Origin of the sequence: Hydrogenophaga sp. (assembly GCF_050182545.1) — a bacterium.
In the GTDB taxonomy this organism is placed as follows: domain Bacteria; phylum Pseudomonadota; class Gammaproteobacteria; order Burkholderiales; family Burkholderiaceae_C; genus Hydrogenophaga.
On the sequence record NZ_JBFXCD010000001.1, the window covers coordinates 332,587 to 414,848 of the forward strand.

Here is an 82,262-nt window from a genome sequence, read left to right on the forward strand (position 1 = left end):
CGGCGCACGACATCCTCGACCGCTCGCTTGAGCGCGGCGTGAACTTCCTCGACGCGGCCGAGATGTATTCCGTGCCCGCGCGTGCCGAGACCTGCGGATCGACGGAGACCATCATCGGCAACTGGTTCGCGAAACACCCCGGTGCGCGCGACAGGCTGGTGGTGGCCACCAAGGTGGCCGGCCCAGCGCGCGGCATGCCCTGGCTGCGGCCCGAGGTGTCGAAGGTCGGCATCATCGAAGCCTGCGAAGCCAGCCTGCGCCGCCTGAAGACCGACGCGATCGACCTGTACCAGATCCACTGGCCGGCGCGCAACGTGCCGGCTTTCGGCGTGCTGTATTTCGACCCGGCCAAGGACAAACCGGCGCCTTCCGTGCTGGAACAACTCGAGGCCATGGCCTCACTGGTGCAGGCGGGCAAGGTCAAGGCTGTGGGCCTGTCGAACGAAACGCCCTATGGCGTGCACGAGTTCGTGCGCCTGGCCGAACAGCATGGCCTGCCGCGCGTGTCCACGGTGCAGAATCCGTACTGCCTGATCAACCGCAGTTACGAGAACGGGCTGGACGAGACCTGCCACCGCCTGGGCGTGTCGCTGCTGGCGTATTCGCCGCTGGGCTTCGGCCTTCTGAGCGGCAAGTACGACGAGAGCGGCCTGGTCGGCGATGCGGGCCGCATGGCGCTGTACGAATCGATGCGCAAGCAGCGCTGGGGCCGGCCCGAGGCGCTGGACACCGCGCGCCGCTACAACGCGCTGGCGCGCGAACACGGCCTCACGCCCACGCAATTGGCGCTGGCCTTCTGCTACACCAACTGGCGCGTGGCCAGCACCATCATCGGCGTGACCACGGTGGCGCAGCTCGACGAATGCCTGGACGCCTGGGGCACCACGCTCTCGCCTGAATTGCTCACCGCGGTCGACAAGATCCGTTGGGAGAGCCGCGACCCCGCGCAGTGAGCAAGAAGGCCGCGCACATCAGTGAAACGCCCGCGACCGCCTGGCTCAGGGCGCGTGGCGTGGCGTTCACCGAGCATCCCTACGAATACCTGGAGCACGGTGGCGCGCAGCACAGCGCGCAGGTGTTGGGGCTCGACCCGTTCGCGGTGGTGAAGACGTTGATCATGCAGGACGAGGCGGGCAAGCCGCTGGCGGTGCTCATGCATGGCAACCGCACCGTGTCCACCAAGAACCTCGCGCGGCAGATCGGCGCCAAGGGGGTCGAGCCTTGCAAGCCCGAGGTGGCCAACCGGCACAGCGGGTACCTCGTGGGAGGCACCTCTCCGTTCGGGCTCAAGCGCGCGATGCCGGTCTGGGTGGAGGCGACGGTGCTGGAGCAACCGAAGATCTGGATCAATGGCGGACGCAGGGGCTACCTGGTGGGCATCGATCCCGCCGTGCTTACCGTTCCGCTGGGCGCCCGACCGGTGAACTGTGCGCTGGCAGAATAGCCAGCCCGAGCACAGACGACCGGTACCGCGCCGAGACGCGGCGACCCACAAGAACGAGGAGATGTCCACGATGGCAATGACCTACCCGCTGCTGGCCACCCTAGCCGCCTATCTGATCGGCTCGCTGTCGTTCGCCGTGCTCGTGAGCCGCCTCATGGGCCTGAACGACCCGCGCACCTATGGCAGCAAGAACCCGGGCGCGACCAATGTGCTGCGCTCGGGCAACAAGGTGGCGGCCATCGTCACGCTGCTGCTCGACGCCTTCAAGGGCTGGCTGCCGGTGGTGGCCGTGAAGTGGTGGGGCGAGGCCTACGGGATGGGTGAGGGCACGGTGGCGCTGGTGGGTCTGGCGGCTTTCCTCGGGCATCTGTACCCGGTGTTCTTTCGTTTCCAGGGCGGCAAGGGTGTGGCGACGGCCGCCGGTGTCATCCTGGGCTTCGAGCCCTGGCTGGGACTGGCCGCGCTGGCCACCTGGGTGATCATCGCCGGCTTCTTCCGCTATTCATCGCTGGCGTCCATCGTCACGGCGGTGTTCGCACCCGCGTTCTTCCTGCTGGGCCACCGCGTGGCCTGGGACGCGCCGGGCGTGCAGGTGCTGAGCCTGGCGGTGATGGGGCTGCTGCTGGTGTGGCGGCACTCGGAGAACATCAACCGGCTTATCGCCGGCAAGGAAAGCCGACTCGGAGCGAAGAAGCCATGAACGACCACCACATCACCCGCATCGGCATGGCCACGCGCTACAGCGAAGCCGCCGTGTTTCACGGCGTGGTCTACCTCGCCGGCATGGTGCCCGAACGGGGTGATACCGACATCCGGGGCCAGACCGAAGACGTGCTGGAACAGGTGCAGCAGCGCCTGATCGAGGCTGGCAGCGACAAGTCGCGCATCCTGCGCGCGCAGATTTTTCTGGCCGACATCGGCGAGATCGGCGTGATGAACGAGGTGTGGGATGCCTGGGTGGTGCCGGGCACGGCGCCTCCGCGCGCCACGGTGCAAGCCGCGCTGGCCAGCCCCGCCTGGCGGATCGAGATTGTCGTCACCGCCGCGCAGAAAACGCCCTGATCAGAACCGGCGCTGCAGCGTGAGCTGGTCGTTCTGGCGCTGCATCTGGAAGCGTGAGAGGAAGCTGTTGCCCAGCAGCACGAAGGGCATGGACTGGGGCAGCACGATCGCGTCGACGCCATAGACCTGCGCCTCGCCCACGCGCACGGAGTCCAGCTTCACCTGGTAGCCCGTGACGTTGCCGTTGGCGGTGCTCACGCTGACACTCCTGCCGTTCTGGAACTTCAGGTTGATGCGCTGCGCATCGGATGCGCTGAGGATGACCAACGACGCGCCGGTGTCCACCAGGAACTGCACGGCGCGTCCATTGATCTGGCCTGGCGGCAGGAAGTGGCCCTGCGCATCGGCGGTGAGCACGATGCGCTGTGCACTGGCATCCGTCGCGCTGGCCATGCCCTGGCCCACGCTGACCGGCGCATCGCCCACCCGCAGGCTCTGCCGCTGACCATTGATCTCCAGCACCGCCACCTCACCCTGCGTGCTCAACAGCTTCACGCCCAGGTGGGTCTGCCCGACGCCCAGGAAGCGCGGCGCAGCGCCATCGATGGTGACCAGCGCCTTGCCGCCGGCCACGCCGGAGAGCGCCACCTGCTGGGCCGAGGTGGGTCCCGCCAGAAGAAGACCCGCAGCGAACGCAAGGGCGCCTTGCCAGAGGCACCGGGGAACCGGCTTGGCCGGGCCGCTGGTGCTGCCCCCCTGGAGGGGGGTGACGCCGCAGTCGGCGTGGGGGGTGTTCAAGTCAATCCCGGAAGTTGTTGAACGACAGCGGCAGGTCCTTGAGTTCGCTGCGGATCAGCGCCATGGCGGCCTGCAGGTCGTCCCGCTTGGCGCCGGTCACGCGCACCGCGTCGCCCTGGATGGCGCCCTGCACCTTGAGCTTGCTGCCCTTGATCGCCTGCTGGATCTTCTTGCCGTCCTCGGTGCTGATGCCGTTGCGCACCTTGACCACCTGCTTGACCTTGTCGCCGCCGGCTTTCTCGACCTTGCCGACGTCGAGGAAGCGCGCGTCCACGCCGCGCTTGGTGAGCTTGCCGCGCAGCACGTCGTCGATCTGCTGGAGCTGGAACTCGGCGTCACCGTGCAGGATGATTTCCTTTTCCTTCTCCTTGAGCTCGATGGCCGCGCCCGTGCCCTTGAAGTCAAAGCGCGTACCGATCTCGCGCGTCACCTGGTCAACCGCGTTTTTCACCTCGACGAAATCGGCTTCGAGTACGGTGTCGAAAGAAGGCATGGGCATCAATCCTGGGAGGTGGGTGAGACAATCCCGGCATGGTAGTCGAGAACAACGTGGCGCTCCAGCCGTACAACAGTTTTGGCATCGTCGCGCGCGCCTTGCGGCTCGTGCGCGTGCGCGATGACGCCGACCTGATCGGCCTCATGGCGGGTGCCGACTGGAATGCGCTTGCGCGCGAGGCGCCGCCGTTCGTGCTGGGCGGCGGCAGCAACCTGGTGCTCACGGGGGACATCAAGCCCCTGGTGCTCAAGGTGGAGATTCGCGGACGGCGTCTGGTCGAGGAAACCGCCAAGGGTTGGCTGGTGGAAGCCGGCGCGGGCGAGAACTGGCACGACACCGTGCGCTGGACGCTGGATCAGGGCTGGCCCGGGCTGGAGAATCTGGCGCTGATTCCAGGTTGCGTGGGTGCTTCGCCGGTGCAGAACATTGGGGCGTACGGTGTGGAACTGCAGGACCGTTTCCACGAACTGGATGCGATCGACCTGCACACAGGGCAGAGCTTCACGCTGAACGCCGCGCAATGCGGCTTTGGCTACCGCGACTCGGTGTTCAAGCACGCGCCGGCGGGCAAGAAGGGCATGGGGCTGGCGGGTCGGGCGCTCATCACGCGCGTGCGGTTCTGGCTGCCCAGGCCGTGGAAGCCGGTGCTGGGGTACGCGGACCTGGAGCGCAGGATGGCCGAGACCGGCGTTTCCCACCCGGACGCGTGGCAGATCTTCGACTGGATCTGCGCGATCCGCCGCGCCAAGCTGCCGGACCCGGCGGTGATCGGCAACGCGGGCAGCTTCTTCAAGAACCCGACGGTGAGCGCGGAGCAGTGCGCCGACATCATCGCGCGCGACCCGAAGGTGGTGCATTACCCGATGGCGGACGGCAGTATCAAGCTGGCGGCGGGCTGGCTGATCGACGCCTGCGGCTGGAAGGGCCGGGGCGTGGGGAATGCGGGGGTGTACGAAAAGCAGGCGCTGGTGCTGGTGAACCGGGGTGGCGCCACCGGGGGTGAGGTGATGACATTGGCCAAGGCGATTCAGACCAGTGTGTACGAGCGTTTCGGGATTCTGCTGGAGCCGGAGCCCGTGGTGGTTTGACGGGCGTTGATTCTCGACTCCATTTCGCGCCAGCATTTCTTCGAGGCCCGACGGCACCGGGTGGCCGGCTCCGCTCATGTCCCCCGAGGCGGCTGCGCCGCCTCTCCTCCTTGACTTCGCTGCGCCGGCCACCCGGCGCCGTCGGGCCGCCAGCGTGAGGGCATTCCGACGGTTGCGCGCCACCATACTCCCGGATCGGGGTGACGTGGCGCTCTGTGGAGCGAAGTCAAGGGGGAGGGCTGGCGAAGCCAGCCCGGGGGACATGAGCGGAACAGAGCGCCACGGCGCCCCGATCCCGCGAGGCCAATGAGAAGAAGAGCAGCGAAACCTACTCGCCCTCTAGCTTCAACATCTGCGAACCTTCACCCAAAGACAGGAGACCAGACTTGGCATAGATGCCAAGCTTGGCCCGCGTGTCGGTGATGTCCAGGTTGCGCATGGTCAGCTGGCCGATGCGGTCCAGCGGCGAGAACGGCGCGTCTTCCACCTTCTCCATGCTCAGGCGCTCCGGGGCATAGGTGAGGTTCGGGCTCTCGGTGTTGAGGATCGAGTAGTCGTTGCCGCGGCGCAGCTCCACAGTCACCTCGCCCGTGACCGCGCGCGCCACCCAGCGCTGCGCCGTCTCGCGCAGCATGATGGCCTGCGGGTCGAACCAGCGGCCCTGGTAGAGCAGCCGACCCAGGCGCAGACCGTTGATGCGGTACTGCTCGATCGTGTCCTCGTTGTGAATGCCGGTGACCAGGCGCTCGTAGGCGATGAACAGCAGCGCCAGGCCCGGGGCCTCGTAGATGCCGCGGCTCTTGGCCTCGATGATGCGGTTCTCGATCTGGTCGCTCATGCCCAGGCCATGGCGGCCGCCGATTTCATTGGCCTTGAGGATCAGGTCCACCGGGCTGGCGAAGGTCTGGCCGTTGAGGGCGACCGGCTGGCCTTCCTCGAAGCGCACGGTCACTTCCTCGGCCTTCACCGCGCAGTCCTCGCGCCAGAAAGGCACGCCCATGATGGGGTTGACGATGCGGATGCCGCTGTTGAGGTGTTCCAGGTCCTTCGCTTCGTGCGTCGCGCCCAGCATGTTGCTGTCGGTACTGTAGGCCTTCTCGGCGCTCATCTTGTAGCCAAAGCCGTTGGCCGTCATGAAGGCGCTCATCTCGGCGCGGCCACCGAGTTCGTCGATGAAGGCCTGGTCCAGCCAGGGCTTGTAGATCTTCAGGCTCGGGTTGGTCAGCAGGCCGTAGCGGTAGAAGCGCTCGATGTCATTGCCCTTGAAGGTGGAACCGTCGCCCCAGATGTGGACGTCGTCCTCCTTCATCGCGGCCACGAGCATGGTGCCGGTGACGGCGCGGCCCAGCGGTGTGGTGTTGAAGTAGGTGATGCCGGCGGTGCTGACATGGAAAGCGCCGGCCTGCAACGCGGCAATGCCTTCATGTGCGAGCTGAGTGCGGCAGTCGATCAGGCGCGCCTTCTCCGCGCCATAGGCCAGAGCCTTGCGCGGAATCTCGTCGTAGTCCGGCTCGTCGGGCTGGCCCAGGTTGGCCGTGTAGGCGTAGGGGATCGCGCCCTTCTGCTTCATCCACAGCAGCGCGGCCGAGGTGTCGAGGCCGCCGGAGAAGGCGATGCCGACTTTCTGTTTCGAGGGAAGGTTCTGGAGAATGGTGGCCATGTGTGCGGGCCCTTCGACAGGCTCAGGGAGAACGGTTGAATGGGGGCGAACGATCAGCCGAAGTGGCAGATGTAGTGGTAGGGCTCGGTCACGCGGATGTCGAAGCTGCTGTTGCCGGGGATGCTGAAGGACTCGCCCGGGCCAGACTTCATCCAGGCGTCGCTGCCGGCCAGCTTGTACTCGCAGCCGCCGGCCACGCATTCCATGACCTCGGGCGCGCCGGTCTTGAAGGTGAGTGTGGCCGGCAGCACCACGCCGACCGATTTTTTCGTGCCGTCGGCCAGGGTGATGCCGTGGCTGACGCACTTGCCGTCGAAGTACACACTGGCCTGGGTGTTGACGGTCACGCCGTCGAATTGGGTGGTGCTCATGGTGTGGGGAGTGAGGCGGGGACGAACGAAAGGCGAAACCGCGATTTTAGGCCGCGGGCCAGGCGGGGGACCGCGCGCTCACAGGCGCTGCTGCCAGGCGGTGGCGTCGAAACCCACGGTGATGCCGCCGTCGGCCCACTGAACCACCGGGCGCTTGATCACGCTCGGGTTCGCCATTGCCACGGCGCGCGCGCTGGCGGCGTCGGTCACGGTGGCGCGCGTGGCCTCGTCAAGCTGGCGCCAGGTCGTGCCCCTGCGGTTGATGACCGCCTCCCAGCCCGCGGTGGCCAGCCACTGGTCGAGTGCGTCTTCGGGCACGCCCTGTTTCCTGAAGTCGTGGAAGCTGTGTTCGACGCCGTGTTCCGTCAGCCAGGCGCGGGCCTTCTTCACGGTGTCGCAGTTGGGAATGCCATGGACGGTGATCATGGCCGGCATTGTCCGACATCCATCAGGGGCGGGCCGCGATGGGACAATCGCCGCCATGCTTGACATTCCGGTTCCCGATCACCCCACCACGCTGGCCGACTGGCTGGACCACGCCGAACGCCTGCACCCGGTCACCATCGACATGGGGCTCGATCGCGTGCAGCGCGTGGCGCAGCGCATGGGCCTGGCGCTGGACTGCCCGGTGATCACGGTGGCGGGCACCAATGGCAAGGGGTCGACCTGCGCCATGCTCGAAGCGATCTACACCCAGTCGGGCTACCGCACCGGCGTTTACACCTCGCCGCACCTCGTGCATTTCGAGGAGCGCTGCCGCCTTGCCGGTGAAGCGGTGGCCGCCAGCGAGCTGTTGCCTGCCTTTGCCGAGGTGGAGGTGGCGCGCAAGGGCCAGGCGGGTGACGAAGGCGGCGAGGTCAGCCTGAGCTACTTCGAATTCACCACCCTGGCCATCCTGCGCACGCTCTCGCGCAGCGGGCTGGACGTGGCCATCCTGGAAGTGGGCCTGGGCGGGCGGCTGGACGCGGTGAACATCATCGACGCCGACTGCGCGGTCATCACCAGCATCGCGCTCGACCACATGGCGCTTCTGGGCAACGACCGCGAGGCCATCGGTTTCGAGAAGGCCGGCATCATGCGCACGGGCCGCCCGGTGGTGGTGAGCGACCCGGTGCCGCCACAGAGCGTGCTGGACCGGGCGCTGGAAATCGGCGCCGAGCTGTGGCGCCTGGGCAAGGACTTTCATTTCGCGGGCGACCAGCAGCAATGGGGCTGGGCGATGCACCCCGCGCGCGGCGGGCGGCGCTATGCCGGCCTGGCCTACCCGGCGCTGCGAGGCGCCAACCAGCTGGTCAATGCCTCCGGCGTGCTGGCGGCGGTCGAAGCGCTGCGCGCGCGCCTGCCGGTGACGGCCCAGGCCGTGCGCACGGGTCTTGCACTGGTGGAGCTGCCCGGGCGCTTCCAGATCGTGCCCGGCACACCGACGCTGGTGCTGGACGTGGCGCACAACCCGCATTCGGTGGCGGCGCTGGCGGAAAACCTCGACGCCATGGGCTTTTACCCGGGCACCCACGCGGTGTTTGGCGCCATGGCCGACAAGGACCTGGGAGCGATGCTCGAACGCATCGCGCCGCTGATCGACCACTGGCACGTGACCGACCTGCCGCTGCCGCGCGCCAGCACCGCCGACGCACTGGCCGGTCTGCTCGATGCCCACCCGGCCACGGCGCCGGGGGGCAAAAGCCGCGTCGCGGGCCGCCATGCCCACCCCATGGATGCCCTGCGCGCGGCGGTGTCCGTGGCGGACCCCGCTGATAGAATCGTCGTCTTCGGATCGTTCTACACCGTGGGTGGCGTTTTGCAGGACGGCGTGCCCCGAATGTCGGCGAAACACCTGTCCTAGCCCCACCCGGAGCGCTTCCCCGCCAGGCCTTTCATGGCGCCACGGTCCCATCCCGAATGTTCAAATCCCGTTCAGGTTCCCAGGGCAACGCCTCGACCCCGCCGCCGCAGAGCATCGAGGCCGTGCGCCGCCGCGCGCGCCACCGCCTGATCGGCGCCTGTGTGCTGGTGCTTTTGGGCGTGGTGGGTTTTCCGCTGTTGTTCGATACGCAGCCGCGCCCGATCCCGGTGGACATCCCGATCGAGATCCCCGCCCGCACGTCCACGGCTCCGCAGGCCCGACCCGCTGCGGCACCTGCCGCGCCCCGCGACGAAGTGGCCGAGGCCCCGGCCAAGCCCGCGCTTGCCCCCGCTCCGGCGACCGAGACCAGACCCTCCCCCGCGCCTGCGCCTGCTCCGGTGGCTGAAGTCAAGCCCGCGCCCGCACCCGAACCCGCGAAAACGCCGGCCCCGGCCGCCGCGGACGCCGAGCGCGCCCGCGCCTTGCTCGAAGGCAAGCCGGCACCCGTGCCCGCCAAGGCAACTGCCGATGCGCCCGCGGCCGCCGAGCGGCTGGTCGTTCAGGTGGGCGCGTTTGCTGAGGAAGCCGGGGCGCGCCAGGTGCGCCAGAAGCTGGAGAGCGCAGGACTCAAGACCTACACCCACGTGGCCCAGACCGCGGAGGGCCGGCGCATCCGTGTCCGCGTGGGTCCGTTCGACAGCCGGGCCGACGCCGACAAGGTGGCCGCGCGCGTGAAGGCCATGGGCCTGCCGGCCGCGGTCCTGACGCTGTGAGCTTCACGCGGGCGCGACGCCGATGGTGCTGACCGACTGGGTGCTGCTGGGGGCCTTGCTGCTGTCGGTGCTGCTGGGCCTGTGGCGCGGGCTGGTGTACGAAGTGCTCTCTCTGGCGGGTTGGGTGGTGGCCTTCGTGGTGGCCCAGGCTTTCGCCGACGAAGCGGGGGCCTGGCTGCCGATGGAGGGCCTGTCGCCGCCGCTGCGCGTGGCGATTGGTTTCGTGCTGGTGTTCGTGGCCGTGGCCTTCGCGGCCGGCCTGTTGGCCTGGCTGGTGCAGAAACTGGTGGCCTCGGTCGGTTTGCGCCCGGTGGACCGGGTGCTGGGTGGCGCATTCGGACTGGCGCGCGGCGCGGTGATCCTGCTGGCGGTGGCGCTCGTGGTGAGCATGACCCAGATGCAGGCCGCCACGTGGTGGACCAACTCCGGCACGGCCGGGGTGCTCACGGCGGCGCTGCAGGAGGTCAAGCCCTTGTTGCCGGAGGCGGTGGCCCAACATGTGCGCTAGAACCTGTTCGCATAGTTTTTCCTGAGGATCGAATCATGTGTGGAATCGTGGGCGTGGTCAGCAAGGCGCCGGTCAATCAGCTCATTTACGACGCGCTGCTGCTGCTGCAGCACCGCGGGCAGGACGCCGCGGGCATCGTCACGCAGCAGGGACGCAAGTTCTTCATGCACAAGGCCAAGGGCATGGTGCGCGACATCTTCCGCACCCGCAACATGCGCGCGCTGCCCGGCCTGTGCGGCCTGGGGCAGGTGCGTTACCCCACGGCGGGCAATGCCTACAGCGAGGAAGAGGCCCAGCCCTTTTACGTGAACGCACCCTTTGGACTGGTGCTGGTGCACAACGGCAACCTCACCAACGCCAAGGCGCTGGCGCAGGAGTTGTTCCAGACTGACCACCGCCATGTCAACACCGAGAGCGACTCCGAGGTGCTGCTCAACGTGCTCGCGCACGAACTGGAAAAGGTCACGCGCGGCATCACGCTCAAGCCGGCCGACGTGTTCGCCGCCGTGCGCGGGGTGCACCAGCGCGTAAAGGGGTCCTACGCCGTGGTGGCGATGGTCGCGGGTCATGGGCTGCTGGCGTTTCGCGACCCGCATGGCATCCGCCCGCTGTGCATCGGCCGCAACAAGGATGGTGGCGTGATGATCGCCAGCGAGTCCGTCACGCTCGATGGCAATGGCTTCGAACTCGACCGCGACCTGGTGCCTGGCGAGGCGGTCTTCGTCGACCTGGAAGGCCGCATGCAGTTCCAGCAATGTGCCGAGCAGGTCAGCCACAACCCCTGCATCTTCGAATACGTGTACCTGGCGCGGCCCGACTCCGTGCTCGACGGCATCTCGGTCTACCAGGCGCGCCTGAACCTGGGCGTGACGCTGGCCAAGCGGGTCATATCCACGGTACCGCCCAACGAGATCGACGTGGTCATTCCGATTCCCGAATCCTCGCGCCCCAGCGCCATGGAACTGGCGCAATTGCTGGGCCTGCCGTACCGCGAAGGTTTTGTGAAGAACCGCTACGTGGGCCGCACCTTCATCATGCCGGGGCAGGGCGTGCGCAAGAAGTCGGTGCGCCAGAAGCTCAACGTGATCGGCAGCGAGTTCAAGGGCCGCAACGTGCTGTTGGTGGACGATTCCATCGTGCGCGGCACCACCAGCCGCGAGATCGTTCAGATGGCGCGCGACGCCGGTGCGCGCAAGGTCTACCTGGCCAGCGCGGCGCCACCGGTGCGTTTTCCCAACGTCTACGGCATCGACATGCCCACCCCCGACGAACTCGTGGCGCACGGCCGCACGGTCGAGCAGGTGCGCGAGATCATCGGCTGCGACGCGCTGATCTACCAGGATGTGGACGCCATGAAGCAGGCCATTGGCTCGCTCAATCCATCGCTCTCGGGCTTTGACGCATCGTGCTTCGATGGTGTCTACGTCACCGGCGACATCACACCGGAAGACATCGCCCGCCTCAACGCCGGGCGCGACCAGGGTGAGGAAGGCGAGGAAGACACCTCGCGCCTGGCCCTGCCCAATGCCCAGGTCGTCTGAAGGGCCCATTTCATGACAGCAAAGAAGACCCCCGCCCCGGCGGGCCTGCACCGCGACACACTGGCCGTGCGCGAGGCCGTGGAACGCAGCCAGTATGGCGAGAACTCCGAGGCCTTGTACCTCACCAGCGGCTACGTACAGCCCAGCGCCGAGGCATCGGCACGCCGCTTCGCGGGTGATGAGGATGGTTACACCTACGGGCGCACCGGCAACCCCACCGTCACCAGCTTCGAGCAGCGCCTGGCCGCCATGGAGGGCACCGAGGCCGCCATGGCTACTGCGTCGGGCATGGCGGCCATCATGCTGATGTGCTTCAGCCTGTTGCGCTCGGGCGACCATGTGGTGTTCTCGCAGTCGATGTTCGGCTCGACCATCAAGCTCATCGGTACTGAATTTGCGCGCTTTGGCGTGGAGTCGACCATCGTTGCGCAGACCGACATCGACGCCTGGCGCGCGGCGGTGCGGCCTGGCACGAAACTGCTGTTCGCCGAGACGCCCACCAACCCGCTGACCGAAGTCTGCGATATCGCCGCGCTGGCCGACATCGCGCACAAGGCCGGGGCACTGCTCTGCGTGGACAACTGCTTCGCCACGCCCGCGCTGCAGCGTCCGGTGCTGCTCGGTGCCGACATCGTCATGCACTCCGGCACCAAGTTCCTGGACGGCCAGGGCCGCGTGATGGCCGGCGCACTCTGTGCGCCCGAGGCCATGGTGCGCGAGAAATTCCTGCCGGTGCAGAAAAACGCGGGCATGGTGCTCTCGCCCTTCAACGCGTGGGTGGTGCTCAAGGGGCTGGAAACGCTCAGCCTGCGCATGAACGCGCAAAGCGCGGCCACCCTCGCACTCGCGCAGTGGCTGGAACTGCACCCGGCCGTGGGTCGCGTGTACTACCCCGGCCTGGCCAGCCACCCGCAACACGAGCTGGCCATGCGCCAGATGGGTGGCGTGGGTGGCGCGGTGCTGTCGTTCGAAGTCAAGGCTGACGACGCCACGCAGGCGCGCGCACGCGCCTTCCATGTGCTCGACGCGTTGCAGGTGCTGTCGCTGTGCACCAACCTCGGCGACACCAAGACCTTGCTGACCCACCCGGCCAGCACGTCACACGGCAAGCTGGCCGAGACGCAGCGGCAGGCCGCCGGCATCGGCCAGGGCCTGATCCGCGTGGCGGTCGGCCTGGAGCACCTCGACGACTTGAAGGCCGACCTCTCGCGTGGCCTGGACACCCTTTCATGAGCACTGTCAGAACCCGCTTCGCCCCGTCGCCCACCGGCTTCATCCACCTCGGCAACATCCGCTCGGCGCTTTACCCCTGGGCGTTCGCGCGCTCCACCGGCGGCGCCTTCATCCTGCGCATCGAAGACACCGATCTCGAGCGGTCTTCGCAGGCTGCGGTGGACGTGATCATCGAAGGCATGAAGTGGTTGGGCCTCGACCACGATGAGGGCCCGTTCTACCAGATGCAGCGCATGGACCGCTACAAGGCCGTGCTGGCCGAGATGGTGGCGGCCGGCCTGGTGTATCCCTGCTACATGAGCGTGGCCGAGCTCGATGCGTTGCGCGAACGCCAGATGGCCGCGAAGGAAAAGCCGCGCTACGACGGCACCTGGCGCCCCGAACCCGGCAAGACCCTGCCGGCCGTGCCCGACGGCGTGAAGCCCGTGCTGCGGTTCAGGAACCCCCAGGGCGGCGTGGTGGCCTGGGACGACAAGGTCAAGGGCCGCATCGAGATCGCCAACGACGAGCTCGACGACCTTGTGATTGCGCGACCCGACGGCACGCCGACCTACAACTTCTGCGTCGTGGTCGACGACATCGACATGGCCATCACCCATGTGATCCGTGGTGACGACCACGTGAACAACACGCCGCGCCAGATCAACATCTTCCGCGCGCTCGGCAAGGAACCACCGGTGTACGCGCACCTGCCCACCGTGCTCAACGAGCAGGGCGAGAAGATGAGCAAGCGCAACGGCGCCAAGCCTGTCACGCAGTACCGCGACGAGGGCTACCTGCCCGACGCCATGGTGAACTACCTCGCGCGCCTGGGCTGGAGCCACGGCGATGACGAGATCTTCAGCCGCGCGCAGTTCCTCGAGTGGTTCAACCTGGACCACCTGGGCCGCAGCGCCGCGCAGTTTGATGAAGCCAAACTGAAATGGGTCAACGCGCAGCACCTCAAGGCCATGGCCGACGACGCGCTCGCGCCGCTCGTGGGGGCGCAACTGCAGCGCCTGGGCGTGGCTGCCGACGAACGCCTGCCGCGCATCTGCGGCCTGTTCAAGGACCGCTGCGACACCACGGTGGCGCTGGCGCAGTGGGCGAAGGCCTTCTACGCCGACATCGCGCCCGACGTGGGCGAACGCGCCCAGCACGTCACCGACGCGGTGCGTCCCGCGCTGACCACGCTGGCTGACAAGCTCGCGGCCTGCGCCACCTGGGACAAGCCGACGATCTCGGCCGCCATCAAGGAGACCCTCGCTGCCCACGGACTGAAGATGCCGCAACTGGCGATGCCCGTGCGCGTGCTGGTGATGGGCACGGCCCAGACACCCTCGCTTGACGCCGTGCTGGAGTTGCAGGACAGGCAGGTCGTGCTGGCGCGTTTGCAGAAGGCATGAAAATATCGCCTATAATCTGAGGCTTGCTGAAATGCACCGGGGGATGAAGATCACCCGATACGAATCGGCAAACCCTGTGGGGGTATAGCTCAGCTGGGAGAGCGCTTGCATGGCATGCAAGAGGTCAGCGGTTCGATCCCGCTTACCTCCACCACAGTTTGAAGTCGCAATGGGTCGCTCATCGCGGCAACGGCAGAAAAAACAAGCTCTGCCGCTGCTACAATGCGAGGCTCTTTGAGTCCAGGTTATGACCCTATCGTCTAGAGGCCTAGGACATCACCCTTTCACGGTGAGTACCGGGGTTCGAATCCCCGTAGGGTCGCCAAACGAGCCGCAAGGCAAGCAGGCACAAGTGGTTGGCACTTGGTTCGCGAGAACGAAAGCCATCTACCAGGAGTGGTAGTTCAGTTGGTTAGAATACCGGCCTGTCACGCCGGGGGTCGCGGGTTCGAGCCCCGTCCACTCCGCCAGAAATCAATGGGTTGCAGCAGAAATGCCGCAACCCGTTTTTCTTTCTGGTGGCTGCACCGCTGCCACAGGCGCGTTGCCTCCCCCTCTTGAAATCGTTTTTCCCGCGCCTATCTCCGTGTCCGGAAGCGCTGGAGACGCCTCCGGCGCTCTGTTCAACCCTGAATGGAGGTTTCGCCATGTACCGATCCCTGTTCCCGCGCGACGTGTTCGCCGAGATGGATCGCCTGCAACGCGAGATGCAGCAGGCCTTCGATCTGTCTCCCACCATCCGCGGCTTTGCCCGCAATGGCTTTCCCGCCCTGAACGTGGGTGGGACGCCCAGAACCATCGAGATCTATGCCTTTGCGCCCGGCGTCGACCCGGCTTCGCTCGAAGTGGATCTCGAAAAAGGCCTGCTGACGATCAGCGGTGAACGCAAGAGCCCCTTGCCCGACGCCGACAGCAAGGCGACCGTGCACATCAACGAACGCTTCGAAGGCCGGTTCCGCCGGGTGCTCACGCTGCCGGACGACGCCGATCCGGATGCGGTCGACGCCAGGCTGCGCGACGGTGTGCTGCACGTCACCATTCAGCGGCGCGCTTCCGCGCAGCCGCGCCGCATCACCATCCATTGAGAACAGGTCGACAGAAAGGAGTGCACCATGAACAGCAGCCACATCATGCAGACGCCGGACGTGGGGCGGCAGCCCGGTCAGGTGGCGCGCCAGGCGCGGCCAGGCAGCGAGTCGCGCCAGGCCGATGCCGCACTGACCCCGCCGGTGGACGTGATCGAGGACGCCAACGGCATCACCCTGTATGCGGATCTGCCCGGCGTCAGCCGCGACAAGCTGAACCTGCACGTGGAGTCGGACACACTCACCATCGAGGGCGAGTCGGACCTGGCCGCACCGCAGGAGCTGACGTCCAGCCACACCGAGGTCGGTCTGCCGCGGTTCCGGCGTGTGTTCACCCTGAGCAAGGAGCTGGACACCGAGCGGGTGGAGGCCGAACTCGCGCAGGGCGTGCTGAAACTGCGCATCCCGAAGGCGGAACATGCGCAGCCCCGTCGCATCAACGTGAAGCTGGCCTGAGCGCGCCCCGGGGCGTTGGCGACAGGCCGGCGCGATGCGCGCACCGCGGGGCGGTCGTCAGCGCCCGCCGTGGGCGTCCAGTGCCGCCACCAGCTGCGCTGCCACGTGGCGCACCTCGGACTCATCCAGCGCCACCAGCTCCAGGTGCACCACGGCCTCCTGCAGGCCGTGCTCCATCAACCGGATGCTCGGACGGCCTGACTTGAGCACGCCGACGACGTCCCGGGCGCAGGCCACACCGCCCCTGAACGCCAGGCGCACCCGCTGAAACGGCATGCCCGCCGGGTCGTCTTCCGCGCGGATGTCAAGGTCCTGCCGATGGCGCAGCAGATCCATCAGCAGCGCAAGTTTGCTCTCCTGCAAGGCGCGCCAGCCATCGGTATCCAGTTGCGAGCGCTCCTCCAGCGCCGCCAGCACGCCCAGGATGGCTTCCTTGGAGGGCTTCATGGCGCGGCCGATGCCGCGTTCCTGTGCCCGGAAGGCGTCGACGAAGGCCTGGTTGCCGAGGACCAGGCCCGCGGTCGGAGAGGCCAGGTACTTGTGCGCACTCACCAGGATGGCGTCGGCGCCGGTGCGCAGCAGTTCGGGCATGCGCATGTCCTGCGCGGCGCCGTCAATGACGGCCGGGATGCCGCGCGCCCGCGCCAGGGCCACCGCGCCTGTCCAGTCCAGGCCCTGGAACGCGGTCAGGCGCGAAGACACCAGCAGCAGGCCGCAGACGCCGGGTGTGTCCAGGCTGCGTTCGAGTTCGGCCAGGGGCAGCGAAGACCGGTCGCCCGCCCGGAGCACCCGGGCGCCCGCCAGGCGGATGTCGGTCAGGATGGGGTGCCCGTAGTCCACGCAATGCCCCTCGGGGATCACCACCGTGTGGCGGCGGGCTGCCACATCGGGCAGGGCGGCAACGGCGGCCGGGTCGGTGCCCGCGATGCAGGCCGCCACGGCCTGCGTGATGGCGGCCGAGACGCAGTGCGTGACCGCGCCCGCTTCGGCACCGCTGAACGCGGCCAGTTTCGCGGAGGCCAGTTGCTGCAGTTCCTCCATGACGAAGAAGCTTTGCAGCGCCTGGGCCGATTGCCGTGCCACGAATGCGGAGGAGCGGGACACCCCGAGCGGGGTGTACGAGCCAGCGGCATTGATGACGGGGGTCAGCCGGTACTTGTCGTGCAGGGTGTCGTGGTTCATGCCTTGCAGGGTATCGCGCCCCACCGGAACGCTGGTTTCAGACCGCGCGTTCCAGCCAGCGCAGCTTCACCAGCCCGGTGGCCAGCGCCGTGCCGCACACGATCACCACGCCACAGGCGACCATCCAGGGGGTGATGGTCTCGCCCAGCAGGGTGGCGCCATAGAACAGCGCAAACACCGGCACGAGAAAGGTGACGGTCAGCGCGCGGCTGGGGCCGGCCTTGGCAATGATGCGGAAGAACAGGATGTAGGCGATGGCCGTGCACAGCAGACCCACCGCCAGCAGTGCCCCCCAGGCGGTGGCGCTGGCCGGCTGGCTGGGCCAGAACCAGATGGTGGGAATGGCCAGGCCGAGCGCGGCGCCGATCTGGCTGCCGGTGGCGGTGGCCAGCGGGTGTGCGCCGGTGAGGTAGCGCTTGGTGAAGCTGGCCGCAACGCCGTAGCACAGCGTGGCCAGCAGGCAGGCACCCATGGCCAGCAGCGTGGTGCCGGGGTCGTCTGCCCGGGCGGCGCCCGGGAGGCTGAAGCCGGACTTGCCGAGCACCAGCAGCGTGACGCCGATGAAGCCGATGGCCAGGCCCAGCATGCGCGAGCCGTCGGGGCGGTCCTTCAACCAGAGCCAGGCCACCAGCGCGCCCGACAGCGGCACCGTGGCGTTGAGGATGGAACTCAGCCCGGTGCTGATGTGCAGCACGGCAAACGCGAACAGCGCGAACGGCAGGCCCGAGTTGAGCAGCCCCACCAGCAGGATCAGCCTGGCCCGCGCGCGGAAGTCGGCCCACACGCCCTTGACCAGGAACGCCGGCAGCAGAAACAGCGCGGCCAGCGCCACCCGCATGCCCGCGGTGGGCAGGGCGCCGAACTCCGCCGCGCCCAGGCGCATGAAAAGAAAGGACGCGCCCCACAAGGCAGCGAGCAACAGGAATTCGAGGGCGAGGGCCGGGGTCATGGCGTGAAATTGTGCATGCGGGTGAGGGGTGCCCGTACCAGCGATTGATGCCGTGTGGGGCGTGGATTGATGCGTGGATCGGCACAATGCCGGCCCGGCGGGTCAGACCAGGACCGCGCCTTCCAGCGCGAGCAGCGCGGTCTTGCGCTCCAGCCCGCCGGCGTAGCCGGTGAGCGAGCCGTCGGCGCCGAGCACGCGGTGGCAGGGCACGACGATGCTCACCGGGTTGCGGCCGACCGCCGCGCCCAGCGCGCGCACGGCGGCGGGGCTGCCGATGGCCGCGCTCAGGCTGCCGTAACTGGTGGTGGCGCCGGGTGCGATGCCCAGCAGGGCCTGCCACACCCGCTGCTGGAACGGGGTGCCGCCCTGCAGGTCCAGCGGCAGTTCGAAGCGCGTCCGCTGCCCCGCGAAGTACTGGCCCAGCTGCTCGATGGCCTGCCGCAGCACCGGGTGCGCCGAGTCGCGCCGCCAGATCGAGGTATCGGGCCCGTGGCGCTGGCCGTCGAACCAGACGCCGCTGAGGCCGCGCGGCGTGGCCGCCAGGGTCATGGCGCCGAGCGGGCCCGGCCAGGTGGTGAAAACGGTGAGGGGATCGTGCTTCATGGTGACAAGGCTCCTGAGGTGGGGACGACGCGGCCGGCCGACCAGGCCCGCACGACGGCGTAGCTGCGCCAGGGTTTCCAGGCGAGCGAGAGGGCTTCGGCCTCGCGCGCCGGGTGCCTGCTGTCCTGCACGCCCAGCGCCTTGTGCAGGGCCACGTCGCCCGCGGGAAAGGCATCGGGCCAGCGCAGGGCGCGCATGGCGATGTACTGGGCGGTCCAGTCGCCGATGCCGGGCAGGGCCTTGAGTGCATCGAGTGTGGTGGACACGTCGGCGCTGCCATTGAGCACCAGGCCCTGCGTGGCCACCGCGCGCGCCAGCGCCACGATGGCCGCCTGGCGCTGCCGGACGATGCCCAGCTCACCCAGCGCGTCGCCACCCGCCTGCGCCAGCACCGCGGGCGCCGGGAACAGCCGCGTGAGCTGGGCGAACGGTGTCTCGATCGGTTCCCCGAAGCGGTTCACCAGGCGCTGCGCGAGCGTTCGCGCGGCCGCCACCGTGATCTGCTGGCCGAGCACCGCGCGCACGGCCAGCTCGAAGCCGTCCAGCGCGCCCGGCACGCGCAGCCCGTCGCCGTCGGGAAACGGGCCATGCAGCACGGCGTTGATGGCGCCCGGGTCGGCGTCCAGGTCGAGTGCGGCGCGCAGGCGGTGGATCACCTGGGGCAGCACCTCGCGCAGGGAATCGCCCACGCGCAGCGTGAGCTGGCAACGTGTTTCGTCGAAACTGGCCACCAGCCAGCCGGTGTGCGTGCGTCCCCCGACCTCCATGCGCAGCGTCTGCCCCAGCCGCAGGCTGTCGTCCAGGAAGGCCACGCCATCAATCAGGCGCTGGCGCAGAAAGCCCAGCGTGGCCGCCACGTCGTACGGGGGCCGGTAGCCCAGGCGCACGGCCGTGCCGTGGCCCGTGTCGCGTCCCTTGCCGGTGGCCTCGCGCCGCAGTTGCGTCGGATTGAGCCGGTAGTGGTCGAGGAACGCGGCGTTGAAGCGGCGCACGCTGCCAAAACCGCTGGCGAGCGCGATCTGCGTCACCGGCAGGTCGGTGTCGGCCAGCAACTGCTTGGCGGTCAGCAGCTTGCGCGTCAGCAGGTACTGCAGCGGCGAGACGCCCAGCCGCTCCTCGAACACGCGGCGCAGGTGGCGGTCGCTCACGCCCAGACGCGCCGCCAGGCGCGCGCCCAGGGCGCCGGCGTCGTCCAGCCAGTGCTGCGGGTCGTCCAGCCAGCGCGTGGCCTGCTGCGCCAGGATGGCCGAGGCGTCCTCCATCGACCAGTGGCGCTCCAGCGGCGCGAGTTCCGGCCGGCAGCGCAGGCAGGGGCGAAAGCCCGCATGCTCGGCCTGGGCCGCGTGGGCGAAGAATCGGCAGTTCTCGCGCCGCGGCGTGCGCACCCGGCAGACCGGGCGGCAGTAGATGCCGGTGGAGGTGACGGCGGTGAAGAAGCGCCCGTCGAAGCGCGCGTCGTGCGAGCACAGTGCGCGGTAGCAGGCGTCTTCGTCGATGCGGTCGGTCGGGTTCATGGCTGCCATGGTAGGCCTTGCGGGCGAAGCTGGCTGGCCGTTTCCGGACATGTGCATCCGGGTGCCGGAATACCCCCTCCTACAATCGCGGTTTTGACCGACACAGGAACCCATCCATGCAAGTTGCCGCGTCCATCTTCAAAGCCTACGACATCCGGGGCGTCACGCCCACCGCGCTCAACGAAGGCGTCGCCGAGGCGCTGGGCCTGGCCTTCGGCACGCGGGCCCTGCAGCTGGGCGAGAAGACCGTGGCCGTGGGGCGCGACGGGCGGCTGAGCGGCCCCGCGCTCTCGGCGGCCCTGATCCGCGGCCTGGTGGCCGCCGGCGTGGACGTGATCGACATCGGCCTCGCCACCACGCCCATGCTGTACTTTGCCGCCGCCACGCTGTGCAACAGCGGCATCCAGGTCACGGGCAGCCACAACCCGCGGGATTACAACGGCTTCAAGATGGTGCTCGGTGGGCGGGCCATCTACGGTGAAGAGATCCAGGGCCTGCGCAAGGTCATGGAGGAGGAAACCCACGTGCGTGCCGACGGCGGGCGCGTGCGCCTGGTCAACGTGTCGGCCCCGTACAAGGACCGCATCGTCTCCGACGTGAAACTCGCACGCCAGATGAAGCTGGTGGTGGACTGCGGCAACGGCGTGGCCGGCGCCTCGGCCCCGGCCATCTTCCGCGCGCTGGGATGCGAGGTGATCGAGCTCTTCAGTGAGGTCGACGGCAACTTCCCCAACCACCACCCGGACCCGAGCAAACCCGAGAACCTGCAGGATGTGATCCGCGCGCTGCGCGAGACCGATGCCGAACTGGGCCTGGCCTTCGACGGCGACGGCGACCGCCTGGGCATCGTCACCAAGGACGGTGCCACCATCTACCCCGACCGCCAGATGATCCTGTTCGCGCAGGACGTGCTCGCGCGCGTGCCGGGCGGCGACATCGTCTTCGACGTCAAGTGCTCGCAGCGCCTCGCCCCTGCGATCGAGGCGGCGGGCGGTGTGGCGCACATCTACAAGACCGGCCACTCGCTGATCAAGGCGCGCATGAAGGAACTCGACAGCCCGCTCGGTGGCGAGATGAGCGGCCACATCTTCTTCAAGGAACGCTGGTTCGGTTTCGATGACGGCACCTACGCGGGTGCGCGCCTGCTGGAGATCCTCAGCCGCAGCCCGGACGCGAGCACGGTGCTCAATGCACTGCCCACGAGCTTCAGCACGCCCGAGCTCAACGTCGCCTGCGCCGAGGGCGAGCCGCACGCGGTGGTCGAGAAGCTGGTGGCGCTGGCGAAATTCGACGCGCCGGCGAAGCTCTCCACCATCGATGGCGTGCGCGTGGACTGGCCTGACGGCTTCGGTCTGATCCGTGCCTCCAACACCACGCCGGTGCTGGTGCTGCGCTTCGAAGGCCACACGCCCGAGGCCCTGCAACGCATCGAGGGCGCGATGCTCGCCTTGCTGAAACAGGCCAAGCCCGATGCCGTCGTCGGTGCGAGCGCGCACTGAACATGAGCGATCACGACCTGCTCGACCAGGTCACCGTCGTGCTGGTCACGTACCACAGCGCCCACTGTCTGGACGCGCTGGACGCGCTGCTGTCGCACTGCCCGCACATCGTCATCTCCGACAACGGCAGCACCGACGGCACGACCGAGCAGGCGCGCGCGCGCTGGCCGCAGGCCGTGGTGCTGGAGCATGGCCGCAACCTGGGCTTCGGCACGGCGAACAACCGCGCGATCGCCCAGGTGACGACGCCCCTGGCCTTCCTGCTCAACCCCGACTGCGAGGTCACGCCCGAAGGCCTGCGCGAGCTGGTGCGCGCCGCCAACGAGCTGCCCGAGGTGGCCATCGTCGCACCCCAGCTGCAGGGCGCACCGGGTCGGGCCGATGTCAATTACCGCTGGCCTCGCATGGCCTGGGCATCGCGCGGGCCCGGTGCGCAAGGGCCGGCCTGCGTGGGCTTCGTGGTCGGTGCGGCCATGCTGTTCCGGCTGGCGCGTTTCGAGGGAGTGGGCTTCTTCGACGAGCGCTTCTTCCTGTACTACGAGGACGACGACCTGTGCCTGCGGCTGTTTCAGGCGCAGCGGCCCATGGTGGTGTGGCCGGCGGTGGCGGCCGTGCACCGTGCGCGCGGCTCGGTCCGGGGCAAGACACCCTGGAGGAGCGAGTACCTGCGCGGCTACCACCACGCCCAGTCCAAGCTGATCTACGCCGCCAAGCACCGCTCGGCCGCCGCCGCGCAAGGCCTGCGCTGGAGCGTGCTGCTGGGCACCACGCTGGCCTTGCCACTGCGTGTGATCGTGTTTTCGCCCAAGCTGGTGGCGCGCATGGCGGGGCGGTGGATGGGGCTGTGGCGCTGGAGGCTGCATGACTGAGGCGGCGGCGCCGACCCGCCCCACGCTGGGCATCGCGGTACTCACGCTCAACGAGGCGAGTCGAATCGACGCCTGCCTGCACAGCGCGGCCTTCGCAGACCAGATCGTGGTGATCGACAGTGGCAGCGCCGACGATACGCGCGAACGCGCCACGCGCCTGGGCGCCGAGGTGCACTTGCACCCGGACTGGCAGGGCTTTGGCGTGCAGCGCACGCGCGCACTCGACCACCTGCGCACCGACTACGTGTTATTTCTCGATGCCGACGAGGAGATTTCCGCTCCTTTGCAGGCCGAGATCGCGTTGGCCATCGCCTCGGGCGAGGACGCCGCCTGGCGCGTCTGGTGGGATGAGGTGGCCTTTGGTCGCGCGCTCACGCGCATGAGGCCGCGCGGCGGCATTCAGCGCCTGTTCCGGCGCGCCACGCTGGAGCGCTTCGATGGCGTGGTGCACGAGGCCGCCGTGCTGCGCCACGCCGTGCCGGTCCGCGCGTTGCGCCAGCGCCTGCTGCACCACTCGCGCCCCACGGTCTATGGCAGCCTGCGCAAGCTCGCCCAGTACGTGCAACTGGGCGCCGCGAAACGCGGTGCGCAGGGCAAGCGTGGCGGGGTGTTGCGCGGCCTGGTGATGGGCACCGTGGTGTTTCTGCGCGTATACCTGTTTCAGCGCGCTTTCCTGTGCGGTGGTCCAGGGTTTCTTTATGCGCAGTTCATCGCGCTCGAAACCTTCTTCCGCTATGCCGCGTTGCGCTACGACGCCGACGCGGTCAACGAACTCGCGCGGCGTTGAACGCGAGGGTCAACCACCCGCGAAGCGCATTTCCAGCTTGAGACCCCAGTAAGCCAATGTGTCGCGCCAGCCGGTGCGCAGTTGCGGACGCAAGCGGTCCGGGTTGCGCAGCGCGGGCTGGATCAGGTGCTGGTCGAACAGCGCCATCACGCGCGCCGGGTTGTACAGCGGCGTGTAGCGGTCCCAGTGGCCGGCGCGCACGGCGCCGCGGTCCAGTGCGGCGATGGCACGCACCAGGCCTTCGGCATCTTGGTAGGGCCAGCCCGCGTCGCCCAGCACGTCGAGGTGGTGCCGGTGCTTGCTGCGTGCGTAGGTGAACACCGGTTTGTTGCGGATCGAGAACTCGCCACACGCCAGCCCGAAGGATTCGCCTTGCAGGCGGGCGTGCAGCATCGCGTCGCAGCTGTTGATGAAGCGCGTCTTGCGCAGCAGGTCGCCGGTGCCGGGCAGGAAGATGGCGCGTGGGTGTTCGACGAAGCCATCGATGTTGAGGAACAGGAACCAGGTGTTCGGTTGCGTTTGCAGGCAGCGCCGCACCGCTTCGATGGCGCAGGGGACGTCGAAGCTCCTTGCGCCACCGTGGCAGCCCAGCACCTTCGCATCGGCCGGTATGCCGAGCTCGGCACGCAGGTCGTCGTGCACCGCGGGCAGGGTGACGATGTGAGGGACCGCCGGGATGTGGCCTCGCGCGCAGCGGTCGCTGAGCCAGTCGGAGATGAAGGCGAAGGACGCGCCGTGCGCCTGGCGCGGCGCGGTGGGAAACACCGCATGCACCATGGTCGGCACCGTGCGCGAGATCAGGCCATCGTTCCGCCCTGCCTTGATGGCGTAGAGCAGGTTGGCGTTGCAGCGTTGCAGCAGGCCATCGATTTCGCCGCGATCGCGGTAGCTCAACAACTCGAAGCGGCGTGCAAACTTGTCGATGGCCTGAGGATCGTTGTGCCCGCTGCCGGCGGGATACATCACCACGCTGCGGTGGCCAAGCTCGCGCTCGGCGCCCTCGGCGTAGTCGTACAGCGCGACCTCGGTGCCCCGGATCGACAACTGGTTGGAGTGGAACGCGATGGTCTTCTTCATGACTTTTCCCGATGTCGGGCCGCGGCCATGAGCAGCGCCGTCATCAGGATGAAGAAGTGGTTCTCGGTGGAGAGCCAGAAGGAACTGTGGGTCATGTTGGAGACCACCAGGATCGTCAGGAAAGCCAGCATCAACGCCCGCCGCCGCGCCTCTTCGCGCCAGCCTTGACGCGCAATCGCCAGCAGAAACCACGCAAACAGGGTCAGGCCGATCAGGCCTTGTTCGACGAGGAAGAACGCAAACTGGTTGTGGGGATGCACGCAGACGACCGAACACCAGTCAGGGTCGACGAAGTGGGTCTTTGCCAATACCGGATAGGCGGCGGTGCCGTGGCCGAGCAGGGGGCGCTCCTGCGCTTGTTCCAGGGAGAAGCCGATCATCGCCATGCGCGAGCCCACCGACGTGACCTCTCCCGAAGTGCTGGCCACCTCGTTCCACGCCTGAGTCATCCGCTCCTGCAACGCCAGTGAGGTGCCGCCAGCAACGGCGAGGACGATGAGCGCGCCGGACACGGTGGTCACGAGGGCCGTTCGCGACCGGGCCATTGTGACCAGCAGGCCGAACACGAAGATGGAAAGAAACCACGCAAGATAGCCGGTTCGCCCGGACGACAGAAACAGGATGCTGATGGCGGCCAGTGCGGACGCACTCCCCCAGGCGATGGTGCCCCAGCGGGTTCTCGACTTGAGTGCGAGGTAGGCGCAAATGCAGGAGAAGAACGACATCATGATGCCCTGCGCGATGTAGTCCTTGAACACCGTGTGGTCCCTGCCGAAGCCTTGGTTGTGCGTGCGCGTCCAGGAAAAGTCGAACCAGACGTTGAGCCAGGTGACCACCAGCGTGATCAGCATCGCCAGCGCAAAGCCCTGCCAGCACCGGCGCCGTGTGGCTGCGTCATGCAGCAGGCCGATGAAGATCGGGAGCATCAGGAACTTGCTGTATTTCTGCACGGCACCCGCGATCTGGCCACCGTCGGCGGGCGACCACAGGGCCGCCACCACCACCCAGGCGAACAACGCCAGCGCCGGCGGCGCGACCCGGTTCGAGAGCGCCTGGCGGGCGTCGCGCAGCGAGGAGCCCCACACACAGCCCAGCAGCCAGAAAATCAGCGTGAACAGCAGCCCGACGTTGGCCAGCGCGACCGACATCGGAAAGGCGAAGAACACCAGGATCAGCGACGCACGGGCGCCGTGCTGAAAAAAGGAGGACAAAGTCATGGGGACGGGGGAACGTTCTGATAGCCGCCCAGCAGCGCGGCCCAGTCGGCCTCGCTCCAGTGGTACGGCGTCACGCGGGTGGCTTCCTTGCGCAGCGAGCGCAGCAGCCGCTGCAGGTTCAGGGCTTTCCAGCTGCCGCCCGGGCGCACATCGCATTTGTCGAAGTCGACCACCCAGGCCTGACCCGCGCTGTCGAGCAGCAGGTTGTGCGCGTTCAGGTCGGCGTGGAACACCTGGCGCTCGTGCAGGCGGCGTATCGCCTGGCCGAGCGTGGCCCATTCGGCGTCCGCCAGGGGCCGTTGCTGCAACAGCTGCACCACGTTCGCGCTGCCGGGGATGAGGCCCACGATGATGTCGGCCTGGTAGAACAGCGGTCCGCGCGGCCGGTGGCTGGCCGCCACGGGTTCGGGCACGGGCAGCTGCCACGAGCGCATCAGCCGCAGCAGGCTGAATTCGCGCATGGCGCGGCTGTCGTGGGTTGCGGCGCGCCAGAAGCGGTCATCGCTCAGGCGCGCCATCAGGCCACCGCGCCGGTAGTGGCGCAGCACATGGCCGTGCTCGCCTTGCGCGATCAGGAGCGCCTGGCCGCGGCCGCTGCCGGTCGCCAGGGCTGTGCCACTGGCGTGCGCGGCGGGGTCGAAGGTCTGCGCCGACACCTGGGCCAGGTGAACCGGGTCGAACCAGCAGGTGCGCCGCCCCGCCAGCGTGGCCGTGCCCAGCCGCGAGATGTTGCCACTGTGCGCGGGCCACCAGAGCGGGCGCAACACCGCCATGGATCGCTCTGAAGAGCCCTGGTTGCGCTCGATCAGCTGGCGGGCGGCGCTGGCGCGGGCCGACAGCACGGGCGGGTGGGTGAGCCAGCGCACCGCCGTGTCGGCCAGTTCGCGCGCATTGCGCACGCAGGCACCCGCGCCGGTGCGCGCGATCTCGTCGAACAGCGGCGCCGCGTTGTGGGTGTGCGGCCCGAACAACACCGGCTGGCCCACCGACATCGGCTCCAGGGGGTTGTGCCCGCCCACAGGCGCGAGCGTGCCGCCGACGAAGCACAGCGCCGCGTGCTGGTACCAGTGAACGAGTTCACCCATGGCGTCGATCAGCAGCACCTGGGTGTCGGCGGCGGGCGCTTCGCCGCTGCTGCGGCGCACATGCCGCAAGCCGCTGTCCTGCAGGCGCCGGGCCACGCCGTCGAAGCGCTGCGGGTGGCGCGGCACCAGCACCAGCAGCCAGTCGGGGTGCGTGGGCGAGAGTTCGGCCCAGGCGTCGAGCCAGACCGTTTCGTCGCCCTCGTGCGTGCTGCCCGCCACGATCAGGGTGCGGCCCTGCAATTCGGGTGGCAGCGCGACGCGAGCCGCTGGCACGGCAACGTCGAACTTGAGGTTGCCGGTGTCGTGCAGCCGTTCGGGCGAAACGCCCAGCGCCAGGAAACGCTCGGCGCTCACGGTGTCGGCCGCGGCCACGGTGAGCTGCGACCACACCGGGCGCATCAGCGCCGCCCAGCGCCGGTAGGTGCGCAACGAGCCCTCGGCCAGGCGGGCGTTGATGAGGGCCACGGGCAGGGCGCGAGCGCGGCACTGCTGCAGCCATTCGGGCCAGAGTTCGCGCTCTACCAGGATGAGCAGCCGCGGCTGCAGGCGGTCGAGGAAGCGCGCGACCGCGCCGGGGGTGTCAATGGGCGCGTACACGTGGCGCAGCTGGTCGCCCCAGTGCGCCTGCAGGGCGCGCGCGCCTGTGGGCGTCTGGGTGCTGACGACAAGCGCATGCGCGGGCCATTCCTGCAGCAGGGCGTGCAGCAGGGGCTGCACCGCCTGGACCTCACCGACCGAAGCGGCGTGCACCCAGATGCAGCCGAATTGCTCGGGCTGCACGGGAATGAAGCCCAGACGGTGGCGCAGGTTCTGCCGGTAGCCGGGCTCTTTGCGCCCACGCCACCAGAGCCAGGCCAGCAAGGGGGTGGCCAGGGCGCGGCTGACCAGCCGGTAGGCCCGTTGGGGCATGGAAATCGCGCTCAGCGCCAATGGTCGGCGACCCATTGGGCAGGCAGCACGCGCCGGTACCACTTGCCGCTCACGCCGGCAATGACGTCGGGCGGGTTGGGCTTGCCGTGGAACACGATGATCTTGGCTCCCGGCGGGATGGTGGGCGGCGAGAACCAGCCCAGGATGCCCGGGCGCATGCAGTGGCGCTTGAAGCTGCGGCACCAGGCGTCGGGCCAGTAGCTGACCTTGCCCTGCCGGTTCAGGAAGCCGGTGATGTATTCCTGCTCGTTGCGCACGTCGGCGATCGATTGCGGGTAGCCGTTCTTCAGGTGCTCGAGCGCGTCGGTGTGCGCGCCGATGGTGAAGAGGTAGCACGAGGTGTTGCCCGTGCCGTCCTTCTTGTCCCACTCGCGGATCACGGTGAACTCGCCGGGCTGGTCGAAGAACGCGTCCAGGCTGTCGACGATGACGATGTCGAGGTCGAGGAACAGGGTCTTGCCGCTGAGGTCGTACAGCGGGTCGGCGAAGCTGGTGAGCTTGAGCCAGCCATGGCCGAAGGTCCAGGGTTTGCGCTGGTCGAATTCGTCGAAGCCGACGGCGGGAATGGGCTTGACCTCGACCGACGGGTCGATGCCTTCACCGTCGTCGGTCAGGCAGACGAAGCGGAAGGGCCGGTGCAGGTGCCGCGACACCATGCTGTGAAGTTTGTTGACGTACTCGGGGCCGTACTTCCTGCCCCATTTGATGCACAACACGTTGACGGTTTGCACGTCAGGCTCTCCTGGGTGTGCTTGTTGGAAGAATGTGTCCGCACTGACGCCGACCCGCGCGTCGAGTGTAGCGGAGCTCACTTCACCAGCAGCGCATCGATCGCCTGCAGGTCCTCGGGCAGCAGGGCGCCGCTGGCCTGGCGCAGGCGCAGGCCGCTGAGCAGCACGTTGTAGCGCGCCTGGGCCAGGTCGCGCTTGGTCTGGAACAGCTGGCTTTGCGCGTTGAGCACATCGATGTTGATGCGCACACCGACCTGGTAGCCCAGGCGGTTGGCGTCCAGCGCGCTCTGGCTGGAGGCTTCGGCCGCTTCCAGTGCCTTGACCTGGCCCTGGCCCGAGACCACGCCAAGGAATGCGCTGCGGGTGGAGAGGTCGATGCTGCGCCGGGCGGCTTCCAGGTCATTGCGGGCCTTCTCCTCCAGCGCCAGTGTTTCCTTCACCCGGTTCTGCACCGCGTAGCCGGCGAACAACGGCAGGTTGAACTGCAGGCCCACGCTGGCGGTGTTGGTGCGCATGTTGCCGGCGGTGGGCAGGGTGGTGGAGGGGCCGCGCGCCACCTGGTACTGCCCGACCAGGTCGAGCGTGGGTTTGTGCCCTGCCTCGGCCTTGCTGGTTTCCAGCTCGGCAATTTCCAGGTTGCGTGTGGCCTGCAGGATGGCTGGGTGGGTATCGGCCGTGCGGTTCACCCAGGCCTGCGGGTCGGCGGGCTGCAACTCGGGCAGGGTCACGGGTGAGATCAGCGGCAGGGGCGCGACGGCGCTGCGGCCCACGAGCTGGTCGAGCGCGAGCTTCTTCACGCGCAGGTCGTTCTCGGCCGCGATCTCGCGCGCCAGCACCAGGTCGTACTGGGCCTGCGCCTCGCGCGAGTCGGTGATGGTGGTGGTGCCGACCTCGAAGTTGCGCTTGGCGGCCGCCAGTTGTTCGGCCACCGCGGTCTTCTGAGCCTGCACGAAGGCCAGAGTGTCCTGCGCGGCCAGCACGTCGAAGTAGGCCTGCGAGGTGCGCACGATGAGGTCCTGCTCGGCCTGCGTCAACCGCGCCCGGGCGATGTCCACGCTGAGTTCGGCCTGATCGTTTGCGAGCTTGTTGGCCGGGCGGTACAGCGGCTGACTGGCCGAGAGTGTGGCGCTCTGGCTGTCGCTGGAGCCACTGAGCGCGCTGTTGCCACTGATGTCGCGCCGGGCCCAGCTGGCCACCGCACCCAGGCCGGCCTGGGGCAGGAGGCCGGCGCGCGCCTGCGCGGCCTGGGCCAGGCTGGCGTCGTACTGCGAGCGCGCGGACAGGTAGGTGGCGTCGAAGCCGCGTGCCGCCTCGTACAGCTGCACCAGACTCTGTGCCCGCGCGCCGCTGGTGAACAGGGTGCCCAGCACCAGCGCCGCGCCCAGTGCCAGAGGCTTCAGGGGCATCGGGTGGCGCAAGGCCGGGGGGCGGACGGACGGGGCGGCGTTCATGCGGGAATCCTTTGGGACGGGCGGTGCGGGGCCGGGGTGTGCGATGCGGGAGATGGCAGGAGGAGGTTCAGTACACCGGGACACCTGGATCGCGTTCCTGCGACCAGGCGTGGATGCCACCGTCGATGTTCACCACCTGGGTGAAGCCCAGACTTTCCAGGTACTGCACCACCTGCGCGCTGCGCGCGCCGTGGTGGCACAGGCAGGCCACGGGGTGGTGGCGGTCGAGTTCCGGGTAGCGCGCGGGGATGCTGCGCATGGGCATGTGGCGAAGTTCGAATCCCTCGGGCTTGACCGAGGCCGTCTGCAGCTCCCAGGGCTCGCGCACGTCCAGCACGACGGGCAGCGCCTCGGGCCGTGCCGGGTCGCTCGCCTGCTGCAGCCAGTTCTGGAGTTGGGCGGGGCGGATCGAGTTCATGGTCGCAGTCCGTGGTGCGGTGGAGGGAGCGGTGCTCAGAAGCTGAAGCGCGAGGGCTCGGGGAAGTGGCGCAGGCGCGGCGCCACGGTGTCCCAGGGCTGCGCGGTCTGGAAGGCCGCATCGCCCGTGCGGGTGACGATGGTGGCGCGCATCATGGGCTCGTGGCCCACGATCGCCGCCAGGCGGCCACCCGGTGCCAGCAGGGCCAGCAGCGCGGGCGGGATGTCCGCCACCGAGCCGCTGAGCACGATGGCGTCGTACGGGCCATCGGCGCCACACGCGGCAAAGCCGTCGGCGGCGGCGTCGGCGCAGCGCACATCCGCGTTGGTGATGCCCGCCTGCTGCAGGTTCTGGCGCGCCTGGCGGGCGAGCGCCTCGTCGATCTCGATCGTCACCACGCGCTGCGCCAGGCTGGCCAGCAGGGCCGCCATGTGGCCACTGCCCGTGCCCACTTCCAGCACCTTGTCGGTGGGCTTGAGCTGCAGGTCCTGCAGCAGGCGCGCCTCGACCTTGGGGGCGAGCATGACCTGGCCTTCCACAGCCGGCTGGGTGAGCGGCAGGTCCATGTCGGCGAAGGCCAGGGCCTTGTGCGCGGCGGGTGCAAAGTCCTCGCGGTGCACCCGGCTCAGCAGGTCCAGCACCTGCGCGTCGAGCACTTCCCAGGGGCGGATCTGTTGCTCGATCATGTTGAAGCGGGCCTGGTTCAGGCTGGGCGATTGGGGGGCGGTGGAAGAGGTCATGGCGTCGGCTCGGTGGAACAGGTTTTCAGGGGACGGTCAGCAGGCAATTTTACGAAGTGGGGCTGGCGGGCAGCGCGGTGGCGGGCGGCAGGCCGAGCCGGCGGCGACACCACGCGGCGAGGTCGTCCATGTAGCAATAGACCACCGGCACGACCACCAGGGTGAGCAGCGACGAGGTGATCACGCCACCGATCACGGCCTGGCCCATGGGCGCACGCTGTTCCGAGCCTTCGGTGAGCGCGAACGCCAGCGGCACCATGCCGAAGACCATGGCCAGCGTGGTCATCAGGATGGGGCGCAAGCGCACGCGCGCGGCCATGAGCAGGGCCGCTTCGCGGTCCATGGGCGGCGCGCCGGCGCGGCCTTCGCGCGCGCGGATGGCGAAGTCCACCAGCAGGATGGCGTTCTTGGTGACCAGGCCCATGAGCAGCACGATGCCGATCACCGAGAACATGCTCATGGTCGATCCGAACATCAGCAGCGTGAGCACGACGCCGATCAGCGTGAGCGGCAGCGAGGTCATGAGCGCCAGCGGCTGCAGGAAGCTCTGGAACTGGCTGGCCAGGATCATGTAGATGAAGATGATGGCCAGCGCCAGTGCCGACAGCGCGTAGCCGAAGGACTCCTGCATGTTCTTGGTGGAGCCCCCGAACTCGTAGCGGTAGCCGGGTGGGAAGGCGATGCCGTCGAGCACCTGCCGGATCTCGGCGGACACTTCGCCGGCCGAGCGGCCGTACACGTTGGCATTGATGGCCACCTCGCGGTTGAGGTTGCGCCGGTTGATCTGGTTCGGGCCGGTGGCCTCGACCACCTCGGCCACCTGGCCCAGGCGCACCACGCGCGCCGTGCCGTCGGCGGCCGTGCCGACCTGGAAGGGCAGTTGCTCCAGGTCGCTGGCGCGCTCGCGTTGCCCGGGTGTCAGGCGCACGTTGACGTCGTAACTCTGGCCATCGGCGGCGCGCCAGTTGCCCACGGTGGTGCCCGCCACCAGGGTGCGCAGGCTGTTGCCCACCGTCGCCACGCTCACGCCCGCGTCGGAGGCGAGATCGCGCCGCAGCCGCACGTCCACCGTGGGCTTGTCGGGCTTGACGCTGGCGTCCAGATCGACCAGGCCGACGATGGGCCGGATGCGTTCGAGCACGACCTGGGTCAGGCGGTCGAGTTCGGCCAGGTCGTCGCCCTGCAGCGAGAACTCCACCTGCTTGTTGCCACCCACGGCGTCGAGCAGGCCGGCGTGCGTGACCGTGATGCCGGGCACCGTGCGCAGCCGCTCACGCAGGCGGGCCGACATGGCGTCGGCACTGAGGGCGCGGTCCTTGCGGTCGATCAGGCGCACGTAAACGCTGGCGTACATGGTGCCCTGCGCGTTGCCGGTGTTGAGCGTCGACAAGGTGTACTTCACCTCGGGAAATTCGCGCAGGATCGCCTCGACCTCGCGCGTCTTGGCCTCGGTGGCCTGCAGCGAGGAGCCCACCGGTGTGTGAAAGCTCAGCGAGGTTTCTGAAAAGTCGGCCTTGGGCACGAACTCGGTGCCCAGCAGCGGCACGATGACCAGACTGCCCACAAAGGTGGCCAGCGCCAGCCCCAGTGTGGCCAGCTTGTGCCTGAGCGACCAGCGCAGCGCGCCCTGGTAGTTCTCGGCCAGATCGTCCTGGAAGCGGTCGAACCAGCCGGTGACGCGGCCGATGGTCCGCCCATACAGGGAGCGGTCGGCCCGGCCGTGCTTTTCGATCTCCGGGTCGTGCCACACCGAGGAGAGCATCGGGTCCAGCGTGAAGCTCACGAACATCGAGATCAGCACCGCCGCGACCATGGTGATGCCGAACTCGTGGAAGAACTTGCCGATGATGCCGCCCATGAAACCGATGGGCAGGAACACCGCGACGATGGACAGCGTGGTGGCGAGCACCGCCAGGCCGATCTCCTGCGTGCCGTCCATGGCCGCGTCGAACGGGCGCTTGCCCATCTGCACGTGGCGCACGATGTTCTCGCGCACCACGATGGCGTCGTCGATCAGCAGACCCACCGAGAGCGTGAGCGCCATCAGCGTGATCATGTTGATGGTGAAGCCGAACAGGTTCATGAAGAAGAAGGTGCCGATCAGCGCGATCGGCAGCGTCAGGCCGGTGATGACGGTCGAACGCCAGGAGTTCAGGAACAGGAAGACGATCAGCACCGTCAGCAGCGCGCCCTCGATCAGCGTGCGGCGCACGTTCTCGACCGAGACCCGGATGGGGCGCGAGCCGTCGGCGATCTGTTCCAGCCGCATGCCCGGGGGCAGTTCGGGGCCGATGGCCGCCACCGCCGCCTTCAGGCCATCGGTGACGGCAATCGTGTTCTCGTCCTGCGCTTTCTGCACCTGCAGCAGCAGCGTGCGCTGGCCGTTGTACAGCGCCAGGCTCTCGACCTCCTCGGTGCCGTCCGTCACCGTCGCCAGCTGCCCCAGGCGCACCGGCTGGCCGCCGCGGCGCGCGACGATGATGTCGTTGAAGTCCTGCGGATCCTGCAGGCGCGAGAGCAGCTGCACCACGCGCTCGGAATCGCCGGTCTTGAGCGTGCCCACCGGCAGGTCCTGGTTCTCGTTGCGCACGGCGGTGTTGACCTGTTCGGTGGTCACCCCCAGCGCCTCCATGGCCGAGGGGTCCAGGTCGATGTTGATCGCGCGCCGCGTCGCGCCCACCAGCGTGACCGAGCCCACGCCGCGCACGTTCTCCAGCCGCTTCTTGAGCGTCTGCTCGGCCCAGGTGGTGAGCTCGACCGCGCTCGGCGTCTTGCCGTTGACCGCTCCGGGAATGACGGCCACCGACCAGATCGAGCGCGCCGCCGGGTCGAAGCGCAGCACGCGCGGCTCCTCCACCTCATCGCGGAACACCGGTCGCAGGATGGCGATCTTCTCGCGCACGTCCTCGGCCGCCTTGCGCCCGTCCACCGTGAGCTGGAACTCAATGATGACGACCGACTGGCCTTCGTAGCTGCGCGAGGTCAGCGCGTTCACGCCGGCGATGGCGTTGACCGCTTCCTCCACCTTCTTCGTCACCTCGGATTCCACGATCTCGGGCGAGGCGCCCGGGTAGCTGGTGGTGACAACCACGACCGGGAAGTCGATGTTGGGGAACTGGTCGACCTGCAGGCGCTGGAACGAGAAGAGGCCCAGCACCACGAAGGCGACCATCACCATGGTGGCGAACACCGGGTTGCGCAGCGAGACCTGGGTGAACCACATGCGGATGGACTCAGTTCGTGGCCAGGCGCACGGCAGTGCCTTCGCGGATCAACCCCGCTTGCGCGCTCAGCACCGGGGTGCCGGCGGGCACGCCACCCACCTGGCGCATCGCCACCGCGCCGGCCTGGCCGCTGGCGCCGTCGGTGAGCGGCACATGCACCACGTTGCCCTCGCGCACGATCTGGATGTAGGGCTGGGGCTTGTCATTGCGCACCGCCGAGGCCGGCACCGCGAGGGTGTTGATGCTCCCGGTAACCACATGCCCTTGCGCGAACAGACCCGGGCGCATGCCCTCGACGGCCGGCACGCGCAGGTAGATCAGCACGCTGCGGCTGCTGGCCTGCACGCTGGGGTTGATGCGCGCGACCGTGGCTTGCACCGGCTGCGCCAGCCCTTCAATGCGCAGTTGCGCGGCCTGGCCCACCTTCACCGCCACAGCGTCCGCGGGCGTGATGGCCGCTTCCATCTCGAAGCCCGAGAGGTCGACCACGTCGAGCACGCGCGTGTCGATGCCCACCCGCTCGCCGTTCTGCACCAGGCGCGCCGCGATCTGGCCGCTCAGGGGCGAGCGCAACGTGGTGTCGGCCAGGGCCTTGTTCGCGATGTCGAGCGCGGCCAGCGCGGCCTGGTGCGTGGCTTCGGCGCCGGCCAGGTTGGCGATGGCCGTCTCCAGCGCGGTGGCCGAGATGAAGCCCTGGCGCACCAGGGCCTGGTTGTTGTCCAGCGTGCGCCGCGCGATCGCCACCTGCGCCTGGGCCGATGCGGCTTGCCGTTCGGCCTGGCGCACGCGGGCGCGGGCTTCGGTGCTGTCGATGCGCGCGACCACCTCGCCGGCCTTCACCGCATCGCCCTCCCGCTTGTCCAGCCCCTGGATCTCGCCCGCCGCGCGCGCCTTGATGGCTGCAGTCTTCAAGGCCTCGACCGAGCCCGAGACGCCGACCGACTGGATGAGTTCCACGGCGCGCACGGCCACCACGTCGTGCGCGGCAAGCGTGTACACCGGCGCCCGCTGCAGGGATTCGGCCGCCGCGCGTGCCGCCGCCGCCTGGGTCTTGCGCTTGTCCAGCGCGCGCACCACGCCCAGGCCCACGGCCAGCACCAGCGCGGCCAGCAGCAGCCATTTGATCCAGGTGGCGCGGGAGCGGGGCGTGGTCATGGTTGGCGCACCAGCATGCCGCGCAGCAGCAGGTCGACCTGGTTGTCCAGGAAGGCGACGGGCTCGATCTGCTGGGACGGCGGGCAGCACGGCGACATCGAGTGCTTCCACATCAGCAGGAAGATCATGGGCGCGATCAGGCTGTAGACCGCGTAGTCGAGATCCATGGGGCGCACCTCGCCCCGGTCAATGCCGCGCTGCAGGATGCGCCGGATCAGGTCGTGGCCCGGGCCGATCACCTCCTGCTGGTAGAACGCCGCGATCTCCGGAAACATGCCGGACTCGCTCATCACCAGCTTGGTGATGCCCGAGGCGGCCGTCATGCCGATGCGCTCCCACCAGGTGTGCATGCAGTAGCGCAACAGCTCGGCACTGCCACCGCTGAATTGCGCGAGCTCCTCGTTCCATTCGGTGAAGCGCCCGGCGATGGTCTCGCGCACCACCGCCTTGAAAAGCTCTTCCTTGCTTGGGAAATACAGAAACAGCGTGCCCTTGGACACCCCGGCGCGGGCGGCCACTTCCTCGACCCGCGTGGCGGCAAAGCCCTTTTCGACGAACAGCTGCAGGGCTGCGTCCACCAGCTCACCGGGGCGCGCTTCCTTGCGCCTGGCGCGGCGCTGGCGTGGTTCGGCGTCGCTGGTCTGCGCCGCGTCGTCGTCCGGTGGAACGGGGGTGGGTGGCATGCTGAAAGTTAATGACCGATGGGTTATTAATATAACCCATGGCCATGGAGCGACTGTGTCGCCCGGGTAAAGACGCGGCAAACGCCGCGCGCCGGGCGGGGCTTCAGCCCAGCCGCATGCCCACGCGTGTGATCTTCTTGGCCTCCACTTCGCGCACGCTGATTTCGGCATTGCCCAGCGCGGCGGTGTCGCCCACCACCGGTGGCCGGTTGAGTTCGGTGTGCAGCCACTGCCCGACCGACTGGCTGGAGTCCGCCGGCACCGGCAGGCCGTAGAAGCCGCACAGGCTCTCCATCGGCGTGCCGGCATCGAGCTCGAAATCCCCATAGACCAGGCGGGCGTGCTCGGTGTCGTCCGGGTCGGGCAGGGCCACGCCGGTGCGCCGCGCGGCCCAGGCGATGGTGGAGCCCTGCAGCAGCAGCGATGTCAGCACCACGACGAACGCCACGTTGAAGAAGGTGTGCGCGCCCTGCACGCCGGCCATCACCGGGAACACGGCCAGCACGATGGGCACGGCGCCACGCAGGCCGACCCAGGAAATGAAGGTGATCTCGCGCGGGCTGAAGCGCAAGGGGGCCAGGCACAGCCAGACCGAGACCGGTCGCGCCACCAGCATCAGCACCAGCGAGACGCCGATCGCCGGCCACAGGGTGCGCAGCAACTCCGAGGGGGTGACCAGCAGACCCAGCAAAAGGAACATGCCGGCCTGCGCCAGCCAGGCGTAGCCGTCCATGGCCGAGAGCGCGGGCCGCACCAGGCGCCGTGCCCGGTTCCCGGCGATGACGCCCATGGCGTACACCGCCAGGAAACCCGAACCGCCGAGCCAGGTCGTGAGCGCGAACACCGCCAGGCCGCCCGAGACCATGAGCAGCGCGCGGATGCCGCCGCCGCCGTCCACGCCGCGCCCCATGCGCTTGAGCAACCCGGCCAGGCCGAAGCCACAGGCGACGCCCATGGCGGCACCCCAGCCGAACTGGTACAGCAGCGAAAGCAGAACCGCCTTGGCGCTGAGCTCGTCACCCGTACCGGCGCCCACGGCCAGTGCAACGCCGATGAAGGTCAGCGTGAGGTACACCGCCATCGGATCGTTCATGCCGGACTCGATCTCCAGCGTCGCGGCCACGCGCTCGTTGAGTTTGACGCCCGATGACTTGAGCAGCGAGAACACCGCGGCCGCGTCGGTGGAGCCGACGATGGCACCCACCAGCAGCGCCAGCGGCCAGGACAGGTCGAGCAGCCAGTGGGCGGCCGCGGCGGTCAGGCCGGTGCAGACCACCACGCCCACGGTGGCCAGCAGCAGCGAAGGCCGCAGGCCGGTGCGGAAGGTGACGATGTCGGTGCGCAGGCCCCCATCGAGCAGGATCACGGCCAGGGCCACGTTGCCGACCACGAAGCTCAGGCGGAAGTCGTCGAACACCACGCCGCCCGGGCCGTCGACCCCGGCCAGCGTGCCCACCACCAGGAACACCAGCAGGAAGGAGAATCCCACGCGTGCCGAGAACACGCCGGCCATCACGCTGATGAAAACCAGCGAGGCAGCGGCCAGCAGCGGCAGGGAGAGGAAATCGAGCGACAGGGACATGTCCCTGAAGCTAACAGAAAGTTGGTGCGGCCCGAGGTGCCCGGTTCAGGAAAACGCCTGGATGCCGGTGATCGCGCGGCCCAGGATGAGCGCGTGCACGTCGTGCGTGCCCTCGTAGGTGTTGACCACCTCCAGGTTCACCAGGTGGCGCGCCACGCCGAACTCGTCGCTGATGCCGTTGCCGCCCATCATGTCGCGCGCCAGGCGCGCGATGTCCAGCGCCTTGCCGCAGCTGTTGCGCTTGAGGATGCTGGTGATCTCCACCGCGGCCGTGCCTTCGTCCTTCATGCGGCCCAGGCGCAGGCAGCCCTGCAGGCCCAGGCTGATCTCGGTCAGCATGTCGGCCAGCTTCTTCTGGACCAGCTGGTTGGCCGCCAGCGGGCGGCCGAACTGGTGGCGGTCCAGCACGTACTGGCGGGCGCGGAAGTAGCAGTCTTCGGCCGCACCCAGCGCGCCCCAGGCGATGCCGTAGCGCGCGCTGTTGAGGCAGGTGAACGGGCCCTTGAGGCCACGCACCTCGGGGAAGGCGTTCTCTTCGGGGCAGAAGACACCGTCCATCACGATTTCTCCGGTGATGGAGGCGCGCAGGCCCACCTTGCTGTGGATGGCCGGGGCGGAGAGGCCCTTCATGCCCTTGTCCAGGATGAAGCCGCGGATCGCGCCCTCGTCGTCCTTGGCCCAGACCACGAACACGTCGGCGATGGGGCTGTTGGTGATCCACATCTTGGCGCCCGACAGGCTGTAGCCGCCGGCCACCTTCTTCGCGCGCGTGACCATGCTGCCGGGGTCGGAGCCGTGGTTGGGTTCGGTCAGGCCGAAGCAGCCGATCCATTCGCCGGTGGCCAGTTTGGGCAGGTACTTCTGCTTCTGCGCTTCGGTGCCGAACTCGTTGATGGGCACCATCACCAGCGAGCTCTGCACGCTCATCATCGAGCGGTAGCCCGAGTCCACGCGCTCGACTTCGCGCGCCACCAGGCCGTAGCAGACGTAGTTCAGGCCGGCGCCGCCGTAGGCCTCGGGGATGGTCGCACCCAGCAGGCCGAGCTCGCCCATCTCGCGAAAGATCGCCGGGTCCGTCTTTTCGTGGCGGAAGGCCTCGGTCACGCGCGGCAGCAGCTTTTCCTGGCAGTAGGCGTGCGCGGCTTCGCGCACCTGTCGCTCGTCGTCGGTCAGCTGCTGGTCGAGGTGGAACGGGTCTTCCCAGCTGAAGCGGGCTTTGGCGATGGTCATGGGTTGTCTCCGGTGGTCGGGGTGGCGATGCGGTGATTGTCGGTGGCCCATGAATACCTGTCTAATATCGTTCCTGTATTCATCGATATAAGTATCAGATCAATGGAATTCCGGCACCTGCGCTATTTCCTGGCCTTGGCCGAAGAGCTGCACTTCGGCCGCGCGGCCCAGCGCCTGGCCATCACGCAGCCGCCGCTCTCGCTCAACATCCAGCAGCTCGAAGCCTCGGTGGGCGCGCAGCTGTTCACCCGCAACAGCCGCGGCGTGCAGCTCACGGCGGCGGGGCAGGCCTTCGTGCCGGCGGCGCGCGCGCTGCTGGAGCAGGCCGGGGTGGCCGCGCGCGAGGCGCGCGAGGTCGCGCAAGGCCTGGTCGGCAGCCTGCAGATCGGCTTTGCCGGCACGGTGCTCTACCGGGGCCTGCCGCAGATCCTCAAGCGCTTCGCCACCGCGCACCCGCGGCTGCGCCTGGTGCTGCGCGAGATGAGTTCGAGCGACCAGTTGATCGATCTCATGCACGAGCGGCTGGACCTGGGCTTCGTGCACACCACGCGCGTGCCGGCCGGCTTCTCGCAGATCCTCGTGTCGCGCCAGCCCTTCGTGGCCTGCCTGCCCGCGGGCCACGCGCTGGCGCGGCGCAAGCGGCTGCCGCTGGTGTTGTTGCAGGGCGAGCCGTTTGCCATGGTCTCGCGCGCCGTCTCGCCGGACTACCACGAGCGCATCCTGGGCCTGTGCGCCGACGCCGGCTTCGCGCCCGAGACCCGTTACGAGCTGCGCCACTGGCTCAGCGTGGTCTCGCTGGTGTCGCAGGGGCTGTGCGTGGCGCTGGTGCCGGCCGCGCTGGCGCAGGCCGGCCTGCCCGGCGCGGTGTTCGTGCCGTTGCAGGGCGGGACACCGCCCTACGAGACGCATTGCCTGTGGAAGACCGACAGGGACCAGGCCGCTCTGGGGGCATTCCTGGGTGCCGTGCGCGGGTTTGCGCAACCGCTAGAGTGACGTGCTGTTGAAAGATTCCTGCGCATGGGTGGACCAACGCAAGTGAACAAACCATGGAGAACACGATGAGCGACAAACAGGTGCTGGTGCTGGGCGGTGGCTGCTTCTGGTGCACCGAATCGGTCTACAAGGAAGTGACGGGCGTGACCGACGTCGAGTCCGGTTACAGCAACGGCCATGCCAAGCAGCCCAGCTACGAGGCGGTCTGCACCGGCACGACCGGCCACAACGAGGTGGTGCGGCTCGAGTACGACCCGGCACTCATCAGCACGCGCGAGATCCTGGAAATCTTCTTCGTGATCCACGACCCGACCACGCCGAACCGCCAGGGCAACGACGTGGGCACGCAGTACCGCAGCGGCATCTACTTCACCACGCCCGAGCAGCAGCAGGTGGCGCAGGCGCTGATCGACGAGCTCACGAAAGACCAGGCCTTCGGTCAACCCATCGTCACCGAGCTGAAGGCGCTGGACAACTACTGGCCGGCCGAGGCCTACCACCAGGACTTCTTCGAGCGCAACCCCAACCAGGGCTACTGCATGATGGTGGCGGCGCCCAAGGTGGCGAAGTTCCGCAAGACCTTCGCGCGGCTGGCGAAATAGCCTGATCGAGACGGCACGGGCGGGCTCCGGCACAGGGAGCCCGCCCGTTGTCCATGCGAAACCTGCTTACTTGGGCAGCATCACCTTGTCGATGACATGGATCACGCCGTTGGACTGATACACATCGGCGATGGTGACCGTGGCCACGCCGCCTTTTTCATCCGTCACGGTGAGCTTGCCGCCGGCCGCCTTCGCCACCAGCGTGCCACCGGCCACGGTCTTGATCGAGGCCATGCCCTTGCCGTCCATGACCATCTTGCCGATGGCGGCGGCGTCCCATTTGCCGGGGACGACGTGGTAGGTCAGGATGCCGGTGAGCATGCCCTTGTTCTCGGGCTTGAGCAGGGCGTCCACCGTGCCAGCCGGCAGCGCGGCGAACGCGGCGTTGGTGGGCGCGAACACGGTGAACGGGCCGGGGCCCTTGAGCGTGTCGACCAGGCCCGCGGCCTTCACCGCCGCGACCAGCGTGGTGTGGTCCTTCGAATTCACCGCGTTGTCGATGATGTCCTTGCTTGCCAGCATGGGCGCGCCACCCACCATGACTTGCGCGAAGGCGCCGAGGGATGCGGTGCCGATGGCCAGGGCCAGAACGGTCTTGCCGAGGGTGTGCTTGATCATGAAGTCTCCTTGAGGGTTTGAAGCCGGAATTGCGGCTGCAAGGAGATACGCAGTGCGGGGCCGCACTGGATTCAAGAAAATGCGGTGACGGGCCTCAGCGCGACCCGGCCTGGCGCCGCAGGGCCGCCTGCAGCAGCGGCCAGCAGACGATCACGGCCAGACCCATCAGCACCAGCGCGGCCGCCCCCAGCTTCCAGCCCGGCAGCGCCTCGCCCAGCGACAGCGCCGAGGCCCCCATGCCGAACACGGGGATCAGCAGGGCCAGCGGCGTCACTGTGGCGGCGGGGTGGCGAGCGAGCAGCCAGTTCCACACGCCGTAGCCATACAAGGTATTGCCCACCGCCTGCCACAGCACGCTGGCCCAGACCCGCATGCCGGCCTGTTGCACGCTGTCGGCCATGAGTTGCGGGCCCTCGACCAGCCAGGACAGCGCGAACAGTGGCGGCACCGCGAACACGCTGCTCCAGACCATGAAGTGCAGCATGTTGACCGGTCCGAGCGACTTGACCGTGAGGTTGGCCAGCGACCAGAAGAAGGCCGCGCCCAGCACCAGGCCGATGCCCAGCAGCGTGACGGTTGCATCGAGGTTGGCGGCAATCACCCCCAGGCCCGCCAGTGCCAGCAACAGGCCGGCCGCCTGGTAGCCGCGCACCTTCTCGCCCATGAGCCACAGCGACAGGCCGATGGTGAAGAAGACCTGCAACTGCACCACCAGCGAGGCCAGGCCGGGCGAGATGCTGCTGCGCATGGCCAGGAACAGCAGACCGAACTGGCCCACACCCAGCAGCACGCCGAAGGTGGCGATCTTGCGCCAGGGCGCGGTGGGGCGCGGGATGAACAGCAGCCAGGGCAGGGCGGAGAGCGCGAAGCGCAGCGTGGCGAAGAGAAAGGGCGGCAGCCCGTCCAGCCCCCAGCGGATCACCACGAAGTTCGTGCCCCACACGAAGACCACGGAGAGGGCGAGGAGCAGATGAGAGGGTGGCAAGGCGGTTCCGGTTCGGGTGGGATAGGCAGTGTAGTGACGGTGGCTTTGTTGCAACTCGATTGCGTTAATATTCCTCATCTTGCAACCAGGTTGCAATAATCAGACGCTTCTCTTTTCTTGGCCGGATCAGCCGCCTTGTCCTCTCGCACCGTTTCCCCGTTCACGGGCGTGCCGCCCACCATCCAGTCTCAATTGGAGGTCGCCGGCCTGCGCCGCACGCTTGCCACACGCGCTGTGCTTGGCCTGTTCCTGGCGCAACCGCGAGGGGGTCTGAGCCACGCGCAGGTACTCGCGGCATTGGGCATGCGTGGGCTGGCCCTCAACCGGGTCACGCTCTACCGCCTGCTCGACCGGCTGGCCGCATGTGGCGTGTTGCAGCGTTACACCGACGAGCAGACCCGCACCTGGCGTTTTCGCCTGGCCCCGCTGAACGCTGCGGGCAGCGCAGAGGGCGTCGCGCCCCGCTTCGAGTGCGACGCCTGCCACCGCAGGATGAGCCTGACCGCCGCGACCGAGAGCACGCGCGCGCTGCATCGCGAGTTGTTGCGCGCGGTTGAACGATTGGGGCATCACGCTGAGCGGGTGGAGGTCTCCGTCCGCGGCACCTGCGCGAATTGCGTGGAGTCCGCCGCGTGATCGAAGCGCGCGGCGTGTCCTACGCCTACCCGCGCAGCGCACCACTGCGACTGGGCGACGTGTCGGTGCCGCAGGGTGGCGTGCTGCTGCTGCGCGGTCCGTCGGGCAGCGGCAAGTCCACCTGGCTGGCGCTGGCCGCCGGCCTGCTCACGCCCTCGGCGGGCGAGATGGTGGTGGCCGGGCAGTCTGTGGCCGCGCTGGCGCCCGCGGCGCGCGACGCCTGGCGCGCGCGGCACATCGGTTTTCTGCCGCAGAAGCTGTACCTGAGCGAGGCGCTCGGCGTGGCCGACAACCTGGCGCTGGTGTATTTCGCCGCCGGCCTGCCGGTGGACCGCCGCGCCATTGCGCAGGCGCTGGACAGCCTGGGTGTGGGCGAACTGGCGGCGCGCCGGCCTTCGCAGCTCTCGGGCGGCCAGGCGCTGCGCGTGGCGCTGGCGCGCGCCACACTGCTGCGCCCGCGCGTGGTGCTGGCCGACGAGCCCACCGCCAGCCTGGACGACAGCGCCTGCGCGGCCGCGCTGCAGCGGCTGCAGGGCCACGCTGCGGCGCTGCAGGCCACGCTGGTGATCGCCACGCACGATGCGCGCGTGCTGCAGGCGGTGCCGCGGGCGCAGGTGCTGGCCTTCCCGGCGGCGGCCGTGGGGAGCGCCACATGAACGTGTTGACCCTGTCCTGGCGCTACCTGTGGTCGCGGCCCTTGTCCACGGTGCTCAACCTGCTGCTGCTCGCGCTGGGCCTGGCGTCCATGGCCTTCCTGCTGATCGCGCGCGACCAGGTCGACCGCGCCTTCGAGCGCGACCTGGCCGGCATCGACCTCGTGGTCGGCGCCAAGGGCAGCCCGATGCAGCTCATCCTCGCGGGCGTGTTCCACCTCGACGTGCCGCCCGGCAACATCCCGCTGGTCGAGGCCAACCAGCTGGCGCAGCACCCGCAGGTGGCGCAGTTGATCCCGTTGAGCCTGGGCGACAACCTGGGGGGCTTTCGCATCGTCGGCACCACGCGCGACTACCCGGCCCACTACGGCGCGCAGCTGGCCCGCGGCGCGTTCTGGCAGGCGCCGCTGGAAGCGGTGCTGGGTGCCCAGGTGGCGCAGCGCACCGGGCTGCAGATCGGGCAGGCCTTCGAGGGGGCGCACGGGCTGGGCAGGGGCGGCGCGGTGCACGGCGCCACGCCCTACACCGTGACCGGTGTGCTCGCGGCCTGCGGCTGCGTGCTCGACCGGCTGGTGCTCACCGCCACCGAATCCGTCTGGCGTGTGCACGACGACATGCACGCCGGTGCGAACATGAGCGAGGACGAACGCGCCGAGCTGGCCGAGGCGCTGGCGGCGGAACGCGAGATCACGCTCGCCCTGGTCCGCTACCGCACGCCGCTGGCGGCCGCGAGCCTGCCGCGCTTCATCAACCAGAGCACCTCCATGCAGGCGGCGGCGCCTGCGGTGGAGATCACGCGCCTGCTGAGCATGGTGGGCGTGGGCACGCAGGTGCTGCGCGCGCTCGCGGCCGTGCTGCTGGTGGTGGCGGGGCTGTCGGTGTTCATTGCGCTGTGGAACGCGGTGCGCGAGCGCCGCGCCGACCTGGCCATGCTGCGCATGCTGGGCGCGCCGCCCGCGCGCGTGGCCGCGCTGCTGCTGTGCGAGGCGCTCTGGCTGGCGTTGCTGGCCTGCGCGGCGGCGCTGCTGGCCGCCCACGGGCTCACGGCCGTGATGGGCGACATGTTGATGGCCCGGCAGTCGCTGGCCATCACCGGTTGGCAATGGGTGCCCGGCGAAGCCTGGGTGCCTGTGCTGGCTTTCGGGGTGGCGGTGGTGGCGGCCTTTGTGCCCGCGGCCAGCGCCTACCGTGTTGATGTCACTCAACTTCTCAACTCGAGGTGAAACCATGAAGAAATCGTTCCTGTTCCTGTTCGCGGCCGCCGCGCTGTCCACCGCCGCCCTGGCCCAGCACTCCGACCAGGAGGTCAAGGAAGACATTGCGCGCCACCGCGCCATGGCCGCCGCGCATGAAGGCGCGGCCAGGTGCCTGGAGGCCGGCAAGGGCGAAAAGGTCTGCATGCAGGAACTCTCGGTGGCCTGCAAGGGTCTGGCCCTGGGAAAATACTGCGGCATGCGCCACGCGCATTGACGCACCCCAACCCAAGCGAGAGCACCGATGCCTGACCTGTTCCCCGCTCCCCGCTTCCTTGCCGCACTGCTGGTGGCGGGCGTGGCACTGCATGGAAGCGCCCATGCCCAGGCCCTGAGCTCGCCGGTGCCGTCATCGGCCAGCAACCCGAAGGCAGCGCAGCCGGCGCTGCCGAGCGGCCAAGGCGCGGGGGTGCACAGCCCGCTGAGTCCGTTCCCGCCGCTGCCCCGGCGCGAGGATGTGGTGGCATGGTCGCTGCTCACCGACGTCACAACCAAGGTCGAGAAGAAGCGCATCGTGCCGGTCTACCCGGCGCCGGTGGAAGCGCTGAACCAGAAGACGCTGCGGCTGCAGGGCTACATGATGCCGCTGGATCCGGGGGAGAACCAGCGCCACTTCCTGCTGGCCTCGGTGCCGCTGACCTGCAGCTTCTGCACGCCCGGCGGACCCGAGAGCATGGTCGAGGTGCGCACCCGCAAACCGGTGAAATACGTGCTGGAAGCCGTGGTCGTCGAAGGCACCTTCCACGTGCTCAAGGACGACCCCTACGGCCTGTACTACCGCATCACCGGCGCGGTCGGCGTCGACTAGGGAGAACGCCCGGCCGCTACCATCGCCGGGTGAACCTCGCTGCCCACCCCGTTGTTGCCTCTCTCACCCCGGTCTTCATCCTGATCGGCTTCGGCTATCTGGCCGGACGCTGGGAGTGGATCCGCGACGCGGCCGTGAAGGACCTGTCCAACCTGGTGTTCCTCCTGCTGATTCCGGCGCTGCTGTTCCGCACCATGAGCGCGGTGCACTTCGAAGCGCTGGACCTGCGGCCGGTGCTGGCCTACTTTCCGGCGGCGCTGGTGCTGCTGGGCGTCTCGATCGTCTGGCGCGGCTTCAACCGCAGCAGCGTGGTGCTCGGGCTTGCCGGGGTGTTCTCCAACATGGTGATGATCGGCATCACCCTGGTCGAGCTGGCCTACGGCAAGGCCGCCCTGGTCACCCTGCTCACGCTGGTCTCGGTGCATGCGCTCATCCTGCTGACCTTCGGCTCCATCGTGATCGAGCTGGCCGTCGCGCGCGAGGCCCGCGCGGGGGGAGAGCGGGCACCGCACGTGCTGGCCACGGCGTGGTCGGCGTTCAAATCCGCGCTGATCCATCCGATTCCCCTGCCCATCCTCTGTGGCCTGCTGTTCGCGCAGACCGGGCTCGCGCTGCCCACGGTGGTGGACAAGCCGCTGCAGCTGCTGGGGGCGGCCTTCGGCCCGATCGCGCTCGTGCTGCTGGGCGTGACGCTGGCGCGAACGCCGCTGCGCGGGCATGTGCGGCAGGCGCTGTGGGTCACCGCCTCGAAGAACCTGATCATGCCGGTGCTGGTGGGCCTGAGCGCCTGGGCGCTGGGCATCAGCGGCGTGCCGCTGACGGTGATGGTCGTGGCCGCCGCGTTGCCCATCGGCGCCAACGTGTTCCTGTTTGCCCAGCGCTACGACGTGGTCCAGGAAACGACCACCGCCAGCATGGGCCTGTCCACGCTGCTGGCGCTGTTCACGCTGTCCCTGGTCATGCTGGTCATGTCCTGGATCCACTGAGGCTCCGGACGGGCCGCCCGCGCTACTGGCTGATCTTGCGCGCCTCTTCGACCTGGTACTCGAAATAGCGCTGAAAGCCGAAGGCCAGGCTGCCCATGAAGGCGACCGTGCCCATCAGGAGGGCGGCCACCACGGCGCCGATGGTGAGCCAGTTCGTGGCGCCGGCCACCGCATCCGGCGGCAGTTCCGGGTTGAACCAGCGATTCCATTTCTCGCGGTCGCTCAGGGCATAGACGATGGCCGTGAGGCAACTGACGGCCACCGTCATGCCCAGCAGCGGGATCAGCAACCAAGAGAGCTTGTCGTCCTGTCCGTAGGTGAGCACGCGCTCCACGCCCCACCAGCCCAGCGCGGCCGGCACCGGGTGCAGCCAGCCGATCCAGTCGCCCAGGCCGCGCAGGTAGAAGCGGTGCAAGCCGAGCGTGCCGCCCAGCAGTGCGAGCCAGACGGCCAGTGTCTTGTTCTTGCCGGCCATCTTCAGGCGCCTTCGACCGGCGGGGTGCTGTCGCCCATGCCCAGGGACTTCTGCATCAGCACGATGTCGAGCCAGCGGTCGAACTTCCAGCCACAAGACTGCACCACGCCCACCATCTCGAAGCCCAGCGCCTTGTGCACGCCGATCGAGCCGGCGTTGGCCGAATCGCCGATCACGGCCATGACCTTGCGTGTGCCGGTGCGCTCGAGCACGGCCAGCAACTCGGCCAGCAGGGCGCGGCCCAGGCCCTTGCGGTGCGCGGCCGGATCCATGTAGATCGAATCCTCGACCGAGAACCGGTACGCCGGGCGCGGCTTGAACCAGTTGCCGTAGGCGAAGCCCAGCACCTGGCCACCGTCCTCGGCCACCAGCCAGGGCAGGCCCTTGGCAAGCACGTCGGCGCGCCGCGCCGCCATGTCGGCCGGGCTGGGGGGCGTGGTCTCGAAGGTGCCCGTGCCGTGCAGCACGTGGTGACCATAGATGCGGGCGATGGCGTCGAGGTCTTCGTCGCGGCTGGGGCGGATCAGGGGCATGGGAGGCAAAGGAAGGGGGTGGAGAAAGGCTGCGCTGGCGGGGCCATGAACGGGCTATAATCGCGGGTTTCGTGGCGTTTCGCTGGCCGGGTGGTCAGTCGTGTGTCTCAGGCGCTGCAGATAAGCGGATCGCAAGATCCGGTGAAGTACCGGTCCCGGTACCTCTCCACCCGAAGGATAAATCATGGTCGTCATCCGACTCTCCCGCGGCGGCGCTAAAGCCCGACCGTTCTACAACATCGTGGTTGCCGACAAGCGCAACCGCCGCGATGGCCGTTTCATCGAGCGCATCGGCTTCTACAACCCCCTGGCCCGCGGCGGTGAAGAGCCCCTGCGCATCGCCATGGACCGCCTGACCTACTGGACTGGCGTGGGCGCCACGCCGTCGGACACCGTCCAGCGCCTGGTCAAGCAGAACGCCGCCAAGGCCGCGGCCTGATCTCACCGCTTCGCCGGTGAACAGCCCCGCGTCCGGCGCCTTCAGGGCGTCGTCCCTGCCCGGCGATGCCGTCGAGCTGGGGCGCATACAGGACGCGTGGGGCATCAAGGGCTGGGTCCGCATCCTGCCCCACAGCGCCGACACCTCCGCGCTGCTCGCTTCAAGCGAATGGTTCCTGCAGCCCCCCGAAGCCCGCTTCGCGCGGGGCTTTTCGGCGTTTTCAGGCTGCGTGGGCGTCTCCGTGTCCGAGATCAAGCCGCACACCGACGGCCTGGTCGCCCAGCTGCAGGGCGTGGACGACCGCAACATGGCCGAAGCCCTCAGAGGCGTGCGCATCTACCTGCCACGCAGCGCCTTTCCCGCCACGCCCGAGGGTGAGTACTACTGGGTCGACCTGATCGGCCTGGACGTGGTCAACCGCGAAGGCGTGCACCTGGGCGTGGTGCGCGACCTCATGCCCACCGGCCCGACCTCGGTGCTGGTGCTCGAATACGCCGAGGCGGTGGACGGCGCCGAGCAGACGGCCGAACGCATGATCCCCTTCGTCGACGCCTACGTCGACAACGTGGACACCGTCGCACGCCGGATCACGGTGGACTGGCAACCGGACTACTAGTCCACCGATGCGCTTCGACGTCATCACCCTGTTTCCCGAACTGTTTGCGCCGTTCCTGCAGCACGGCATCAACCGCCGTGCCTTCGAGTCCGGCCAGGTGGCCGTGCATCTGTGGAACCCGCGCGACTTCGCCGATGGCAACTACCGGCGGGTGGACGACCGCCCGTTCGGCGGTGGCCCGGGCATGGTGATGATGGCCGAGCCGCTGTGGCAGTGCCTGCAGGCGGTCCGGGCCGCCCGTGCCGAACCCGACGCCGGGCGCGCTCCGGTGGTGCTGTTCTCGCCGATCGGCCAGCCGCTGGACCATGCCGGCGTCGAGCGGTGGTCGCACGGCCCAGGGGCGGTGCTCGTCTGCGGGCGCTACGAAGGCATCGACCAGCGTTTCATCGACAGCTGCGTCGATCAGCAGATCAGCCTGGGAGACTTCGTGCTCTCTGGCGGCGAGATTGCCGCCATGGCGCTGCTCGACGCGGTGGCGCGGCTGCAGCCTGGCGTGCTGGGCGACGAGGGCAGCCACCAGCAGGACAGCTTCAACCCAGCGCTCGACGGCCTGCTCGACAGCCCGCACTTCACCCGTCCCGAGCAATGGCAGGGCCCGAACGGCCCGATGCCGGTGCCCGAGGTGCTGCTGGGCGGTCACCATGAGCGCATCGCCCGCCACCGGCGTGAACAGAGCCTGCTGCTCACGGCGCAGCGTCGCCCCGACCTGCTGGCCCGGGCAAAGGCGCAGGGTGTGCTGGACGCGGCGGACGTGGCTTTCCTGCGTTCGCAGGGCTTGCTATAATCCAAGGCTTTTCGATCCTCTGACCGGCCGCCGCGACCGGGCCAGCCCGCAGTCCCGCCAGGGACTGGACGGGGCCCCTGCCGGATTCGCGGCCTTTAGTGCAGCGCGGGCATGATCGACAAAACAGGAAATCATGAACCTCATCCAGACCCTTGAGCAGGAAGAAATTGCTCGCCTCGGCAAAGTGATCCCGCCGTTCGCCCCTGGCGACACCGTGATCGTCAGCGTCAACGTGATCGAAGGCACGCGCAAGCGCGTGCAGGCCTACGAAGGCGTGGTGGTGGCCCGTCGCAACCGCGGCCTGAACTCCAGCTTCATCGTGCGCAAGATCTCCAACGGCGAAGGCGTGGAGCGCACCTTCCCGCTGTACAGCCCGCTGATCGCCAAGATCGAAGTCAAGCGCCGTGGTGACGTGCGCCGTGCCAAGCTGTACTACCTGCGCGAGCGCAGCGGCAAGTCGGCCCGCATCAAGGAAAAGCTGGGCGCCAAGGCCGCTTGAAGCCTCGCTTCACGCTGCCCCTGAAAAAGCCGCTCCCCGGAGCGGCTTTTTTGCGTCCGGCCCTCCCGCGGCGCGGGTCGCGGCCGGTCGCTATGCTCTTGCCCACATGACCCAGCTCCTGCCCGCCTTTGACCCCCGCCTCGTGCCCATCGTGGCCGACGAGGACGACGAGATGCTGCAACCCGCGCAGGCGCAGCGCCTCACGGCCACCGGCTTGCGCGCGCTCTTCGCCTGCCCGCCGGTGTGGACGCCCGAACTGCGCCGCGAGCCGAAGTTTGCCGACCGCGCGCCCGCCGATGCCGCCGTGCTGCTGCCGCTGGTGATGCGCGAGGAACTCACGCTGATCCTCACGCAGCGCACCGCGCACCTGTCCACCCACTCCGGTCAGATCGCCCTGCCGGGTGGCCGGATCGACCCGGAGGACGCCGACGCGACGGCCGCGGCACTGCGCGAGGCGCACGAGGAAATCGGTCTGGCACCCGAGCGGGTGGAGGTGCTGGGCACGCTGCCGGTGTACGTCACGGGTACCTCCTTCAGCGTCACGCCGGTGGTGGGGCTGGTGCAGCCGGGTTTTGAACTGGTGCCCAACCCGCACGAGGTGGACGACGTGTTCGAAGTGCCCCTGGCCTACCTGATGAACCCGCTGCACCACCGCCGCCACGCGCTGGCGTTCGAAGGCGTGGTGCGGCAGTGGTATTCGATGCCCTACCAGGACGGCGATCGCGAGCGCTTCATCTGGGGCGCCACAGCCGGCATGCTGCGCAACTTCTACCGCCTGCTCAGTGCCTGAGCCGACCATGCCCGCCACTATGATGGCGCCATGAGTTTCTTCGCCATCCTCGTTGCCCTGCTGCTGGAGCAGGCGCGCCCACTGGCATTTGACAACCCGGTACATGCCGGGCTGCGTGGCTGGGCGCGCACCGTGCGGCGCAACCTCGATGCCGGGCAGTCGTCGCATGGCTGGGTCGCGTGGTCGCTGGCCGTCGGGGTCCCCGCGGCGGTCGCGGGCCTGGTGTACGCGGGCCTGGCGCAGTTCAGTTCGGTGCTGGCGTTTGCCTGGGTGGTCGCCATCCTCTACGTCACCCTCGGGTTCCGCCAGTTCAGCCACCACTTCAGCGAGATCCGGCAGGCGCTGGACGAAGGCAACGAGCTGCTCGCCCGCGAGAAGCTCGCCCGCTGGCTGCGGGTGGACGCCTCCAGCCTGCCGCGCGCGGAGCTGCTGCGCCAGGTGATCGAGCAGTCGGTGCTGGCCGCGCACCGCCACGTGTTCGGCGTGCTGGTGTGTTTCGTGGTGTTCTGGGCACTGGGCATGGGGCCGGCGGGCGCGGTGTTCTACCGGCTGGCCGAATACCTCTCGCGCAACTGGCGTGCGCGGCCCGACGGCACGCCCAGCCTGGGCTTGCAGCACGCCGCCGCGCGGGCCTGGGCCTGGGTGGACCACGTGCCGGCGCGTGCCACGGCGCTGGGCTTTGCCGTGGTCGGCAACTTCGAGGAAGCGCTGGCCAGCTGGCGTGGCGATGCCGAACGCTTCGCGCCCGGCAGCGATGGCGTCGTACTGGCGGCCACTTCGGGCGCGCTCAATGTGCGCCTTGCACCGCAGCCCGACGCATTGGCCTTGCCGGAAGAGGGCGACCCGGGCCACCGGCCCGAACCCCAGCTGGCCCATCTGGGCAGTGTCGTGGGCCTGGTGTGGCGTTCGGTGGTGCTGTGGATGCTGCTGCTCGCGCTGCTGACGCTGGCAGGTCTGTGAGCGTCAATAGCGGCGTTTGTCGGACAACTCCGCGAACAACTCCCGGTACAGGCGGTAACGGTTCTCGCTGATGGCGAGAGCGTCGGCGTCGGGCGCGCTGGCGTCGCCCGTCTGCACATGGGCCACCACGGCGCAGCCCGGTTCGTGCAGGTGGGTGCAGTTGTAGAACCGGCAGTCCCCCAGCGTGGCGTTGAGGTCGGGCATGAGGTGGGCGAGTTGCATGGGCTCGATATGGTTCAGGCCAAACTCCTGGAATCCCGGTGAATCGATCAAGGCGGTCTGGCGCGCCGCGTCGACCCAGTACCAGGTGGTGCTGGTGGTGGTGTGCTTGCCCGAATTGAGCGCGCGCGAGATCTCGCCCGTTTGCGCGCGCGCTTCCGGCACGAGCCGGTTCACCAGCGTGCTCTTGCCCACCCCGGACGGACCGAGCACCAGCGTGCGCCGGCCCGTCAGGCGCTCCTGCAGGGCCGCCAGGCCGTCGTCCGCGCCATCGCCGGCCTTCAGGCGCAGCGGCAGTACCGCGCAGCCCATGCGCCGATAGGGCGCCAACCGTGCCCAGGCGCGGTCGAAGGCGGGCTGCAGGTCGCTCTTGTTGAGCACGATCAGCACGTCGATGCGCTCGGCCTGCGCCGCGATCAGCGCGCGCGTGAGCTGGCTTTCCGAAAACTCCGGGTCGGCCGCGACGAGCACCAGCACCTGGTCCAGGTTGGCGGCGAACGACTTGGTGCGCATCTCGTCCTGCCGGTAGAACAGGTTGCGCCGCTCGTCCACGCGCTCGATGCTGCCTTCGTCGCCGGTGACCTGCCACTGCACGCTGTCGCCGACCACCACGGCGTTCTTCTTGCCGCGCGGGTGGCAGATGCGGCGTGTGCCGTCGGGACTTTCCACGAGGCAGTGGCGCCCGTGGGCGGCCACCACCAGCCCGGGTTGCAGGCCCTCGGCGCCCATCAATCCTTCTGCAGTGCGTCGACCGCGGCCGCGCAGTGGATATCGCTGACCGAAATGCCGCCCACGTCGTGCGTGTTGAAGCGCACCGTGCAGCGGCTGTAGCTCACCGCCAGGTCGGGGTGGTGGTCTTCGCGGTGCGCGATCCAGGCCAGCGCGTTCACGAAGGCCATGGTCGCGTGGTAATTGGCAAAGGTGTAGGTCTTCTCCAGCGCGCCGTCGATCAGCTTCCAGCCCTGGGCGTCGTCGCCGTTGAGCTGGGTGAGCCGGGTGACGATTTCCGTGGCGGAGAGGGCGCGGCGGTTCTGGTGGATCGGGTTCATGGGTGCGGTGGTGGTTCGGTCAGGCAGCGGCTTGCAGGCGCGCCAGGCGCTCGCTGGCCGGCGGGTGGGAGTAGTAGAAGCGCGCAAACACCGGGTCGGGCGTGAGCGTGCTGGCGTTGTCCTTGTAGAGCTTGAGCAGCGCGCTGGCCAGGTCGCTTCCGCTGGTGTGCGCGACCGCATAGGCATCGGCCTCGAACTCGTGCTTGCGCGAGAGCTGCGCCATCAGGGGCGAGAGGAAGAAGGTGAACAGCGGCACGACCATCATGAACAGCAGCAGGGCGAGCGCGTCGTTGGGTGTGTCCATCGAGGGCGTCACGCCCAGGCCACTGTAGAACCAGGCCTGGCTCGAAACCCAGCCCAGCAGCGCGAAGCCACCCAGGCTCAGTGCGAACAGCAGCACGATGCGCTGCAGGATGTGGCGGCGCTTGTAGTGGCCGAGTTCGTGCGCGAGCACGGCGTCGATCTCGTCCGGGCTCAGTTGCCTGAGCAGGGTGTCGAAGAACACCACGCGCTTGGCCGCACCAAAGCCGGTGAAGTAGGCATTGGCGTGCGCGCTGCGCTTGCTGCCGTCCATCACGAACAGGCCCTTGGCGGCAAAGCCGCAGCGCTGCATCAGCGCGTTCACGCGGGTCTTGAGCGTCTCGTCCGACAGCGGCTCGAACTTGTTGAACAGCGGCGCGATCACGGTCGGGTAGAGCACCAGCGCAAGCAGGTTGAAGACCATCCACACACCCCAGGCCCAGAGCCACCAGGCCGGGCCGGCCGCGCCCATGAGCCACAGCACCAGTGCCGCGATCGGCAGGCCGATCAGTGCACCGACCAGCGTGCCCTTGACCAGATCGCCCAGCCACAGCGACAGCGTCATCTTGTTGAAGCCGAATCGCTCCTCGATGCGGAAGGTGGCATACCAGCCCAGGGGCAGCGTGATCAGCCCGCCGATGGCCACGAAGGCCGCGATCAATGCGAGTTGCTGCACCAGACCGCCGCCCAGCGCACCCAGCAGCGTCTGGTTGAGCCAGTCCAGCCCGCCGAGCAGCGTCCAGCCCAGCAGCAGCGCGGCGTCCAGCGAGGTCTCCAGCAGGCCGAAGCGGGTCTTGGTGAGGGTGTAGTCGGCCGCCTTCTGGTGGGCCTCGATCGAAATCGTGTCACTGAAAGCCGCCGGCACCGCGCCCCGGTGGCGCGCCACATGGCGGATCTGGCGGCTGGCGAGCACGGTGCGCACGACCAGGCCCAGCACCAGCAGGGCGCAGAAGAGGGCGGTGAAGGCAAGCGAGACAGTATCCATGGGGCCGAGTCTATCGAAGACGGCCACGGCGACCCGTTGTCAGGGCCATGTGGCGGATCGGCGAAAATCCCCGCCATGACCTCTGCCAACCCCACGGCCACCGCCGCCGCGGCGACGCCCGCCACCGACACCCCCCCCACCTCCCTTGCCAAGAGCGACCAGAACCTGGTCTGGCTCGACTGCGAGATGAGTGGCCTGGACCCCGAGAAGGAGCGCCTGCTGGAGATCGCGGTGGTGATCACCGGTCCGCAGCTCACGCCGCGCGTTGAGGGGCCGGTGGTCGTGCTCCACCAGAGTGACGCGCTGCTGAACGCCATGGACGCCTGGAACAAGGGCACCCACGGCAAGAGCGGGCTGATCGACAAGGTCAAGGCCAGCACGGTGGACGAGGAAGCGGCGCAATCCGAATTGCTGGCCTTCATCGGGAAGTACGTGCCGAAGAACGCCTCGCCCATGTGCGGCAACACCATCAGCCAGGACCGGCGCTTCCTGGTGAAGTACATGCCGAAGCTGGAGGCGTATTTCCACTACCGCTGCCTGGACGTGAGCACGCTCAAGGAGCTGGCCAGGCGCTGGCGGCCCGAGGTGTACGACGCGTTCAAGAAGCACCAGAAGCACACCGCGCTGGCCGACGTGCACGAATCCATCGACGAGCTCGAGCACTACCGCACCCACTTCCTGCGCTGAGCCCGCGTCGGGTCCCACCCGGGTTGGGGCCGTGGGCGCATGCCAGAATCGTGACAATTCCGTGATACCCGTATGACAAAAAAATCCCGCTCCCGCTTCATCACGAAGAACCAGGAAGTGCTTCAGCTGGGCACCGCGTTGCTGTTTCTGCTGCTGGTGGGCGTGTATGCCTCGTTCACGGGCGCCTCCACGGTGGGCCTGACCTCCTCCGCGGTGTGGCTGCTGATCGTGGCCGCCGCCGTGGGCGCCTACATGGCCATGAACATTGGCGCCAACGACGTCGCCAACAACATGGGCCCGTCGGTGGGTTCCGGGGCCCTGACCATGGGCTGGGCCATCGTGGTGGCCGCGGTGTTCGAGGCGCTGGGCGCCATCGTGGCCGGTGGCGACGTGGTGGGCACCATCAAGGGCGGCATCATCGACCCCGGCCAGATCGGCGACCCGGCGCTGTTCGCCTGGGTCATGTTTTCCGCGCTGCTGGCCGGCGCCCTGTGGCTCAACCTGGCCACTGCGCTGGGCGCGCCGGTGTCCACCACCCATTCCATCATCGGCGCGGTCATGGGCGCGGGCATCGCCGCCGGCGGCTGGGGGCTGGTCAACTGGGGCACCATCGGCGCCATCGTGCTCAGCTGGGTGGTCTCGCCGCTTCTGGGCGGCGCACTGGCCGCGGCTTTCCTGTACCTGATCAAGCGCAGCGTCACCTACCGCAGCGACAAGACCGAAGCCGCCAGCCGCGTGGTGCCGGTGCTGATCGCGATGATGGTCTGGGCCTACACCACCTACATGCTGCTCAAGGGCCTGAGCCAGATGGTGAAGGTGGGTTTCCCGCTCGCCCTTCTGGCGGGCGCGGCCGTGGCCGCCGTGGTGTGGTGGCTCATCCGCAAGCCGATCGCGCGCGCCGCCATGCGCCAGCACAACAGCAAGGACGGCGTCAACCGCCTGTTCACCTGGCCGCTGATCTGCTCCGCCGCGCTGCTGAGCTTTGCGCACGGCGCCAACGACGTGGCCAACGCCATCGGGCCGCTGGCCGCGATTTACGAAGCCGTCAAGGAAGGCGCGATTGCCACCAAGGCCGGCACGCCGCTGTGGATCATGGTGCTGGGCGCGCTGGGCCTGTCGATCGGCCTGGCGCTCTATGGCGCGCGCCTCATCCGCACCGTGGGCAAGGAAATCACCGAACTGGACAACATGCGCGCCTACTCCATCGCCATGTCGGCCACGCTCACCGTGATCATCGCGTCGCAGCTGGGCATGCCGGTGTCGACCACCCACATCTCCATCGGTGCGGTGTTCGGCGTGGGCTTCCTGCGCGAACTTCTCAAGGTGAACTACGCCAAGATGGAAGCGGTGGTGTTCGCCGGCCACCAGGGCGCCGACCGCGACGAAGTCGAGGCCTACCTGAACCGCTTCGAGGCCGCCGAAGTCAGCGAGAAGAAGCGCATGCTCGCCGACATGAAGCGCCGCGCCAAGCAGCGCGAAGCGGCTGAAACCGCCATGGGTGCGGTGTTCGCCAAGAAGGAACAGAAGGCCTTCCGCAAGGCCTACAAGAAGGAAATCGTCAAGCGCTCGGTGGTCATGCGCATCGTGGCCGCCTGGATCATCACCGTGCCCGCCACGGCGGTGGTGGCGGCCGTGCTGTTCCACATCGTTCGCGCGGTGCTCAGCTGAGACAGCAGAAAGATTCAGGGTTTTCCCTGAATCTGTGCCATAATCGCGGGCTTCGCAGGCAACTGCGATGATTTGTGCATCTGCCTCACACACCAGGCCCCCCGCTTTGCAGGATGGGGCCTTCGCTCCCGGCGTCACGCTCCCTCATCTGTGACCCATGGCGCGTCGATCGTTTGATGGTTGATGTTTTGTAACCACGAACGGATCCGACGCCCCCCGGAGCTGCCACCTTGCCAGGTCGGCCGTTCCCTCAGCGTTTGCATTCGATCAGTTGCGCCCACTGGCGCATGGACGAACATGAGCGACTCTTTTGAAGACCGCGGCGACTTCTCGCCCGAAACCCTGTCTGTCGATACCGAAGCGGACACCGCCACCCCCGTGGCCGTCACCCCGGCCGAGCCCAATGGCTTCGAGCTGATGGGCCTGGCGCGCGAGCTGGTGCAGGCTTGCGCCGACCTCGGCTACGTGCAGCCCACCCCCGTGCAGAAGAACGTGATCCCCAAGGCCCTGCAGGTCTCGGGCGAGCAGCGCTTTGCCGACCTGATGGTCTCCAGCCAGACGGGCAGCGGCAAGACCGCCGCCTTCCTGCTGCCCGTGCTGCACACCCTGCTGCAGCAGCGCGCCGAAGCCGACGCCAAGGAGCGCGCCGCGCGCGAACAGGCCGTCGCCGATGCCCTGGCGCGTGGCGAAGCCCCGCCGAAGGCCCCCAAGCGCAAGGACCCGACCAGCCCGCGCAACTTCAAGGCCGCCACGCCCGGCGCCCTGATCCTGTGCCCCACGCGCGAGCTCGCGCAGCAGGTGGCCAACGACGCCATCGACCTCGTGCGCCACTGCCGTGGCCTGCGCATTGCCAACGTGGTTGGCGGCATGCCCTACCAGTTGCAGATCGCCCGCCTGCAGAACGCCGACCTCGTCGTCGCCACGCCCGGGCGTCTGCTGGACCTGCAGCGCTCGCAGCAGCTCAAGCTAGACCGCGTGCAGTTCCTCGTCGTCGACGAAGCCGACCGCATGCTCGACCTGGGTTTCTCCGACGACCTGGCCGAAGTCAACGAACTGACCAGCCAGCGCGGCCAGACCATGATGTTCAGCGCCACCTTCGCGCCGCGCATCCAGCAACTCGCCATGCGCGTGATGCACGACAACGGCAAGCACGTGCAGAAGGTGCAGATCGATTCGCCGCAGGAACAGCACGCCAACATCAGGCAGGTGCTGTTCTGGGCCGACACCGCCGACCACAAGCGCAAGCTGCTGGACCACTGGCTGCGCGACACCTCCATCAACCAGGCCGTGGTGTTCTGCAGCACACAGATTGAATGCGACGGCCTCGCCACCGACCTGCAGCAGGCCGGCTTCGCCGCCGTCGCGCTGCACGGCGCGCTCAGCCAGGGGCTGCGCAATCGCCGCCTGATGGCGCTGCGCAATGGTCAGGTGCAGATCCTGGTGGCGACCGACGTCGCCGCGCGCGGCATCGACGTGCCCACCATCACCCACGTCTTCAACTTCGGCTTGCCGATGAAGGCCGAGGACTACACCCACCGCATCGGCCGCACCGGCCGCGCCGGCCGCGACGGCCTGGCCGTGACCTTCGCGGAATTCCGCGACCGCCGCAAGATCGGCGACATCGAGGCCTACACGCGCCAGCGCATCAACGTCGAGACCGTGCCCGGCCTCGAGCCGCGCCAGCGCGCACCGCAAGCCGAGACCTTCGGCCGCGGCCGCCCGCCGGGCCGCCCCGGTGGCTATGCCGACCGCAGCGGTTTCAACGACCGCCGCAGCGGCCCCGGCCCGCGTGGCCCGCGCTTCGAAGGCCGTCCGGAAGGTGGTCGCCCCGAAGGTGGCGGCCGCTTCGACGCACCCCGCGTCGACCGCAGCCGACCCGAATCGCGCTTTGACCCGCGCTTCGAAGGCCGTGCCGATCCGCGCAGCGAACAAGGCCGCTTTGACAACCACCGCGGCGGCGACTTCCGTGGCGGCGACAACCGCGGCTTCGGCGGCGGCGACCGTGGCGCACCGGCGCGCAAGCCGGGCGGCTTCTCCAGCTTTGGCCGCAGCGACAAGGGCGGCGAACAGCGCGGCGGCTTCAGCGACCGTGGCAACGCAGAACGCGGCGCCCTGCGCGGCGGCGAATTCGCCCCGCGCCGCAATGAAGGCGGCCCGTCCCGCCCGATGGCGCGCCGCGCGCCGCGCTGAGCCCTTTCAGCTCCCCACAGAAAACCAGGCCGTGAGGCCTGGTTTTTTTTCGTGCTGGGGAAGATCACCTTCTCCAACAGCCCGGCGCGGTCCGCGCCCTTGGCCTGGCGTGCAGCGCAAGCGTTTCCCGCGCTCTTGCCTCTCCGTGGAGTCACATGATTGTGGCCGACTGCTCTCGGAGCAGACGGCTTCGCGTCAGTCAGTTGGTGGTGGTCGTCGACAACTGGATCACGCGAAGCCCAGGAACCCTGGCGGTCTTCAAGGTTGGCGTTGTGCAGTAGGGCACAGCTGGAGCAGCAAAATCGATGCCAGCGGCATTCTTGCCTGTTGCCTACCCGTTCGGCAGCTTAGTTTGTATGAACCCGCGAGTGTGTCTATCTCCAGACTCCCTGAACTGACGGCGTTTCACTGCTCTGCAAAGCAGCGTGACAGCGCCCTTGTTCTGCGGGATTTGATGCACTAGCATGGCACACGCTGGAAAGATCGAATATCAACATATCAAAGGCATCACATGCATCTAGGGCGGTTTCATTCAGCTGTTCAGGAGCTCACGGACTATTTCACGGACATTGAGACTGACCGGAGGTTGGGAGAAGCACTCTCTCAAATTCAGACATTTGCATCGAGCAAGGATGTCTCGCACTTAACTGCCTTCCGCGAGAAGATGCATGAATTTGCGAACAAGGTTGAGACGACTCCTAGCTCTTTCTTGCTACCTTCCGTATTGGCGCTGCACCATAACCTTCACGTCGACGAATTCGTGGGAGAGAGGTTAGCGCAGCGGATACGCGGCACCATGGCCGCTCCAGGAATGCTTCCAGAGGAAGTTGTTGATGCTGTCAACAAGCTCAGAACAGAGTTCTCGGCGGTTGCCACGCAAGTCAGCGAGATTTCAAGTCGTATGAGGGAGAGAGGGGTCGAACTCACCTCACTCGATGCTTCAGATGCCGAATTTGGCATTGCGTTCTCCCCCGATTTAGTGGGAGCAACGGCTAAGGATCTTCTCTTCGAGGTAGGGCATCTCAATCGACTTTTCATGTGCACTAATGAACTATTGGGACGCGGCACTGAGTCTCCGAGAATTCGTACTATTGCAGCGAGTTGGTGGCAGTTCTTCTTCGAACTCGACGCCGCGCAAGTCGCGCTATGGACAGTGGCCCTTGAGCGAATTATCCAACTCATCAAGTCCGGCTATGAAATCAAGAAAATCAAACAGGACTTGGAGAGCAAGCAAGATCTCATCCCTACAAATTTCATTCCGGAGCTTGAGGAGAAAATACTGACCTTATTCAAGACAGGGGTCGCACAACTTGCAGTGGAACTGAAAGAGTCTTGTCAGTACCAAGGCGAGCAAGGACGCGGGAACGAACTGGAAGTTCAGTTGAAGCAGGAGTTGCTTCATTTGGTTCGGCGCGTAAATGGTGGTGCGGTCTTGGAAATTCGTCTGGGTTTGCCAAATTCTCCGCAAGACCACCCGGAAGAAACAGAAGCTGAGTCGCCTGAGGGTCTCCTACGGTCTGAGCAAGTTGAACGCATCGCAGCGGTTACTCAACTCAACGCGAAATTGGCAAGTCTCTCAAACGTCACGGCGCAACTGGAGATGCGGGAAGATCTACTGCTGGAGGCGCCAGTAGATGAAGCAGAATCGCCTGAGGCAAGTTCATCGTGAAGTTGCTATGTGTGATCCAGAGGCAATTTGGCCGCACGCTCCCCCACCACCTCACACCTCAAGTGACCCACTGGAAAACCCAGCAAATGCTCAAAGCCTCCGGCTGGCCGCTCGCCCCGGAGCTGCTGGCCGCGCCCGGTGCCGACTTCAACGCCCGGCTGGAGGGCGGCCTGGTGCCGCTGCACTGGGCGTGCACCGAGGGCAAGGCCGGCGTGTTGAAGTACATGCTGGAGCACGGTGCCAATGTGCTGGACGCGGCGGACGGGCCGGTCAGTGTGGCGGGGCGCACGCCGCTGTACATGGCCATCCACTCGGGCAACTTCCAGACCGTGATGCTGGTGATCGACCAGCTCAAGGCCATCGGCGCGCCGCCGGCGGACGAGGCGCTGAAGAAGCGGCTGACGGGTGCCTTCAGCAAGAGCCATGCGGATGCGAAGAACCGGTTGGCGCAGACGCTGAAGGACTGGGACCGCTTGGGCAAGAGGGCGCCACCGCCGCCACCCACGGCGTCTTGACGGCGCGGGTGAGCGAGCAGCAGGCGCTCACATCGGTGGCGAATTGAGGTCACCCATCGGTCAGAGGGAGCACCTTTCAGGCGGCACGTGATGCCCGACGCTACTTTGTCGCATGGCCTCCCCCCGTTCCCAAAGGTCCTGTCCCTGTGGGCGCTGCCCCGGTAGAACCGGCCGCCGCCGCAACCGTGCAAGAACCGCCTTGGGGCGCCTGCACGGCTTGCAGGGCGGTGGACCGGTACCCGATGGCCACCGGTCGGTCAAAGATGCGCCGCATGTTGATGGTGGCGCTGCGCCCCTGTTCATAGGCGAAGGTGACGCCCGGAACATTGTTCCGGGCTTCGAGGATCTTCACCACGCCCTGCGTCACGGCGTCGATCTGCGCCTGACTGCCAGCAACGCCGGTCGAGGCCTGGCCGGTGGAGGCCCCTGCGCCGGTGGACGGGGTTGCCGGAAGGTCTGTCGCGTCTGAGCCCTGCCGGTCGCGTGCAAGGCTGAGCGCAATGGCCCGTTTGCTGGAGATGCTGACGTCGATCGCGCGCGTGTAGAAGACCTCGTGCACCAGAACCGGCACGCCGGTCTCCTGGTTCTGGCCAGTGACCGACTTCACCAGTTTGCACAGCGATGCGCTCTTGGCTTGCGGAATCGCCCCCATGGCTGTTTCCACCGGCACACCGTAGGACTCGGCCACCGGTATCGAAATCGAGGCCTCCTCCACGTCGTCGAGCGAAATGCCGAACGGCGTGAACATGCCCTGGACGGGGAGGATGGCGCCGAGCGAGGCCCGGTCGATGCTGACGCTGAGAAAGTCCGGAAAACCCACGACCCGCGTTCTGTTCGCCGAGCCCGTCGTGAAGAGGTCGTCCCGGCCTTCAATGGCGCCCGTGCCGGCCGGCGTGAAGTCGATGCGGGTGGTGCCTTGGGCGTCGATGGATACCTTGCCGGCGGTCGGGGTGGTCTTGGGAAAGTCAGGCCGCGCCTCGTAGTGCGCCTTCGCCGCCCTCATCACTTCAGGCACGTAGCCGAGGTGCACCGGCAGGGGCAGGTAGTCCTGCTTCGCCTGGGGTTGGCAGTAGGCCCGCGCATCCGTTGACGCAACAGTGGTCAGCCAGTAGACGTCCCCCACCTGCACATCTTCACGCGGCGGGAAGATGGGGGCGATCTGCATCTCCCTCATCTTGCAGCTCCAGTCCCGTGCCAGCTGTCCAGGGCCGAACGTGTTGGCGCAACCGGACAGCACGGTGGCCCCGATCAGCAGAAGCGTGAGAGAAGAGGTGGGATGCTGGACCATGGTTCCTCCTTTGATGGGACTGGGAGCCTGAGTGTGGTGTCGCCGGAACCCGATGAACATCTGCCGTGTGGGGGGTGTCGTGCGTGCACGCACCCTCCACATGGGGGAGGCGGCAACGGCAGGCGGGTGTGAACACCCGGCCTGATCTGGCATCCTCTGGGCACGACGCGCGGGGACAGGCCCCGGGCGTGCCAACCAGCGGAGCACTCCTACCATGTCACTGAAGGGAACAGCCTGCCTGGCCATGTGGTGGGACATGGCCGCCGAGATGCGGTCCGAGTTCGAGCACTGGCACACGCACGAACACTTTTCCGAGCGGCTGGCCATTGCCGGCTTCGAGCGCGCCACGCGCTGGACCGACGCCAAGGGCGGCGAGGGCGTGTTCGTGATGTACGAGCTGGCCGACTGGGAGACGCTGGCCTCGCCGGCCTACCTGGCCGCCTTGAACGCGCCGTCGCCGTGGTCCATGCGCATGATGCCGCACCACCGCCACATGGTGCGCAGCCAGTGCCGCGTGCTGGAGAGCCGGGGCGCGGCCGTGGCGCGGCAGGCGCTCACGGTGCGGCTCTCGCCGGCCGACGGCCTGGCCGACGCGCTGCGCGCCGCCCTGAAGGCGCGTGCCGCCGAACTGGTGGTGCAGCCCGGGCTGGCGGGCATGCACCTGCTGCGGCACCAGGCGCCGGCCATTGCCGAGACCACCGAACAGAAGATCCGCGGCGGCGCCGACCAGGGCGCGGACTGGGTGCTGGTGGTCTGCGGCTACGAGGCGGCCGAACTCGACGCGCTCGCGCAGACGCAGTTCGACGACGCCTCATTGCAGGCGCTGGGTGCGCGCCCGGGCGCGGTGCGGGGCCGCTACGCGCTCTCGCTCTCGGCCGTCACCGGCGACATGCAGTAGGCCGCCCTCGCGGCGCGGCGGTTCACCCGCCCCGGCGCTGCATGCCGCCCGGCATGCCTTCCATGCACTTCGCCGGGTCCATGCCCTCGTGCATGGTTTTCATGTGCTGGTTCATCAGGGCCTGCCGCTCTTCGGGCGTCCTGGCGTTCTTCATCTGCTCGTGAAAGGCCCGCATCTCGGGTGTGGGCTGCATGTGCCCTTGCATGCGGCCATGCATGCCGCCCTGCATGTGTCCCTGCCCGTGGCCCTGCATGCCATGCGGTGTACCGTCCGGCGATGCGGCCGCGGCGTGGTGGGCGGCGTGTCCGCCCGCGCGGGTCGTCGCTCCGGCACCGGCGCAGGCGGTGAGCAGGGCGGCGGCGGACACGGCCAGAAGGGTGTAGAGAGGTCTCATCGGTGGCTCCTTGTGTTGCAGGTGCCGGTTGGGTGCAGTTACCAGGCCTTTGGTTCCGGCCCGGGTCGGCGAACTCGTGCGGAGTTGACGCGGGTCAACGAGCGGCGCTTCACGGCGTGCCATGGGGAACTTTTGCCCCGCGCAGCCTCAGCGCGTTGCCGATCACCGACGCCGAGCTCAGGCTCATGGCCAGCGCCGCGATCATGGGCGAGAGCAGCCAGCCGGTGAACGGGTACAGCAGGCCCGCGGCCAGGGGAATGCCCAGCGCGTTGTAGACGAACGCAAACGCCAGGTTCTGCTTCATGTTGGCCACCGTGTCCTCCGACAGGGAGCGGGCCACGGCGATGCCGCGCAGGTCGCCCTTGATCAGCGTGAGCTGCGCGCTGTTCATCGCCACGTCGGTGCCGGTGCCCATGGCAATGCCGACATTGGCGCGCGCCAGCGCCGGCGCGTCGTTGATGCCGTCGCCGGCCATGGCCACCACGCGGCCTTCTGCCTGGAGCTTCTCGACGAGCGCGAGCTTGTCGGCCGGCTTCACTTCGCCGTGGACTTCGTCGATGCCCAGGCGCTCACCGACCGAACGCGCGGTCGTCAGCCCATCGCCCGTGGCCATGATCACGCGGATGTGCGCCTCGCGCAGCGATGCCAGCGCTTCGGCCGTGGTGGCCTTGACCGGGTCCGACACGGCCAGCAGGCCGGCCAGCGCCTTGTCCACCGCCAGATGCATGACGCTGGCGCCGCGCGCGCGCAGGGCCTCGGCCTCGTGCGCCAGGGGCGACACGTCCACGCCGATCTGCTGCATCAGCGCCGCATTGCCCAGGGCCAGCGACTTCGATTCCACCACGCCCTTCACGCCGATGCCGGAGGCCGAGTCGAAGCGCTCCGGCGCCACCAGGGCCAGCCCCTGTTCCTTTGCGGCGGCCACGATCGCGGCGGCCAGCGGGTGTTCGCTGCCCTGGTCGAGGCTGGCGGCGAGTCGCAGGACCTCGTCTTCGGAGAAGTGCCCCTGGCCCACGGCGCGGTCGAAGCGCGGACGCCCCTCGGTCAGGGTGCCGGTCTTGTCGACGATGAGCGTGTCGACCTTGCGAAGGTTCTCGATGGCGGCGGCGTCGCGAAACAGCACGCCGCGCGTGGCGCCGCGCCCGGTGGCCACCATGATGGACATGGGCGTGGCCAGCCCCAGCGCACAGGGGCAGGCGATGATCAGCACGGCCACCGCGTTGATGAGCGCGTACACCCAGCTGGGTTCGGGGCCGAACAGCCCCCAGCCGAAGAAGGTGAGCAGCGCCGCCACCACCACGCCGACGACGAAGTAGCCCGCCACCTGGTCGGCCATGCGCTGCATGGGCGCGCGCGAGCGCTGCGCCAGAGCCACCATCTGAACGATCTGCGACAACACCGTGCCCGAGCCCACGCGTTCGGAGCGCATCACCAGGGCGCCGCTGGTGTTGAGCGTGGCGCCGATCAGCGGGTCGCCAACGCGCTTGCTCACCGGCAGTGGCTCGCCGGTGAGCATGGATTCGTCCACCGCGCTGCTGCCTTCGACCACGGTGCCGTCGGTGGGCACCTTCTCGCCCGGGCGCACGCGCAGCAGGTCGCCCACATGCACGTGGGCCAGCGGCACATCTTCTTCCTGCCCGTCGGCCGTGATGCGCCGCGCGGTCCTGGGCGCCAGGCCCAGCAGCGAGCGGATCGCCGCCGAGGTCTGCGAGCGCGCCTTGAGTTCCAGCAACTGCCCCAGCAAGGTGAGCGAGATGATCACCGCCGCGGCTTCGAAATACACCGCCACCCGCCCCATCGAGACGAACGACTCGGGGAACACCTGCGGCGCCAGCGTGGCCACCACGCTGTAGACGAACGCCGAACCCGTGCCCAGGCTGATCAGCGTCCACATGTTGGGGCTGCGGTTCACCACCGACTGCGCGCCGCGCACGAAGAAGGGCCAGCCCGCCCACAGCACGATGGGCGCGGTCAGCACCAGTTCGATCCAGCTTTGCGTGGCCATGTCGAACCAGCCGAGGTCGTGGCCGAACATGGCCAGCACCGTGACCACGATGCTCAGCGGCAGCGTCCACCAGAAGCGGCGCTGGAAGTCCGCCAGTTCGGGGTTGTCGTCCGCTTCCGCCGTCGGCATGAGCGGCTCCAGCGCCATGCCGCACTTGGGGCAGTTGCCCGGGTGGTCCTGCCGGATCTCCGGGTGCATGGGGCAGGTGTAGACCGTGCCCGCCGGGTCCTTGCCGCCGGTGGAAGCTGCCGGGGCCTGGCCGTGCACGTGGTGGTGGTGGTCGTGGGTGGCGGCTGCGCCGATGTTCATGGGAGTGGGGGTCATGGGTCGCTCCGTGGGTGCGAGGTTTGTTGGGCACAGCTTGCGCTTTGACACCGTGGGAAGGTCAACACCCGGGCCGGGTCTCGACGAACGGTCGTCAGGCGGGCCGATAGCCGGCTTCGTTGAGCGCCTCCACGTGTGTGGGGGGTATCCGACAGACGGGGTGCGATGCCGCACCGTCGACACCGGCACGCGCGTTTTTGTGGCAATGTAAGCAAAGGTGTCGTCCGCAGGGGACAGGGCGCCCCACCACTTCACCGAGCATGCAGCGATCCTCACCCGCCAGACGTATTGCAAAGGGAGACCATTCCGGGTTTGCGGGCCGGGCGGGGTGGTGGCTGTGCGGTCTGGCCCTGGCCTGGGCGACGGTCTGTCCCGTGGCCGGGGCACAAACCCCTTTGCGGTATGGCGGCGACGCGGCGTTTGCGCCCTTCGAATCGCTCGATGCCGATGGACAGGCCAAGGGCTTCCAGATCGACCTGATGAAGGCGGTGGGGCGCGAGCTGGGGGTCGAGGTGTCGGTCAGCCTGCAGCCCTGGCCGGCCACGGTGGAAGCCTTCAAGGCGCAGCGCGTGGATGTGATCGCGATGGTGGAGACCAGCGAGCGGCGCGCGTACGCGAGTTTCCTCAAGGGCCATGCGGCACCGGCCTTTGCCGTGTACCTGCCTGCGGGGCAGCCAGCGCCGCGAGCCCTGCAGGATCTGCAAGGCTCGCGCATCGCCGTGCTGGACCACGAACCCATGCGCGAGAGCCTGGGCAAATGGCTCTCCGGCATCGACGCCACCTACGAGCGCGCGCGCGACGCGCGATCGGCCTTGCGGCTGGTGCAACTGGGGCTGGCCGACATGGCCTTGCTGCCCCGCGCCTATGCCGATCCCGTGATGGCGTCTGGCGACGTCAGCGGACTCGTCGCGGGTCTGACCAACTTTCGCCTGCAAACCTATTCCCTGGCGGTGGTGCGCGACAACGAGGCCTTGCGCCAGCGTCTGCAGGGCGCGCTTGATCGGCTGGAGGCCGATGGCACCTTGCCGGCGCTGCGCAACCGCTGGCTCAACGAAGAGCCCGTCAGCGCCGAACAGGTGGCGATGGCGCGCGATCTGGCGCGGCAACGCCAGTGGACGTGGTGGGTCGCCGCGGGTGGCGCGCTGCTGCTGTTGCTGGCGGCCTTCGCCCTGCGCCAGCGCAGCCTGGCCGTGGCCACCGAGCGCGCGCGGCGCGAGGCGGCCGAGCGTTCGCTGCGCCGCTCCGAGGAATTGCTGGAGCACACCTTCCAGCGAAACCCCGAACCGATGCTGGTGGTGGACCACCACAGCGGCCTGGTGCAGGACGCCAACCCGGCGGTGGCCGCGCTGCTGGGCCTGTCCGAAAGCGAGGTGGTGGGCCAGCCCCTGCGGGCGCTGGCGCACCACATTGGCCTGGACGTGCTCAAGCGCATGGCGCGGGCCATCGACCGCGACGGGATGCTGGACGCGCTGCCCGTGACGGTGACCCGTGCCGGTGGCCAGCCGGTTGCGTGCCTGATCAGCGCCGACAAACTGCGTGTGGGCGAACTCACCATCGTGTTGTGCATCGTGCGCGACGTGACGGAGCGCCTGGCGCGGGACCCCGCGTTCCGCGAGGGCTACCAGACCCTGTTCGACGCCAACGCGCAAGCGCGGGACGATGCGCCGGATTCGGTGCCACCCGGCGACGCCGGCGAGGACCGCCTGCGCGAGTTCACGCGCGCGGTGGCGCACGACCTGCGCGCGCCGCTGATGGCCATCCAGGGATTCATGGGGCTGATGCGCGAGCGCCTGAAACTGGGCCACACGGAAGAGGCGCTGGAGTACAGCGACCAGGTGGAAAAGGCCACGCAGCGCATGAACTCGATGATCGAGGCACTGTGCAACCTGGCGCAGATCGACCGGCATCCGCTCCAGCGCAGCGCCATCGACATGCAGGCCCTCGCGACAGACACCTGGACCCTGGTGCGCAGCGGCGACGCCGAGCGGCGCGTCGAGATCGTGTTCGATCCCTTGCCACCCGCGCAGGGCGACCCCGATCTGGTGGCGCAGGTGTGGCAGAACCTGCTGCACAACGCCTGGAAATACACCGCCCGGGTGCCGCAGGCGCGCATCCGCGTCGACTGTTTTCAGGAAGGGCAGCGCACCTGGTACCGCGTCTCGGACAATGGCGCGGGCTTTGACATGGCGAAGGCCGGCCATCTGTTCCAGCCGTTTCGCCGCATGCACCTGGCGTCCCAGTACGAAGGCAGCGGCATCGGGCTGAGCCTGGTGCAACGCATCGTGCGCCACCACGGCGGCGAGGTGCGCGTGCGCAGCCAGGTCGGCGTGGGCACCGTCGCGGAGTTCACGCTCGCGCCAGCGGCCTGACCGGGCGGGCGCACCCGCGGTGCGCGGGGCGCCGCGGCCCGAACGGGTGTTTGTCTGACAGACCGCGCGGCGCTGGCGGCCTAGCATGCAGCATGCAGGTGCTGACCGTGAACATCCACAAGGGCTTCGACATTTTCAACAACCGCTCGGTGCTGCACGAGCTGCGCGCGGCCGTGCGCGTGGTGGGCAGCGACGTGGTGTTCCTGCAGGAGGTGCAGGGCGCGAGCGGGCCCAGTGGCGCGCAGTACGAGTTTCTGGCCGACGAGATCTGGCCCGAGCACGCCTACGGCCGCAATGCGGTGGCCGAGGGGCAGGACCATGGCAACGCCGTGCTCTCGCGCTACCCGGTGCTGCGCAGCGAGAACCACGACCTGTCCGTTCCCGGCGCCGAGCCGCGCGGCCTGCTGCACTGCGTGCTGGCCGTGCCGGGCGTGGGCACCGACCTGCACGTGATGTGCACGCACCTGGGGCTGCGCGAAGCCCACCGCCGCCGGCAGCTGGCCAGACTGAGCGATACCGTGAGCCGGCACGTGCCCGACGACGCGCCGCTGGTGGTGGCCGGTGACTTCAATGACTGGCGCGGGCGCGCCGACGAACAGCTCGCCACCAGCGGCCTGCGTGAAGTGTTCCGCGAGTCGCACGGCCACCATGCGCGCAGCTTTCCCTCGCGCTGGCCCATGCTGCGGCTGGACCGCATCTATGTGCGGGGCGTGAAGTTCGCCTTGCCCGTGCCCATGGCGCGCCGGCCCTGGGACCGCCTGTCCGACCACGCGCCGCTGGCCGCCGACATCCTGCTGCGGGAGGGCACGCCATGAATTCGCACTGGGTCCCGGGCAACCGCATCACCCTGCTGGAAAACGGCGAGGGCTACTACCCGCGCGTGTTCGAGGCCATTGCGGCCGCGAAGAAGGAAGTGCTGCTGGAGACCTTCATCCTGTTCGACGACAAGGTCGGGCGCGAACTGCAGCAGGCCCTGCTGAGCGCCGCCGGGCGCGGCGCCGAGGTGCACGTGCTGGTCGACGGCTGGGGGTCTCCGGACCTGCCCGCGTCGTTCACGCAGCCGCTGCTCGATGCGGGCGTGCACCTGCGCAGCTTCGAGCCGGCGCAGCGCCTGTTCGGCGCGCGCATCAACCTGCTGCGCCGCATGCACCACAAGCTGGTGGTGGTGGACGGCCAGCGCGCCTTCGTGGGCGGCATCAACTATTCGATCGATCATCTGGCCGAGCACGGCCCGCAGGCCAAGCAGGACTACGCGGTCGAGATCGAGGGACCGCTCGTGGGCCAGGTGCAGGCCTTCTGCCGCGCCAACGTCGAGGCGCCACAGCCGGCGCGCGGGCAGTGGTTGCGGCGCTGGCGCGCCGGCCTGCGCCGCAGGGACCTCGCCGGCCCGGCCGGCGAGGGTGCCCTGGCCGCCTTCGTCACCCGCGACAACCACACGCACCGCACCGACATCGAGCGCCACTACCGCGCCGCGATCCGCAGCGCGCGCCAGCGCATCCTGATCGCCAACGCCTACTTCTTTCCCGGCTACCGCCTGCTGCGCGACCTGCGCCGCGCCGCGCGGCGCGGCGTGCAGGTCGACCTGCTGCTGCAGGGCCGCCCGGACATGCCGTGGGTCAAGCGCGCCAGCGAGCTGCTGTACCGGCACCTGATGCGCGCGGGGGTGCGCATCCACGAATACACCGAGCGGCCGTTGCACGGCAAGGTGGCGGTGGTGGACGACCGCTGGGCCACGGTGGGTTCGAGCAACCTGGACCCGACCAGCCTGAGTCTGAATCTGGAGGCCAACGTGGTGGTGCGCGACGAAGCCTTCGCGCGCCACCTGCGCGAGCGGCTCGATGAACTGCTTGACACCTGCTGCGACCGCGTGGAATTGCCCACGCCGGGCCGGCTGCAGTCGGCCTGGATCGTGCTGCGCAGCCTGGTGGTGTTTCATGCGCTGCGCCGTTTTCCGGACTGGACGCGACAGACCACCTGGCGCGCGCCGCGCGTGGTGCCGATGCAGCCGGAGCAACAGCCATGAGCGCGACGGGAGGTCTCGCACACCAGGCCTGGCGCTGGTTCAGGCGCGTGGCGCCCTGGGCGCTGGCGGTGCTGGTGCTCACGCTGGTGGCGCAGCAGGCGCGCACGGTGGACTGGTCCGCGGTTCGCACGGCGCTGCAGGAACTCTCCATGGCCAGGCTGGTGCTGGCGGTCGCGATGGCGGTTGTCGGCCATGGGGTCTATGCCGGCTTCGACCTGGTGGGCCGCCATCTCACGGGCCACGGCCTGTCGGTGCCGCGCACGCTGGGCACGGCGGCCATCAGCTACGTCTTCAACCTCAACTTCGGCGCGCTGGTGGGTGGCTTCGCGATGCGCCTGCGGCTGTACACCCGCCGGGGTCTGAAGGCGTCGGTGGTGGCGAAGGTGATCGCGCACAGCATGGTGACCAACTGGCTCGGCTACCTGTGGGTGGCGGGCGCGGTGTTGCTGTGGTCGCCACCGCAGTTGCCGGGCGACTGGGCGCTGAGCGATGCCGTGCTGCGCGGCCTCGGTGCGGCGATGGTGGTGCTCGCCGGCGTCTACGTGGCGCTGTGTGGCGTCTCGCGCGAACGCACGCTGCGCTGGCGCGACCACGAACTGCCGCTGCCCGGTGGCCGGCTGGCGCTGGCACAGGCCGCCACGGGCGGTTCGAGCTGGATGCTCATGGGCGGCATCGTGTGGCTGCTGTTTGAAGGACGCATCGATTACCCCGTGGTGCTGGGTGCGTTGTTGATGGCCGCCGTCGCTGGCGTCATCACGCACGTGCCCGCGGGCCTGGGCGTGCTGGAGGCGGTGTTCGTGGCCGCGCTCTCGGGCCAGCTGGCATCGGCCGAAGTGCTCGCGGTGGTACTGGCCTACCGCGCTATCTACTACCTGCTGCCACTGGCCATCGCGCTGCCGGCCTATGCGTGGACGGAGGCGGTGGCGCGGCAGCCGGCGGGAGCGCGGGCTTGAGGAGGCAGGCGTTGCCGCGCGTTCAGTGCGCGCTCAGGCCGGGCCGGCCGCCGCGTGCCGCTTGCGCCAGCCCGCCGGCGTGCTCTGGTGCGCGCGCTTGAACGCGCGGTGGAAGGCCGGCTCCGACTCGTAGCCCGCGTCGCTGGCAATGCGCGCGATCGGGTCGCTGGTCTCCACCAGGCGGCGCGCGGCCTGGCGCAGGCGCCACTGGCTCAGGTAGCGCATGGGGGGCTCGCCCACCAGGCTGGTGAAGCGTTCGGCGAAAGCCGAGCGCGACAGACCCACCTCGCGCGCCAGGGTTTCGGTGGTCCAGGCGCGCTCGTGCGGGCCGTGCATCAGCGCCAGCGCCGGCCCCACCATGGGGTCGCGCAGGCCGGCGAGCCAGCCCTGGCCGGGCGCGTCGGGTTCGCGCAGATAGCGGCGCACCGCTTCGGCAAACAGCACCTCGGCCAGCCGGCCCAGCTGCGCCGGAGCGACGTCTTCGCCCGCGGACATGCCCAGCGCGGCAAAGCGCAGCGAACTCTCGATCCACTGGCCGGTCGTGCTGTTGGCCACGCCCAGCCGCAGCACGCGGGGCAGGGCGACGAGCAGCGGGTCGTCCGGGTCGTCGTGTGCCAGAAAGCCGCAGAAGAAGTGCGCGTCCGGCGCGCCCTGGCCGTGTGCCAGCCGCGCCAGTGACGCGCCCGCGCCGGGCGGCTGCACCAGTTCGGCCGCGGGCAGGGGCGTGAGCCGTGTGTCGCTGCCCAGGCGGTGCGCGTTGTTGCGCGGCAGGATCACGATGTCGCCGGCGGCCACGCGCACCGGCGCCTCGCCCTCGACCTGCAGCAGCATCTCGCCCGCGCACACGTAGTGGTAGGCGATGAAGTGGCGCGGCACCGGGTCGAAGCCGGCGCAGTCGCCCGGCTCCACCTGCGAGACCACGCACCAGGGCGAGGCCAGCTCGGCCTCCAGGAACACGCCGCCCATCAGCCGCAGCGTGCGCAGGATATCGGCCAGGGGATCGGTGGGCATGGTGGCCTTGGGTGAGAAAGGGGGGCCGGCCGCGCAGGCGTTTCGGCAAGAAATGCCGGCGTCCTGGCGATTGTCCCGGCTGCGGGGGGCTCCTAGAGTACATCCACCGGCAAGACGGGCGCAACCGGCGCCCGGAACACAAACGTGTTCGCCGCCGGTTTCCCCCAAGACACATTCAAGGAGTTTCGAGATGATCACCGACATCCAGGGCCACGCACTCAGCGGCGCCAACCCCGGCGCCGCGACGGCCTACGAACAGGCCGTGGCCGCCTTCCAGATCTACCGCGGCGACCCCATGGCCCGGCTGGACGAGGCCATTGCCGCCGCACCGCAATTCGCCATGGCGCACCTGCTCAAGGCGCACCTGCTGGCGCTGGCCACCGAGCCGGACGCCGTGGCGATGGCGCGCGAGGCGCTGGACGCGGTGCGCCAGGGCATGGCGCTGGACGAGCGCGAGGCCTCGCACGCGGCGGCGATCGAACTCGTGCTGCAGGGCGAATGGACGCAGGCGGCCCTGGCGCTGGATCGCCACAACATGCGGCACCCCTACGACGTGGTGGCTCTGCAGGCGGGGCACCTGGTCGACTTCTACCGCGGCAACGCGCGCAACCTGCGCGACCGTATCGCGCGCGTGCTGCCGCACTGGTCGAACGACATGCCGGCCCACTCCATCGTGCTGGGCATGCATGCATTCGGCCTGGAAGAGTGCGGCGACTATGCGCGTGCCGAAGCCGTGGGGCGCGAAGCGCTGGCGCACCAGCCGCTGGACTGCTGGGCCCACCACGCCGTGGCGCACGTGATGGAGATGCAGGGCCGGCCGCAGGATGGCATTGGCTGGATGCGCGCGCGCGAGCCGCAGTGGGCGGGCGAGGACAACTTCTTCAAGGTGCACAACGCATGGCACGGCGCGCTGTGCCACCTCGAACTGGGCCAGACGGCCGAGGTGCTCGCGCTGTACGACGGCCTCATCCGCGCCGGGCGCAGCGCCGTGGTGCTCGACATGGTGGACGCCTCGGCGCTGCTGTGGCGGCTGCACCTGGCCGGTGTGGATGTGGGCGATCGCTGGGTCGAGCTCGCGCAGGCCTGGGACGCGCACGCCGACGGCCAGCTCTACCCGTTCAACGACTGGCACGCCGTGATGGCCTACCTGGGCGCCGACCGCCCGCGCGACGTGCAGCGCCTGCGCGACGCGATGCGCAACGCCGGTGGCGCAACGGAAGCCGCGCGCTGGGCCGCCGACACCGGTGCCGACCTGATCGAGGGCTTCGTCGCGCACTGGCAGGGCGACCACGACACGGCGGTGCAGTGCCTCTACCGTGCCCGGGCGATCGCCAACCGCTTTGGCGGCAGCCATGCGCAGCGCGACATCATCGACTGGACGCTGACCGAATCCGCGCTGCGCGGCGGGCAACGCGGCCTGGCCGAGGCTCTCGCGCACGAGCGCCTGGCGCTGCGCCCGCACAGCCCGGTGAACCTGGGCTTTCTGCGGCGCGCGCGTGGGCTGGGTGACGGCGCAACAGCCCGCCAGCGGCGCGTGCGCGCGGCGGTCACAGCCTGAGCGCGGGCGCGGCGCGTCAGCGCGTGCGTTGGTGTCTGCGCCGGTACTGCGCCGGCGTCTCGCGGACCTCGCGCGTGAAGAGCCGTGAGAACGTGGCCACATCCTGGTAGCCCACCGCCTCGACAATCTGTGCCAGGCCCAGGCTGGACGATTCCAGCAACTGCCGGGCCTTGTCGACGCGCGCTCGCTGCAACCACGCCAGCGGGGTCTGGCCGGTTTCGGCGGCGTAGCGCCGCAGCAGCGTGCGTGAACTCACGTGCAGCGCGGCCGCCAGCGATTCGAGGTCGTAGGCCTGCCCCAGGCTGGCCCGCAACCAGCGGTGCACCTGCGTCGAGAAGCGCGGCCGGGGCGAGGGCACCAGGGCGTTGTCGACATAGGGCAGCTGGTTGGAGCGAGCCGCGCCCACCAGGGCGAAGCGCGAGGTGGCGCGCGCCACGCGTGCCCCCATGTGCCGTTCGACCAGATGCACGGCGAGGTCGAACGCGCTGCTGACAGCGCCGGTGGTGATGACGGCACCTTCCTCCAGCAGCACCTGGCTGGCGTCCAGCGTCACCGCCGGGTAGCGCGCGGCAAATTCACCGGCGAAGGGCCAGGCCGTGGTGGCACGCCGACCGTCCAGCACACCCGCTTCGGCCAGCAGAAAGCTGCCGATGCACACCGAGGCCAACGCCGTTCCCCGTGCCGCCATGCGACGGATCAAGGCCAGTTCGCGATTCAGCGGGCGCAGCTTGTGTTCCCACTGCCCGAACTGGCTGACCTCCAGTCCGGGCACGACCAGGCGCGCTGGCTGCCCCCGCAGGCGCTGGGTGTTCACGGCAAAGCCCCCAGCCAGCGCAACGCCACCGCCCGCCACGCTGACCATGCGCGTCGCGAACGCGGGGTGCTGGCCTGGTGCCAGAGCCAAGGCCATGTGGTTGGCGATGAGCAGCATGTCGGCCAGCGCGAACAGCTCGGTTCCCATGCAGCCGGGGTAGGCCAGCAGGGCGATGTCGATGCTGTCTGTCAAAGGTGATTTCGGCATTGGCGAATTTCACCATGAATATGGCGATCCAGCCAATTACGGATTGCACCACGAACGCCAAGAATGCAGGCTCCTGTAACCGAACCAAGGACACAAGATGCGTTTGACGATCGTGCTTCGAGATGGATTCACCGCCCTGGACATCGTGGGCGGCTATGAGGTGCTGGCCAACCTGCCGGGCATGGATGTGGAGTTCGTTGCGCCGAGCCCCGGACTGGTCTGGGCCGACACGCGGCGACTGGCCCTGCACGCGTGGCGCACCTATGCAGAGGTCGACCACACGGACATTCTTTATGTCCCGGGCGGACCCGGGGTGAACGCTGGCCTGGAAGACATCGCCCTCATGGCGCTGATTGCGCGCCTGCATGCCACGTCCACCTGGACGCTGGGCGTGTGCAACGGCGTCGTGTGGCTGGGCAAGGCGGGCGTGATTCGGGACAAGGAGGTGACGACGAACTGGGCCTGTCGCGACCAGGTGGCCGCGTACGGCGCGCGGGTGAACCGCAAGCGCTTTCACCGCGACGGCAAGCTCGTCACGGGCGCTGGTGTGTCGGCCAGCATCGACGCCAGTCTTTTTCTGGCGGGCCTGCTCGCGGGCGAAGAGGTGGCGCGCACGCTGCAACTGGGTATCGAGTACTACCCTGAACCACCCTTCGGCAATGGCACGCCCGACGAAGCCCCCGCCATGGCGCAGGCGATCGTGCGCCAGTTCGAGGCCGATGGCGTGCAGCGCCTGCAGGCGCTCCAGCCGCGCATACCCACTGCGGAGGCCGCATGAGCGCGCCGGCGGCACTGTACTTCTCGCCCCTGGCCTGCTCGTTCGCGAGCCACCTGGTGGTGCGCGAGACCGGGTTGACCGTGCGTCTCGTGCCCGTGTCGCTTCGGCGCCAGCAGCTCGACGATGGAGCCGCTTTCAGGGACCTGGCGCCCAAGGGTCAGGTGCCGGTGTTGCAGTTCGATGATGGGCGCCTGCTGACCGAGAACATGGCCGTGCTGCTGGCGCTCGCGCGCAGCGGCGGCATGGGTCTGCCCGAGGAAGGTACTGCGACAAGGGACGAACTGCTGGAATGGCTCAGCTTCGTCGGGACCGAGATCCACAAGCTGTGTCTGTACCCGATGTTCCAGCGCGACGCACCGGACGCCGTGAAGGAGTGGGCACGCGCCCGGCTCGCCAGCCGGTTGCGGACCGTGGCGGACCGGTTGTCGGAACGCCCTTATCTGGTGAGCGATGCCTTCACCGTGGCCGATGCCTATCTTGTCTGGGCATTGATGCTGTGTGAGCAATCAGGCGAGGGCTTTCAGGGCGTGCAGGGCCTCGACACCTACTGGGCCCGCATGAAGAGCCGTCCCGCCTACGGGGCGACGCTGGCTCACGAAGCCCGCCTCTACCCGACGCTGGCGTGACGCATCGCGCTGCGCCGCCCTTCCGGGCGGCAAGTCGGGTAGGCTTCAGCGATGAGCCAGTCCAGTTTCGATTTCGATGCGCCCGCACCTGCACCTGCACCTGCTGCGGTCGCACCCGCGCAGAGCCCCTCGGCAGCCACCGCAGCCGACGTGCCGGCTGCCGACAGCCTGGAAGACATGGCGCGCGCGCTGGAGCAACACGCCGACTACCGCGTGCTGCGCCGCCTTGTCCCCGTGACCGACTACGGGCCCGCTCCGGCGCCGGCGCAGGCTGGCGTTCGGCAGGTGCTGCTGCTCGACACCGAGACCACCGGCCTGTCGCACCCGGCCGACAAGATCATCGAACTGGCCATGCTGCTGGTGCAGGTGGACGTGGCCACGGGCCTGCCGTTCGGGCCGGTGGAGTGCTTCGAAGGGTTCGAGGACCCGGGCATGCCGATTCCCGCCACCGCGCGCGAGGTGACCGGCATCAGCGACGACATGGTCCGCGGCCAGCGGCTGGACGATGCGCAGGTGCAGGCCATGGTGGCGCGTGCCGACCTGATGGTGGCGCACAACGCCGGCTTCGACCGCCCCTTCGTGGAAACGCGCTTTCCGGTCTTTGCCGACAAGGCCTGGGCCTGCTCGTTCGCCGACATCGACTGGAAGGCCGCGGGTGCCGGGTCGTCCAAGCTGAGCGCGCTCGCACAGGACCAGGGCTGGTTCTACGACGCGCACCGCGCGCTGGTGGACTGCCACGCGCTGCTGCAGGTGCTGTGCCGGCCGGTGGGGCCGGGCGCGGGCGCGGGCACCGGCCTCGGGCAGCTGATGGCGGTGGCGTCGAAGGCCAGCTACCGACTGCGCGCGACCGGTTCGCCGTTCGAATCGAAAGACTTGCTCAAGGCGCGCGGCTACCGCTGGGACGCCGAGGCCAAGGTGTGGGGCTGCAACCTGCCGGACGAGAAGCGGCTGGAGGCCGAGCTCGCCTGGCTGAAAGCCGAGGTCTATGGCGGGCGGCGCGGTGCGCGTGTGGACGTCGAGCGCCTGGACAGCCGGGTGCGCTACGCGAAACGGTCCGGCGAATTCGCTCAGCGAGAGCTTTAGACCGCGGTCCGTCGCGGGCACGCCGTTTGCCTCGATGCCGATGTATCCCCCGAGCGCGAGGCATCGAGGCAAACGGGTGATAGCCGCGGGTCGTCGGCTTCCTCGTCTTCGAGAACGACCAAGCAGGGTCCATTGACACCCGCCACCACCACGGCGGGTGATCGGCCACAGCGGCCCCTGCGGGCGACGCTTTCTTGCATGGTCTGCCTGAACTTCGGGCTGTGCGCCGGCTCGCACAGGGACTCGCCCTACCACGTTATCGAGGTACACCATGACCCGGTTTGCAGATCTCCATGCCCTGTTCATCAACACGTCGCTCGAGAAGGACGCGAAGCGCAGCCACACAAGGTTGCTGCTGGGCGCTTCGGCCGCGATCATGGAGAAGAACGGGGTTTCGGTGGAGCATGTGCACCTCCTCTCGCACCAGGTGCCGCCGGGCATCCATGCCGACATGACGCGACGGGGATGGGACCGCGACGACTGGCCCCTGATCTGGCAGAAGGTGAAGGCGGCCGACATCCTGATTGTGGGAACGCCCCTCTGGCTGGGAGAAGAGAGCTCGGTCTGCCGCGTCCTGATCGAGCGGCTCTATGCCATGTCCGGTGACCTCAATGACAAGGGACAGTCCATTTATTACGGCAAAGTAGGCGGTTGCGTCATCACGGGCAACGAGGACGGCATCAAGCACACGGCGATGACGATCGGGTTTGCGCTGAATCACCTCGGCTACACGCTGCCGCCGCAGGCCGATTGCGGCTGGATCGGCGAGGCGGGCCCCGGGCCTTCCTACGGCGACGCGAGCGAGGATGGCGGCCGCGTGGGCTTTGACAATGATTTCACGCAGCGCAACACCACCATCATGACCTGGAACTGCATGCATCTGGCCCGCCTGCTCAAGTCGTCGGGCGGGCTCCCGAACGAGGGCAATGACCGCAAGGCCTGGCAGGCCGGTGAGCGCTTCGGCTTCGAGAACCCGGCTGAAGAAGCACCGTGACGCGGCTGGGTTCCGCCCCGGCGCATTCCCGGCGACGGGGTGGAGCGGGCGCCTCAACCAAAACACCCCATGGACCACTGCCAGGTGTGCGCCGAAGAGTGCCACGCATGTGCCGCCGAATGCCTGCGCATGCAGGCGTCGGTGGACTGAGCGACGGATGTCTCCTGGACAGGATCTGGCTGGAGAGTGGGTGGAGACGAGGCCCACCACCGGGGCGGTTCAATCCGGCTGCGGCGCGACGCCGAACCCCAACACCTTTCGCATGTGCAACACCGCCAGAGGTTGGCCATCGGGCAGCATGCCAACCGACTGATTGAGCGCCTCGTAGTGACATGCCCGGTACAACGGCGCGCCGGGCAGCAGAGAGTCGAGGCACAACTGGTGATGGCCTGCGCCCAGTGCCTCGAGTTCGGCCAATCGGAGAATGCGGCGGCCGAGCCCGCGACGTGCCCAGTTGGGGTCGGTGTACATCGCGCGAATCTTGGCTGCGCCGTCATGCTCCTCCGATGCGCTGCTGTCCGCCCCGAAATCGATGGCGCTTTCGTATCCCGGTGGATCGGCACTCCAGCCGCCACAAGCGATCAGCCTGTCCTGCGCGCAGGCCACGAAGTAGCGGCCCTGATGGATGAGTTGCAAGTCCAGCGTCGGCACGTGTTCGATGAACGACTCGATCTGCTCCGTGCTGTAGTAGCCATGGCTCAAGCTGCGCAGGGCTGCGCGATGCAGCACAAGCAGCTCCGGGACATCATCCAGCGTGGCTTTGCGAAGTTCGTGGTCGATGGTCGGCAACGCGGATGGTGATTGAGTGGCAATTGGTGCATTCATGGTGTGTGCGCGGGACAGTGATCGGCGTTTGGCAATAGGGGGAAATGGAAAGTCGGCGCACGTTCAGGTCGTGCAAGCGTTCGGCTCCACGCTTCTGAAACGGCTGCGCAAATGGCCGGTTGGTCCGAGTGGTTTTGCGCCCGCTGTGCCGGTGGAAGTACTCTACGAACGGCTCTCCCACCACGCCATCCCCGAAACGCCGGCTTTTGTTGCCGACCCGCCTTCCATGCCGGGATACCCCCTCCGCCGACCCGCTGGGTGAATTGCTGCGCGCCGTGCATGGGACCCGACCAACTCAGCCACTGGCTGGATCGCCGGGCAGCGCGATCCGGTGGTGAGCCGGGCACAGGCGCAGGAGATCGGCTTTCGCGTTCAGGCTTCGCCGAGCGCTTCACCCAGCTGCTGGGCGACCCACTCATTCGTTCCCTTGCCAGGTGGCGCCAGCACTGCGCGACGCGGCGCCGGCTCGTCTTCAGGCAGGAGGATGCACGACCTGGATCACCTGGATGGATCACTGCACGCACAGCCACCGCAGGGAAAAAAAAGCCTCGTGGAACGAGGCCTTTGAAGGGGATTGGTGGAGACGAGGAGGATCGAACTCCCGACCTTCGCATTGCGAACGCGACGCTCTCCCAGCTGAGCTACGTCCCCACGGGCAGAAATGGTAGCAAAGAAGCGGTGATTCAGGTCATGCCGTTGCGGCTGGCGAGTTCGACGAACAGGGCCGAGTGATCGAGGTCGGCCAGGCCGTGATCGGCGGCCTGGGCGAAGAGCTGTTCAAACAGCTGCGTGATGGGCGCCTCGAAGCCGATTTCGTTCGCAGTGGTGAGTGCGTTGCGCATGTCCTTGAGCTGCACGGCCACGGCGCCGCGCTTGGTGAAGTCGCGTTCGATCATGCGCTGGCCGTGCACCTGGAGGATGCGGCTGTCGGCGAAGCCACCGGTGATGGCTTCCTTGACGCGGGCCATGTCGGCGCCGCCCTTCTCGCACAGCAGCAGCGCCTCGGCGACCGCGCCGATGGTGATGCCCACGATCATCTGGTTGGCCAGTTTGGCGAGCTGGCCGGCGCCGTGCGGCCCCACGTGCACTGGCTTGCCCAGCACCTCGAAGAGCGGGCGCACGCGCTCGAAGTCGGCTGGCTTGCCACCGGCCATGATGGCCAGCGTGCCCTGTTCGGCGCCGACCGTGCCACCCGAGACCGGGGCGTCGACGTGGTGCACACCGAGGGCGGCCAGGCGCGCCGCGTGGTCGCGCGCCTGGCGCGGCTGGATGGAGGACATGTCCACCACCAGGGCGCCAGCGCGCAGGGCTTCACAGACACCCTGCCGGAACAGCACGTCTTCCACCACGCCGCCGTCTTCCAGCAGGGTGATCACGATGTCGGCCCGGGCCACGGACAGGGCCGGGGTGTCGGCCACGGTCGCGCCCATTGGCTGCAGGCGCTCGGCCTTGCTGCGCGAGCGGTTCCACACGCTGACCTGGCAACCGGCCTCGCACAGGCGGCGTGCCACGGGAAAACCCATCATGCCGATGCCAAGAACGGCCACGCGCAGGGAGGACAGCGAAGCGGTGGTGGGAGCGGGGGAGGTATTCACGTCAGGGCCTGCAGGATCGGAGGTTCGGGATGCGACGGGCGTCGAGTGATTTCAATGTAGGGCAAAAAAAGGCGGTTTCCGGGCCAGGCCCGGAAACCGCGCGCAAGTGGGTCGGCTACGCGAGCAGCCGATGTCCACGGAGTTGTCGGTTGCGGATCTTGCGCGCCACCGGGGGCGGGCCGTCGTCGGGTGTTTGTGGTCGGGCGTTCAACTGGGTGCTCAGCACGTGGCTGGCCAGGCTGCCGTGTTCCTGCATCAGGGCCATGGCGCGCGCCACGTCGCCCTGCGCCACGGCGCGCGCAATGGCTTCGTGCTCGTCCCACACGGGTTCGCGCAGCAGCGCCGTCTGCAGCGCCGCACCCATGGCTCGGCGGATGTGGTGCCAGTGCAGCAGGGCACTTTGCTCGATGAGCGGGTTTTGCGCCGCGCGGTACAGCGCGGTGTGGAAGGCCAGGTCGGCGTCGATCATGGCCTTGATGTCGCCGCGCTTGACCGCGGCGCGACCGCGCGTGAACAGGGCGGGGTCGAGCACCGTTCGACGTTCGGCCGCCAGCCGCACCGCCAGGCTGTCGAGCGCGCCCCGCACTTCGTACACCTGGGCAATCCAGCCGGTGTCCAGCGGCGTGACTTGCAGGCCACGGCTGCGCCCGGCGGGGCCGGTCGTCAACGGCGCGTCCTGCACGAAGCCGTCCTTCTTCAGCAGACGCAGCGCCTGCATGACCGGCTGGCGGGAGACCGCCAACTGTGCGGCGAGTTCGTCCTGCGTGATGCGTTGCCCGGGGGCCAGCGAGCCGTCGCTGATGGCGTCGAGCAGCACGCGGTAGACCTGGTCGACCAGGTCGGGCGCGGTGTCTTGCTTGAACGGCTGAAGGGTCATGGGGCGGGGCGGTTTGAATTCCGTATACAGAATACAGGCAATACCCCCCGGGAGGATGGCCGTTCGGAGAAAGACCCCATGACACAATGCCCCACCATGAAAAGTTCTGCCGATTTCGACCCCGCCTGGCTGGAGCGCGAGTACAACAACCGCGCCCGCGTGCCCGAGCATCCCGTTCACTTTGAGCGCTGGGCCCGGGACTCCGCGGCGGCGCGCCAGAGTGGCCGTGCCCTGATTGATGTGAGCTACGGACACGGTGCGGGCGAGACGCTGGACATCTTCCCCGCTCAGCGCAAGCCAGGCTCGCCGCCTGCCCCGGTGCTGGTGTTCATCCATGGGGGCTGGTGGCGCAGCCTGGACAAGTCCGACCACTCGTTCATCGCGCCACCCTTCGTGCAGCGCGGCGCCTGCGTGGTGGTGCCCAACTACGCGCTGTGCCCGGCGGTGACGGTTCCCCAGATCACGCTGCAGATGGTGCTGGCGCTGGCCTGGGTGTACCGCCACATCGGCGCGCACGGCGGCGACCCGGACCGCATCACGGTGGTGGGGCATTCGGCCGGCGGCCACCTGGCGGCCATGATGCTGGCCTGCGACTGGACGCGCCTGGGCGATGACCTGCCGGTGTCGCTGGTGAAGAACGCGCTGGCCATGTCGGGCCTGTTCGATCTGGAGCCCATCATGCACACGCCCTCGGTGCAGGCGTCGCTGCACCTCACGCCGCAACAGGTGGCCATGGCCAGCCCGGCGTGGCTGCCGGCGCCACCCGTGCGCCCGCAGGGCCGCGGCCAGCTCAGCGCCATGGTGGGCGCGCTGGAGAGCGACGAGTTCCTGCGCCACAACCGCCTGATCCAGCAGGCCTGGGGCGCGGGCGTGGTGCCGGTGTGCGAAGCCCTGCCCGGGCTGAACCACTTCAGTATCGTGGATGCGCTGGTCGATCCGAGGTCGCGCTTGCACGGGATGGTGGGGTCGCTGCTCTCGGTCTGAGGTTTGTCTCCGGCGGCTCCGGTCATCGGCGACCGGGGTGACCGGCTCCGCTCATGTCCCCCGAGGCGGCTGCGCCGCCTCTCCTCCTTGACTTCGCTGCGCCGGTCACCCCGGTCGCCGATGACCTCGTTGGCA

General features: G+C 68.5%; 82 protein-coding genes and 4 tRNA genes (1 of these 86 running past the window's edge). 49 read left to right on the forward strand and 37 right to left on the reverse strand.

The window, feature by feature from the left end:
* The 4 genes from AB7P10_RS01645 to AB7P10_RS01660 form a co-directional block, all read left to right on the forward strand.
* A protein-coding gene (locus tag AB7P10_RS01645) for an aldo/keto reductase (protein WP_428292087.1) crosses the window boundary here: on the forward strand, positions 1-953 show its 3' portion. The gene continues 91 nt to the left of window position 1, outside the view; the window shows 953 of its 1,044 coding nt (coding positions 92-1,044); its start codon lies off the left edge, out of view; it ends in the stop codon at positions 951-953.
* Entirely contained in the window at positions 950-1,444 is a 495-nt protein-coding gene (locus AB7P10_RS01650; RefSeq protein ID WP_428292088.1) for an aminoacyl-tRNA deacylase, read from the forward strand. Before AB7P10_RS01645 ends, AB7P10_RS01650 begins: the two co-directional genes overlap by 4 nt.
* A gap of 70 nt (positions 1,445-1,514) precedes the next feature.
* Entirely contained in the window at positions 1,515-2,144 is a 630-nt protein-coding gene (gene plsY / locus AB7P10_RS01655) for a glycerol-3-phosphate 1-O-acyltransferase PlsY (protein WP_428292184.1), read from the forward strand.
* Positions 2,141-2,506 (forward strand): RidA family protein, encoded by a 366-nt coding sequence (locus AB7P10_RS01660; RefSeq protein WP_428292089.1) that lies wholly within the window; start codon positions 2,141-2,143, stop codon positions 2,504-2,506. The genes plsY and AB7P10_RS01660 overlap by 4 nt, the downstream gene beginning before the upstream one ends.
* On the opposite strand, the gene AB7P10_RS01665 is transcribed toward AB7P10_RS01660, so the two are convergent.
* Both AB7P10_RS01665 and AB7P10_RS01670 read right to left on the reverse strand, forming a co-directional pair.
* Complete coding sequence (locus AB7P10_RS01665) at positions 2,507-3,244, reverse strand: retropepsin-like aspartic protease family protein (protein WP_428292090.1); 738 nt, start codon at positions 3,242-3,244, stop codon at positions 2,507-2,509.
* 1 nt (position 3,245) lies between these two features.
* Positions 3,246-3,737 (reverse strand): YajQ family cyclic di-GMP-binding protein, encoded by a 492-nt coding sequence (locus AB7P10_RS01670; RefSeq protein WP_428292091.1) that lies wholly within the window; start codon positions 3,735-3,737, stop codon positions 3,246-3,248.
* Positions 3,738-3,775: 38 nt separating this feature from the next.
* On the opposite strand from AB7P10_RS01670, the gene murB reads away from it, so the two are divergent.
* Positions 3,776-4,828, forward strand: coding sequence for a UDP-N-acetylmuramate dehydrogenase (gene murB, locus AB7P10_RS01675; protein ID WP_428292092.1), 1,053 nt, complete (start codon positions 3,776-3,778; stop codon positions 4,826-4,828).
* A gap of 328 nt (positions 4,829-5,156) precedes the next feature.
* Here the strand turns inward: murB and argG are convergent, their stop codons facing one another.
* The 3 genes from argG to AB7P10_RS01690 form a co-directional block, all read right to left on the reverse strand.
* Positions 5,157-6,488: an argininosuccinate synthase gene (gene argG / locus AB7P10_RS01680; protein WP_428292093.1), complete on the reverse strand. Its 1,332-nt coding sequence runs from the start codon at positions 6,486-6,488 to the stop codon at positions 5,157-5,159.
* Between the two features lie 53 nt (positions 6,489-6,541).
* Positions 6,542-6,859 carry a pyrimidine/purine nucleoside phosphorylase gene (locus tag AB7P10_RS01685; protein WP_428292094.1) on the reverse strand — a complete coding sequence of 106 codons (318 nt, stop codon included), beginning with the start codon at positions 6,857-6,859 and terminating at the stop codon, positions 6,542-6,544.
* 78 nt (positions 6,860-6,937) lie between these two features.
* Positions 6,938-7,285 (reverse strand): ArsC family reductase, encoded by a 348-nt coding sequence (locus AB7P10_RS01690; protein ID WP_428292095.1) that lies wholly within the window; start codon positions 7,283-7,285, stop codon positions 6,938-6,940.
* A 55-nt stretch (positions 7,286-7,340) separates the two neighbouring features.
* On the opposite strand from AB7P10_RS01690, the gene folC reads away from it, so the two are divergent.
* From folC to AB7P10_RS01745, 11 genes are all read left to right on the forward strand, one after another.
* Positions 7,341-8,702: a bifunctional tetrahydrofolate synthase/dihydrofolate synthase gene (gene folC, locus AB7P10_RS01695; protein WP_428292096.1), complete on the forward strand. Its 1,362-nt coding sequence runs from the start codon at positions 7,341-7,343 to the stop codon at positions 8,700-8,702.
* 56 nt (positions 8,703-8,758) lie between these two features.
* Positions 8,759-9,475, forward strand: coding sequence for an SPOR domain-containing protein (locus tag AB7P10_RS01700; RefSeq protein WP_428292097.1), 717 nt, complete (start codon positions 8,759-8,761; stop codon positions 9,473-9,475).
* A 22-nt stretch (positions 9,476-9,497) separates the two neighbouring features.
* Entirely contained in the window at positions 9,498-9,983 is a 486-nt protein-coding gene (locus AB7P10_RS01705) for a CvpA family protein (RefSeq protein ID WP_428292098.1), read from the forward strand.
* A gap of 35 nt (positions 9,984-10,018) precedes the next feature.
* Complete coding sequence (purF, locus tag AB7P10_RS01710; protein ID WP_428292099.1) at positions 10,019-11,524, forward strand: amidophosphoribosyltransferase; 1,506 nt, start codon at positions 10,019-10,021, stop codon at positions 11,522-11,524.
* A 12-nt stretch (positions 11,525-11,536) separates the two neighbouring features.
* A complete protein-coding gene (locus AB7P10_RS01715; protein WP_428292100.1) occupies positions 11,537-12,757 on the forward strand; it encodes an O-succinylhomoserine sulfhydrylase in 1,221 nt (406 codons plus the stop codon).
* A complete protein-coding gene (gene gltX, locus AB7P10_RS01720) occupies positions 12,754-14,142 on the forward strand; it encodes a glutamate--tRNA ligase (RefSeq protein ID WP_428292101.1) in 1,389 nt (462 codons plus the stop codon). Before AB7P10_RS01715 ends, gltX begins: the two co-directional genes overlap by 4 nt.
* Positions 14,143-14,220: 78 nt before the next feature.
* Positions 14,221-14,296: transfer RNA gene (locus AB7P10_RS01725), tRNA-Ala, on the forward strand.
* Positions 14,297-14,391: 95 nt separating this feature from the next.
* Positions 14,392-14,467, forward strand: a tRNA-Glu gene (locus AB7P10_RS01730).
* Between the two features lie 68 nt (positions 14,468-14,535).
* Positions 14,536-14,612: transfer RNA gene (locus AB7P10_RS01735), tRNA-Asp, on the forward strand.
* A gap of 177 nt (positions 14,613-14,789) precedes the next feature.
* Positions 14,790-15,227: an Hsp20/alpha crystallin family protein gene (locus AB7P10_RS01740; protein WP_428292102.1), complete on the forward strand. Its 438-nt coding sequence runs from the start codon at positions 14,790-14,792 to the stop codon at positions 15,225-15,227.
* Positions 15,228-15,254: 27 nt separating this feature from the next.
* Positions 15,255-15,683 carry an Hsp20/alpha crystallin family protein gene (locus tag AB7P10_RS01745; protein WP_428292103.1) on the forward strand — a complete coding sequence of 143 codons (429 nt, stop codon included), beginning with the start codon at positions 15,255-15,257 and terminating at the stop codon, positions 15,681-15,683.
* A gap of 57 nt (positions 15,684-15,740) precedes the next feature.
* On the opposite strand, the gene AB7P10_RS01750 is transcribed toward AB7P10_RS01745, so the two are convergent.
* The 4 genes from AB7P10_RS01750 to AB7P10_RS01765 form a co-directional block, all read right to left on the reverse strand.
* A complete protein-coding gene (locus AB7P10_RS01750; protein ID WP_428292104.1) occupies positions 15,741-16,865 on the reverse strand; it encodes a hypothetical protein in 1,125 nt (374 codons plus the stop codon).
* A gap of 37 nt (positions 16,866-16,902) precedes the next feature.
* A complete protein-coding gene (locus tag AB7P10_RS01755) occupies positions 16,903-17,814 on the reverse strand; it encodes a DMT family transporter (RefSeq protein ID WP_428292105.1) in 912 nt (303 codons plus the stop codon).
* 102 nt (positions 17,815-17,916) lie between these two features.
* On the reverse strand, positions 17,917-18,417 hold the full coding sequence (locus tag AB7P10_RS01760) for a methylated-DNA--[protein]-cysteine S-methyltransferase (protein ID WP_428292106.1): 501 nt from the start codon (positions 18,415-18,417) through the stop codon (positions 17,917-17,919).
* Positions 18,414-19,931, reverse strand: a complete 1,518-nt coding sequence (locus AB7P10_RS01765; protein WP_428292107.1) for a DNA-3-methyladenine glycosylase 2 family protein — start codon at positions 19,929-19,931, stop codon at positions 18,414-18,416. Before AB7P10_RS01765 ends, AB7P10_RS01760 begins: the two co-directional genes overlap by 4 nt.
* A 116-nt stretch (positions 19,932-20,047) precedes the next feature.
* Here AB7P10_RS01765 and AB7P10_RS01770 point away from each other — a divergent pair, with 116 nt between their 5' ends.
* From AB7P10_RS01770 to AB7P10_RS01780, 3 genes are read left to right on the forward strand one after another with little or no spacing between them, the layout of a single operon-like run.
* The gene (locus AB7P10_RS01770) at positions 20,048-21,430 is read left to right on the forward strand and encodes a phosphomannomutase/phosphoglucomutase (protein WP_428292108.1); all 1,383 of its coding nucleotides are present in this window, start codon (positions 20,048-20,050) and stop codon (positions 21,428-21,430) included.
* Between the two features lie 2 nt (positions 21,431-21,432).
* Positions 21,433-22,299, forward strand: a complete 867-nt coding sequence (locus tag AB7P10_RS01775) for a glycosyltransferase family 2 protein (RefSeq protein WP_428292109.1) — start codon at positions 21,433-21,435, stop codon at positions 22,297-22,299.
* Positions 22,292-23,086, forward strand: a complete 795-nt coding sequence (locus AB7P10_RS01780) for a glycosyltransferase family 2 protein (protein WP_428292110.1) — start codon at positions 22,292-22,294, stop codon at positions 23,084-23,086. Before AB7P10_RS01775 ends, AB7P10_RS01780 begins: the two co-directional genes overlap by 8 nt.
* Before the next feature lie 9 nt (positions 23,087-23,095).
* On the opposite strand, the gene AB7P10_RS01785 is transcribed toward AB7P10_RS01780, so the two are convergent.
* The 12 genes from AB7P10_RS01785 to AB7P10_RS01840 all read right to left on the reverse strand — a co-directional run bounded on the left by AB7P10_RS01785 (position 23,096) and on the right by AB7P10_RS01840 (position 38,609).
* Positions 23,096-24,163: a hypothetical protein gene (locus tag AB7P10_RS01785; RefSeq protein ID WP_428292111.1), complete on the reverse strand. Its 1,068-nt coding sequence runs from the start codon at positions 24,161-24,163 to the stop codon at positions 23,096-23,098.
* The gene (locus tag AB7P10_RS01790) at positions 24,160-25,311 is read right to left on the reverse strand and encodes an O-antigen ligase family protein (RefSeq protein WP_428292112.1); all 1,152 of its coding nucleotides are present in this window, start codon (positions 25,309-25,311) and stop codon (positions 24,160-24,162) included. Before AB7P10_RS01790 ends, AB7P10_RS01785 begins: the two co-directional genes overlap by 4 nt.
* A gap of 65 nt (positions 25,312-25,376) precedes the next feature.
* Positions 25,377-27,374, reverse strand: coding sequence for a 3-deoxy-D-manno-octulosonic acid kinase (locus AB7P10_RS01795; RefSeq protein WP_428292113.1), 1,998 nt, complete (start codon positions 27,372-27,374; stop codon positions 25,377-25,379).
* Between the two features lie 11 nt (positions 27,375-27,385).
* Positions 27,386-28,126, reverse strand: coding sequence for a glycosyltransferase (locus AB7P10_RS01800; RefSeq protein WP_428292114.1), 741 nt, complete (start codon positions 28,124-28,126; stop codon positions 27,386-27,388).
* A gap of 77 nt (positions 28,127-28,203) precedes the next feature.
* Positions 28,204-29,577 (reverse strand): TolC family outer membrane protein, encoded by a 1,374-nt coding sequence (locus AB7P10_RS01805; RefSeq protein WP_428292115.1) that lies wholly within the window; start codon positions 29,575-29,577, stop codon positions 28,204-28,206.
* 67 nt (positions 29,578-29,644) lie between these two features.
* A complete protein-coding gene (locus AB7P10_RS01810; protein WP_428292116.1) occupies positions 29,645-29,995 on the reverse strand; it encodes a rhodanese-like domain-containing protein in 351 nt (116 codons plus the stop codon).
* Between the two features lie 35 nt (positions 29,996-30,030).
* Positions 30,031-30,735: a protein-L-isoaspartate O-methyltransferase family protein gene (locus AB7P10_RS01815; RefSeq protein ID WP_428292117.1), complete on the reverse strand. Its 705-nt coding sequence runs from the start codon at positions 30,733-30,735 to the stop codon at positions 30,031-30,033.
* Positions 30,736-30,784: 49 nt separating this feature from the next.
* A complete protein-coding gene (locus AB7P10_RS01820) occupies positions 30,785-33,958 on the reverse strand; it encodes an efflux RND transporter permease subunit (protein ID WP_428292118.1) in 3,174 nt (1,057 codons plus the stop codon).
* A 10-nt stretch (positions 33,959-33,968) separates the two neighbouring features.
* A complete protein-coding gene (locus AB7P10_RS01825) occupies positions 33,969-35,114 on the reverse strand; it encodes an efflux RND transporter periplasmic adaptor subunit (RefSeq protein ID WP_428292119.1) in 1,146 nt (381 codons plus the stop codon).
* Positions 35,111-35,797, reverse strand: coding sequence for a TetR/AcrR family transcriptional regulator (locus AB7P10_RS01830; protein ID WP_428292120.1), 687 nt, complete (start codon positions 35,795-35,797; stop codon positions 35,111-35,113). Before AB7P10_RS01830 ends, AB7P10_RS01825 begins: the two co-directional genes overlap by 4 nt.
* Before the next feature lie 103 nt (positions 35,798-35,900).
* Complete coding sequence (locus AB7P10_RS01835) at positions 35,901-37,379, reverse strand: potassium/proton antiporter (RefSeq protein ID WP_428292121.1); 1,479 nt, start codon at positions 37,377-37,379, stop codon at positions 35,901-35,903.
* Between the two features lie 45 nt (positions 37,380-37,424).
* Positions 37,425-38,609, reverse strand: coding sequence for an acyl-CoA dehydrogenase (locus AB7P10_RS01840; RefSeq protein ID WP_428292122.1), 1,185 nt, complete (start codon positions 38,607-38,609; stop codon positions 37,425-37,427).
* A 102-nt stretch (positions 38,610-38,711) separates the two neighbouring features.
* Here AB7P10_RS01840 and AB7P10_RS01845 point away from each other — a divergent pair, with 102 nt between their 5' ends.
* A complete protein-coding gene (locus tag AB7P10_RS01845; RefSeq protein WP_428292123.1) occupies positions 38,712-39,602 on the forward strand; it encodes a LysR family transcriptional regulator in 891 nt (296 codons plus the stop codon).
* 65 nt (positions 39,603-39,667) lie between these two features.
* Entirely contained in the window at positions 39,668-40,204 is a 537-nt protein-coding gene (msrA, locus tag AB7P10_RS01850) for a peptide-methionine (S)-S-oxide reductase MsrA (RefSeq protein WP_428292124.1), read from the forward strand.
* Between the two features lie 66 nt (positions 40,205-40,270).
* Here the strand turns inward: msrA and AB7P10_RS01855 are convergent, their stop codons facing one another.
* Together AB7P10_RS01855 and AB7P10_RS01860 are read right to left on the reverse strand one after the other, a co-directional pair.
* Positions 40,271-40,822 (reverse strand): fasciclin domain-containing protein, encoded by a 552-nt coding sequence (locus AB7P10_RS01855; protein ID WP_428292125.1) that lies wholly within the window; start codon positions 40,820-40,822, stop codon positions 40,271-40,273.
* A 94-nt stretch (positions 40,823-40,916) separates the two neighbouring features.
* The gene (locus tag AB7P10_RS01860; protein WP_428292126.1) at positions 40,917-41,807 is read right to left on the reverse strand and encodes an EamA family transporter; all 891 of its coding nucleotides are present in this window, start codon (positions 41,805-41,807) and stop codon (positions 40,917-40,919) included.
* 135 nt (positions 41,808-41,942) lie between these two features.
* On the opposite strand from AB7P10_RS01860, the gene AB7P10_RS01865 reads away from it, so the two are divergent.
* The 6 genes from AB7P10_RS01865 to AB7P10_RS01890 are packed head-to-tail and all read left to right on the forward strand — an operon-like array spanning position 41,943 to position 46,143.
* On the forward strand, positions 41,943-42,443 hold the full coding sequence (locus tag AB7P10_RS01865) for a Fur family transcriptional regulator (protein WP_428292127.1): 501 nt from the start codon (positions 41,943-41,945) through the stop codon (positions 42,441-42,443).
* Positions 42,440-43,099, forward strand: a complete 660-nt coding sequence (locus AB7P10_RS01870) for an ABC transporter ATP-binding protein (protein ID WP_428292128.1) — start codon at positions 42,440-42,442, stop codon at positions 43,097-43,099. The genes AB7P10_RS01865 and AB7P10_RS01870 overlap by 4 nt, the downstream gene beginning before the upstream one ends.
* Positions 43,096-44,319 carry an FtsX-like permease family protein gene (locus tag AB7P10_RS01875; protein ID WP_428292129.1) on the forward strand — a complete coding sequence of 408 codons (1,224 nt, stop codon included), beginning with the start codon at positions 43,096-43,098 and terminating at the stop codon, positions 44,317-44,319. Before AB7P10_RS01870 ends, AB7P10_RS01875 begins: the two co-directional genes overlap by 4 nt.
* A 4-nt stretch (positions 44,320-44,323) precedes the next feature.
* Positions 44,324-44,566 carry a hypothetical protein gene (locus tag AB7P10_RS01880; RefSeq protein WP_428292130.1) on the forward strand — a complete coding sequence of 81 codons (243 nt, stop codon included), beginning with the start codon at positions 44,324-44,326 and terminating at the stop codon, positions 44,564-44,566.
* A 27-nt stretch (positions 44,567-44,593) separates the two neighbouring features.
* The gene (locus AB7P10_RS01885) at positions 44,594-45,157 is read left to right on the forward strand and encodes a DUF3299 domain-containing protein (RefSeq protein ID WP_428292131.1); all 564 of its coding nucleotides are present in this window, start codon (positions 44,594-44,596) and stop codon (positions 45,155-45,157) included.
* Between the two features lie 29 nt (positions 45,158-45,186).
* Positions 45,187-46,143, forward strand: coding sequence for an AEC family transporter (locus AB7P10_RS01890; RefSeq protein WP_428292132.1), 957 nt, complete (start codon positions 45,187-45,189; stop codon positions 46,141-46,143).
* 22 nt (positions 46,144-46,165) lie between these two features.
* On the opposite strand, the gene AB7P10_RS01895 is transcribed toward AB7P10_RS01890, so the two are convergent.
* Positions 46,166-46,618 carry a hypothetical protein gene (locus AB7P10_RS01895; protein WP_428292133.1) on the reverse strand — a complete coding sequence of 151 codons (453 nt, stop codon included), beginning with the start codon at positions 46,616-46,618 and terminating at the stop codon, positions 46,166-46,168.
* Positions 46,619-46,620: 2 nt separating this feature from the next.
* On the reverse strand, positions 46,621-47,151 hold the full coding sequence (locus AB7P10_RS01900) for an N-acetyltransferase family protein (protein ID WP_428292134.1): 531 nt from the start codon (positions 47,149-47,151) through the stop codon (positions 46,621-46,623).
* Between the two features lie 184 nt (positions 47,152-47,335).
* Between AB7P10_RS01900 and rpsP the strand changes: the two genes are divergently transcribed.
* The 6 genes from rpsP (at position 47,336) to AB7P10_RS01930 (ending at position 51,239) form a co-directional block, all read left to right on the forward strand.
* Entirely contained in the window at positions 47,336-47,590 is a 255-nt protein-coding gene (gene rpsP / locus AB7P10_RS01905) for a 30S ribosomal protein S16 (protein ID WP_428292135.1), read from the forward strand.
* A 16-nt stretch (positions 47,591-47,606) separates the two neighbouring features.
* Entirely contained in the window at positions 47,607-48,206 is a 600-nt protein-coding gene (rimM, locus tag AB7P10_RS01910) for a ribosome maturation factor RimM (protein WP_428292136.1), read from the forward strand.
* A 7-nt stretch (positions 48,207-48,213) separates the two neighbouring features.
* Complete coding sequence (trmD, locus tag AB7P10_RS01915; RefSeq protein ID WP_428292137.1) at positions 48,214-48,990, forward strand: tRNA (guanosine(37)-N1)-methyltransferase TrmD; 777 nt, start codon at positions 48,214-48,216, stop codon at positions 48,988-48,990.
* A 133-nt stretch (positions 48,991-49,123) separates the two neighbouring features.
* Positions 49,124-49,489 (forward strand): 50S ribosomal protein L19, encoded by a 366-nt coding sequence (rplS, locus tag AB7P10_RS01920; protein ID WP_297655605.1) that lies wholly within the window; start codon positions 49,124-49,126, stop codon positions 49,487-49,489.
* A 106-nt stretch (positions 49,490-49,595) separates the two neighbouring features.
* A complete protein-coding gene (locus AB7P10_RS01925; RefSeq protein ID WP_428292138.1) occupies positions 49,596-50,279 on the forward strand; it encodes a CoA pyrophosphatase in 684 nt (227 codons plus the stop codon).
* A gap of 30 nt (positions 50,280-50,309) precedes the next feature.
* A complete protein-coding gene (locus tag AB7P10_RS01930) occupies positions 50,310-51,239 on the forward strand; it encodes a CobD/CbiB family protein (RefSeq protein ID WP_428292139.1) in 930 nt (309 codons plus the stop codon).
* A gap of 3 nt (positions 51,240-51,242) precedes the next feature.
* Here AB7P10_RS01930 and rsgA read toward each other — a convergent pair whose 3' ends face one another.
* The 3 genes from rsgA to AB7P10_RS01945 are packed head-to-tail and all read right to left on the reverse strand — an operon-like array spanning position 51,243 to position 53,792.
* A complete protein-coding gene (rsgA, locus tag AB7P10_RS01935) occupies positions 51,243-52,187 on the reverse strand; it encodes a ribosome small subunit-dependent GTPase A (protein WP_428292140.1) in 945 nt (314 codons plus the stop codon).
* Positions 52,187-52,507, reverse strand: coding sequence for a 4a-hydroxytetrahydrobiopterin dehydratase (locus AB7P10_RS01940; protein WP_428292141.1), 321 nt, complete (start codon positions 52,505-52,507; stop codon positions 52,187-52,189). Before AB7P10_RS01940 ends, rsgA begins: the two co-directional genes overlap by 1 nt.
* A 19-nt stretch (positions 52,508-52,526) precedes the next feature.
* On the reverse strand, positions 52,527-53,792 hold the full coding sequence (locus AB7P10_RS01945; RefSeq protein ID WP_428292142.1) for a M48 family metallopeptidase: 1,266 nt from the start codon (positions 53,790-53,792) through the stop codon (positions 52,527-52,529).
* A 75-nt stretch (positions 53,793-53,867) separates the two neighbouring features.
* Here AB7P10_RS01945 and orn point away from each other — a divergent pair, with 75 nt between their 5' ends.
* From orn to AB7P10_RS01970, 5 genes are all read left to right on the forward strand, one after another.
* Positions 53,868-54,479, forward strand: a complete 612-nt coding sequence (gene orn, locus AB7P10_RS01950; protein WP_428292143.1) for an oligoribonuclease — start codon at positions 53,868-53,870, stop codon at positions 54,477-54,479.
* Between the two features lie 72 nt (positions 54,480-54,551).
* Positions 54,552-56,147, forward strand: a complete 1,596-nt coding sequence (locus AB7P10_RS01955; protein WP_428292144.1) for an inorganic phosphate transporter — start codon at positions 54,552-54,554, stop codon at positions 56,145-56,147.
* Between the two features lie 297 nt (positions 56,148-56,444).
* Positions 56,445-58,337: a DEAD/DEAH box helicase gene (locus AB7P10_RS01960; RefSeq protein WP_428292145.1), complete on the forward strand. Its 1,893-nt coding sequence runs from the start codon at positions 56,445-56,447 to the stop codon at positions 58,335-58,337.
* A 586-nt stretch (positions 58,338-58,923) separates the two neighbouring features.
* Positions 58,924-60,006 carry a hypothetical protein gene (locus AB7P10_RS01965; protein WP_428292146.1) on the forward strand — a complete coding sequence of 361 codons (1,083 nt, stop codon included), beginning with the start codon at positions 58,924-58,926 and terminating at the stop codon, positions 60,004-60,006.
* Between the two features lie 86 nt (positions 60,007-60,092).
* On the forward strand, positions 60,093-60,521 hold the full coding sequence (locus tag AB7P10_RS01970) for an ankyrin repeat domain-containing protein (protein WP_428292147.1): 429 nt from the start codon (positions 60,093-60,095) through the stop codon (positions 60,519-60,521).
* Between the two features lie 100 nt (positions 60,522-60,621).
* Here the strand turns inward: AB7P10_RS01970 and AB7P10_RS01975 are convergent, their stop codons facing one another.
* Positions 60,622-61,809, reverse strand: coding sequence for a hypothetical protein (locus tag AB7P10_RS01975; protein WP_428292148.1), 1,188 nt, complete (start codon positions 61,807-61,809; stop codon positions 60,622-60,624).
* 214 nt (positions 61,810-62,023) lie between these two features.
* Between AB7P10_RS01975 and AB7P10_RS01980 the strand changes: the two genes are divergently transcribed.
* Positions 62,024-62,707: a hypothetical protein gene (locus tag AB7P10_RS01980; RefSeq protein ID WP_428292149.1), complete on the forward strand. Its 684-nt coding sequence runs from the start codon at positions 62,024-62,026 to the stop codon at positions 62,705-62,707.
* Positions 62,708-62,729: 22 nt separating this feature from the next.
* On the opposite strand, the gene AB7P10_RS01985 is transcribed toward AB7P10_RS01980, so the two are convergent.
* On the reverse strand, positions 62,730-63,101 hold the full coding sequence (locus AB7P10_RS01985) for a hypothetical protein (protein ID WP_428292150.1): 372 nt from the start codon (positions 63,099-63,101) through the stop codon (positions 62,730-62,732).
* 109 nt (positions 63,102-63,210) lie between these two features.
* A complete protein-coding gene (locus AB7P10_RS01990) occupies positions 63,211-65,430 on the reverse strand; it encodes a copper-transporting P-type ATPase (protein WP_428292151.1) in 2,220 nt (739 codons plus the stop codon).
* Positions 65,431-65,804: 374 nt separating this feature from the next.
* Here AB7P10_RS01990 and AB7P10_RS01995 point away from each other — a divergent pair, with 374 nt between their 5' ends.
* From AB7P10_RS01995 to AB7P10_RS02010, 4 genes are all read left to right on the forward strand, one after another.
* Entirely contained in the window at positions 65,805-67,799 is a 1,995-nt protein-coding gene (locus tag AB7P10_RS01995; protein ID WP_428292152.1) for a transporter substrate-binding domain-containing protein, read from the forward strand.
* 92 nt (positions 67,800-67,891) lie between these two features.
* Positions 67,892-68,614, forward strand: a complete 723-nt coding sequence (locus AB7P10_RS02000; RefSeq protein WP_428292153.1) for an endonuclease/exonuclease/phosphatase family protein — start codon at positions 67,892-67,894, stop codon at positions 68,612-68,614.
* Positions 68,611-69,822: a cardiolipin synthase ClsB gene (gene clsB, locus AB7P10_RS02005; protein ID WP_428292154.1), complete on the forward strand. Its 1,212-nt coding sequence runs from the start codon at positions 68,611-68,613 to the stop codon at positions 69,820-69,822. The genes AB7P10_RS02000 and clsB overlap by 4 nt, the downstream gene beginning before the upstream one ends.
* Positions 69,819-70,775 carry a lysylphosphatidylglycerol synthase domain-containing protein gene (locus AB7P10_RS02010; protein ID WP_428292155.1) on the forward strand — a complete coding sequence of 319 codons (957 nt, stop codon included), beginning with the start codon at positions 69,819-69,821 and terminating at the stop codon, positions 70,773-70,775. The genes clsB and AB7P10_RS02010 overlap by 4 nt, the downstream gene beginning before the upstream one ends.
* 33 nt (positions 70,776-70,808) lie before the next feature.
* Here AB7P10_RS02010 and AB7P10_RS02015 read toward each other — a convergent pair whose 3' ends face one another.
* The gene (locus tag AB7P10_RS02015; RefSeq protein ID WP_428292156.1) at positions 70,809-71,786 is read right to left on the reverse strand and encodes an AraC family transcriptional regulator; all 978 of its coding nucleotides are present in this window, start codon (positions 71,784-71,786) and stop codon (positions 70,809-70,811) included.
* A gap of 190 nt (positions 71,787-71,976) precedes the next feature.
* Between AB7P10_RS02015 and AB7P10_RS02020 the strand changes: the two genes are divergently transcribed.
* On the forward strand, positions 71,977-73,344 hold the full coding sequence (locus AB7P10_RS02020; protein ID WP_428292157.1) for a tetratricopeptide repeat protein: 1,368 nt from the start codon (positions 71,977-71,979) through the stop codon (positions 73,342-73,344).
* Positions 73,345-73,360: 16 nt separating this feature from the next.
* On the opposite strand, the gene AB7P10_RS02025 is transcribed toward AB7P10_RS02020, so the two are convergent.
* Entirely contained in the window at positions 73,361-74,365 is a 1,005-nt protein-coding gene (locus AB7P10_RS02025; RefSeq protein WP_428292158.1) for a GlxA family transcriptional regulator, read from the reverse strand.
* A 97-nt stretch (positions 74,366-74,462) separates the two neighbouring features.
* Here AB7P10_RS02025 and AB7P10_RS02030 point away from each other — a divergent pair, with 97 nt between their 5' ends.
* From AB7P10_RS02030 to AB7P10_RS02045, 4 genes are all read left to right on the forward strand, one after another.
* Positions 74,463-75,143, forward strand: a complete 681-nt coding sequence (locus AB7P10_RS02030) for a DJ-1/PfpI family protein (protein ID WP_428292159.1) — start codon at positions 74,463-74,465, stop codon at positions 75,141-75,143.
* Positions 75,140-75,769 (forward strand): glutathione binding-like protein, encoded by a 630-nt coding sequence (locus AB7P10_RS02035; RefSeq protein ID WP_428292160.1) that lies wholly within the window; start codon positions 75,140-75,142, stop codon positions 75,767-75,769. The genes AB7P10_RS02030 and AB7P10_RS02035 overlap by 4 nt, the downstream gene beginning before the upstream one ends.
* A 51-nt stretch (positions 75,770-75,820) precedes the next feature.
* Complete coding sequence (locus AB7P10_RS02040; protein ID WP_428292161.1) at positions 75,821-76,852, forward strand: 3'-5' exonuclease; 1,032 nt, start codon at positions 75,821-75,823, stop codon at positions 76,850-76,852.
* Positions 76,853-77,123: 271 nt separating this feature from the next.
* On the forward strand, positions 77,124-77,846 hold the full coding sequence (locus AB7P10_RS02045; protein WP_428292162.1) for a flavodoxin family protein: 723 nt from the start codon (positions 77,124-77,126) through the stop codon (positions 77,844-77,846).
* A 219-nt stretch (positions 77,847-78,065) separates the two neighbouring features.
* On the opposite strand, the gene AB7P10_RS02050 is transcribed toward AB7P10_RS02045, so the two are convergent.
* From AB7P10_RS02050 to AB7P10_RS02065, 4 genes are all read right to left on the reverse strand, one after another.
* The gene (locus tag AB7P10_RS02050; protein WP_428292163.1) at positions 78,066-78,635 is read right to left on the reverse strand and encodes a GNAT family N-acetyltransferase; all 570 of its coding nucleotides are present in this window, start codon (positions 78,633-78,635) and stop codon (positions 78,066-78,068) included.
* A 611-nt stretch (positions 78,636-79,246) separates the two neighbouring features.
* Positions 79,247-79,322, reverse strand: a tRNA-Ala gene (locus tag AB7P10_RS02055).
* Between the two features lie 32 nt (positions 79,323-79,354).
* A complete protein-coding gene (locus AB7P10_RS02060; RefSeq protein ID WP_428292164.1) occupies positions 79,355-80,266 on the reverse strand; it encodes an NAD(P)-dependent oxidoreductase in 912 nt (303 codons plus the stop codon).
* Positions 80,267-80,381: 115 nt separating this feature from the next.
* Positions 80,382-81,143, reverse strand: a complete 762-nt coding sequence (locus AB7P10_RS02065) for a GntR family transcriptional regulator (protein WP_428292165.1) — start codon at positions 81,141-81,143, stop codon at positions 80,382-80,384.
* A gap of 96 nt (positions 81,144-81,239) precedes the next feature.
* On the opposite strand from AB7P10_RS02065, the gene AB7P10_RS02070 reads away from it, so the two are divergent.
* Positions 81,240-82,127 carry an alpha/beta hydrolase gene (locus tag AB7P10_RS02070; RefSeq protein ID WP_428292166.1) on the forward strand — a complete coding sequence of 296 codons (888 nt, stop codon included), beginning with the start codon at positions 81,240-81,242 and terminating at the stop codon, positions 82,125-82,127.
* Positions 82,128-82,262 lie beyond the last annotated feature (135 nt).

Excerpts from the sequence above, each read along its gene's own strand:
- plsY (WP_428292184.1), top strand. The coding sequence starts at position 1,515 with ATGGCAATGACCTACCCGCTGCTGGCCACCCTAGCCGCCTATCTGATC.
- AB7P10_RS01660 (WP_428292089.1), top strand. The coding sequence starts at position 2,141 with ATGAACGACCACCACATCACCCGCATCGGCATGGCCACGCGCTACAGC.
- AB7P10_RS01670 (WP_428292091.1), bottom strand. The coding sequence starts at position 3,737 with ATGCCTTCTTTCGACACCGTACTCGAAGCCGATTTCGTCGAGGTGAAA.
- murB (WP_428292092.1), top strand. The coding sequence starts at position 3,776 with ATGGTAGTCGAGAACAACGTGGCGCTCCAGCCGTACAACAGTTTTGGC.
- argG (WP_428292093.1), bottom strand. The coding sequence starts at position 6,488 with ATGGCCACCATTCTCCAGAACCTTCCCTCGAAACAGAAAGTCGGCATC.
- AB7P10_RS01685 (WP_428292094.1), bottom strand. The coding sequence starts at position 6,859 with ATGAGCACCACCCAATTCGACGGCGTGACCGTCAACACCCAGGCCAGT.
- AB7P10_RS01690 (WP_428292095.1), bottom strand. The coding sequence starts at position 7,285 with ATGATCACCGTCCATGGCATTCCCAACTGCGACACCGTGAAGAAGGCC.
- folC (WP_428292096.1), top strand. The coding sequence starts at position 7,341 with ATGCTTGACATTCCGGTTCCCGATCACCCCACCACGCTGGCCGACTGG.
- AB7P10_RS01700 (WP_428292097.1), top strand. The coding sequence starts at position 8,759 with ATGTTCAAATCCCGTTCAGGTTCCCAGGGCAACGCCTCGACCCCGCCG.
- AB7P10_RS01705 (WP_428292098.1), top strand. The coding sequence starts at position 9,498 with ATGGTGCTGACCGACTGGGTGCTGCTGGGGGCCTTGCTGCTGTCGGTG.
- purF (WP_428292099.1), top strand. The coding sequence starts at position 10,019 with ATGTGTGGAATCGTGGGCGTGGTCAGCAAGGCGCCGGTCAATCAGCTC.
- AB7P10_RS01715 (WP_428292100.1), top strand. The coding sequence starts at position 11,537 with ATGACAGCAAAGAAGACCCCCGCCCCGGCGGGCCTGCACCGCGACACA.
- gltX (WP_428292101.1), top strand. The coding sequence starts at position 12,754 with ATGAGCACTGTCAGAACCCGCTTCGCCCCGTCGCCCACCGGCTTCATC.
- AB7P10_RS01740 (WP_428292102.1), top strand. The coding sequence starts at position 14,790 with ATGTACCGATCCCTGTTCCCGCGCGACGTGTTCGCCGAGATGGATCGC.
- AB7P10_RS01745 (WP_428292103.1), top strand. The coding sequence starts at position 15,255 with ATGAACAGCAGCCACATCATGCAGACGCCGGACGTGGGGCGGCAGCCC.
- AB7P10_RS01750 (WP_428292104.1), bottom strand. The coding sequence starts at position 16,865 with ATGAACCACGACACCCTGCACGACAAGTACCGGCTGACCCCCGTCATC.
- AB7P10_RS01755 (WP_428292105.1), bottom strand. The coding sequence starts at position 17,814 with ATGACCCCGGCCCTCGCCCTCGAATTCCTGTTGCTCGCTGCCTTGTGG.
- AB7P10_RS01760 (WP_428292106.1), bottom strand. The coding sequence starts at position 18,417 with ATGAAGCACGATCCCCTCACCGTTTTCACCACCTGGCCGGGCCCGCTC.
- AB7P10_RS01765 (WP_428292107.1), bottom strand. The coding sequence starts at position 19,931 with ATGAACCCGACCGACCGCATCGACGAAGACGCCTGCTACCGCGCACTG.
- AB7P10_RS01770 (WP_428292108.1), top strand. The coding sequence starts at position 20,048 with ATGCAAGTTGCCGCGTCCATCTTCAAAGCCTACGACATCCGGGGCGTC.
- AB7P10_RS01775 (WP_428292109.1), top strand. The coding sequence starts at position 21,433 with ATGAGCGATCACGACCTGCTCGACCAGGTCACCGTCGTGCTGGTCACG.
- AB7P10_RS01780 (WP_428292110.1), top strand. The coding sequence starts at position 22,292 with ATGACTGAGGCGGCGGCGCCGACCCGCCCCACGCTGGGCATCGCGGTA.
- AB7P10_RS01785 (WP_428292111.1), bottom strand. The coding sequence starts at position 24,163 with ATGAAGAAGACCATCGCGTTCCACTCCAACCAGTTGTCGATCCGGGGC.
- AB7P10_RS01790 (WP_428292112.1), bottom strand. The coding sequence starts at position 25,311 with ATGTCGGTCGCGCTGGCCAACGTCGGGCTGCTGTTCACGCTGATTTTC.
- AB7P10_RS01795 (WP_428292113.1), bottom strand. The coding sequence starts at position 27,374 with ATGCCCCAACGGGCCTACCGGCTGGTCAGCCGCGCCCTGGCCACCCCC.
- AB7P10_RS01805 (WP_428292115.1), bottom strand. The coding sequence starts at position 29,577 with ATGAACGCCGCCCCGTCCGTCCGCCCCCCGGCCTTGCGCCACCCGATG.
- AB7P10_RS01810 (WP_428292116.1), bottom strand. The coding sequence starts at position 29,995 with ATGAACTCGATCCGCCCCGCCCAACTCCAGAACTGGCTGCAGCAGGCG.
- AB7P10_RS01815 (WP_428292117.1), bottom strand. The coding sequence starts at position 30,735 with ATGACCTCTTCCACCGCCCCCCAATCGCCCAGCCTGAACCAGGCCCGC.
- AB7P10_RS01820 (WP_428292118.1), bottom strand. The coding sequence starts at position 33,958 with ATGTGGTTCACCCAGGTCTCGCTGCGCAACCCGGTGTTCGCCACCATG.
- AB7P10_RS01825 (WP_428292119.1), bottom strand. The coding sequence starts at position 35,114 with ATGACCACGCCCCGCTCCCGCGCCACCTGGATCAAATGGCTGCTGCTG.
- AB7P10_RS01830 (WP_428292120.1), bottom strand. The coding sequence starts at position 35,797 with ATGCCACCCACCCCCGTTCCACCGGACGACGACGCGGCGCAGACCAGC.
- AB7P10_RS01835 (WP_428292121.1), bottom strand. The coding sequence starts at position 37,379 with ATGTCCCTGTCGCTCGATTTCCTCTCCCTGCCGCTGCTGGCCGCTGCC.
- AB7P10_RS01840 (WP_428292122.1), bottom strand. The coding sequence starts at position 38,609 with ATGACCATCGCCAAAGCCCGCTTCAGCTGGGAAGACCCGTTCCACCTC.
- AB7P10_RS01845 (WP_428292123.1), top strand. The coding sequence starts at position 38,712 with ATGGAATTCCGGCACCTGCGCTATTTCCTGGCCTTGGCCGAAGAGCTG.
- msrA (WP_428292124.1), top strand. The coding sequence starts at position 39,668 with ATGAGCGACAAACAGGTGCTGGTGCTGGGCGGTGGCTGCTTCTGGTGC.
- AB7P10_RS01855 (WP_428292125.1), bottom strand. The coding sequence starts at position 40,822 with ATGATCAAGCACACCCTCGGCAAGACCGTTCTGGCCCTGGCCATCGGC.
- AB7P10_RS01875 (WP_428292129.1), top strand. The coding sequence starts at position 43,096 with ATGAACGTGTTGACCCTGTCCTGGCGCTACCTGTGGTCGCGGCCCTTG.
- AB7P10_RS01880 (WP_428292130.1), top strand. The coding sequence starts at position 44,324 with ATGAAGAAATCGTTCCTGTTCCTGTTCGCGGCCGCCGCGCTGTCCACC.
- AB7P10_RS01885 (WP_428292131.1), top strand. The coding sequence starts at position 44,594 with ATGCCTGACCTGTTCCCCGCTCCCCGCTTCCTTGCCGCACTGCTGGTG.
- AB7P10_RS01895 (WP_428292133.1), bottom strand. The coding sequence starts at position 46,618 with ATGGCCGGCAAGAACAAGACACTGGCCGTCTGGCTCGCACTGCTGGGC.
- AB7P10_RS01900 (WP_428292134.1), bottom strand. The coding sequence starts at position 47,151 with ATGCCCCTGATCCGCCCCAGCCGCGACGAAGACCTCGACGCCATCGCC.
- rpsP (WP_428292135.1), top strand. The coding sequence starts at position 47,336 with ATGGTCGTCATCCGACTCTCCCGCGGCGGCGCTAAAGCCCGACCGTTC.
- trmD (WP_428292137.1), top strand. The coding sequence starts at position 48,214 with ATGCGCTTCGACGTCATCACCCTGTTTCCCGAACTGTTTGCGCCGTTC.
- rplS (WP_297655605.1), top strand. The coding sequence starts at position 49,124 with ATGAACCTCATCCAGACCCTTGAGCAGGAAGAAATTGCTCGCCTCGGC.
- AB7P10_RS01925 (WP_428292138.1), top strand. The coding sequence starts at position 49,596 with ATGACCCAGCTCCTGCCCGCCTTTGACCCCCGCCTCGTGCCCATCGTG.
- AB7P10_RS01930 (WP_428292139.1), top strand. The coding sequence starts at position 50,310 with ATGAGTTTCTTCGCCATCCTCGTTGCCCTGCTGCTGGAGCAGGCGCGC.
- rsgA (WP_428292140.1), bottom strand. The coding sequence starts at position 52,187 with ATGGGCGCCGAGGGCCTGCAACCCGGGCTGGTGGTGGCCGCCCACGGG.
- AB7P10_RS01940 (WP_428292141.1), bottom strand. The coding sequence starts at position 52,507 with ATGAACCCGATCCACCAGAACCGCCGCGCCCTCTCCGCCACGGAAATC.
- AB7P10_RS01945 (WP_428292142.1), bottom strand. The coding sequence starts at position 53,792 with ATGGATACTGTCTCGCTTGCCTTCACCGCCCTCTTCTGCGCCCTGCTG.
- orn (WP_428292143.1), top strand. The coding sequence starts at position 53,868 with ATGACCTCTGCCAACCCCACGGCCACCGCCGCCGCGGCGACGCCCGCC.
- AB7P10_RS01955 (WP_428292144.1), top strand. The coding sequence starts at position 54,552 with ATGACAAAAAAATCCCGCTCCCGCTTCATCACGAAGAACCAGGAAGTG.
- AB7P10_RS01960 (WP_428292145.1), top strand. The coding sequence starts at position 56,445 with ATGAGCGACTCTTTTGAAGACCGCGGCGACTTCTCGCCCGAAACCCTG.
- AB7P10_RS01970 (WP_428292147.1), top strand. The coding sequence starts at position 60,093 with ATGCTCAAAGCCTCCGGCTGGCCGCTCGCCCCGGAGCTGCTGGCCGCG.
- AB7P10_RS01975 (WP_428292148.1), bottom strand. The coding sequence starts at position 61,809 with ATGGTCCAGCATCCCACCTCTTCTCTCACGCTTCTGCTGATCGGGGCC.
- AB7P10_RS01980 (WP_428292149.1), top strand. The coding sequence starts at position 62,024 with ATGTCACTGAAGGGAACAGCCTGCCTGGCCATGTGGTGGGACATGGCC.
- AB7P10_RS01985 (WP_428292150.1), bottom strand. The coding sequence starts at position 63,101 with ATGAGACCTCTCTACACCCTTCTGGCCGTGTCCGCCGCCGCCCTGCTC.
- AB7P10_RS01990 (WP_428292151.1), bottom strand. The coding sequence starts at position 65,430 with ATGACCCCCACTCCCATGAACATCGGCGCAGCCGCCACCCACGACCAC.
- AB7P10_RS02000 (WP_428292153.1), top strand. The coding sequence starts at position 67,892 with ATGCAGGTGCTGACCGTGAACATCCACAAGGGCTTCGACATTTTCAAC.
- clsB (WP_428292154.1), top strand. The coding sequence starts at position 68,611 with ATGAATTCGCACTGGGTCCCGGGCAACCGCATCACCCTGCTGGAAAAC.
- AB7P10_RS02010 (WP_428292155.1), top strand. The coding sequence starts at position 69,819 with ATGAGCGCGACGGGAGGTCTCGCACACCAGGCCTGGCGCTGGTTCAGG.
- AB7P10_RS02015 (WP_428292156.1), bottom strand. The coding sequence starts at position 71,786 with ATGCCCACCGATCCCCTGGCCGATATCCTGCGCACGCTGCGGCTGATG.
- AB7P10_RS02020 (WP_428292157.1), top strand. The coding sequence starts at position 71,977 with ATGATCACCGACATCCAGGGCCACGCACTCAGCGGCGCCAACCCCGGC.
- AB7P10_RS02025 (WP_428292158.1), bottom strand. The coding sequence starts at position 74,365 with ATGCCGAAATCACCTTTGACAGACAGCATCGACATCGCCCTGCTGGCC.
- AB7P10_RS02030 (WP_428292159.1), top strand. The coding sequence starts at position 74,463 with ATGCGTTTGACGATCGTGCTTCGAGATGGATTCACCGCCCTGGACATC.
- AB7P10_RS02035 (WP_428292160.1), top strand. The coding sequence starts at position 75,140 with ATGAGCGCGCCGGCGGCACTGTACTTCTCGCCCCTGGCCTGCTCGTTC.
- AB7P10_RS02040 (WP_428292161.1), top strand. The coding sequence starts at position 75,821 with ATGAGCCAGTCCAGTTTCGATTTCGATGCGCCCGCACCTGCACCTGCA.
- AB7P10_RS02045 (WP_428292162.1), top strand. The coding sequence starts at position 77,124 with ATGACCCGGTTTGCAGATCTCCATGCCCTGTTCATCAACACGTCGCTC.
- AB7P10_RS02065 (WP_428292165.1), bottom strand. The coding sequence starts at position 81,143 with ATGACCCTTCAGCCGTTCAAGCAAGACACCGCGCCCGACCTGGTCGAC.
- AB7P10_RS02070 (WP_428292166.1), top strand. The coding sequence starts at position 81,240 with ATGAAAAGTTCTGCCGATTTCGACCCCGCCTGGCTGGAGCGCGAGTAC.